102 protein-coding genes and 1 tRNA gene (1 of these 103 running past the window's edge) are annotated in these 100,774 nt (G+C 66.5%); 41 read left to right on the forward strand and 62 right to left on the reverse strand.

The window, feature by feature from the left end:
* The 3 genes in view from ACFQB0_RS14820 to ACFQB0_RS14830 are tightly spaced (at most 40 nt apart) and all read right to left on the reverse strand, a layout consistent with a single transcriptional unit that may run on beyond the window.
* Positions 1–738, reverse strand: the 5' portion of a protein-coding gene (locus ACFQB0_RS14820) for a PP2C family protein-serine/threonine phosphatase (protein WP_386733138.1). Its footprint begins 72 nt before the window's first position; only the first 738 of its 810 coding nucleotides appear in the window; the start codon lies at positions 736–738; its stop codon lies off the left edge, out of view.
* Between the two features lie 40 nt (positions 739–778).
* Positions 779–2,110, reverse strand: a complete 1,332-nt coding sequence (locus ACFQB0_RS14825; protein WP_386733140.1) for an FHA domain-containing protein — start codon at positions 2,108–2,110, stop codon at positions 779–781.
* Between the two features lie 20 nt (positions 2,111–2,130).
* A complete protein-coding gene (locus ACFQB0_RS14830; protein ID WP_386733143.1) occupies positions 2,131–3,567 on the reverse strand; it encodes a gamma-aminobutyraldehyde dehydrogenase in 1,437 nt (478 codons plus the stop codon).
* Positions 3,568–3,750: 183 nt separating this feature from the next.
* Between ACFQB0_RS14830 and ACFQB0_RS14835 the strand changes: the two genes are divergently transcribed.
* Genes ACFQB0_RS14835 through ACFQB0_RS14845 form a run of 3 tightly spaced genes read left to right on the forward strand, consistent with a single transcriptional unit; the run spans position 3,751 to position 7,081 of the window.
* A complete protein-coding gene (locus ACFQB0_RS14835) occupies positions 3,751–4,233 on the forward strand; it encodes an Lrp/AsnC family transcriptional regulator (RefSeq protein ID WP_386733145.1) in 483 nt (160 codons plus the stop codon).
* Positions 4,234–4,236: 3 nt separating this feature from the next.
* Complete coding sequence (locus tag ACFQB0_RS14840; protein WP_386733147.1) at positions 4,237–5,634, forward strand: aspartate aminotransferase family protein; 1,398 nt, start codon at positions 4,237–4,239, stop codon at positions 5,632–5,634.
* 16 nt (positions 5,635–5,650) lie between these two features.
* Positions 5,651–7,081, forward strand: coding sequence for an NAD(P)/FAD-dependent oxidoreductase (locus ACFQB0_RS14845; RefSeq protein ID WP_386733149.1), 1,431 nt, complete (start codon positions 5,651–5,653; stop codon positions 7,079–7,081).
* A 225-nt stretch (positions 7,082–7,306) separates the two neighbouring features.
* Here the strand turns inward: ACFQB0_RS14845 and ACFQB0_RS14850 are convergent, their stop codons facing one another.
* The 3 genes from ACFQB0_RS14850 to ACFQB0_RS14860 form a co-directional block, all read right to left on the reverse strand.
* A complete protein-coding gene (locus ACFQB0_RS14850; protein WP_386733151.1) occupies positions 7,307–8,434 on the reverse strand; it encodes a DUF4192 domain-containing protein in 1,128 nt (375 codons plus the stop codon).
* Between the two features lie 363 nt (positions 8,435–8,797).
* Complete coding sequence (locus ACFQB0_RS14855) at positions 8,798–9,763, reverse strand: aldo/keto reductase (protein WP_386733153.1); 966 nt, start codon at positions 9,761–9,763, stop codon at positions 8,798–8,800.
* 215 nt (positions 9,764–9,978) lie between these two features.
* Complete coding sequence (locus ACFQB0_RS14860) at positions 9,979–10,116, reverse strand: hypothetical protein (RefSeq protein WP_386733155.1); 138 nt, start codon at positions 10,114–10,116, stop codon at positions 9,979–9,981.
* Between the two features lie 122 nt (positions 10,117–10,238).
* On the opposite strand from ACFQB0_RS14860, the gene ACFQB0_RS14865 reads away from it, so the two are divergent.
* A complete protein-coding gene (locus tag ACFQB0_RS14865; RefSeq protein WP_386733157.1) occupies positions 10,239–10,799 on the forward strand; it encodes a methylated-DNA--[protein]-cysteine S-methyltransferase in 561 nt (186 codons plus the stop codon).
* Complete coding sequence (locus ACFQB0_RS14870) at positions 10,796–11,386, forward strand: DNA-3-methyladenine glycosylase I (RefSeq protein WP_386733159.1); 591 nt, start codon at positions 10,796–10,798, stop codon at positions 11,384–11,386. Before ACFQB0_RS14865 ends, ACFQB0_RS14870 begins: the two co-directional genes overlap by 4 nt.
* 27 nt (positions 11,387–11,413) lie before the next feature.
* Here the strand turns inward: ACFQB0_RS14870 and ACFQB0_RS14875 are convergent, their stop codons facing one another.
* From ACFQB0_RS14875 to ACFQB0_RS14935, 13 genes are all read right to left on the reverse strand, one after another.
* Positions 11,414–12,172: a YaaA family protein gene (locus ACFQB0_RS14875; protein WP_386733161.1), complete on the reverse strand. Its 759-nt coding sequence runs from the start codon at positions 12,170–12,172 to the stop codon at positions 11,414–11,416.
* Complete coding sequence (locus ACFQB0_RS14880) at positions 12,173–12,751, reverse strand: AAA family ATPase (protein ID WP_386733163.1); 579 nt, start codon at positions 12,749–12,751, stop codon at positions 12,173–12,175.
* 5 nt (positions 12,752–12,756) lie between these two features.
* Positions 12,757–13,017: a F0F1 ATP synthase subunit epsilon gene (locus ACFQB0_RS14885; RefSeq protein ID WP_386733165.1), complete on the reverse strand. Its 261-nt coding sequence runs from the start codon at positions 13,015–13,017 to the stop codon at positions 12,757–12,759.
* Between the two features lie 2 nt (positions 13,018–13,019).
* Positions 13,020–14,483, reverse strand: a complete 1,464-nt coding sequence (atpD, locus tag ACFQB0_RS14890; protein WP_386733167.1) for a F0F1 ATP synthase subunit beta — start codon at positions 14,481–14,483, stop codon at positions 13,020–13,022.
* A 39-nt stretch (positions 14,484–14,522) separates the two neighbouring features.
* A complete protein-coding gene (locus ACFQB0_RS14895; protein ID WP_386733169.1) occupies positions 14,523–15,422 on the reverse strand; it encodes a F0F1 ATP synthase subunit gamma in 900 nt (299 codons plus the stop codon).
* Between the two features lie 45 nt (positions 15,423–15,467).
* Positions 15,468–17,105, reverse strand: coding sequence for a F0F1 ATP synthase subunit alpha (atpA, locus tag ACFQB0_RS14900; RefSeq protein WP_386733171.1), 1,638 nt, complete (start codon positions 17,103–17,105; stop codon positions 15,468–15,470).
* Positions 17,106–17,193: 88 nt separating this feature from the next.
* Positions 17,194–17,991, reverse strand: coding sequence for a F0F1 ATP synthase subunit delta (locus ACFQB0_RS14905; protein ID WP_386733173.1), 798 nt, complete (start codon positions 17,989–17,991; stop codon positions 17,194–17,196).
* Positions 17,992–17,995: 4 nt separating this feature from the next.
* On the reverse strand, positions 17,996–18,553 hold the full coding sequence (locus ACFQB0_RS14910; protein ID WP_386733175.1) for a F0F1 ATP synthase subunit B: 558 nt from the start codon (positions 18,551–18,553) through the stop codon (positions 17,996–17,998).
* A gap of 27 nt (positions 18,554–18,580) precedes the next feature.
* Positions 18,581–18,817, reverse strand: coding sequence for an ATP synthase F0 subunit C (gene atpE / locus ACFQB0_RS14915; protein ID WP_386733177.1), 237 nt, complete (start codon positions 18,815–18,817; stop codon positions 18,581–18,583).
* A gap of 51 nt (positions 18,818–18,868) precedes the next feature.
* On the reverse strand, positions 18,869–19,666 hold the full coding sequence (atpB, locus tag ACFQB0_RS14920) for a F0F1 ATP synthase subunit A (RefSeq protein WP_386733179.1): 798 nt from the start codon (positions 19,664–19,666) through the stop codon (positions 18,869–18,871).
* Positions 19,667–19,852: 186 nt separating this feature from the next.
* Positions 19,853–20,308, reverse strand: coding sequence for a hypothetical protein (locus tag ACFQB0_RS14925; protein WP_386733181.1), 456 nt, complete (start codon positions 20,306–20,308; stop codon positions 19,853–19,855).
* Positions 20,305–21,531, reverse strand: a complete 1,227-nt coding sequence (locus tag ACFQB0_RS14930) for an MraY family glycosyltransferase (protein ID WP_386733183.1) — start codon at positions 21,529–21,531, stop codon at positions 20,305–20,307. Before ACFQB0_RS14930 ends, ACFQB0_RS14925 begins: the two co-directional genes overlap by 4 nt.
* Before the next feature lie 3 nt (positions 21,532–21,534).
* Entirely contained in the window at positions 21,535–22,236 is a 702-nt protein-coding gene (locus ACFQB0_RS14935; protein ID WP_386733185.1) for an L-threonylcarbamoyladenylate synthase, read from the reverse strand.
* Positions 22,237–22,277: 41 nt separating this feature from the next.
* Between ACFQB0_RS14935 and ACFQB0_RS14940 the strand changes: the two genes are divergently transcribed.
* Positions 22,278–22,913 carry an HAD-IA family hydrolase gene (locus ACFQB0_RS14940; protein WP_386733188.1) on the forward strand — a complete coding sequence of 212 codons (636 nt, stop codon included), beginning with the start codon at positions 22,278–22,280 and terminating at the stop codon, positions 22,911–22,913.
* A 50-nt stretch (positions 22,914–22,963) separates the two neighbouring features.
* On the opposite strand, the gene prmC is transcribed toward ACFQB0_RS14940, so the two are convergent.
* On the reverse strand, positions 22,964–23,839 hold the full coding sequence (gene prmC / locus ACFQB0_RS14945) for a peptide chain release factor N(5)-glutamine methyltransferase (RefSeq protein ID WP_386733190.1): 876 nt from the start codon (positions 23,837–23,839) through the stop codon (positions 22,964–22,966).
* A 98-nt stretch (positions 23,840–23,937) separates the two neighbouring features.
* On the opposite strand from prmC, the gene cysK reads away from it, so the two are divergent.
* Positions 23,938–24,876 (forward strand): cysteine synthase A, encoded by a 939-nt coding sequence (gene cysK / locus ACFQB0_RS14950; protein ID WP_386733192.1) that lies wholly within the window; start codon positions 23,938–23,940, stop codon positions 24,874–24,876.
* A gap of 3 nt (positions 24,877–24,879) precedes the next feature.
* Complete coding sequence (gene epsC, locus ACFQB0_RS14955; RefSeq protein WP_386733194.1) at positions 24,880–25,449, forward strand: serine O-acetyltransferase EpsC; 570 nt, start codon at positions 24,880–24,882, stop codon at positions 25,447–25,449.
* Between the two features lie 225 nt (positions 25,450–25,674).
* Here the strand turns inward: epsC and prfA are convergent, their stop codons facing one another.
* The 8 genes from prfA to argS all read right to left on the reverse strand — a co-directional run bounded on the left by prfA (position 25,675) and on the right by argS (position 37,555).
* Positions 25,675–26,754: a peptide chain release factor 1 gene (gene prfA / locus ACFQB0_RS14960; protein ID WP_386733196.1), complete on the reverse strand. Its 1,080-nt coding sequence runs from the start codon at positions 26,752–26,754 to the stop codon at positions 25,675–25,677.
* Between the two features lie 104 nt (positions 26,755–26,858).
* A complete protein-coding gene (rho, locus tag ACFQB0_RS14965) occupies positions 26,859–29,090 on the reverse strand; it encodes a transcription termination factor Rho (RefSeq protein ID WP_449280271.1) in 2,232 nt (743 codons plus the stop codon).
* A gap of 812 nt (positions 29,091–29,902) precedes the next feature.
* Positions 29,903–30,871 carry a homoserine kinase gene (gene thrB, locus ACFQB0_RS14970; protein ID WP_386733200.1) on the reverse strand — a complete coding sequence of 323 codons (969 nt, stop codon included), beginning with the start codon at positions 30,869–30,871 and terminating at the stop codon, positions 29,903–29,905.
* Positions 30,868–31,965, reverse strand: coding sequence for a threonine synthase (thrC, locus tag ACFQB0_RS14975; protein WP_386733202.1), 1,098 nt, complete (start codon positions 31,963–31,965; stop codon positions 30,868–30,870). The genes thrB and thrC overlap by 4 nt, the downstream gene beginning before the upstream one ends.
* The gene (locus ACFQB0_RS14980) at positions 31,962–33,278 is read right to left on the reverse strand and encodes a homoserine dehydrogenase (RefSeq protein ID WP_386733204.1); all 1,317 of its coding nucleotides are present in this window, start codon (positions 33,276–33,278) and stop codon (positions 31,962–31,964) included. Before ACFQB0_RS14980 ends, thrC begins: the two co-directional genes overlap by 4 nt.
* Entirely contained in the window at positions 33,275–34,750 is a 1,476-nt protein-coding gene (gene lysA, locus ACFQB0_RS14985) for a diaminopimelate decarboxylase (protein WP_386733206.1), read from the reverse strand. The genes ACFQB0_RS14980 and lysA overlap by 4 nt, the downstream gene beginning before the upstream one ends.
* Positions 34,751–34,903: 153 nt before the next feature.
* Positions 34,904–35,875 carry an LmeA family phospholipid-binding protein gene (locus ACFQB0_RS14990; protein ID WP_386733208.1) on the reverse strand — a complete coding sequence of 324 codons (972 nt, stop codon included), beginning with the start codon at positions 35,873–35,875 and terminating at the stop codon, positions 34,904–34,906.
* A gap of 3 nt (positions 35,876–35,878) precedes the next feature.
* A complete protein-coding gene (argS, locus tag ACFQB0_RS14995) occupies positions 35,879–37,555 on the reverse strand; it encodes an arginine--tRNA ligase (RefSeq protein ID WP_386733210.1) in 1,677 nt (558 codons plus the stop codon).
* A gap of 43 nt (positions 37,556–37,598) precedes the next feature.
* On the opposite strand from argS, the gene ACFQB0_RS15000 reads away from it, so the two are divergent.
* The 3 genes from ACFQB0_RS15000 (at position 37,599) to ACFQB0_RS15010 (ending at position 39,603) form a co-directional block, all read left to right on the forward strand.
* Entirely contained in the window at positions 37,599–38,222 is a 624-nt protein-coding gene (locus ACFQB0_RS15000) for an iron ABC transporter ATP-binding protein (RefSeq protein WP_386733212.1), read from the forward strand.
* A gap of 89 nt (positions 38,223–38,311) precedes the next feature.
* Positions 38,312–38,384: transfer RNA gene (locus ACFQB0_RS15005), tRNA-Arg, on the forward strand.
* A gap of 934 nt (positions 38,385–39,318) precedes the next feature.
* Complete coding sequence (locus ACFQB0_RS15010) at positions 39,319–39,603, forward strand: dihydrofolate reductase family protein (RefSeq protein ID WP_386733303.1); 285 nt, start codon at positions 39,319–39,321, stop codon at positions 39,601–39,603.
* Between the two features lie 114 nt (positions 39,604–39,717).
* Here the strand turns inward: ACFQB0_RS15010 and ACFQB0_RS15015 are convergent, their stop codons facing one another.
* The 6 genes from ACFQB0_RS15015 to ACFQB0_RS15040 all read right to left on the reverse strand — a co-directional run bounded on the left by ACFQB0_RS15015 (position 39,718) and on the right by ACFQB0_RS15040 (position 46,354).
* A complete protein-coding gene (locus ACFQB0_RS15015; RefSeq protein ID WP_386733214.1) occupies positions 39,718–39,903 on the reverse strand; it encodes a hypothetical protein in 186 nt (61 codons plus the stop codon).
* 32 nt (positions 39,904–39,935) lie between these two features.
* On the reverse strand, positions 39,936–40,820 hold the full coding sequence (locus tag ACFQB0_RS15020) for a hypothetical protein (RefSeq protein WP_386733216.1): 885 nt from the start codon (positions 40,818–40,820) through the stop codon (positions 39,936–39,938).
* Positions 40,821–41,461: 641 nt separating this feature from the next.
* Positions 41,462–42,415: an IS1595 family transposase gene (locus tag ACFQB0_RS15025; protein WP_386733304.1), complete on the reverse strand. Its 954-nt coding sequence runs from the start codon at positions 42,413–42,415 to the stop codon at positions 41,462–41,464.
* Between the two features lie 294 nt (positions 42,416–42,709).
* Complete coding sequence (locus ACFQB0_RS15030; protein WP_386733218.1) at positions 42,710–44,161, reverse strand: hypothetical protein; 1,452 nt, start codon at positions 44,159–44,161, stop codon at positions 42,710–42,712.
* Positions 44,158–44,511, reverse strand: a complete 354-nt coding sequence (locus ACFQB0_RS15035; protein ID WP_386733220.1) for a PadR family transcriptional regulator — start codon at positions 44,509–44,511, stop codon at positions 44,158–44,160. The genes ACFQB0_RS15030 and ACFQB0_RS15035 overlap by 4 nt, the downstream gene beginning before the upstream one ends.
* 190 nt (positions 44,512–44,701) lie before the next feature.
* Positions 44,702–46,354, reverse strand: a complete 1,653-nt coding sequence (locus ACFQB0_RS15040) for an FAD-dependent monooxygenase (RefSeq protein ID WP_386733222.1) — start codon at positions 46,352–46,354, stop codon at positions 44,702–44,704.
* Positions 46,355–46,449: 95 nt separating this feature from the next.
* Between ACFQB0_RS15040 and ACFQB0_RS15045 the strand changes: the two genes are divergently transcribed.
* The 9 genes from ACFQB0_RS15045 (at position 46,450) to ACFQB0_RS15085 (ending at position 55,440) form a co-directional block, all read left to right on the forward strand.
* On the forward strand, positions 46,450–47,097 hold the full coding sequence (locus ACFQB0_RS15045) for a protein-L-isoaspartate(D-aspartate) O-methyltransferase (RefSeq protein ID WP_386733224.1): 648 nt from the start codon (positions 46,450–46,452) through the stop codon (positions 47,095–47,097).
* Between the two features lie 262 nt (positions 47,098–47,359).
* Entirely contained in the window at positions 47,360–49,366 is a 2,007-nt protein-coding gene (locus ACFQB0_RS15050; protein WP_386733226.1) for a TPM domain-containing protein, read from the forward strand.
* 52 nt (positions 49,367–49,418) lie between these two features.
* On the forward strand, positions 49,419–50,153 hold the full coding sequence (locus ACFQB0_RS15055) for a PspA/IM30 family protein (RefSeq protein ID WP_386733228.1): 735 nt from the start codon (positions 49,419–49,421) through the stop codon (positions 50,151–50,153).
* A gap of 231 nt (positions 50,154–50,384) precedes the next feature.
* A complete protein-coding gene (locus ACFQB0_RS15060) occupies positions 50,385–51,161 on the forward strand; it encodes an arginase family protein (protein ID WP_386733230.1) in 777 nt (258 codons plus the stop codon).
* A 33-nt stretch (positions 51,162–51,194) separates the two neighbouring features.
* A complete protein-coding gene (locus tag ACFQB0_RS15065; RefSeq protein ID WP_386733232.1) occupies positions 51,195–51,983 on the forward strand; it encodes a crotonase/enoyl-CoA hydratase family protein in 789 nt (262 codons plus the stop codon).
* A gap of 219 nt (positions 51,984–52,202) precedes the next feature.
* Positions 52,203–53,594 carry an L-serine ammonia-lyase gene (locus tag ACFQB0_RS15070; protein WP_386733234.1) on the forward strand — a complete coding sequence of 464 codons (1,392 nt, stop codon included), beginning with the start codon at positions 52,203–52,205 and terminating at the stop codon, positions 53,592–53,594.
* A gap of 230 nt (positions 53,595–53,824) precedes the next feature.
* Positions 53,825–54,733, forward strand: coding sequence for a sulfurtransferase (locus ACFQB0_RS15075; protein WP_386733236.1), 909 nt, complete (start codon positions 53,825–53,827; stop codon positions 54,731–54,733).
* A 63-nt stretch (positions 54,734–54,796) separates the two neighbouring features.
* Complete coding sequence (locus ACFQB0_RS15080) at positions 54,797–55,009, forward strand: hypothetical protein (RefSeq protein WP_386733238.1); 213 nt, start codon at positions 54,797–54,799, stop codon at positions 55,007–55,009.
* Positions 55,010–55,053: 44 nt separating this feature from the next.
* Positions 55,054–55,440 carry a TraR/DksA family transcriptional regulator gene (locus ACFQB0_RS15085; RefSeq protein ID WP_386733240.1) on the forward strand — a complete coding sequence of 129 codons (387 nt, stop codon included), beginning with the start codon at positions 55,054–55,056 and terminating at the stop codon, positions 55,438–55,440.
* Positions 55,441–55,873: 433 nt separating this feature from the next.
* Here the strand turns inward: ACFQB0_RS15085 and ACFQB0_RS15090 are convergent, their stop codons facing one another.
* The 3 genes from ACFQB0_RS15090 to ACFQB0_RS15100 are packed head-to-tail and all read right to left on the reverse strand — an operon-like array spanning position 55,874 to position 58,985.
* Entirely contained in the window at positions 55,874–57,046 is a 1,173-nt protein-coding gene (locus tag ACFQB0_RS15090; protein WP_386733242.1) for an FAD-dependent oxidoreductase, read from the reverse strand.
* A complete protein-coding gene (locus ACFQB0_RS15095) occupies positions 57,039–57,848 on the reverse strand; it encodes a class I SAM-dependent methyltransferase (RefSeq protein ID WP_386733244.1) in 810 nt (269 codons plus the stop codon). The genes ACFQB0_RS15090 and ACFQB0_RS15095 overlap by 8 nt, the downstream gene beginning before the upstream one ends.
* A gap of 6 nt (positions 57,849–57,854) precedes the next feature.
* Complete coding sequence (locus tag ACFQB0_RS15100; RefSeq protein ID WP_386733246.1) at positions 57,855–58,985, reverse strand: type III polyketide synthase; 1,131 nt, start codon at positions 58,983–58,985, stop codon at positions 57,855–57,857.
* A 410-nt stretch (positions 58,986–59,395) separates the two neighbouring features.
* Here ACFQB0_RS15100 and ACFQB0_RS15105 point away from each other — a divergent pair, with 410 nt between their 5' ends.
* The 7 genes from ACFQB0_RS15105 (at position 59,396) to ACFQB0_RS15135 (ending at position 64,563) form a co-directional block, all read left to right on the forward strand.
* Positions 59,396–59,740, forward strand: coding sequence for an ArsR/SmtB family transcription factor (locus ACFQB0_RS15105; RefSeq protein ID WP_386733248.1), 345 nt, complete (start codon positions 59,396–59,398; stop codon positions 59,738–59,740).
* Positions 59,741–59,781: 41 nt separating this feature from the next.
* Positions 59,782–60,261, forward strand: coding sequence for an SRPBCC family protein (locus tag ACFQB0_RS15110; RefSeq protein ID WP_386733250.1), 480 nt, complete (start codon positions 59,782–59,784; stop codon positions 60,259–60,261).
* 59 nt (positions 60,262–60,320) lie between these two features.
* Positions 60,321–61,139 (forward strand): alpha/beta fold hydrolase, encoded by an 819-nt coding sequence (locus ACFQB0_RS15115; protein ID WP_386733253.1) that lies wholly within the window; start codon positions 60,321–60,323, stop codon positions 61,137–61,139.
* Positions 61,136–61,426: a dihydrofolate reductase family protein gene (locus tag ACFQB0_RS15120; protein WP_386733255.1), complete on the forward strand. Its 291-nt coding sequence runs from the start codon at positions 61,136–61,138 to the stop codon at positions 61,424–61,426. The genes ACFQB0_RS15115 and ACFQB0_RS15120 overlap by 4 nt, the downstream gene beginning before the upstream one ends.
* A 113-nt stretch (positions 61,427–61,539) precedes the next feature.
* A complete protein-coding gene (locus tag ACFQB0_RS15125; RefSeq protein ID WP_386733257.1) occupies positions 61,540–61,809 on the forward strand; it encodes an acylphosphatase in 270 nt (89 codons plus the stop codon).
* A gap of 68 nt (positions 61,810–61,877) precedes the next feature.
* Positions 61,878–64,016 carry a RecQ family ATP-dependent DNA helicase gene (locus ACFQB0_RS15130; protein WP_386733258.1) on the forward strand — a complete coding sequence of 713 codons (2,139 nt, stop codon included), beginning with the start codon at positions 61,878–61,880 and terminating at the stop codon, positions 64,014–64,016.
* Between the two features lie 124 nt (positions 64,017–64,140).
* Positions 64,141–64,563, forward strand: a complete 423-nt coding sequence (locus tag ACFQB0_RS15135; protein ID WP_386733259.1) for a hypothetical protein — start codon at positions 64,141–64,143, stop codon at positions 64,561–64,563.
* Positions 64,564–64,696: 133 nt separating this feature from the next.
* Here ACFQB0_RS15135 and ACFQB0_RS15140 read toward each other — a convergent pair whose 3' ends face one another.
* Positions 64,697–65,035: a hypothetical protein gene (locus tag ACFQB0_RS15140; protein WP_386733260.1), complete on the reverse strand. Its 339-nt coding sequence runs from the start codon at positions 65,033–65,035 to the stop codon at positions 64,697–64,699.
* Positions 65,036–65,152: 117 nt separating this feature from the next.
* Positions 65,153–66,454: a M18 family aminopeptidase gene (locus tag ACFQB0_RS15145; protein WP_386733261.1), complete on the reverse strand. Its 1,302-nt coding sequence runs from the start codon at positions 66,452–66,454 to the stop codon at positions 65,153–65,155.
* Positions 66,455–66,513: 59 nt separating this feature from the next.
* Between ACFQB0_RS15145 and ACFQB0_RS15150 the strand changes: the two genes are divergently transcribed.
* Positions 66,514–68,658 carry a S9 family peptidase gene (locus ACFQB0_RS15150; RefSeq protein ID WP_386733262.1) on the forward strand — a complete coding sequence of 715 codons (2,145 nt, stop codon included), beginning with the start codon at positions 66,514–66,516 and terminating at the stop codon, positions 68,656–68,658.
* Between the two features lie 127 nt (positions 68,659–68,785).
* On the opposite strand, the gene ACFQB0_RS15155 is transcribed toward ACFQB0_RS15150, so the two are convergent.
* Positions 68,786–69,004, reverse strand: coding sequence for a hypothetical protein (locus ACFQB0_RS15155; protein ID WP_386733263.1), 219 nt, complete (start codon positions 69,002–69,004; stop codon positions 68,786–68,788).
* Positions 69,005–69,031: 27 nt separating this feature from the next.
* On the opposite strand from ACFQB0_RS15155, the gene ACFQB0_RS15160 reads away from it, so the two are divergent.
* A complete protein-coding gene (locus ACFQB0_RS15160; RefSeq protein ID WP_386733264.1) occupies positions 69,032–69,214 on the forward strand; it encodes a hypothetical protein in 183 nt (60 codons plus the stop codon).
* Positions 69,215–69,344: 130 nt separating this feature from the next.
* The gene (locus ACFQB0_RS15165; protein WP_386733265.1) at positions 69,345–69,776 is read left to right on the forward strand and encodes a DUF1761 domain-containing protein; all 432 of its coding nucleotides are present in this window, start codon (positions 69,345–69,347) and stop codon (positions 69,774–69,776) included.
* Between the two features lie 99 nt (positions 69,777–69,875).
* On the opposite strand, the gene ACFQB0_RS15170 is transcribed toward ACFQB0_RS15165, so the two are convergent.
* The gene (locus tag ACFQB0_RS15170; RefSeq protein ID WP_386733266.1) at positions 69,876–70,655 is read right to left on the reverse strand and encodes a DUF4433 domain-containing protein; all 780 of its coding nucleotides are present in this window, start codon (positions 70,653–70,655) and stop codon (positions 69,876–69,878) included.
* 254 nt (positions 70,656–70,909) lie between these two features.
* Between ACFQB0_RS15170 and ACFQB0_RS15175 the strand changes: the two genes are divergently transcribed.
* Positions 70,910–71,197, forward strand: a complete 288-nt coding sequence (locus ACFQB0_RS15175) for a GNAT family N-acetyltransferase (RefSeq protein WP_386733267.1) — start codon at positions 70,910–70,912, stop codon at positions 71,195–71,197.
* A gap of 199 nt (positions 71,198–71,396) precedes the next feature.
* Here ACFQB0_RS15175 and ACFQB0_RS15180 read toward each other — a convergent pair whose 3' ends face one another.
* Positions 71,397–71,816 (reverse strand): hypothetical protein, encoded by a 420-nt coding sequence (locus tag ACFQB0_RS15180; RefSeq protein WP_386733268.1) that lies wholly within the window; start codon positions 71,814–71,816, stop codon positions 71,397–71,399.
* Between the two features lie 182 nt (positions 71,817–71,998).
* On the opposite strand from ACFQB0_RS15180, the gene ACFQB0_RS15185 reads away from it, so the two are divergent.
* A complete protein-coding gene (locus tag ACFQB0_RS15185) occupies positions 71,999–72,490 on the forward strand; it encodes a LysM peptidoglycan-binding domain-containing protein (protein WP_386733269.1) in 492 nt (163 codons plus the stop codon).
* A 13-nt stretch (positions 72,491–72,503) separates the two neighbouring features.
* Here the strand turns inward: ACFQB0_RS15185 and ACFQB0_RS15190 are convergent, their stop codons facing one another.
* Positions 72,504–73,442, reverse strand: coding sequence for a J domain-containing protein (locus ACFQB0_RS15190; protein WP_386733270.1), 939 nt, complete (start codon positions 73,440–73,442; stop codon positions 72,504–72,506).
* 386 nt (positions 73,443–73,828) lie between these two features.
* Complete coding sequence (locus ACFQB0_RS15195; RefSeq protein WP_386733271.1) at positions 73,829–74,188, reverse strand: DUF488 domain-containing protein; 360 nt, start codon at positions 74,186–74,188, stop codon at positions 73,829–73,831.
* Between the two features lie 161 nt (positions 74,189–74,349).
* Between ACFQB0_RS15195 and ACFQB0_RS15200 the strand changes: the two genes are divergently transcribed.
* A complete protein-coding gene (locus ACFQB0_RS15200; RefSeq protein ID WP_386733272.1) occupies positions 74,350–75,288 on the forward strand; it encodes a phosphodiesterase in 939 nt (312 codons plus the stop codon).
* Here ACFQB0_RS15200 and ACFQB0_RS15205 read toward each other — a convergent pair.
* The 3 genes from ACFQB0_RS15205 to ACFQB0_RS15215 form a co-directional block, all read right to left on the reverse strand.
* On the reverse strand, positions 75,260–77,020 hold the full coding sequence (locus tag ACFQB0_RS15205) for a stealth family protein (RefSeq protein WP_386733273.1): 1,761 nt from the start codon (positions 77,018–77,020) through the stop codon (positions 75,260–75,262). The genes ACFQB0_RS15200 and ACFQB0_RS15205 overlap by 29 nt on opposite strands.
* A gap of 207 nt (positions 77,021–77,227) precedes the next feature.
* Positions 77,228–78,007 (reverse strand): helix-turn-helix transcriptional regulator, encoded by a 780-nt coding sequence (locus ACFQB0_RS15210; RefSeq protein WP_386733274.1) that lies wholly within the window; start codon positions 78,005–78,007, stop codon positions 77,228–77,230.
* 33 nt (positions 78,008–78,040) lie between these two features.
* Entirely contained in the window at positions 78,041–80,278 is a 2,238-nt protein-coding gene (locus ACFQB0_RS15215; protein WP_386733275.1) for an ATP-binding protein, read from the reverse strand.
* Positions 80,279–80,546: 268 nt separating this feature from the next.
* Here ACFQB0_RS15215 and ACFQB0_RS15220 point away from each other — a divergent pair, with 268 nt between their 5' ends.
* Positions 80,547–81,464 (forward strand): hypothetical protein, encoded by a 918-nt coding sequence (locus tag ACFQB0_RS15220; protein ID WP_386733276.1) that lies wholly within the window; start codon positions 80,547–80,549, stop codon positions 81,462–81,464.
* A gap of 321 nt (positions 81,465–81,785) precedes the next feature.
* Here the strand turns inward: ACFQB0_RS15220 and ACFQB0_RS15225 are convergent, their stop codons facing one another.
* The 9 genes from ACFQB0_RS15225 to ACFQB0_RS15265 all read right to left on the reverse strand — a co-directional run bounded on the left by ACFQB0_RS15225 (position 81,786) and on the right by ACFQB0_RS15265 (position 87,424).
* Positions 81,786–81,926: a hypothetical protein gene (locus ACFQB0_RS15225; protein WP_386733277.1), complete on the reverse strand. Its 141-nt coding sequence runs from the start codon at positions 81,924–81,926 to the stop codon at positions 81,786–81,788.
* A gap of 197 nt (positions 81,927–82,123) precedes the next feature.
* Entirely contained in the window at positions 82,124–82,597 is a 474-nt protein-coding gene (locus ACFQB0_RS15230) for an anthrone oxygenase family protein (protein ID WP_386733278.1), read from the reverse strand.
* A complete protein-coding gene (locus ACFQB0_RS15235; protein WP_386733279.1) occupies positions 82,594–83,166 on the reverse strand; it encodes an RBBP9/YdeN family alpha/beta hydrolase in 573 nt (190 codons plus the stop codon). Before ACFQB0_RS15235 ends, ACFQB0_RS15230 begins: the two co-directional genes overlap by 4 nt.
* 10 nt (positions 83,167–83,176) lie before the next feature.
* Positions 83,177–83,428 (reverse strand): DUF1049 domain-containing protein, encoded by a 252-nt coding sequence (locus ACFQB0_RS15240; RefSeq protein WP_386733280.1) that lies wholly within the window; start codon positions 83,426–83,428, stop codon positions 83,177–83,179.
* Between the two features lie 152 nt (positions 83,429–83,580).
* Positions 83,581–83,727 (reverse strand): ArsR/SmtB family transcription factor, encoded by a 147-nt coding sequence (locus ACFQB0_RS15245; RefSeq protein ID WP_386733281.1) that lies wholly within the window; start codon positions 83,725–83,727, stop codon positions 83,581–83,583.
* A 329-nt stretch (positions 83,728–84,056) separates the two neighbouring features.
* Positions 84,057–85,364: an FtsX-like permease family protein gene (locus tag ACFQB0_RS15250; protein WP_386733282.1), complete on the reverse strand. Its 1,308-nt coding sequence runs from the start codon at positions 85,362–85,364 to the stop codon at positions 84,057–84,059.
* A 62-nt stretch (positions 85,365–85,426) separates the two neighbouring features.
* Positions 85,427–86,146 (reverse strand): ABC transporter ATP-binding protein, encoded by a 720-nt coding sequence (locus ACFQB0_RS15255; protein WP_386733283.1) that lies wholly within the window; start codon positions 86,144–86,146, stop codon positions 85,427–85,429.
* A gap of 20 nt (positions 86,147–86,166) precedes the next feature.
* The gene (locus ACFQB0_RS15260; RefSeq protein WP_386733284.1) at positions 86,167–87,159 is read right to left on the reverse strand and encodes an LLM class flavin-dependent oxidoreductase; all 993 of its coding nucleotides are present in this window, start codon (positions 87,157–87,159) and stop codon (positions 86,167–86,169) included.
* Entirely contained in the window at positions 87,122–87,424 is a 303-nt protein-coding gene (locus tag ACFQB0_RS15265; protein WP_386733306.1) for a hypothetical protein, read from the reverse strand. The genes ACFQB0_RS15260 and ACFQB0_RS15265 overlap by 38 nt, the downstream gene beginning before the upstream one ends.
* Here ACFQB0_RS15265 and ACFQB0_RS15410 point away from each other — a divergent pair.
* A complete protein-coding gene (locus ACFQB0_RS15410; protein WP_449280272.1) occupies positions 87,350–87,574 on the forward strand; it encodes a class III lanthionine synthetase LanKC N-terminal domain-containing protein in 225 nt (74 codons plus the stop codon). The two genes, ACFQB0_RS15265 and ACFQB0_RS15410, sit on opposite strands and share 75 nt — an antisense overlap.
* 127 nt (positions 87,575–87,701) lie before the next feature.
* Here the strand turns inward: ACFQB0_RS15410 and ACFQB0_RS15270 are convergent, their stop codons facing one another.
* Positions 87,702–88,016 carry an ArsR/SmtB family transcription factor gene (locus ACFQB0_RS15270; RefSeq protein ID WP_386733285.1) on the reverse strand — a complete coding sequence of 105 codons (315 nt, stop codon included), beginning with the start codon at positions 88,014–88,016 and terminating at the stop codon, positions 87,702–87,704.
* Positions 88,017–88,101: 85 nt separating this feature from the next.
* On the opposite strand from ACFQB0_RS15270, the gene ACFQB0_RS15275 reads away from it, so the two are divergent.
* The 5 genes from ACFQB0_RS15275 to cofD all read left to right on the forward strand — a co-directional run bounded on the left by ACFQB0_RS15275 (position 88,102) and on the right by cofD (position 93,331).
* Positions 88,102–89,154: an SDR family oxidoreductase gene (locus tag ACFQB0_RS15275; protein WP_386733286.1), complete on the forward strand. Its 1,053-nt coding sequence runs from the start codon at positions 88,102–88,104 to the stop codon at positions 89,152–89,154.
* 325 nt (positions 89,155–89,479) lie between these two features.
* Positions 89,480–90,466 (forward strand): putative F420-0 ABC transporter substrate-binding protein, encoded by a 987-nt coding sequence (locus ACFQB0_RS15280; protein ID WP_386733287.1) that lies wholly within the window; start codon positions 89,480–89,482, stop codon positions 90,464–90,466.
* Positions 90,467–90,486: 20 nt separating this feature from the next.
* Positions 90,487–91,560, forward strand: a complete 1,074-nt coding sequence (locus tag ACFQB0_RS15285; protein WP_386733288.1) for a putative F420-0 ABC transporter permease subunit — start codon at positions 90,487–90,489, stop codon at positions 91,558–91,560.
* The gene (locus tag ACFQB0_RS15290) at positions 91,557–92,366 is read left to right on the forward strand and encodes an ABC transporter ATP-binding protein (protein WP_386733289.1); all 810 of its coding nucleotides are present in this window, start codon (positions 91,557–91,559) and stop codon (positions 92,364–92,366) included. The genes ACFQB0_RS15285 and ACFQB0_RS15290 overlap by 4 nt, the downstream gene beginning before the upstream one ends.
* Positions 92,363–93,331: a 2-phospho-L-lactate transferase gene (gene cofD / locus ACFQB0_RS15295; protein WP_386733290.1), complete on the forward strand. Its 969-nt coding sequence runs from the start codon at positions 92,363–92,365 to the stop codon at positions 93,329–93,331. Before ACFQB0_RS15290 ends, cofD begins: the two co-directional genes overlap by 4 nt.
* Positions 93,332–93,580: 249 nt before the next feature.
* Here cofD and ACFQB0_RS15300 read toward each other — a convergent pair whose 3' ends face one another.
* Entirely contained in the window at positions 93,581–96,178 is a 2,598-nt protein-coding gene (locus ACFQB0_RS15300) for a DEAD/DEAH box helicase (protein ID WP_386733305.1), read from the reverse strand.
* A gap of 249 nt (positions 96,179–96,427) precedes the next feature.
* On the opposite strand from ACFQB0_RS15300, the gene ACFQB0_RS15305 reads away from it, so the two are divergent.
* Complete coding sequence (locus tag ACFQB0_RS15305; RefSeq protein ID WP_386733291.1) at positions 96,428–96,763, forward strand: hypothetical protein; 336 nt, start codon at positions 96,428–96,430, stop codon at positions 96,761–96,763.
* Here the strand turns inward: ACFQB0_RS15305 and ACFQB0_RS15310 are convergent.
* The 4 genes from ACFQB0_RS15310 to ACFQB0_RS15325 all read right to left on the reverse strand — a co-directional run bounded on the left by ACFQB0_RS15310 (position 96,751) and on the right by ACFQB0_RS15325 (position 100,536).
* Entirely contained in the window at positions 96,751–98,748 is a 1,998-nt protein-coding gene (locus ACFQB0_RS15310; protein WP_386733292.1) for a thioredoxin domain-containing protein, read from the reverse strand. The genes ACFQB0_RS15305 and ACFQB0_RS15310 overlap by 13 nt on opposite strands.
* A 62-nt stretch (positions 98,749–98,810) precedes the next feature.
* Entirely contained in the window at positions 98,811–98,972 is a 162-nt protein-coding gene (locus ACFQB0_RS15315) for a hypothetical protein (protein WP_386733293.1), read from the reverse strand.
* 72 nt (positions 98,973–99,044) lie between these two features.
* Positions 99,045–100,364, reverse strand: coding sequence for an aminotransferase class V-fold PLP-dependent enzyme (locus ACFQB0_RS15320; RefSeq protein WP_386733294.1), 1,320 nt, complete (start codon positions 100,362–100,364; stop codon positions 99,045–99,047).
* 4 nt (positions 100,365–100,368) lie between these two features.
* Entirely contained in the window at positions 100,369–100,536 is a 168-nt protein-coding gene (locus tag ACFQB0_RS15325) for a hypothetical protein (RefSeq protein WP_386733295.1), read from the reverse strand.
* Positions 100,537–100,774 lie beyond the last annotated feature (238 nt).

Genomic DNA, 100,774 nt, shown 5'->3' on the forward strand with positions numbered 1-100,774 from the left:
ACCGCCGTTGCCGAGCGCGGCGTCGACGAGTTGCTGAGCGGCGGTCTCGGCCTTGGGGTTCGAGAGCAGAAAGTGCCGGATGCCGTAGGGCGTGAGCTCCTTGGTCAGTCCATCGGAGCAGACGAGGAGCCGCATCCCGACCTCGACGGGGAGCACCCGGTAGTCGGGAACCGGCGCCTCGTGAAAGCCGACCGCGCGGGTGATGACGTTGCTGTGCGGGTGCGTGTCCGCTTCCTCGCGGGTGATGTGACCGGCGTCGACGAGCTCCTGCACGACCGAATGGTCGATGGTGAGCTGCTCGAGCACTCCGTGCGTGAGCAGATAGACCCGCGAGTCCCCGATGTTGAAGACGAGCCAGGACGGCTCGCCGCCGACGAGCGCGAGCGCCGCGCCCGTCACGGTCGTTCCCGTCCCCTGATCGGTGACCCCCGCGCCTCTGCCCATGTCGGCGACGGCGAGCGCCAGGGAATGATCGATGGCCGCGGCGTCGACGACCCCACGCCCACCGTGTTCGGCGAGCCTCGTGACGACGGCTGCGCTCGCGAAGTCGCCGGCCGAATGCCCGCCCATCCCGTCGGCGACCGCGAAGATCGGCGCCTGTGCCAGGTAGCTGTCCTCGTTCGCCTCACGACGCAGGCCGGTATCGGTGCGGGCAGCCCAAGCGAGCGTGACCGTCTCGCCGTCTGGGCCGGGTAGCACGACCGTGTGCCCGGAGATGCCTTGACCGATCTGGGTCACTGCGTGAACCTTCTTCTGTGGGATGAGCGGGACCGTGCCATTATCGCCTATCGACTGCCCTCATGATCTCGACGACATTATCGTCTCCAATGTGCACCCGGGTGCCGGTCGATACGACGAACGACTCGCCGGGTCGCAGCCGCAGGGAGGCCCCGGTTGGCAACGTGACGATGCTCCCGTTCGTGGAGCGCAGGTCGGTGACGACAACCGAGTCCCCCTCCTGCCGAATCTCGAGGTGGGTGCTCGACACCTCCGATGTCGGCGACGGCACTGAGATCAGCCGCGGGATCCTGCCGTCGCCGATCCGCGGCGTGCGGGGTCTGCGCCCGATGTAGAAGATCGCGTCGAGTTCGTACTGCTTCGAGGAGCCGGCCTCTGAGGAGCCGACGCTGAAGCGATAGCGGGTCGGCGGCACGGTCATCTCGGGGGCTTCCTCGGCGGCGATGCCATCCTGCGACGCTGCGGCGGCATCGGTGTCGAACGGGCGGCCCCTACGCAGGATGACCGTGTCGTCGTCGCGACGGGGTCGCGGCCGGGCGATGATCGTCTCCTCGGCGGGGCGCGGGGCGCGGATGACGGTGTCGTCGCGAAGCCGGTCGTCTGCCGTCGGTTCGGCGGCTGGTCTCACGCGGACGACCGTGTCCTCCGACGACCGCGGAGGCCGGATGATGGTGTCATGGGGTTCACCGGGTCGCCGGGTGTCATGGGGTTCACCGGGTCGCCGGGTGTCGCTGTCGGGCGGCATCACGGCGTCCGGACGGTTCCCCGCGCCACCCGCGCCACCCGCGGCCATCAGTCTCCAATTCAGTCGGGCTCCCGTGATGATGCCATGACCGACCCAGCCCGTGGCCTGAACCTGCTTGCCAGGATCAGCCGGAGCGGGCGCGTTCTGGCCGCCGATCGAGATCCCGGTCACGTCGCGGAACTCGGCGAGCAGCCACGGCCGGATGCTGCGATCGGTGAAGCGACGGGAGCCGCCGATCGAGTACAGCTCCACCGCTGCATCCCCGCGCACGACGACGCCGAAGGACAGACCGGCATCGCTATCGTCTCTATCGTCCGCTCCGTCTCTATCGTCCGCTCCGTCTCTATCGTCCGCTCCGCCTCTATCGTCCGCTCCGCCTCTATCGTCCGCTCCGCCGTCGGTCACCGCCACGGCGAAGCTCCGCACCGCGTGCTGGCCGCCGATGGGCAGAAGCGCGACAAGATCCTCGATGGCGACATCCGCGCGGTCGAACTGCCGGATCAGCGATGCAGTGACGTGCGTGTCGACGGTCGCAGGCAGGGCGACGAGGAACCTCCGGCCGACGACGAACACCCAGTCGGCCGGATACCCCGGCTCGACCGTGCAGCGCAGCAGCCCGTATGTCACCCCTGGCTCCTCTGCTCGCGTCAGGCTCCGATGTAGGACATCACGTGCTTGACGCGCGTGTAGTCCTCGAAACCATACATCGACAGGTCCTTGCCGTAACCGGAATGCTTGAAGCCGCCGTGCGGCATCTCCGCCACGATCGGGATATGGGTGTTGATCCACACGCAACCGAAGTCGAGGCGCTTGGCGAAGCGCATCGCCCTGCCGTGATCCTTCGTCCAGACCGAGGAGGCGAGCGCGTACTGCACGTCGTTCGCCCACTCCAGGGCCTCCGACTCGTCACGGAACTTCTGGACGGTGATGACCGGCCCGAAGATCTCCCGTTGTACGACCTCGTCGGTCTGCCGTAGGCCTGAGACGATCGTCGCCTCATAGAAGTAGCCGCGGTCGCCCTGGCGGCGGCCTCCGAGTTCGACGGTGGCGTTGTCGGGCAGCCGCTCAACGAATCCACTGACCTGCTCGAGCTGGCTGGCATTGTTGACAGGGCCAAACAGGATGCCGTCCTCGTTCGGCGCTCCCGTCTTCGCGTTCTCGCGCGCAGAGGCGGCGAGCGCCGCGACGAATTCATCGTGGATGGCGTCCTGCACGAGAACACGGGTGGCGGCCGTGCAGTCCTGCCCAGCGTTGAAGTAGCCGGCCGCGATGATGCCCGCGACGGCCGCCTCGAGGTCGGCATCCGCGAAGACGATGACGGGAGCCTTGCCGCCGAGTTCGAGGTGCACCCGCTTGAGATCGCTCGCCGCGGCCTTGGCGACCTCCATCCCGGCACGCACGGATCCCGTGATCGAGACCAGCTGCGGTGTCGGGTGCTCGATCATCGCCACGCCGGTGCCACGGTCACCGATGACCACGTTGAGCACTCCTTTCGGCAGAAACTCCGCAGCCACCTCGGCGAGCAGGAGCGTAGCGAGCGGGGTCGTCTCGGAGGGCTTGAGCACGGTCGTGTTGCCGGCGGCGATGGCCGGCGCGAACTTCCATACGGCCATGTTGAGCGGATAGTTCCACGGCGTCACCTGCCCGACGACGCCGATCGGCTCGCGACGGATGAAGGAGGTATGGTCCTTCATGTACTCGCCTGCCGACCGCCCATCCAGGCTCCTGGCAGCGCCGGCGAAGAAGCGGATCTGGTCGACGGAGAGCAGGATCTCATCCTGCACGAGGGTCGCGCGCGGCTTGCCCGTGTCCAACGATTCCGCGTCGGCGAACTCCTCCGCACGGACCTCCATGGCGTCGGCGATGCGGAACAGGGCGAGTTGGCGCTCCCCCGGGGTCGTCTCCCTCCAACTCTCGAAGGCCCTCGCGGCGGCCTTGTAGGCGCCAGCGACATCCTCTGCGGTCGAAACGGGACTCGTAGCGTAGACATCTTCCGTCGCGGGATCGATCAGCTCAAGTCGTCCTGACGACCACGATTCGACGTATTCGCCGTCGACGAAGTTGCGAAGTTCTCGGGGACTCATGGCTATCGGGGCTCTCTTATGTCGAGACGGTTGGTCGGAGGCACGGTTCGACCTCGCTGTCGCTCTCATCCTAGTCAGCACCCGCGTCAAGCGATCCGTTGATTTCTTTGGATTCCGTAGTTTTCGACGCACTCTGCCACTGATTCACTTGCCGAGGGTGCGTCTCGCTGACAGAATCGAGCTATGAGCACACAAAGCCGTCAGGCTCTGACGAAACCGATTCAGCTCGACGACGTCTCCAAGGCGATCATCGAGCAGCTTCAAGCCGACGGCCGGCGCTCCTACGCCGAGATCGGCAAAGCCGTCGGTCTCAGCGAGGCGGCCGTGCGCCAGCGCGTCCAGAAGCTGACGGATGCCGGTGTCATGCAGGTCGTCGCCGTCACAGATCCCATGCAGCTGGGTTTCTACCGTCAGGCCATGATCGGCATCCGTGCCAGCGGCGATACCCGCGAGCTGGCCGACCGACTCGCCGCCATCCCTTCCGTCGACTATGTCGTTCTCACGGCCGGGACCTTCGACATCCTCGTCGAGGTCGTCTGCGAGAACGACGAGGAGCTGATAACCCTACTCAATTCGCAGATTCGCAATCTCGACGGTGTCATCACCACCGAGACATTCGTCTATCTCAAACTTCACAAGCAGTTCTACAACTGGGGAACACGGTAAGAAATGAATACAGTGACAGCGGCCGAGGTCGACTACGCGGCCTTGCAGCAGAAGGCGAAGGACCATCTCTGGATGCACTTCACACGTCAGTCGACGATGGAGTCGAGCGGCGTGCCGATCATCACCAAGGGTGAGGGCCACCACATCTGGGACTCCAACGGCAAGAAGTACCTCGACGGGCTGAGCGGTCTCTTCGTGGTCAACGCCGGTCACGGCCGTCGGCGCCTCGCCGAGGTCGCAGCCAAACAGGCCGAGGAACTCGCCTTCTTCCCGATCTGGTCGTACGCACATCCGTCGGCGATCGAACTCGCCGACCGGCTCGCGGACTACGCGCCGGCCGACCTCAACCGGGTGTTCTTCTCGACCGGAGGCGGCGAGGCGGTCGAGACCGCGTTCAAGCTCGCCAAGTACTACTGGAAGCTCCAGGGCCGGCCGACCAAGCACAAGGTCATCTCCCGCGCCGTCGCCTATCACGGCACACCGCAAGGCGCGCTCGCGATCACCGGCATCCCCGCGATGAAGGAGATGTTCGAGCCCGTCACCCCCGGCGGATTCCGAGTTCCGAACACGAACTTCTACCGGGCGGCCGAGGCGGGCGCTCCCGCCGCAGACCTGGAGTCTTTCGGGGCGTGGGCGGCGAACCGTATCGAGGAGATGATCCTCTTCGAAGGTCCCGAGACAGTCGCCGCTGTCTTCCTCGAACCGGTTCAGAACTCCGGCGGGTGCTTCCCGCCTCCTCCCGGGTACTTCCAGCGCGTGCGAGAGATCTGTGATCGATACGACGTCCTGCTCGTGAGCGACGAGGTCATCTGCGCCTTCGGTCGTATCGGCCACATGTTCGCATGCGATCGGTACGGCTATGTGCCCGACATGATCACCTGCGCGAAGGGCATGACGAGCGGATACTCCCCCATCGGCGCGACGATCGTGAATGAGCGGGTGTACGAGCCGTTCAAGAACGGCGACACCTCCTTCTACCATGGCTACACCTTCGGCGGCCATCCCGTCTCGGCCGCTGTGGCACTGGCCAATCTCGACATCTTCGAGGAGGAACGTCTCAACGAACGGGTGCGCGAGAATTCGCCGCTGTTCCGCGCGGAACTCGAGACTCTGCTCGATCTGCCGATCGTTGGCGACGTGCGCGGCGACGGCTACTTCTTCGGTATCGAACTCGTCAAGGACAAGGCTACGAAGGAGACCTTCGACGATGTCGAATCCGAGCGCCTGTTGCGCGGCTTCCTCTCCAAAGCACTGTTCGACGCAGGCCTCTACTGTCGAGCCGACGATCGTGGCGACCCCGTCGTGCAGCTCGCCCCTCCCCTGACCACCGGCCCGGCCGAGTTCGCCGAGATCACCGGAATTCTGCGGGGAGTGCTCGGCGAAGCTTGGACACGTCTCTAGGCGGGGCGCGACATCGGTGCCAAACGACTACCGCGGACTGAGCTTCTGGCTCGACTCGCTCGTCGAGTCCGGGGCGGACGAGCTGGCGCCCCGCCCCGAGCTCACGACGAATCACGACGTCGACGTGTGCATCGTCGGCGGCGGCTTGACAGGGCTCTGGACCGCCTACTATCTGGCGAAATCCGATCCGGCACTGAGGATCGCCGTGCTCGAGAAGCACATCGTCGGATTCGGCGCCTCGGGACGCAATGGCGGCTGGTGCTCGGCACTGTTCCCCCGTTCTGCGACCTCGCTGGAGCGGGAGCACGGTCGTGAGGCCGCCGTCGCGATGCGCAGGGCGATGGTCGACACCGTCGACGAGGTCGGCCGCATCAGCGCGGCGGAGGGCATCGACTGCGACTTCGTCAAGGGCGGCACCGTCGCCTTTGCCCGCAGTTCGACGCAGTTGAGTGCGGCCCGCTCGGAGGTCGAGCAGGCGGCAGACTTCGGCGTCGACAAGCTCGAGCTGTGGGATGCGGCCGAGGTCAAGTCCCGGTTCGGCGCGAGCGGGCTCGGAGACGAACCCACGGCGGTCGGTGCGAGTTTCGATCCTGCCTGTGCACGCGTCCAACCCGCCAAGCTGGTGCGTGGGCTCGCCCGCGTCGTCGAAGGGCTCGGGGTGTGCGTCTACGAGCGCACCGAAGTCACCAACTGGTTCGCTCGTCGGGTGCGCTTCCGGTCGACAGACGCCGGCGGTTCGACGTTCGACGGGATTGTCACGACCGAGACGATCGTGATCGCGGTCGAAGGCTACGGCGCCAGACTTCCGCGTGTCGGCCGACATATCCTGCCGATCTACTCGCTCATGATCGCGACCGAGCCGTTGAGCGACGATGCCTGGCGCGAGATCGGCATCGAACACGGACAGACGTTCGCGGACTACCGACATCTGCTCGTCTACGGCCAGCGCACCGCCGACAACCGGTTCGCTTTCGGGGGCCGTGGCGCCCGCTACCACTGGGGAAGCGAGATCCGTCCTGAGTACGATCACGACGGACGCGTCTTCGAGCATCTTCGCAGGACGCTCGCCGACCTCTTCCCTGCAGCCGGAATGGCTGCGGTCACGCACCACTGGGGAGGGCCACTCGGGGTGCCGCGCGATTGGCATGCGACGGCGAGCTACAACCCGAAGACAGGTGTCGCCCTCGCCGGTGGCTACGTCGGAGACGGACTCAGCACGACGAATCTCGCCGGGCGCACATTGAGCGATCTGATCCGTGAGGAGCAGACCGAACTCACCGCATTGCCCTGGGTGAACCATCGCTCGCCTCAGTGGGAACCGGAGCCGCTGCGTTTCCTCGGTGCGAATCTGGGCCTGCTGGGCACGGGGCTCGCCGATGTCGAGGAACGCGTGACCAGGCGACCGTCTCTCGCGGCCAAGCTCATGGGTCCGCTGACCGGCCACTGAAACCTCAGCTCGTGCTGACCGCCGCATCATCCTATGGGCCTTGCCGCTCGGTGTCGTGAGACCTCGGCTCGCACGCGGACCGCCGTACCAGGCGCTCTCGCCTACCCTGATCATCGCGGAGACCTCGACGCGCGCGACCGCCGGTCTCGCCCTCATCCGTGACCTCCTCGGCTCCCGAGATTTCGCCTCGCGCGAGGATCGTAGGGGCGTGCATGACCTCAGGGCTCACGATCCCGCCTTCTCGTCGAAGAACGGCACATCGAACGCCCACTCGGGCAGACGCCCGCCGTGCACCATTGCGTGGAGTACTCCTGCGAGACCGTACCCGGGCTCGATCGCGAATGCCTGGTCGATGAAGACCCCGGCACGGGAACTGCGGCCGAGAGCCCAATTCAGCCAGGCGAGCATGCACAGCGGAGCGAGCCTCGCCGATTTCGGGGCCCGCACGACGAGTTCGAGCAGCAGGACGTGGGCGTCCTCGATACGACCGGGGTCTGGCCGAGGACCTTCGCCCCACAGCAACGACCCGGCCTCCGCTGCCGCACTCTCGTCTCCTCCGATAAACCGGATGTTGTCGGCGAGCGCACGCTCGCCCACGGCGAGGCCGAAGGCCCACTGCAGTAGAACGGCGTCACGCAAGGGAGGCCTCTGCAGGCAGAACAACAGGCGAGCCGCGTCGTCAGCGGTGATCGACGGGGGATCCCAGGCGAGTGCCGCCTCGGCGAGTGCGGGGATACCGATGACTTCAGGTAGTTCGTCGCTGAGCATCGCGAGCGCATCCGGGTCGTCAACGATCTGCTGGTAGCGCTTGAGCGCACGCCCGACTCGCTGCCTCATCGCCGAATCGGCGATGGGCCATGCTATCGTTCCCGTTTGATCCTCCGCTCCGCGCCGCCGACCGCTCGGGATCGCGTCGTTCACCGGGGAGGCGGCGATATCATCGAGCGGGTGCCCTCCGCGTGGGCAGACGGGGTCCAGATACGACCCCCAGCCATCCGCGGCGACGCACAGTGCGTCGCGGACCAGGAATCCTGACTGCTCGGCTCGCCAGATGAGCAGGTCGACGAAGTCGGCATAGGGAATCACGTCGCTGCCGAAACGCTCATCGGTGTACGCGACCGGGACGACCGCATCGACACCGGGGATCTTGCAGAGCATACCGATGAGCGTGGTGGCGATGCGCTTGAGCACCTTCGTCGAGTTCGGCTCCGGCAGGTCGAACCGCATCGCCCCGCAGGTTCGCTTGCCCCGGAAAGCGACGAGAACGATGCTGTTGCGCGGCCGGAATCCGGCCAGGTGGGGTACGAGCGCGAGGAAGTCGCTGGCTTGTTCCGCCTTGATGATCGTCTGCATGCTACGAGTCTGCCGAGCCAGACGACGACGGCTACCGGCATCCGCAAATCTGTGGAGAACCGCCGACCGCGACCGCCTGTGTGGAACACACGACCGAGCTATGCAGACCCGACCAAACTATGCAGACCCGACCAAGCTATGCAGAACGGTTCCGCCGCGACGCCACGTTACCGCGACGCCGCAGCAATACCGGCTGGACCCACCTGGCTTACCGGAGAGGAGGCCTTCGCGCGAAACGGAGGTCGATTCTTAAGGGATGGGCCTCCCTTCCGCGCGAAGTCCTCCCTTCCGGTGAGGACGGCAAGAACGGCACGGGTTGGGCGGCAACAACACCCGGGCCTCGGACGGTCCGAGACCCGGGTGTCACGGCGTGAAGACCTCCGAGATCTCGGCGAGGTCGACCACGCTCGCCCGCCAGTTCGTTGCGGCGTCCGCGTTCTGCAGGATCTGCTCCGGCTTGGTCGCGCCGGCGATGACGCTCGTGAGCCCCGGCTGCGCCAGCAGCCACGCGAACGTCGCCGCGAGCATCGTCACCCCGCGTTCGTCGCAGAATGCCTGGTAGCGCTCGATCACGTCCCACGGGGCGTCGTCGACGAGGTGGCGGCGGATCCTCATGATCCGGCTGTCGGCCGGCCCGCCGGCACGGCTGAACTTGCCCGTGAGGAGCCCGTTGTAGAGCGGGAAGAACGGCAGAAAGCCGAGACCGTACCGGTTGACGGCCGGGAGCACCTCCCGTTCGGCCTCGCGCACGAGCAGGCTGTACTCGTTCTGCGCGGAGACGAACGCAGGATGGCCGCCTAAGCGGGCCGTGAACTCCGCTTCCGCGATCTGCCACCCCCTCAGATTCGAATGGCCGATGTAACGGATCTTGCCCTCGGAGATGAGATCGTCGAGCGTTGCAAGCGTCTCCTCGATCGGGGTGTAGTGGTCGGGGTGATGCAGCTGATACAGGTCGATCCAGTCGGTCTGCAGGCGACGCAGGCTGGCTTCGACGGCAAGACGGATGTAACGGCGCGAACCACGGGCACCCCAGTCGGGCCCGTTCGCCCCACCCATGTCCATGCCGAATTTGCTCGCGAGAACGATCCTGTCGCGTTTGCCCACGAGAGCGTTCCCCATGAGCGTCTCGCTCAGACCTCGTTCCGCGCCGTAGATGTCTGCGGTGTCGAAGAACGTCACGCCTGCGTCGATCGCGGCGTCGATGACGGCCGATGTCCCGTCCTGCCCCTGCGTCGCAGTTCCTTCGCGACCGAAGTTGTTGCAACCGAGCCCAATGGTGGAGACGACGAGTCCAGAGTTGCCGAGAGTGCGGTATTCGATCTGGGCCATGGCACCCAGCTTATGGCGAGCCTCCGCGACGAAGCATCCAGAGCGACTATCGACCGCAGGGTTCCGCCCGCGCCAGAAGGACATAGCCCCGGATGACCGTGGATTCGAGGATCTGGAGCTACAGGCCCGTCGTCGAACCGCGCACCAAGACGATCGAGACGTCGAGCGGCTCGTAGCGCGCGGAAGACGCGCGCGGAAGACTCGACAGCACCGGGTCACACCGTCGAGGCCGCTCCAACGGCTCCTAGCGCGCGTGGAAGACTCCAGAAGCTGCAGGCGATCGAGAAGTCGACCTCCAGCGGCTCGTAGCGCGCGTGGAAGACTCCGTCCGCGATCTCGTTCCAGTCCGCCATGCTCCGAGTCTACGGATCTCCACCGGAGACGCTCCTCCCCCACAGGACGCCTCGTGCTCGCCCGATGCACCAATGTCCGATTTCCGCGAGTACGTGTCGGTGACTCGGGCTACAGTCAAGTCATGACCAGCAACGCAGCTTACCTGATCCGCACCGAGAGCCCGATCGGGCCACTCGAACTCACGAGCGACGGCGAGCACATCACGTCGCTGTCCATCGCCCGCGAGGGCCGTCTCCCGCTCGAGGAACAGCCTCAGCATCCCGTCCCCGTGCTCGAGGAGGCGGTCCGCCAGCTCTCAGAGTACTTCGCGGGAACGCGGCGCGACTTCGATCTGCCACTGAAACCAGAGGGAACGGCCTTCCAACGCGATGTCTGGGCGCGCCTCGGCGAACTCGGCTGGGGCGAGTACATCTCCTACGGCGAACTCGGCCTCGGGATAGGCAAGCCCGGATCCGCGCGCGCGATCGGCGGCGCCGTCGGCGCCAATCCGCTCCCCATCATCATCGGCTGCCATCGGGTGCTCGCCGGCGACAAACGTCTTACCGGCTACAGCGGCGGGAACGGCATCCCCACCAAAGTGTGGCTGCTCGATCACGAGGGCATCCAGCATCGGGGCGCTCGTGAGTCAGCACGGCTCACGAGCGCTTCGGGAAGCACTCCGCTCCTCGAGTTCCCACAGTGACCGCTCTCATCGTCGGCGACGACGGACTCGCCCGTTGCGCCTGGGTCGGCGACGATGCCGAATACCGGCGTTACCACGATGAGGAGTGGGGGCACCCGCTGCGCGACGACCAACGACTGTTCGAGAAGCTCTGTCTCGAAGGCTTCCAGGCCGGACTCTCCTGGATCACGATCTTGCGCAAGAGGCCCGCATTCCGCGAGGCATTCCGCGGGTTCGATGTCGACGCAGTCGCTGCGATGTCCGAGGCGGACGTCGAGACACTGCTCGGAAACCCCCGCATCGTCCGTCATCGGGGCAAGATCCAGGCCACCATCTCGAACGCCCGCGTAACCCGTGAACTCGGCGAGAGCCTGACCGAACTCATGTGGGGCTTCGCACCGAACGACCCGGCACGGCCACAGCCACGCGAGTTCAGCGAGATCCCCGCTGTGACGTCGGAGTCGACAGCGTTGAGCACGGCGCTCCGTGCCCGAGGATACAGATTCGTCGGTCCGACCACGATGTACGCCCTCATGCAGTCGGCAGGCATGGTGGACGACCATCTCGCGGGGTGCCATCGAGCCGGGCGACCAGACGGGGAACGGTGAACGACCGGCTCGGAGCGATCCGTCTGATCACACGATGAGGGCGATCTCCGCCGCGCCTTCCGCCCCCTTGCGGTGAGGCTGGACCCGGAACCCCGCGGCCGACGCCCAGGCAACGAGGTCGTCGACCGAGGCGAGGTCGCGCCCGTGCAGCAACAGTGCCCGGACGAGCTCCCCCTTCGCCTTCTTGTTGAAGTGGTTGAGCGCGCGCTGCCGCCCATCCAGGCCCTCTGTCAGTACCCGCAGATACACTGAGCCAGGACGCACTGGTGCGGGGCCGAGCGCCGCATAGCCCTCTGACCTCATGTCGACGATGAGCCCGGGAACACGGGCGAGCTGCCGGCTGATCGTGTCGCCCCAGTGCCGTTTGAGCGACAACTCAGGCAATCGTGAGTCGTGCGACATCCGATAGGCGGGAACGTCGTCGAGAGCCGCGACCGGACCGAGCAGCGCCGAGTGCACCACGAGGTGCTCGTGGGCGAAGGAGCGGGCTTCCTCTGGAAGCGACGCGGCGTCCAGCGCATCGAAGATGACGCCCGCGTAGCGGTCGAGGGCTGGCATCGTCGGGGACGTCGTGAGCGCGCGATTACGGGCCACCTCACCGTGTTGCTTCGGTCCAAGCCTGAGCGCGGCCATCGCGGCCTCCGTGTCCCGGGCGAGCGCTCGCACCGCGCGGACGAGCGTACGACGACGTGGCGACAACGCGGGAAAGGCGAGGCCGGACACGTCGAGCGGTGCGCCATCGCCGCCGTCCCGTTTCGCCTCGGATGGCGGGAGGATGACGAGCATCTAGCCTCCGATGAAGGAGAGCACGGAATCGACGTTGGAGCCGAGCGACTCGACGCTGTCGATCGTCACGCGCGGCATCGAGGAACTCGGCCCCGTCCATGGCTCGTATCCGTCGAGGCTCTGCTCGACCGCGCGCCAGGTGAGCTCTTCGAAGTGCGGCAGGTTGCGAACACGCCTCTCGAGCCGGGCCTTGTGCACCTCCTCGTCGGAGCACACGACCTCCACGACACGCAACATCACGCCGGCGCGCACGGCGAGCTCGCGCCATTGCATCCTGGCGGGTTCGACGGCGTTGACGGCGTCGACGATCACGGAGCGACCGGAGACCAGCTCGCGTTCCGCGATATTCTCGGCCACGAGATAGGCTGCGAGGCCGGTGGGCTGGTCGGAGTCGATCCCGGCGCTGAGAATGGCCGACTCGATCGGGTCGACCGAGACGACGGTCGCACCGAGACGGGCGCCGATGATCTCGCCGATCGTGCTCTTGCCCGATCCGGGCAGACCAGCGAAGACGATGAGCTTGGGCACACTGAGATCGCCGAACTGTCGTTCGACGACCTGCACCCCCGGGCCAGCCACAAGCGCTAGACCAATCCGGCCCTGCGAGCGACCACTTGGACGATATTGTTCTCGACGGACAGGAAGCCGTCATCGGCGTTCGCGGTGATCTTCTCGCCGCCGGGAAGGGTTACGCGCACCTCGCCCCTGGCGAGAATCGCCAGGAGCGGTTCGTGACCTGGCAGAATGCCGATCTCGCCTTCGACGGTGCGAGCGACGAGCATCGTCGCCTCACCCGACCAGACCTCCTGATCGGCCGAGACGACGCTGACCAACAGCTGCGTCATGGCTAGCCGTTCTCCTTCTGGATCTGAGCCCACTTCTCTTCGACATCGGAGATCGATCCGACGTTGAAGAAGGCCTGCTCTGCCACGTGGTCGAACTCGCCCTTGGCGATCGCGTCGAACGACTCGATGGTGTCCTTGAGCGGAACTGTCGAGCCTTCGACACCGGTGAACTTCTTGGCCATGTAGGTGTTCTGTGAGAGGAACTGCTGGATGCGGCGGGCGCGCGACACCGTGATCTTGTCTTCCTCAGAGAGCTCGTCGACACCGAGGATGGCGATGATCTCCTGGAGTTCCTTGTTCTTCTGCAGGATCTGCTTGACCGTTGTGGCCACACGGTAGTGGTCCTCACCCAGGTAACGAGGGTCGAGGATACGCGAGGTCGAGGTCAGCGGGTCGACGGCCGGGTACAGGCCCTTCGACGCGATCTCGCGGGACAACTCGGTCGTGGCGTCCAGGTGGGCGAACGTCGTTGCCGGGGCCGGGTCGGTGTAGTCGTCGGCCGGCACGTAGATCGCCTGCAGCGAGGTGATGGAGTGACCGCGCGTCGAGGTGATGCGTTCCTGCAGGATCCCCATCTCGTCGGCGAGGTTCGGCTGATAGCCCACAGCGGAGGGCATGCGGCCGAGTAGAGTCGAGACCTCGGAACCGGCCTGTGTGAAGCGGAAGATGTTGTCGATGAAGAGCAGCACGTCCTGCTTCTGCACGTCGCGGAAGTACTCAGCCATCGTGAGCGCGGAGAGGGCGACGCGCAGACGCGTTCCCGGCGGCTCGTCCATCTGGCCGAACACGAGCGCGGTCTTGTCGAAGACGCCCGCCTCCTCCATCTCGTGGATGAGGTCGTTGCCCTCACGGGTGCGCTCGCCGACACCGGCGAACACCGAGACACCACCGTGATCCTGCGCGACACGCTGGATCATCTCCTGGATCAGAACGGTCTTGCCGACACCGGCACCGCCGAAGAGCCCGATCTTTCCACCCTGCACGTACGGGGTCAGGAGGTCGATGACCTTGATGCCGGTCTCGAACAGCTGCGTCTTCGACTCGAGCTGATCGAACGCCGGAGGCTTGCGGTGGATCGGCCAGCGCTCGGTGATCTCGAGCGTCTCGCCCGGCTCGCCGTTGAGCACCTCGCCGATGACGTTGAAGACCTTGCCCTTGGTGACGTCTCCGACAGGCACCGAGATCGGCGCGCCGGTGTCGGTCACCCCCTGGCCGCGAACCAGGCCGTCGGTTGGCTTGAGAGCGATCGCACGCACGACGTCGTCGCCGAGATGCTGGGCGACCTCGAGCGTCAGCACGGTCGACGAACCGCCGAGGGTGATCGTGGTCTGCAGCGCGTTGTAGATCGGGGGGATCGAGTCGTGGGGAAACTCGATGTCGACGACGGGGCCGGTCACGCGGGCGATCCGGCCGACAGCGCCCGCAGCGCTCTCAGCCTGGACTGGCGCGGTTGCAGTGTCAGTCATTGTTCTCTCTCTTCTGGGCTTGCTTCGTGAAGTTGGGGATCACTTGGCAGACGCCAAGGCGTCGGCGCCGCCGACGATCTCGGAAATCTGTTGGGTGATCTCGGACTGGCGCGCGTTGTTTGCGAGGCGCGTGTAGTCAGTGATGAGCTTGTCGGCGTTGTCGCTCGCCGACTTCATCGCCTTCTGAGTCGCCGCGTGCTTGGACGCCGCGGACTGCAGCATGGCGTTGAAGATCCGGCTCTCGATGTAGACGGGCAGAAGTGCGTCGAGCACCGTCTCGACATCCGGCTCGAACTCGTAGAGCGGCAGGATCGTCTTGTCGCCAAGCTCCTCGACGCCATCGACGACCTCGAGGGGAAGCAGCCGGACCACTTCGGGAACCTGGCTGATCATGCTGACGAAACGGTTGTAGACGATATGGATCTCGTCGACCCCGCCGTCCTCCGCGTTACGGAGGAAGGCCTCGAGCAGCGCGTCCCCGATCTCCTTCGCAGTCTCGAACTCCGGGGCATCCGTTCCTCCCGTCCATACCCGCTCCGAGGCACGGCGACGGAACGAGAAGTAGGCTGCGGCCTTGCGCCCGACCAGGAAGTAGACGACGTCCTTGCCCTGGCTGCGCAGCAGCTCGGCGAGCTGCTCGGCCTCACGCAGGACCTGAGAGTTGAATGCGCCGGCAAGTCCACGGTCCGAGGAGAAGATCAGGATCGCGGCCCGCTCGATCTTCTCAGGCTCGGTCGTGAGCACGTGGTCCACGTTCGAATAGGTGGCGACGGCCGAGACGGCGCGCGTGATGGCACGCGAGTACGGCGTGGATGCTGCGACCCGCGCCTGCGCCTTCTGGATGCGCGACGCGGAGATCAGCTCCATGGCACGAGTGATCTTCTTGGTCGTCTGGGCAGACTTGATCTTCTGCCGGTAGACCCGAAGTTGCGCTCCCATGTCTCTCCTGTGGTTCTTGTTCGGTCAGCGGATGGTCGAGGCGCCTCAGCGGCGGGCCTTGACGATCTTCTCCTGGTTGACGTCTTCCTCGGCGATGGCCTCGAACTGCTCCTTGCCCACCGACGCGAGCGGCTTGCCCTCGCCCGTCTGGAACTCGAGCTTGAACTTGTCCACCTCGGCCTCGAGGCTCGCAACCGTCTCATCCGAGAGCACATTGGTGTCGCGTAGCGTCGAGAGCACCTCGGTGTTGCGGCCCAGGTAGTCGAGAAGTTCGCGCTCGAAACGCAGGATGTCCTCGACAGGCACCTCATCGAGCTTGCCGTTCGTTCCCGCCCAGATCGAGACGACCTGGTCCTCGACCGGATACGGCGAGTACTGCGGCTGCTTGAGCAGCTCGGTGAGGCGGGCGCCACGGGCAAGCTGGCGACGGCTGGCCGCGTCGAGGTCGGAGGCGAACATGGCGAACGCCTCGAGCGAGCGGTACTGGGCGAGCTCGAGCTTGAGCGTTCCCGAGACCTTCTTGATGGATTTGACTTGGGCGTCGCCACCGACTCGCGAGACAGAGATGCCCACGTCGACCGCCGGACGCTGGTTGGCGTTGAAGAGGTCGGACTGGAGGAAGATCTGGCCGTCAGTGATCGAGATCACGTTGGTGGGAATATACGCTGAGACGTCGTTGGCCTTGGTCTCGATGATCGGCAGTCCCGTCATGGATCCGGCGCCGAGCTCGTCGGAGAGCTTCGCGCAACGCTCGAGCAGACGCGAGTGCAGGTAGAAGACGTCACCGGGATACGCCTCTCGTCCCGGCGGACGACGCAGCAGCAGCGAGACCGCACGGTAGGCCTCGGCCTGCTTCGACAGATCGTCGAAGATGATGAGCACGTGCTTGCCGCCATACATCCAGTGCTGTCCGATGGCCGATCCGGTGTAGGGGGCAAGGTATTTGAAGCCGGCGGGGTCAGAAGCGGGAGCGGCCACGATCGTGGTGTACTCCATGGCTCCGGCGTCTTCGAGCGCACCCTTGACCGAGGCGATGGTCGAGCCCTTCTGGCCGATGGCGACATAGATGCAGCGAACCTGCTTGTTGACGTCACCCGACTCCCAGTTGGCCTTCTGGTTGATGATGGTGTCGATCGCGATAGCGGTCTTGCCGGTCTGGCGGTCGCCGATGATGAGCTGGCGCTGGCCGCGGCCGATGGGGATCATCGCGTCGATGGCCTTGATGCCGGTCTGCAGCGGCTCGTGCACCGACTTGCGCTGCATGACGCCGGGCGCCTGGAGCTCGAGGGCGCGGCGGCCCTCCGAAGCGATCTCGCCGAGGCCGTCGATGGGGTTGCCGAGGGGGTCGACGACGCGGCCGAGGTAGCCGTCGCCGACGGGGACGGAGAGCACCTCACCCGTGCGGGTGACCTCCATGCCCTCTTCGACACCGGCGAACTCACCGAGCACGACGACACCGATCTGATCCTCGTCGAGGTTCTGGGCGAGGCCCAGGGTGCCATCGGCGAACCGAATGAGCTCGTTGGCCATGACGCCCGGGAGTCCCTCGACGTGAGCGATGCCGTCACCGGCGTCCGTCACCCGACCAACCTCGGTCGCGCCAGCCGCGCCGGGCTCGTAGGCCTTGACGAAGTCCTTGAGAGCGTCGCGGATCTCATCGGGACTGATTGTGAGTTCTGCCATCATCTTCCCTTTTCTGCACGGGGTGTACAGGTTCTGTCTTTTCGAGGCCTTACGGCGCCGAGGTTGTTACGATCCGGCCGACACGAGGTCAGCCGGCAAGCTGAAGTCTCAAATCGTTGATTCGAGTTGCAATGCTGCCGTCGATCACATCGTCTCCGATCTGAACACGGAGCCCGCCGATCACGGCGGGGTCGACGACCTGGTTGACGCGGAGCTCGCGGCCGTAGCTGGCGGCAAGTCCGCTGGCGAGACGCTCGAGCTGCTCCGGAGCGATCGGCGCGGCCGAGGTGACCGTAGCGATCGCGAAACCGGCCTGGTCGGCGACGACGTCGGCAGCGTGACGCAGGAGCTCTCCGATGCGACGGCCGCGTGGCTGCTGAACGAGGTGGCCGACGATCGAGACCGTCTGCGCGGAGGCTTTGCCACCGAGCAGGGAGTCGACGAGGGCGAGTTTGGCCGCGTTGCTGCCGAGCTTGCTGCCGATCGCGAGTTCGAGCTCGGCGTTCGACGACACGATGCCACCGAAGGAGAAGAGCTCGGATTCGATCGACACCCCGGCTGGCGCAGAGGCGGCGACGGTGCGAAGGCCGAGGTCCTCGATGCCGGCGAGCACATCGTCGTGGCTCGACCAGCGGGTCGATGCGACATCCTTGAGCAGCCCGAGCGCGACGGGGGTCACCGATCGGGCGAACACGGCGTCGACGAGAGCAGTCTTGGCAACCGCGTCCGCCCCGGGATCCGCGAGGGCGGCGAGAAGCTGCGACGACGATCCGATGGTTCGTCCGGCGGCGAAGAGCGCCTCACCGGTCGCCAGATCGACAGCCCCTCCGAGGGCGGTCAATGCTTTCCTCGCGGAGGCGAGCGCTTCTCTGGTCGCTGATCCCATGCGACTACTTCTTCCCTGCCGAAGGCTGCGCCTTCTCGGAGGCCTCGAGGTCTGCGAGGAAGCGGTCGACGATCGCGCTCGCCTTGGCATCGTCGGACAGGCTCTCACCGATCACACCGGAGGCGAGGTCGATCGCGAGCGTGCCGACCTCCGAGCGCAGCGACACGACTGCCGCTTGGCGTTCGGCCTCGATCTGCGTCTGCGCGTTGGCGGAGACCCGGGCAGCTTCGACGACCGCGGCCTCTTTCGCCTCGGCGACGATCTTCTTGCCGTCCTCGCGAGCCGCCTCGCGGATGCCGCCGGCTTCGGCGCGGGCGTCCGCGAGCTGGGCGGTGTACTGCTCGAGAGCGGCTTCGGCCTTGCGCTGAGCCTCGTCGGCCTTGGCGATGTTCCCCTCGATGGCCTCGGCACGCTCGTCGAGCAGCTTCTTGACCCTCGGCAGGACCTTCAGCCAGAAGAACACCAAGATGATGGCGAAGCATACAGCCGACCAGACGATGTCGTAGGGCTGGGGCAGGAACGGGTTGACCGTCTCAGCTGCGCGCAGGAGCATCGAGTGCATCCCTGCCTCCGTTTCGGTTGGAAAGTCTTACGGGAACGGGATGAAGGCGACGGCGATCGCGATGAACGCCAGCGCCTCGGTGAAGGCGATGCCGAGGAACATGAGACCGCTCAGGCGACCCTGCAGCTCGGGCTGACGCGCGACCGACTCGATGGTCTTGCCGACGACGAGGCCCACACCGATGGCGGAACCGATGGTTGCGAGACCGAAGGCGATCGGGGCGATGCTGCCGTTGACCTCGGCGAGGACTGATACTGGATCCATTGTTGGTTGATTCCTTTCGTGTTGATGAACTTGGCTGATGCCGCGTTCGTATTAGTGCTCGTCGACCAGCGCGAGCTGGATGTAGACGGCAGTGAGCAGGGTGAAGACATAGGCCTGGAGTACGGCGACCAGGAGCTCGAAGAGCGTGAAGGCGAAGCCGAAGGCGAATGTCCCGACGCTGAACAGACCCCACAGGCCGCCCATCGAGAACAGGAAGAACTGCGTCGCCGAGAAACAGAGCACGAGGAGCATGTGCCCGGCGATCATGTTCATGAGAAGTCGGAGCGCGAGCGTGATCGGCCGGAGGATGAAGGTCGAGATCAACTCGATCGGCGTGACCACGAGGTAGAGCGGCCACGGAACGCCGGACGGGAAGAGCGAGTTCTTGAAGAAGGCTCCGGGGTGCTTCTTGATGCCCGCATAGATGAACGCGACATACGAGATGAGCGCGAGCACGAGCGGCAGGCCGATGACCGCCGACCCGGCGATGTTGACGCCGGGGATGACGCCGGTGAGGTTCATCGTGACGATCGTGATGAACATCGCCGTCAGGATCGGCAGGAATCGGGTGCCGTCCTTCTTGCCGAGCGTGTCTTCCGCGATGTTCTTGCGAATGAACTCGAGCAGCATCTCGACGATGCTCTGCCCACGACCGGGGATGATCGACATCTTGCGGGTTCCGAGCCAGAACAGCAGGAGGATGAGGGCGAGGACCGCGATGCGGATGAGCATGATGCGGTTGATCTCGAACGGGGTCCCGGCGAACAGGATCGCCGGAGGGAAGAACTCGTCGAGTGAGGGCCCGTGGAAGCCACCATCATCGGTTGCGGACGGGACCAGCAGGTTCACAGCGGTAGCTAGCAGCGCTATCTCCTGTTTCGGGGCGTGGAGCTCGGCTCTCGCGACGACGAACGATGGAAGTGATGCCAGACGAAACCCGCGCCAAGCACAGGGGAAGTTGTGGAATCGCTGCTTACTCTAGCAAGACTTGCGGTCGCGACTCGAATCGAGGGGTGCATTGACCGATCTTCGATGCTATTTGCGTAACTCGGCCTCGCCGACATAGGGCACGCGGCCCTTGATGAACACGATCACATCGACCACGAGCGACCCGATAACGCCCGCGATGAGGCATACCGCGAGGATCGTCGGCTGCAGCCACGGCTGGTTACGCAGGGCCAGGACGAGCACGATGAACAGCACGAACTTCAGCAGCCAGGCACCCATGACGATTCCGAAATAGACGCCGACGAGATCCGGCGTGCTGGCATAGCGGTTGGCCGCGATGATCGTCACAGCGGTGACGCCCATGAGCAGGAGCGCGAGCCCCGCTCCGAGCAGAGCGCTCCAGACCCCGTTCGAGCCGGCGAGAAGACCTCCGACGACGGCGCCGAGCACCGCGATCACAGCGGCGACGATCCCGCCCCAGCCCAGGGTGGTGCGCAGCACACGGCTCGTGCTCGGGGTCTTGCTGCTCTGGCGGCCGGTCATGGGATCTCCTCGGCGATTTCCGACGCCTCGTCGAGAGGGTCGAATAGTGCGGACTCCGCGGCCTCGGGGGTATCGGCCTCGGTGGACTGGCTGGCCGCCTCCATCGCCTTGCGACGACCCAGCGGAGCGAGCGTGACCAGGGTGCAGACGAGCAGGCCGAAGACCAGGAAGATCGTCGCATACCACGCCGGAACGCTGAAGTAGGCGGGCAATACGAAATAGAGCAGACATCCGAAGGAGGCGACCGCCGTCCATCCGTAGAAGATGAGCACGGCGTGCAGGTGCGAATGTCCCATGTCGAGCAGACGGTGATGCAGATGCTTGCGATCGGCGCTGAACGGCGACTTGCCGGCGCGCAGACGGCGAACGACCGCGAGCCCGAAGTCGAGCAGAGGAATGAGCAGCACGGCGAACGGGAGGATGATCGGGATGAACGCCGGCAGCAGCTGCGAACGGCTGAGCGACGCAGGATCGATCTGCCCCGTCACGGCGATCGCGGCCGTCGCCATGAGCAGCCCGACGAGCAGGGCGCCTGCGTCGCCCATGAAGAGCTTCGCCGGATGCCAATTGAGCGGCAGGAAACCGAGGCAGGCTCCCACGATGAGCGCCGCGATGAGGGAGGCCAGGTTGAAATAGTTGCTCGGCGACGTCTGCTGCACGAGCAAGTAGGTGTAGAGGAAGAAGACCCCGTTCGCGATCAGCGCCACCCCGGCGACGAGCCCGTCGAGGCCGTCGATGAAGTTGATCGCGTTCATCACGAGCACGATCGCGAAGACGGTGATGAGAACCGACATCCAGGACGATCCCACGGTGATGCCGCCGATCGGAAGCGAGTAGATCTGCACGCCCTTCCAGGCGACGAGGCCGGCCGCGATGAACTGGCCGGCGAGCTTGGTCATCCAGTCGAGGTCCCAGATGTCGTCTGCGACGCCGATGAGCACGATGAGGAGGGCGGCGCCGAGGATCGCGAGAATCCGTTCCGGATCGTAGAACACGATGCGCAGCAGCGGGAACTGCGACGCCACGACGTAGGCGACCCCGAATGCGGCCAGGATGCCGATGAACATCGCGACGCCGCCGAGTCGTGGCGTCGGCCGAGTGTGCACGTCGCGCTCGCGGATCTTGGGGTAGAGCCTGTACCTATGGCTCAAGGCGTAGACGACGATCGAGAGACCGAAGGTGACGATGGCGGCGACGAGGGCGAGAACGACGAAGAGGGTCATTGCCTACTCGGCTTCGTCGGCGAGCAGTTCGCCCACGATGGAGCGGATGGCTTCTCGCGAGACGACGCCGGAACGCACGATGCGGAGTCTGCCTCCTGGCTCGCCGAGATCGGTGGCGTCGACGATGGTCGACGAGGAGTCGCCTGGACGCTCGCCGACGTCGTCGTAGTCAGCACCCGCCTTCCCGCCGTCGAGATACACGTCGGCACTATCACCGAGCATGTCTTCGGCCCCCCGCGCATCGAGAGCTGCGGGCTCCCCGGTGCGGTTCGCGGATGACACCGCGAGCGGACCGGTCTCGCTCAACAGTTCGAGGGCCACCGGGTTGCGCGGCATCCGCAGGGCGACCGTGCCCCTGGTCTCGCCGAGATCCCAGCTCAGAGAGGCCTGCGCATGCAGGATGACGGTGAGGCCGCCCGGCCAGAACGCCGCGACGAGGTCGCGCACCGCCTGCGGCACCTCGGCTGCGAGGGCGTCGAGGGTCGGAATCCCCGGAATGAGGACCGGAGGCGGAGACGTGCGCTCGCGTCCCTTCGCATCGAGCAGGCGCTGCACGGCTTCGGCGTTGAAGGCGTCGGCCGCGATGCCATAGACGGTGTCGGTGGGGATGACGACGAGCGCGCCCCGACCGATCGCCGCGCGCGCCAGCCTCATCCCGGCCATGAGTTCGGTGTCGACCGAGCAGTCGTAGATGCGTGGAGCCATTGGGCTCGATTCTAATGCAGCCGCCTTGACATACTGAGGCGGTGAGCTCCGACGTGTACTTCTTCGATTGCGACAAGACGCTCTACGCCTATGACTTCCGCAAACGGCTGCCTCGCCTGGCGGAGTTGACGGGTTCGAGCCAGTACCACCTTGCCAAGACCTGGTGGGAGGGTGGGCACGAGACGGCGGCCGAGGCCGGCGAGTACACCACGAGCGACGAATATCTCGCCGCGTTCGAGATCGTCACCGGCGTCGCACTGACGCTCGAGCAGTGGCAGCAGGCGCGCGCTACCGCAATGAGTCCCATCGAGGGCGCCATCGCCGTGCTTCGCCGGGCGGCGGAGCACGCGACGGTGTCACTGCTGTCGAACAATCCGATCATCTTCAGGGACTCACTGGCCGTGCTCGCCCCCGACATCTTCGAGGTCCTCGACGGCAACGACCTGGTCTCCGCCGTGCTGGGCGCACGTAAGCCGGAACTCCGGATCTACACCCGCGCGATGAGCAAGTTCGGGGTCGCGCCCGAGAACGCGATCCTCATCGACGACTCGGCGGCCAATGTGCGCGGCGCGCGGGAAGCGGGGATGCACGCCTTCCAGCTGGTGCGCACATCCGACGGGCACAACACGGGTGAGCTCGCCGACGCCGTCGAGGCGTTCGCGGCGCGATCCCGCTAGCGGCGGCCCGACTTCCTCCGGAACAGCCGTGCCGGGTCGGCAGGGCCGGGTCAGCGCAGGGCCGAGGTCGCGCGGTCACGCGAGGTGAGGTCCCGGTGGCCTGAGAGAGCACGCCAGCCGTCGGCCGTGAGCAGAGCAGCGATCTTCGCGGCCTGCAGCTCTCCATGCTCGATCACGAGCGTGCCGCCCGCACGAAGCAAGCGCAGTGCGGTGCGGGAGACGAGACGAACGACGTCGAGACCGTCCTCCCCGCCGTAGAGGGCGTGTTCCGGATCGAAGAGACGCACCTCTGGATCGCGCGGGGTCGCGCCGAGCGGAATGTAAGGAGGGTTCGAGATGACGACGCTCACACTGCCGTCGAGTTCGTGAAGGGCGTCGGCGAGGTCGGCGAAGACGAGAGTGGCGTTGCCGGTCCCGACCTTCCGAAAGTTGCGGGTCGTCCAAACGAAGGCCTCTGGCGAGTTCTCGACCGCGAAGACCCGGGCATGCGGCACCTCGCTCGCCAATGCGAGGGCGATGGCGCCGCTGCCCGTGCCGAGATCGACGCCGATCGGGGCCGGATCGGCCATGGCACGCAACGCATCGATCGCGATTTGCGCCACCTGCTCCGTCTCCGGCCGTGGCACGAAGACGCCCGGCCCGACAGCGAGTTCGAGAGAGCGGAACGGCGCACGCCCCGTGATGTGCTGCAGCGGTTCACGGGACGCACGACGTCGCACGAGCGCGTCGACGGCCGCCGCGTCCGCCGAGGGGATCGTCGCCTCCATGACGATCCGAGCCTGGAGCTCGCCACGACGCAATCCCGCGACGTGCCCGATCAGAAGCTCGGCGTCGACCTCGGGGTCGACGACCCCGGCCCGCGTCAGCGCATCGACAGCACGCTGACGCAGGACGCGCATCGGAACGACTTCGACATTCTGCGTCATATCCACATAGGGGAATGTAACGTATGCAGCTGTGCTGAGTAGGCTGGGTGGGTCTCCGTCTCCATTCCAGCTCCGTCTCAGCATGAAAGGCGCAAGCCATGGCAGCCCGAATATTCTCCACCATCGCAGACACCGTCGGCAACACTCCGCTCGTCCGTTTGAACCGTGTGACGAATGACGCTCCGGCGACCGTGCTCGCAAAGCTCGAGTTCTACAATCCGGCCGCCAGCGTCAAGGACCGCATCGGCGTCGCGATCATCGAGGCGGCCGAGGCGTCGGGGGCCCTTCAGCCCGGCGGCACCATCGTCGAGGGCACGAGCGGCAATACCGGCATAGCACTCGCCGTCGTCGGCGCGGCTCGTGGCTATTCGGTGATCCTCACCATGCCGGAGACCATGAGCAAGGAGCGTCGCGTGCTGCTGCGCGCCTACGGCGCCCAGATCGTGCTCACCCCGGGAAGCGAGGGCATGCGCGGCGCTGTCGCCAAAGCCGAGGAGATCGCGGCGGCGACACCGGGCGCGATCCTCGCCAGCCAGTTCTCCAACCAGGCCAACCCGGCCATCCATCGCAAGACGACCGCCGAGGAGATCTGGGCCGACACCGACGGGGCCGTCGACATCTTCGTCGCGGGGATCGGCACGGGCGGCACCATCACAGGCGTCGGCCAGGTGCTCAAGGAACGCAAACCGGGCGTGCAGGTCGTGGCCGTCGAGCCGCTCGACTCCCCTATCCTCACTGGAGGGCAGCCAGCCGGACACAAGATCCAGGGCATCGGTGCGAACTTCGTGCCCGAGGTGCTCGACACGAGCATCTATGACGAGGTGATCGATGTGGCGACACCGGACGCGATCGCGACAGCCCGCCGGCTCGCGTCCGACGAGGGCATCCTCGGCGGGATCTCATCCGGCGCGGCCGTCTGGGCAGCCGTCGAGGTCGCCAAGCGTCCCGAGAACGCAGGCAAGACGATCGTGGTGATCGTTCCGGACTTCGGCGAGCGGTACGTGAGCACGGTGCTCTACGAAGATCTACTCGACTAGCCCATGGGATTCTTCTCGGCGCTCCGGGAGGATGTCGCGACCGCGCGCGCACACGACCCGGCCGCGCGTGGGAACACCGAGGTCTTCCTCGCCTATTCCGGGCTGCACGCCGTCTGGGGACACCGGCTGGCACACGCGCTGTGGCGCCGAGGCATCCGCCTGCCCGCGCGTCTGCTCTCTCAGTTCACCCGTTTCCTGACCGGAATCGATATCCACCCTGGCGCGACGATCGGGCGCCGGCTGTTCATCGACCACGGGATGGGCGTCGTCATCGGCGAGACCGCGGTGCTCGGCGACGACGTCATGCTGTACCACGGCGTCACGCTCGGCGGAAAGAGCCGCCACGGATTCCACCGGGGCCAGAAGCGGCATCCGACCCTCGGGGACGGCGTCACCGTCGGAGCGGGGGCGAAAGTGCTCGGAGACGTGACGATCGGGGCGTGGAGCACGATCGGGGCGAACGCCGTCGTCACGAAGGACGCCCCACCGCGCTCTCTTCTGCTGGGGATTCCGGCGACCGTACGACCCATCGACGCCGGGACCACAGATGCCGCGCGCGGGGTGCACGACTGACGCACGACGCCGATGCGAGAACCACCCAGCTCCGAGGGTCGTCAACGATCGATGGCAGACTCGTCGGCGGAAGACTGTCCGACTCCGGGCGGACCGGCGCGACCAGCTCTGCGCAACTAGCTGCGCAACCAGCTCTGCATCACTAGCCCTGCACGACCAGCTCTGCGTAACTAGCCCTGCGCGACCAGCTCTGCGTAACTAGCCCTGCACGACCAGCTCTGTCGACTAGCTCTGATCGCCGAGGTCCGCGAGCCGTGCCTCCTCGTCAGCCTGGATGGCCGAGTCGATGATCGGGTCGAGTGCGCCGTTCATGACGGCGTCGAGGTTGTACGCCTTGTAACCCGTGCGGTGGTCGGCGATCCGATTCTCGGGGAAGTTGTAGGTGCGGATACGCTCAGAGCGGTCCATCGTGCGAATCTGGCTCTTGCGCGCGACGCTGTCGAGAGCGGCCTGCTCCTCTTGCTGGCGGGCGAGGATGCGAGCACGCAGCACGCGCATCGCCGCCTCGCGATTCTGTAGCTGGCTCTTCTCGTTCTGCATGGACACGACGATGCCCGTCGGCAGATGGGTGATGCGCACAGCGGAGTCCGTCGTGTTGACGGACTGACCGCCGGGGCCACTCGAACGGTAGACGTCGATCTTGAGGTCGTTCTGGTTGATCTCGACCTCCTCGGGCTCATCCACCTCGGGAAAGACGAGCACACCGGTCGTCGAGGTGTGGATACGGCCCTGTGACTCTGTCGCCGGAACGCGCTGCACGCGGTGCACGCCGCCCTCGTACTTGAGGTGCGCCCAAACGCCCTGTGAAGGGTCTGCCGCGTTCGACTTGATGGCGAGTTGCACATCCTTGTAGCCGCCGAGATCGCTCTCGGTGCGCTCAAGGAGCTCGGTCTTCCAGCCCTTCGACTCGGCGTAGTGGATGTACATGCGCAGCAGATCCGCCGCGAAGAGCGCGCTCTCGGCACCACCCTCGCCCCCCTTGATCTCCATGATCACGTCACGGCCGTCGTCGGGGTCGCGTGGGATGAGCAGACGGCGTAGCTTCTCCTGCGCGGTCGCCAACTGCTCCTCAATCAGCGGAATCTCCTCCGCGAAGGCGTCGTCCTCCCTGGCCAGCTCACGGGCCGCGACGAGATCGTCGCCGAGCTGCAACCAGGCTGAGTGCGCGGCCGCGATCTTGCTCAGCTCCGCGTACCGTCGGTTGATCTTCTTGGCTCGCGCGGCATCCGCGTGCACGGCCGGGTCGGCGAGTTGCTCCTGCAGATCGGCGTGCTCGGCGAGCAGCACCCGGACTGAGTCGAACATGGTTGCCTCCGTAGTTCCTTGTTCTCCTGCAACGCACGAACCCGTCTGGCTCCCGTCCAAAGCGCGAGGCGCGGGACAGGAGCCAAACGGGTTCGGTGACGGAGCTAGCGGTGATCGTTCTCGTGGCCGTGCGTGTGAGCAGTGCCGTGACCGTTGGTTCCGGCGACGGGCATCGTCTTCTGCACCTGCATGAGGAACTCGACGTTCGACTGGGTCTCTTTGAGGCGGCCCAGCACGGCCTCGAGCGCCTGCTGCTGCTCGAGTCCTGCGAGTGCACGGCGCAGCTTCCAAGTGATCTTGACCTCGTCGGCCGACATGAGCATCTCCTCACGACGGGTTCCGGAGGCGTTCACGTCGACGGCCGGGAAGATGCGCTTGTCGGCGAGTTGACGACTGAGGCGCAGTTCCATGTTGCCGGTGCCCTTGAACTCCTCGAAGATCACCTCATCCATCTTGGACCCTGTCTCGACCAGCGCTGAGGCGAGGATGGTGAGCGATCCACCGTTCTCAATGTTGCGGGCGGCGCCGAAGAAACGCTTCGGCGGGTAGAGCGCCGAAGCGTCGACACCGCCGGAGAGGATGCGGCCGGACGCCGGAGCGGCCAGATTGTACGCGCGTCCCAGGCGGGTGATCGAGTCCAGCAGCACGACGACGTCGTGACCGAGCTCGACGAGGCGCTTGGCACGCTCGATGGCGAGCTCGGCAACCGTCGTGTGATCCTCGGCGGGGCGGTCGAAGGTCGAGGCGATGACCTCGCCCTTCACCGTGCGCTGCATGTCAGTGACCTCTTCCGGGCGCTCGTCGACGAGCACGACCATGAGGTGGACCTCGGGATTGTTGACCGCGATGGCGTTGGCGATCTGCTGCATCACGATCGTCTTGCCCGCCTTGGGCGGTGCGACGATGAGGCCGCGCTGACCCTTGCCGATCGGGGCGACGAGATCGATGATGCGCTGCGTGAGCTTGGTCGACTCGGTCTCGAGACGCAGACGTTCCTGCGGGTAGAGTGGGGTGAGTTTCTGGAAGTCGACGCGAGTCGCGGCCTCGTCGACGGTCTGGCCGTTGATCGAGTCGACCTTGACGATTGCGTTGTATTTCTGCCGGCCGTTGCCGTCGCCCTCGCGCGGCTGACGGATAGAGCCGACGACAGCGTCGCCCTTGCGCAGGTTGTACTTCTTCACCTGACCGAGCGAGACGTAGACATCGCTCGGACCAGGGAGATAGCCGCTCGTACGCACGAAGGCGTAGTTGTCGAGCACGTCGAGGATGCCCGCGACGGGGATCAGCACGTCGTCGTCGGTGAGTTCCGGCTCGAACTCCTCGCCGGTCGCGCCGCGGCGCTTGCGGTCGCGGTAGCGGTTGCGACCGCCGCGTCCCTCGGCGTCGAGACGGTCTGCGTCGCGGCTGCTGTCACGAGGCCCGTCGCCGCGGTTCTCGGCCCGGTTGCCCTGATTGCCACCCTGGTTCTGGTTGCCACGCTGATTGCTCTGGCGGTTGTCGTCGTTCTGGCGCGCACCGTCGTTCTGGCGCGCACCGTCGTTCTGGCGCGCACCGTCGTTCTGGCGGTTGCCGTCGCCGGACTGCTCGGCATTCTGCCTGCCACCGCGATTGCGGTTGCGGTTGCGGCCCTGACGCGGCTCATCCGTCTGCCCGGCATTGTCGCCCTCTGAGGTTGCGACCTCCACCGCGGCTTCGGCGGCCGTCTCGGAGGGAGCGGCCTCCGCAGAGCCGAGCTTCACGTTCTTGCGACGGCTGTTGCGGCCGTTGCCGCGCTCGTGCTGCTCTCCGTGACGCACCGCAGCGTCGGTCTGCGCGTCGGCCTTGCTCGCCGCGACGGCGTCGAGCGCAGGGACAAGGCTGTCCAGCCCGGTTCCGCCGTCGACGTTGATATGCGCGGCGGCCGCGGTGCTCTCGGTGGTCGCGCGACGCGGGGCACGCTTGCGGATGGTCGGCACCGCGTTGGTCGGCACCGCGTTGGTCGGCACCGCGGTGGTCGGCACCGCGGTGGTCGGCACTGCGTTCGTCAGCGCCTCGGTCTCAACGACAGCAGTGGGAGTCTCGACCACGACAGCCTCCCGGGCGCTGCCGCGCTCGGTCGTCGTGTCGGGCTCGGTCGTGGCGTTCGACGAGAGCCCGGCGGGCTCCTCGATAGTTCCCGTTACGGCGGCTGCGCCGCCCCGGGTCTCGGAGATCGCCTCGACGAGTTCGCCTTTTCGGAGTTTTGCCGCACCGGGGATGCCGAGCTCGGCGGCAAGAGCTTGTAGCTCGGCGACGCGAAGGGCGTTGAGATCGGTGCGGGATGTCGCGCTGGAAGCGCGGACGTTGACATCAGTCACTGGGTAAGGGTCCTTCCCCCTGGTCATTCTTTGCTGTGCCAGGAGAGCTGATCGCTACGGCTTGTGCGCTGCGGGTATCAAAGGAGAGACGCGCAGATAACAGGTGGCGCGAGCGAAAGCAGTAGATTGCTGGAATGCACCGGGTTCGGATTCGCCTGTGGGCATCGTCTTCCGGGTGCGTTGAAAGCCTATCATCCTTCGCCGGGTGCTTCGAACACCGGCGGCTCGAGCGAGATACCGACGGCCCGACAGCCCGCTCGGTGCGTCTCTCACTCCCGCCCCGCCCCGTCTCTCACTCCCACCCCGCCCCGTCACCATAGTCCCCACCACCATAAAAGGGAGGCATTCAGCCGGAGCAGAGGCCTCAATGACGAAAAAGGTCCTCCCGCGCGTGCGAAGGCCTCCGCTCCGTGGACCGAGAATCCGTGAACCAAGAATCCGTGGACCGAGAATCCGTGGACCGAAAGAACGCCAGCGCGGGTGCGGTGGGCGTTCCCAGGCGTGCCGACGAGTGGGTGTCGACTCGCACACGAGCTGCAGTCGCGGCCAGACCTCGTCGAGACGACCGAGTACAGCCCGGGTGTGTCTCCCGACTCGATGCCGAAAGCGAGGCGTCGCGGACTCCAGCGGGATCACCCGCAGGATCGCGAGCAGCTCGGCGTGTCTCCCGACTCGGTGCCGAAGGCAAGCGGAACGGACTCCGGTGGGATGCAAGGCGGAAAAGCGACCCATAGCGAAGCTATCGACCCCGATGAACGCCGCAGACCACCGGAGTCCGCCCAGCACAGCCTGTGCCGAGTCGGGAGACACACCTAGTGGCTGCCGCCACGCGTGGTGCTCTCCACAGCTCCTTTGAAGTCGACGGCGAGCATAAGCGTCTGCCAGGGCGTCGTCGCGTTCTCCGCCACGAGTTTCGCCGCCGTGATGCGCTGACTGGGGTCGCTGGCCAGCACGAGCACAGAAGGACCGGCTCCTGACACCACCGCAGGGAGGCCATTCTCCCGCAGGAGGCGGATCAGACGGTCGGTCTCGGGCATAGCGGCGGCGCGGTAGCTCTGGTGGAGCTTATCCTCGGTCGCGGCGAGCAGGAGCTCGGGGCTTTGGATGAGGGCGGCGATGAGCAGCGCCGAGCGGGACACGTTGAATACGGCGTCCTCGTGCGGAACCGACTCCGGCTGCAGACTGCGTGCCAGCGCCGTCGACATCACATGCTCGGGCACGAAGACGACGGGTGATACACCGCGGTGCACCATGAGCTTCTTGTGCTGAGGGCCTTCCGGCGTCATCCAGGCGATGGTGAGACCGCCGAAGAGCGCCGGTGCCACGTTGTCGGGGTGCCCCTCCATGTCGGTCGCCAAGGCGAGCGCCTCGCCCTCGCTCATCTCAACGATGCCATCGAGCAAGCCACGAGCCGCCATGATGCCGGCCACGATAGCGGCGCCGGAGGAGCCCATGCCGCGTCCGTGCGGGATCGTGTTGTGCGCTTCGAGATGCAGGCCAGGAAGAGCATAGCCGTAGTGCTCGAAGGTGTGCGCGATCGCGCGAACGACGAGGTGCGACTCATCCGTCGGAACCTCACCTGCTCCGACACCGTACACCTCGACCGAGACGCCCGGGGCCGCGGATGCGGTGACGACGAGCTCGTCGTACTGCGCGAGCGCGAGACCGAGGGTGTCGAAGCCCGGTCCGAGGTTGGCCGTCGTCGCCGGCACTTTCACGGTCGCTCGGCGGCCATCGAGCTGCGCGCCGATGTCAGAGAACGTCGTCACGGCCTCGGTCATGCCCGTGCCAGTCCGAGCACGTCGGCGATGGCGGTGGTGTCTACCGGGACGACGATCGGCTGAACCTCGGAGCCGTCGGCGGTTCGGAGTGCCCACTGCGGGTCCTTGAGGCCATGGCCCGTGACCGTCAGGACGACCGTCGCGCCCGCCGGGATGGCGCCGGCGTCCGCTTGCTCGAGCAGTCCGGCGACGCTGATCGCCGACGCCGGCTCGACGAAGATGCCGACCTCGGCCGAGAGGATGCGGTGCGCCTCGAGGATGCGGGTGTCGTCGATCGCACCGAAGAAGCCGTCGCTCACCTCTCGCGCGTCGAGCGCGAACTCCCACGATGCCGGCTTGCCGATGCGGATGGCGCTCGCGATGGTGTCGGGGTTCTTCACGGGGTGGCCGAGCACGATCGGGGCAGATCCGGCGGCCTGGAAGCCGAACATGCGCGGCAGCTTCGTCGTCGCGCCGCGCTCGAGCTCCTCACTGTAGCCGCGGAAGTAGGCGGTGTAGTTGCCGGCATTGCCGACGGGAACGATATGGAAATCCGGCGCGTCCTCGAGCACCTCGACGATCTCGAACGCCGCCGTCTTCTGACCCTCGATGCGGTCGGGGTTGACCGAGTTGACGAGGTGTACCGGGTAGTTCGCGGCCAGGTCGCGTGCGATATCGAGGCAATCGTCGAAGTTGCCCTGCACCTGGAGCAGCTGCGCATTGTGCGCGACAGCCTGACTGAGCTTGCCCATGGCGATCTTGCCCTCGGGCACGAGCACGGCGGCGGTAATGCCGGCGTGGGTCGCATACGCGGCGGCGGACGCGGAGGTGTTGCCTGTCGAGGCGCAGATGACGGCCTTCGCGCCGTGCTCGACAGCCTTCGAGATCGCCATCGTCATGCCGCGGTCCTTGAAGGATCCCGTCGGGTTCATGCCCTCGAACTTGACCCATACCCGCGCGCCCGTGCGCGCGGAGAGCGCTGCGGCCGGGATGAGCGGGGTGCCCCCTTCGCCGAGGGTGATGACCGGGGTCGCATCAGAGACATTCAGACGGTCCGCGTATTCGCGCAGCACGCCGCGCCATTGCCGTGACTGCTTGGTGGGCTGGGCGTTCATTGGCGCTGTGCTCCTTCGACTCTCAAGACGGATGCGACCTTCGTCACAACTCGGTTCGACGCGAGCGCGTCGACGGTGGCCGCGAGCGCGGCCTCAGGGGCTTCATGGGTGCCGATTACCAGGGTAGCCGTGGCGGCGTCGCCACGAACGGACTGCTCGACCAGTTCGACCGAAACGCCATGCTCGGCGAAGACGCCGGCGATGGCGGCGAGCACACCCGGCTCGTCGGCGACCTCGAGGCTCACGGCATAGCGCGTGGTGATCGCACCGATCTCGAGCACGGGCAGCTCGGCATGGGTCGACTCGGCGAGGCCGGGACCGCCGACGACATGGCGCCGGCCGAGCGAGACGAGGTCTCCGAGCACAGCGGACGCCGTCTCGACCCCGCCGGCGCCGGCGCCGTAGAACATGAGGCTTCCGGCCGCTTCCGCCTCGACGAAGACGGCGTTGTTCGCCCCGTGCACGGCGGCGAGCGGGTGCGTGCGGCTGACCATAGCCGGATACACGCGAGCAGAGACGCCCTCCTCGCCCGTCTCGGGATCGGTGAGCCGTTCGCAGATAGCGAGCAGTTTGACGACGTAGCCGGCCTTGCGCGCCGACTCGATCTGCTCCTTCGTGACCGTCGTGATCCCCTCGCGGTACACGGCTTCGACCGGAACGCTCGTATGGAAGGCGAGGCTCGCGAGGATCGCGGCCTTCTGGGCGGCATCGTAGCCGCCGATATCGGCCGTCGGATCGGCTTCCGCATAGCCGAGGTCGGTCGCCGTCGCGAGCGCGTCCTCGAGACTCGTGCGCTCGGTGTCCATCCGGTCGAGGATGAAGTTGGTCGTGCCGTTCACGATGCCGAGGATGCGTCGCACCGTATCGCCCGCGAGGCTCTCGCGTAGCGGACGGATGATCGGGATCGCTCCGCCGACGGCGGCCTCGTAGTAGAGCTGAGCGCCGACCTGTTCCGCCGCGGCGAAGAGCTCGGGACCGTGGGTGGCGAGAAGCGCTTTGTTGGCGGTGACCACGTCCGCGCCGGAATTGATCGCCTGCAGGATGTAGCTGCGCGCGGGCTCGATGCCGCCCATGAGCTCGATGACGACATCGGCACCGAGGATGAGCTGCTCGGCGTCCGTCGTGAACAGTTCCCTGGGCAGGTCGACGCTACGCCGGGCGTCGACATCGCGCACGGCGATGCCAACGAGTTCGAGGGTCGCGCCGACACGGCGGGCGAGCTCCTCCTTCTCCTCGAGCAGCAGCCGCGCGACCTGGGCTCCGACGGAGCCACCACCCAGCAGTGCGACGCGCAGAGAACGGTAGGCGATCATCGGATGGTCTCCTGATTCGAAGGGATGTCGCGGTTCTGAGAGACGGAGGACTGAACGCCGATGTCGCGGGCGAGCAGATCCGCCTCGGTCTCGCCTCGCACGATGATACGGGCGTCGCCGTCGCGCACTGCGACGACGGGCGGCCGACAGAGATAGTTGTAATTGCTCGCGAGAGACCAGCAATACGCCCCCGTCGCTGCAAGCGCGAGCAGATCGCCGGGGGCGACGTCGGCCGGCAGGTAGTCGGCATCGACGACGATGTCTCCACTCTCGCAATGCTTGCCTGCGACCCGCACGAGACGGGGGGGCCGCGTGGAGCGACGGTTGGCGATGCGCGCCGTGTAATCGGCGCCGTAGAGCGCCGGGCGGGCGTTGTCGCTCATGCCGCCGTCTACGCTCACGTAGAGACGGGTGGTGTCGACGTCCTCGCCTGCCGCCGATTCGGGAGCGACGGCTGCCTCGGGAACCGACACCTCTTTCGTCGTGCCAACCTCGTAGAGCGTGATACCGCCCGGCCCGATGATCGACCGGCCGGGCTCGATGGCGATATGCGGCAATGGAATGCCGAGGCGCGCGCACTCCGCCGCGACGGCGGCGGCCATCTCTGCCGCGAGCACGGCGATCGGAGTCGGCCGGTCGTCCGAGGTATAGGCGATGCCGAAGCCACCGCCGAGGTTGAGCTCGGGAACGAGACCGCCCTCGAGCAGCAACGCGTGGACGGCGAGCACTCGGGCCGCGGACTCGGCGAAGCCGGCGGCATCGAAGATCTGTGAGCCGATATGGCAGTGCAGTCCGAGGAACCGCAGGCCGGTGCGCGAGCGGATGTCGGCGACGAGATCGGGAGTCTGCTCGAGCGCAACCCCGAACTTCTGGTCCTCGTGCGCCGTCGCGAGGAACTCGTGCGTGTGGGCATGCACCCCGCTGTTGACGCGCAGGCGGACATCCTGCACCCGTCCGGCCCGCGCGGCGGCACTCGCTACCCGCTCGATCTCGATCGCGCTGTCGAGAACGATCGTTCCGATGCCGAGCGTCACGGCCCGTTCGATCTCGGCCACCGACTTGTTGTTGCCGTGGAAGCCGAGCAGCGCAGGATCGGCCCCGGCGGCGACCACGACCGCGAGCTCACCGCCGCTGCAGACATCGATGCGCAGGCCAGCGTCGAGCATCCAGCGGACGACCTCGGTGGAGAGGAAGGCCTTTCCGGCGTAGTACACGGTCACGCCGGCGCCGACGGCACCGAACGCGGTCTCGAACGCCTCACGCACGGAACGGGCCCGGCAACGGGCATCCGCCTCGTCGTAGACATAGAGGGGGGTTCCGAACCGTGCGGCCAGGGCTGAGGCGGCGACCCCGGCGACGATGACCTCTCCGGCGTCGTCACGGGCGGCGTTCATCGGCCACACGGCTGGATCGAGGGCGTTCGGGTCGGCGGGCACGCTCAACCACTCGGGGGCGAGTGCGTAGATAGCCACGGGTGAGAACCTCACGAGAAGAAGCGAGTGGGAGTCACACTGAGTGGCGAGCGAACCCGGATTGGTCCCTGAAGCCAGCAAACAGAGGTCGCCGCAGACGGCGGGGCGAAGTACCGAAATTCTAGCGAGAACTCCGATGCGACCACGAATCGGTTACGGAGCACACGACCCCATGGTGCGCAATGCCTGCTCGGACAGGACGAGCGAATCGGAGCGAAGGGTGATCGTCGCCGTGCCCGGCGCGATGTCGACGCCGGTCACGTCGACGCCCTGCGGCAGGTATCGCGCCGTGCACACCGAGATCGGCCGGGAACCGATGATACCGGACAGCAGGCCGCCGACGTCGATGGCGCCACCCCCGGCGGAGAGCTGCGCGCTCGTCGGCGTGACGAGCACCCGGTCGCCGGCCGCTTCTGCGACGGCGGTCACGGTGTAGCCGACCTCGACGCCGAGAAAGCCGAGCATCCTGTCGTAGCGGAGTTCTCCATCTCCGAGCACGATGGCCGAGGCCGCGTCCGGCAGCGCGACGAGTCGATTGACCGCGTCCTGGCCGACGGTGATCGTTCCGGTCGCCAGGCCGACGGCCGCACCCGTGTCGGTCGGCACACCCTCCGCCACGAGGTGCGCCGCCAGCGGCACACCGTCGACGGACACGTTCGGGGCATCGAGTTCGATGCGTTCGAAGACACCGGAGAGATACTGCGCGATGACGGATGCCCCGCCGATAGTGACCCCAACGTTGGCCTCGACGTTCGCGGGCAGACGGTCGTCGATCTCTTGCGCGATGCGGTCCTGCGCCACATTACGCAGAACGGCGTCGGCGATGAAGAGCCCCGCCAGCAGCACGACGACCACGACCACGAGAACCGAGACGACGCGGATCCATCGGCGTCCCGCACGGGGCGCTGGAACGATCGCGCGGTCTCGGGCCGAGACCGCGCCGAGCTCGGCGTCACCCGACGCATCGTGACCCGTCGCATCGTGACCCGATGCATCGTGACCCGATGCCGGAACGAGCACCTCCGTCTCCCCGTTCCGCAGCGCATCGTCGGCAGCTTCTGCACCCAGGGCGCCCCGTCCGAGCTCCTCTCCGTCGTAGGGTCTGGTCGGCTGCTCATCGGACATGCGCTACATCCGCTCCGGCGCCGAAACGCCCAGGAGGCCGAGCCCGTTGCGGATCACCTGACCCGTCGCGTCGTTGAGCCAGAGCCGACTGCGATGCAGATCGGTGACGGGCTCCTCGCCGAGCGGGATGACCCGGCAGTTGTCGTACCAACGGTGATAGAGTCCGGCGAGCTCCTCGATGTAGCGGGCGACGCGATGCGGCTCACGGAGTTCAGCCGCCTGCAGCACGACCCGCGGGAACTCCTGCAATCCGCCGAGAAGTGCCGACTCCGTCTCGTGGTCGAGCAGCTCGGGCGCGAAGCCGCTGTGGTCGACGCCTGCTGCGGAGGCGTTGCGCCCGACCGACGCCGTGCGAGCGTGGGCGTATTGCACGTAGAAGACCGGGTTGTCGTTGGTGCGGCGTGTGAGCAGGTCCAGGTCGATGTCGAGCTGGGAGTCAGCCGAGCTTCGCGAGAGCGCGTAGCGCGCCGCGTCAGCGCCGACGGCCCCGACGAGATCCTCCATCGTGACGACGGTTCCGGCCCGCTTGCTCATTCGCTGCGGCTTGCCGTCGCGAACGAGGTTGACCATCTGCCCGACGAGGATCTCGAGGTTGACACCAGGCTCGTCGCCAAACGCCGCGCACATCGCCATCATGCGTCCGATGTAGCCATGGTGATCCGCGCCGAGCATGATGAGATTGCGCTCGAATCCGCGTTCTCGCTTGTCGAGGTAATAGGCGAGGTCGCCGGCGATGTAGGCGGCGTCTCCGTCGCTCTTGATCACGACCCGGTCGCGGTCGTCGCCGAACTCGGTCGTGCGCAACCAGATCGCGCCGTCCGCCTCGAAGATGTGGTCCAGCTCGCGCAGTCGTGCGATCGCCCGTTCGACAGCTCGGGACTCGTGCAGCGAGTTCTCGTGAAAGTACACGTCGAAATCGACGCCGAAGTCGTGCAAACTCTGCTTGATCTCACCGAACATGAGCTCGACGCCGCGGGAGCGGAACACCTCCTGGAGCTCCTCCCGCGACAGGCTTGCCAGCTCACCCCGGTCCCCCTCGACCACCTTCGTCGCGATATCGGTGATGTAGGCGCCGCCGTAGCCGTCTTCCGGCGCGGGTTCACCGAGGTGCGCGGCGACGAGACTCCTGGCGAAGCGATCGATCTGCGCGCCGTGGTCGTTGAAGTAGTACTCGCGCGAGACGAGCCCGCCCTGCGCGGCGAAGATCCGGGCGAGGCTATCGCCGACCGCCGCCCAGCGCGTGCCGCCGATGTGGATGGGGCCGGTCGGATTCGCCGACACGAATTCGAGGTTCATGCGCACACCGGCATATAGGATGCCGTGGCCGTAGCTCGCGCCGGACTCGACGATCTTCTTGGCGAGTGCGCCGGCCGCGGCGGCATCCAACCGGAGATTGATGAAGCCGGGACCAGCGACCTCGACGCTCGCCACTCCATTGATCGAGGCCGCTCCGACGGCGATCTCGCCCGCGAGGTCGCGGGGGTTCAGGCCGAGCGGTTTCGCGAGCTTCATGGCGACGCTGGACGCCCAGTCACCGTGATCGCGGTTCTTCGGACGTTCCAACACGACGTCGGCGGGGGTGAGCGATACCTCGGGTGCCTCCGGAAAACCCGCGCGTCGGCCGTCGACGATCGTGCGCACGATGTCGAACAGGGACTGGGAGAGTTCTGCTGGAGTCACGAGGGTAGATCCTACCGTTCACCCATCTTGATAGGGTCTCAGCATGGTCACCCTCACTCCCGGTACCGCCGCCCGTCGCGCCCGTATCGGTCTCGCGCTTGTGCCCGCCATCGTCGCTATCGGTCTCCTCGCCGCCTGCACGCCGGGGACGACGCCGACCGCGTCGCCCACGGCCGCTCCGAGCGACGGTCCGAGCGACCGTCCGAGTGCAGACCCGGAGCCGACACCCGTCCCTGCGGGAACCCCGATCCCGCTCAGCTGCGAGCAGCTGCTGACGGCAGACGATGTCTACGCCTTCAATCCGAACTTCGGAACCGCGCCGGACTACTCGCCGACGAGCGGCAGCGGGGCAGCAGCGGCTGTCGACGACAAGGGGCTGGCGTGCGGATGGCTCAACCAGACGAGCGGCGAGCTCATCGAGATCGCGGTCGCCAAGCCGAGCGAGCAGCAGCTCAGCACGCGCAAGAACGATGCGGCCGTCGAGAGCAGCGCCGTGCCCACCTATGGGACGCCGCCAGAGGTCGACGGCTTCTTCACCAAGCGCGCGGGATCAGGCGAGGCCCAGGTATTCAGGGGAAAGTACTGGGTCGTGGCGAGCTCGCCTGCCTTCTTCGAGCCGGGTGACGTTCAGCCGCTCATCGCCGCCGTGCTGTCCCACCTGCCGTGATCCGCTTCGTTCGCCGAGCCTGGCAGACCCGCGGTCTGGACGAGCGCGTGTCCTGCGCTCCCTGCCCGATGCGGTAATGTCGTCTGAGCGCCTCCGTAGCTCAGGGGATAGAGCGCCGGTTTCCGGTACCGAAGGTCGGGGGTTCGAATCCCTCCGGGGGCACTGTGTGATGAGTCGGGTCATCGGTCTCATCTGAGTCGTGGCGTGTGTCTCTTTGAGGAAGCCCCCTGGCCATCGGCCGGGGGTTTTCTGGGTGTTGCGCCTGTGGGTGCGAGCGGGGTTGATCTCGTTGCTTGCGATGGCTTCAGCGCTGTCGAGGCGGATGACGGTGATGGTGTGTTCGTCGGCGATGGCGAGGATGCGGGCGCCGCGGTGTTCGATTCCGAGGCCGAGGTGGTGCATTCGTCCGGCGCGGCGGAAGCTGATCTTGCCGTTGGTGCCGACGTGATCCGTAGCGGAGTCGGTGGCGACCGCGCTACGAGTGTGCCTGTTTCCGACGAGGCGTACCGCAATAACGGGAATACTCGTCGGAAACGGACACACTCGGCACAGCATGATCGGGTTCGAGAGTCGTTGCCGCGATGGCAGCGCAAGTATTTGCAGTACTGCGATCGCCTCGTCGTTCTGAGGGCGGTCGTAAGCCGGGCGACGAAACCTCATCCTAGGCGAGCAATAGTGGAAGGAGCACCGACTCGAGTTAGCCCAATTCCATGTGTGACAACCGGTTCGTACGAATGAGTAGATCGATAGAAATCCTGTTTCCTCGAACGCTGATGCTTGAGAACGTGGTCAGCACGCCGATAGAAACTAGCAGACCGAGTAGCCTTCAAAAGGCAGCTATTGGCATCAACCAGTTCATTCGCAGTCGAGGGGCGAAGCCACAGGGTCCGCTTGTTCAGATCACGCAGGTAGCCAACAGGTCCGGGTCGGTTCACCAAACTAGTACGCGGTTCCTCAGACAGGCAAGCGCACTGCTTAGCGGGGGCGGGGCTGGTTACAGCGCACGCGCACGACCGCCAGACACAACACCCGGGTCATCGGCGGCGGCGACGCGATCGAGCAGCTCACGACCCTGCGAGCACGGGCCGACGGCGACATCGGTTTCGGTGGCGCGACTCTCGCCACTCAGTTGCTGCGAGCGCGGCTTCTCGATGAGCTGCTGCTCTTCACACACCCCGTGATCCTGGGCGAAGGCCGGCCGTTGCTCGATGAACACGACGAACCGGTCGAGCTCGATCTGATCGAGCACCGATCGTTCGACGAACTGGGTATCTGCTTGGGTCAAGTAGCATGTGCGGATGACGGAATTGGGGCCGTCCCCGCCTATGATCCGCGGCCGACGCTCATGAGGGCGAGCCGATCGGCTCGCCCTCATGAGTAATTGAGTGTCCGCTCATCTACTTATCCGCGTGGAACTCCCGCAAAAAACGCGTGGCCTTAACCTGATTGTCCTGTGCCGGCCGTGCGCGGATGTTGCGCGGACAGCGCGGGGGATCTATTGGCTCGTGAAGAGGATGATTGTGATCAGCACGGCTGCGAAGGCAATGATGGTCGCCACTGGCTCCCACCAGCGGATACGTCGCGGCTTTTTGGCTGGGCCATCACTGAACGACTGGCCGAGCGGGGATCCGTTCATTCCTGGCATCTGGCCGAACTCTTGTTGATGTCTGTCGTTCGTCATCGCTACCCCCGGCTAACACTGGTTGTGAATACCTACTGCTCCGCTGGAACGAGAACGATACCTGCGGCGCCGATGCTCCGGCTCTGCGTGTTGTCGAGCACGAGCGTGCCCTTCACTGGCTCTCCAGTGTTGACCGCAAGCGAGTCAGTGATTCTTTCGAGGCCCACAACCTGTGCTGCCTCTTCCGTGATCCCCCCGTGCGGCGCTAGTGCCACCTGAATGGAGTGGCTTGGCCCCTGGGAGAGAAAGCTGAGCCCGTAGTTCTCGAACTGGGTTGCGTCGGCGCAGGTAGAACCAACGTACTCTCCCTGCGCGACGAACAAGCACGTCTCACCGTCAGCGGTACTGCCCGACCAGATGTCGCTCGTATCCGCCACGCCGTAGTACGCAAGGTCGAAGCCAGGTGCCTCGCCGGCCCGAAGCTGCTCGGCTGTAATTTCGGCGCTGGCCGGCGGGGCAAGTTCGCTACCGCCCTCGACCGCATCAAGAAGTCCCGGTGCTGCCACGCGGCCGAGCTGAGCATCAAGCAGCCATGCTGACACATCGACGTTGCCGGGATCGCTCGGATCAGGCAGGAACGTAAACTTCGCGTACGTCGTGCCCCAGCCCCGAGGTCCGTTCTGTGTTGCGCTGGCCTGGCCGCCGCTCCAGTACCCGTTGTAGGAAACTCTCGTTTCCCAGGTGTACCCGTCCGCACCGTCAATCTTGGCGGAGACCCCCGTACGAGAGAAGCTGGCCGCACCTGTGCCCGAATCGGAATACGTCGTTCCGTTCGGGGATACCGATTTGTCCAGCCATGTATAGGTGGCGGACGAGGCTGGCGCGGCAGCGCCAAATACGAGCCCCGCGGCCAGAGCCGCGGATACGAGGAGTCCTTTGGTCCTACGTTGCATGCTTATCTCCGATCGTTCGGCCATGTGCCTCTCCCTTCGGAACGTACCCCATGTTTGGGGGTCGGAGCCAGCAATATTCGCAAGGTGCTGCAATCTCCCGTCATAGGGGCTGGTCTCCGTCTGACCGTACCGGCGTACTTCACGACATCCTCAGGATCCTTCAACCGGCCGAAGAACAGGCCACGTAGCGGCTCATCGTGCCGGCGGCTGCCGGCCTCCGAGCCGGTCGACGGCTGACGCCCAGACCCAGTGCCGCCGCGTAGCTCGAACTCGATCTGCACGGCACGATCCGTCCATGCGATCGCGCGGCCCTGCACGCGCACGCTCGCCTCGGGGAACCGCACCCAGGCGGCAACGTCGACCGGCTCGTGTGCTTCACGCACGTTCTCGGTGCCGACTTCCTCAGGCGTGAGCGAGATCGGCCGCGGCCGTATCGGCGTCTCGTGAATCGAGGCGTCGGAGAACGACGGGATGGGACCCCACGTGGCAGTCTGTCCCGCTGCGGCAGGATCATCGTGCCCGGAGTTCACGGGCTCCGCGCCGACGCGACCCACTGCTCGTGGCGCTGAAGGCAACGCAACTGGCGCCAGCGACACCGCCAATTCGTCGATGATGCGTAGCCGTCACCGTGTCACGGCTACGCATCATCACCAGCCCGTCGGCCGCTATCCCGGCTCGGACCTGCCGTTGGCCGTGAGCTCGTGCAACGGGTGCGGCTCCGTATGCACGGCCTGCTCGAGGAGCCGGTAGAAGAGCAGGCCCCGGCTACGTGCGCCGCGCCGGTTGAAGCGGAACGTGAACTCGTCGAGGTAGTAGGCGAGGTGATCGGCAGACGTAGCGTAATGCAGGGTCCCCTGGAGCCAACGCTTCAGGAGCGACGCGACGATATGCACGCCGGGCAGGTCGACGTGGGCAGGTATCGTGCTGCCGAGCTGGGTGTAGTAGTCGTGCTGAAAGCCGAGCCCGGACAGCCGGCGGAGTTCCCGGGCGCCGTCGGTCTTGATGTGCGAACCCGGCTCGATCGTGCGTTCAGCGAAGCGGACCAACGCCAGCGACTCGACCGGGGTGGGTTCCAATCGGATGCGGCCGAGCTTTCGTGAGGTGACCATCTCGGCCGCGACCATCACTCCGACCTTGTCGCTAGATCGGCCGTTCTTCCCGCGGCTGACTCCGCCGATGAATGTCTCGTCGACCTCGACGCTCCCACGGAGCAGTTCCCGACCCGGGGTGACCATCGCCCGTCGGAACTTGTGCATCCAGGTCCACGCCGTCTCGTACGACGCCAACCCGAGCACGCGCTGCAGACCCAACGCGGAGACACCGTTCTTCTGCGCCGTGATGAACCACGCCGCCGCGAACCAAGTCGAGAGCGGGGTGCGCGTCCGATCAAAGAGTGTGCCCGACGTCACCGACGTCTGACGCCCACACGCTCGGCACATCCACAACGTCGCGCTCGTCCACCAAGCACCCCGATCCCCGCAGCGCGGACACACGAACCCATCCGGCCAACGCAACCGCGAAAGGTACTCACGACAGGACTCCTCAGTCGCGAACCACTCCTGGAACGACCGGAACGTCGACGGATAATCAACATCCGCCCACGGCCGAACTGGCTCCAAATCCGTCACCCGCACATGCTACTTGACCCAAGCAGATACCCAGTTTCGACGATGGTGTCACAATGCACCGATACGCCGTCCGCGGCGCACGAACACCGAACTAGCCCGCTGTCTCCCGGCTCGCGCAGGCAAGAAGTCGCCCGCCCACAAGGCCCGGACACATTCGGTCGCCGAAACCATGAGCAACTCGATCCTCACCTGTCGGTGGGGTCGTCGAGGATCGCGCACTCTGAGTAGGACGCCTATCCCTGTCAGGACGACAGCGGCGGCGAGAGCTCGAACACTCTGCACCGATTAGCTCGTGCTGGGCACGGCAGCATCGTCTGAGGCGGCATGTGCCGGCACGGTCGCCACGAGCGGCGCGCCCAGCACCGTTGGTCGAGGTCCACGGGTACCCCAGATTGCGAACGTGCAGGCAAGCACGGGGAGGGCGAAGGCCAGCATCGGTGCGACGAGCATCCCGAGGAATACCGCGTACCCGAAGCCGATGAGCACGCTGACGGCGATGCGGGTGCGGCGCGGCCCGCGAAGTCGCGGGGTCATCCACCATGCGATCGCCGTTCCGGCGAGAACGGATGCGACGGCGAAGCCAGGCGCCATGCCATCCCAGGCCGGCGCGTTCAGGTAGGCGACTGCGACGGCCATGAACGACAAAGCGACAAGGGTCGACGGCCACCAGATATGGGCGGGGCTCCTCCGCGTCCGCGCCAACGTCCGCGTCGCAGCGATGAGACCGATCGCTGCCAGAAGGGGCATCGCCGAGACGAGTGCGATCGTGATGCCTCGTCCCATGGCGACGGTTCCATCGACGGCTCCCGGCGACCAGCGTGAGCCCGTCAACGCGTACGCGATTCCGACAGCGCTGGTGATGGCAGCGATCCAGGACAGGGTCCGTGCAAGCGTCCTCGTTCGCAGCGGGAAATCGCCGGGAGCGGCGGTGGGTGCCACGGCGTGTTCCGTGGAGCGCGACTTTCTGACGGGAATGATTGTGCTGACGGGAACGATTGCGAGCAACGCGAGCCCTGCTGCGGCGATCGCCGATGCGTATGGCGTGATGAGGGCAAGTCCGATGACGGGTACGACGATGGCACCCGAGAGGAGGGCACACCCGGCGCGGACGACACTGCGCAGCCGAGTCCCCTCCAGGAGCGCGTCGACGAGCAGCCCGGTAGCCGCGGCACCCAGCATCCAGGCGACGACGAAAAGCGGCGCCCACAGGGCAGCGAGCCCGGTCGACGGTGCCCCTCGATCCGCGGCGTCGAAGCCCATGCCCCAGCCGATCTGAGTCAGCGCGGCAAGAGGAAGGGCCATCGCCAGCAGCCCGAGGACCGCGAGAACGCGGGGCTCGGAGACGAGCCCGCGGTGCCGAGCCAATGAGAGCGCACCGACGGCGACGAGTCCAGGACACACTGCGACCGACAGCAGCGGGAGCATCCATCCCACGCCGACAGTAGCAAGGGGATAGGGCGCCCAGACCATGAGCGCGCCCGCCACCGCCGAGATCGCCAGCGCGGCGAGGGCGGTCCAGAGAGCGAGCCGTGCATCCAGCCGTGCCCCAAGACCGTAGACGACCGCCGAGTACCGCTCACCGACGGACGGGGCCGTTCGGCCCTGGCGCTCCGCATTATCAAGCATGATTCCCAGCAGCACGGCCTCGTTGTCGTCTCGCCACGACTTCGGATACCACCGCAGCAGTCGATGGAACCGCTCTTCCGCTGACTTGCCCATCTCTCCGGGCGTGTTCACGTCGGCACGACCTTCTGGGCGATGAAAGCGAAGCGATGCGTTGCCAGACGCGCTCGCGCGACCTGGATCAGCTGTTCGAGGGCCACGACCTCATCCGCCAGCCGTACAGATCCCTCTTCGGTGATCCTGTAGTAGCGACGTGCACGGCCGCTGACGATCTCTTCGCCGTCGGCGGTGACGAGTCCTTCGCGTTCGAGGCGCTCCAGTACCGCATACAACGTCGTGACCTTCAGAGAGACCCGACCGCCCGACGCAACCGTCGCATCTCGCATGATCTCGTACCCATGGCGACGCTGATTCGCCAGGGCTGTCAGTACCCAGAACGCGGGTTGTGTGAGAGAGGACGCCATATCCTCATATATATACCCATTTATGGAGTATGACAATATCGGTTGTCATGAGGAGATCGAATCGATGGCAGATCGTTGAAATGAGGAGACCGACTTCACCCGCCGATGGACAACTGCAACCACCGACGACGACAGTCGACTCCACGGCGGCGGGCGCGTGATGAAAGCTCCGTGCGGCGGCCGGGTGAGATCACGGCAGCAGCCAACGGCCCAGCCAGCGCTCCGCGTCGTCCAGGCCCACCCCTCCGCCCCGCCAGGCGAGATGACCATCTGGTCTCACGAGGAACTGGGCGCACTCCCCCGGCCGTACGCCGAGCCGCCGATGCACGATCCCACCCGGGTCGGAGAGCGGCTCGCCCATGCCGGGAGCGCGACGATCCGTGCCGTTAGGGGGCACGGGGGCGACGGAGGCACTCGAGGTGAGGCGATGCACGGTGACCCATCCGGGTCGGCGTGCGATGACCCCCGCGGCATCCGCCGCGCGCCAGCGACGTTCCGGTCCAACGAGCAGCAGATGAAAGCCGGGCATGCCCAACACCTCGTGCAGACTCGCCGGCATCCCGTCGCGCATCAGCGGAGCATCGGGCATGCGGTCGCCCGCGACGGGGCCACGCCATGGCGGGCGCCTCCAGGGAGCGACGGCCGGACTCCCTCGATACGAGATGCCGAGCTCCGAGATCGTGCGGAAGGCCAACGCGCGAACCGCGGGAAACGCCCTCGCCAGCGGCAGCGCGAGTCGTGGCACGATATCCCTCATCACGCTCACCACGGTGGCGTCGGAGGTCGCGACCCGGTAGGCACGGTCAGTGAAGGAGCGCACCAGCTCGCCGACCGGCTCGCGCTCCGCGGCGTAGCTGTCGAGCAACGACTCCGGTGACGCGCCGGAGCAGACCCCGGCCAGTTTCCAGGCGAGGTTGACAGCGTCCTGGATGCCCGTGTTCATGCCCTGTGCGCCGGCAGGACTGTGCACATGGGCGGCGTCGCCCGCCAGGAACACCCGTCCGTCGCGGTAGTGCTCGGCCCCGCGATTGGCGAGATGGAAGACGGTCATCCACACCGGGTCGCGCAGGCGCAGCGGCTCGGAGGTCGCCGAGGCGACGATTTGCCGCAACTCGCCGAGCGTCGCCTCGTCGGTGCCGCCGTTCGCATCGCCTTTCCGCCGCATCGCGATGAGACGCCACGTCGCCTCGCCCTCGAGGGGGAAGAAGAGCAGCGGCCCGGCGCGGGTGAGAAACGCATGTGCGACGCCGGGCTCGAGCCCGTCGACCTCGAGATCAGCGAGTAGGAACGTCTGTGGGTATCGTGCCCCAGAGAACGGGATTCCAGCGAGTTCGCGCACCGCGCTGTGCGCGCCGTCGCAGCCGACGAGATACCGTGCCCGTACCCGGAGCGACGCTCCGTCCACCTCGAGCGTGCACTCGACGAGGTCCTCCTCACGCGAGAGCGCGGTCAGCGCGGCACCACGCTCCACCAGGACGCCATCGGCCGCGAGATGCTCGATGAGCACCCGTTCGGTCTCGGCCTGCGACAAGAAGAGGAGGTAGGGGTAAGCCGTGTCGGCGATCCCGATGTCGAAGAGCCCGAAGGCGAGGATGTCGCCACGCATATGCAATCGCAGCTGCGTCGCCGGATTGCCCGCCGCGACCAGCGCGGGGGTGACACCGAACGGGGCGAGCACCTCGAGCGTGCGCGGCTGCACTCCCAGGGCTCGCGACTCGCGCACGGGACCGGACTGCCGATCCACGATCCGGAAGGACGCCCCGGCTGCGTTCAGTCCCGCGGCGAGCGCAAGCCCCGTCGGTCCTGCGCCGACGATGAACACGTCGACATCGGCCGTTGTCATGTCCTCTAACCTACGCCGTCCTACTCCGGTCGCCCATCAGTGTCGATCCTCGCTTTCCCCGCCAGGGGGTGCTGTAATTCAAAGGTGGAGAAGGCATGTCCCGACGGCAGCTGACACGCGAACGCATGGTCGCTTGGCAGATCGAGCGCCGGGGAATCCGCACGCCCTCCCTGCTGGCCGCGATGGCCACGGTGCCGCGAGAGGAGTTCGTGCCCGCCGATCTCAGGCCGTTCGCCTACGACGATCGCCCTCTGCCGATCGGCGAGCGGCAGACCATCTCGCAGCCGTACATCGTCGCCCTCATGATCGAGGCTGCACATGTCGCGCCGGACTCCCGTGTGCTCGAGATCGGAACGGGAAGCGGGTACGCGGCTGCCGTGCTCGGCACACTGTGCGAAGACGTCGTCACGATCGAACGGATCCCGGAGCTCGCCGATCAGGCCCGGAGCAGGCTCGTCCGTCTGGGCTACGGACACGTCAGCGTCGTCGTCGGCGACGGCACACTCGGCCTGCCGGACGACGCGCCGTTCGACGCCATCATCTGCGCGGCCGCTGGCCCCGAGATCCCCACGCCCTGGAAGACGCAACTGGCGCCAGGCGGACGGATCGTCATGCCGCTCACCGGCAGCACCGGGGGGCAGGAGCTCGTGGTCGCGACGAAATCCTCTGACGGCGAATTCTCGCAGCACGGACTCGGCGGCGTCACCTTCGTTCCGCTCATCGGAGAGCACGGCTGGAGCTGAGCGGTCGGAGGGGACCCCGATTCAGTGCCGAACTTGTGACTCGTCGATCGGGACCAGGAGCGGAGGCCTTCGGCAGCGGCGAAAGCCGTAATGGCGAAAAGACCTTCCCAAGAGCGCGAAGGCCTCCGCTCCCGCGATCCGGAACTCCTCGTCACCGAGGCGCGCGCCGAACAGGGCGACACTTCCCAGCAGACTCATAGGCGGGAAAGTCGAGGAAACCATAGGATCGGAACGGACAGCTACAGATCGAGAAGGTGAACCGATGCGGGCACGGTGGGCTTTGGGGGCGGCGATCGCTGTCGTCCTGATCGTGGCGGAACCCGTTGTCGCCTGGGCAGAGGATCCCGTCCAGTTCGGATCGAGTCCCATCGTCGACTCGGTCGGCGCGCTCGACGGCAAGACGGGAGACGTCGAGCAGGCGATCTCCAAGCTCTATGCCGACGACCGCATGCAACTCTTCGTCGTCTATGTCGACACGTTCAGCAACCCAGCGGACGCCGGGGACTGGGCGAACACCACCGCGGAGCAGAACGGACTCGGCGACAACGACTATCTCCTCGTCGTGGCCCTGGAGGGGCGCAACTACCAGTTCTCGGTCGCGGCGGGCTCGCCGCTCACCGACGAGCAGATCACCGACATCACGGTCAACAGGATCGAGCCGAGACTCGTCGACGGCGATTGGGCCGGAGCGACGATCGCGGCAGCCGAGGGGCTCCACGCCAGCCGGAGCGGAACTGGTGGAGGCGGGACGGGGTTCTTCTGGTTCATACTCATCGCGGCCGTCGCGATCGGACTCGTCGTCTTCTTCGTCGTGCGCGGTCGCAGGAGGAAGCCGGCTGTGCCCGGTGGAACGGCCCCGGTTCCCGGCGGAATCGGCTCCCTCAGCACGAAGGAACTGAAGCAGCGAGCAGGCAGCGCCCTCGTGCGAACGGACGATGCCGTCAAGACGAGCGAGGAGGAGCTCGGCTTCGCCGTCGCCTCCTACGGCGTGGAGTCGACGACCGCATTCCAGAGTGCGCTCGACAACGCGAAGGCTCTGCTCTCGCAGGGATTCACACTGCAGCAGAAACTCGACGACTCTGAGCCGGACTCCGAGGAGCAGCGGCGCGCGTGGTACGCCCAGATCGTCGAGTTCTGCGAGCGGGCCAACGCGGGTCTCGACGAACAGGCGGTCGCTTTCGACGAGTTGCGCGCACTCGAGAAGGACATTCCCGGAGCGGTCACCCGCGTTCGCCACGCCGTGTCGACCCAGCAGGCCCGCCTCGACGCCAGCTCGAGTGCTCTGACGGGGTTCGTCGCGCAGTACACCGACGAGTCGATCGCGACCATCGCGGACAATCCGGGCCAGGCGCGGGATCGCCTCGGCTTCGCGGCCACCGCCCTGCAATCGGCCGAGGAGGCGAGCACGACCGGCCATGCGAACCAGGCTGCCGTCGCGGTACGCGCCGCCGAGGAATCCGTCGACCAGGCGAAGCTCCTCGTCGACGCGATCGACCGGCTCGGTTCCGATCTCACGACCGCGCGTCGGTCACTCGATACCGCGATCGCCGATCTTCGGAACGATGTAGCCACGGCACGGGCGCTTCCACCTGGAAGCGACGCCTCCGGCGCGGTCGCCGGCATCGTCGCGAGCACCGAACAGACTCTCAGCGAGGTGGGCAGTCGGCTCTCCGGAGACCGCGTCAACCCGCTCGAACTGATGCAACGCCTCGAACAGGCGAACAGCCAGATCGACGGAGTACTCACGGGCGTGCGGAACGCCCAGGCCGAGGTTCAGCGCGTTGCGGCCTCTCTCCAGCAGACCATGCTCTCCGCGCGCAGCCGAGCGTCGGCCGCAGAAGATTTCATCACGGCCAGGCGCGGCGCGGTCGGCGCGGAAGCGCGCACCCGGCTTGCCGAAGCCGGGCGACTCCTCATCCAGGCGGAATCGGCCGCCGCGGCCGACCCTGCTCAGGCGCTCGTTCTTGCGCAGCGCGCCGACTCTCTTGCCAGCCAATCGATCGAACTCGCGCGTCAGGATGTCGGCGGATTCGCCGAGCAGCTCGGCGGACCCGAGCTGCTCGGCGGCATGTTCGGCGGCGGTTCGGGGAGCAGTGGCGGTGGCAATGTCATGGGTGCCATCCTCGGCGGCATCCTCATTAATTCGGTCTTCGGCGACGGCGGCGGACGCTCCCGTTCCGGCGGCATGTCCGGCGGCGGCTTCAGCGGCCCTGGCAGCTTCGGCGGCAGCGGGACACGTTCGCGCCGTGGCGGTGGCGGCCGCTTCTAGCCGACACCGCGGCTGACAATCACAAAGGTACACACTGGGAAAGGAACAGAACATGGCCAAGCAGTCCATCTTCGGGCGGATCGCCCAGTTAGCGAAGGCAAACATCAATGCCCTCATCGACTCGGCGGAAGACCCGAAACTGATGCTCGATCAGATGGTGCGCGACTACACCAACAGCATTGCGGATGCAGAGAGCGCGATCGCCGAGACGATCGGCAACCTCCGTCTTCTCGAGGACGACCACAAGGAGGACGTCGACGCGGCGGCGGAGTGGGGCAACAAGGCCGCCGCCGCGAGCCGCAAGGCGGATGAACTGCGCGCCGCGGGTGACTCCGCCGGCGCCGACAAGTTCGACGGCCTCGCCAAAGTCGCCCTGGGGCGGCAGATTCAATCGGAGAACGAGGCGAAGGCGGCCGAACCGCAGATCGCGTCGCAGACCGACGTCGTCGACAAGCTTAAGAGCGGTCTCAATGCGATGAAGAACAAATTGAACGAGCTGTCGAGTAAGCGCGACGAGCTCATCGCCCGCGCCAAGACCGCGCAAGCGCAAGCGCAAGTCATGGATGCCGTCAAGAGCATCGACATCCTGGATCCGACAAGCGAGGTGTCGCGCTTCGAGGACAAGATCCGCCGCGAGGAGGCGAAAGTGCGGGGCGCAAGCGAGCTCGCCGCATCGAGCCTCGACGCGCAGTTCGAGAGTCTGGAAGACATCGGCGAACTCGCCGAAGTCGACGCGCGACTTGCCGCCCTCAAGGTGGGCGGTTCGAGCGGCGCAATCGGCCAGTAGCCGGCTCGCGCCGGAGTACGGCGGTTGGACGGCGACAGGTGAGGTCGCCATCCAGCCGCCGTCCTCGTCTGCGCAGACCTTCGGCACCCGTGGCAGACGAGACGGTCGGCTCAGACGGACTGCGCGCCGCCAGGACCGCTGGTCGTGCGTCGCACTCTGGAGGATACTGGAGGGGTGCCGGCAACGTTCGTGGTGGTCCCTCAGTGGCAAGGTTCGGTTTCTCCGCGCGCAATGCGCCTTATCGACGGTGCCGAGGCGATCCGGGGCGACCTCCCCGCCTCTGCGACCCGTGTCGTCGAGGTGCCGGTCGAGGCGGGGGAATCCCTCGACACCGGCGTCATGCGCTTCTCCTCGCTCGTGCGAGTGCGCGAACGAATGCGAGAGGCGCTCCAGGCCGTTCCGGACTGGGCTCTGACCGTTGGCGGTGACTGCGCCGTTTCGCTCACCGCGGTCGAGCACGCGATGGTGCGCACCGGTGGCGATCTGGCGGTCGTATGGTTCGACGCGCATCCCGATCTCAACACCCCAGAGAGCTCCCCCTCCGGCGCCTTCAACGGAATGGTCCTGCGTGCGCTCATCGGAGAGGGGGTACGCGGGCTGATCCCGGATGCCGGAGCCCGGGTTCTTCCTGAGCGGATCGTGCTGGGGGGTTTGCGTGACGTCGACCCGGGAGAGACCCGTTTCCTCGCGGAACACGGCCTCATGGCGATCGACACCGACGACCTGCAGTCTCCCGAGTTGCTCGTCGAGGCCGTGCGCGAGACCGGCGCCTCCCGCGTCTTCGTGCACATCGACCTCGACGTGCTCGATCCGTCGACGATCGCCGGGCTCGCCAGCCCGCTGCCTTTCGGGCTCAGCATTGAGACGCTCACCGAACTCGTCACCGCCCTGCGCGCGGAGTTCCCGCTGGCCGGCGCCTCGATCGTAGGCTTCTCACCGGTGTCGCCGCTCGCGGCGGAGGACGACCTGCCGAGCATCCTGCGCATCATCGGGGCTCTGACACGCTGACAGGAGAACCGGGACGCGTCCTAGGCTGAAGCCATGAGTGACGAGCCCCGCATCCTGACCGAGCGTCGCGACCACGTGCTGCTGATCGGCCTCAATCGCCCGGACAAGCGCAACGCCGCTGATCTCGCGCTGCTGCAGGAGCTGGCCGTCGCATACGGTGAGCTGGAACGCGACCCCGAGCTGCGCGTCGGGCTGGTCCACGCGATCGGCGAGCACTTCACAGCCGGACTCGACCTGGTCGACATCGGGCCACGTCTCGGCCCGGACGGGATCGATATCGTGCCAGAGGGCGGCATGCACCCGTGGCAGGTGAACGGGCAGCAGCTCAGCAAACCCGTCGTGATCGCCGTGCAAGGCACGTGCCTCACCCTCGGTATCGAACTCATTCTGGCGAGCGATGTCGCCGTGGCCGCCGAATCGACACGATTCGGGCAGATCGAGGTGAGTCGCGGCATCCTTCCCTTCGGCGGCGCGACTCTGCGCTTTCCACGCGCCGTCGGCTGGGGGAACGCCATGCGCTGGATCCTCACTAGCGAGCTCTTCGGCGCCGCTGAGGCGCACCGGATCGGACTCGTCCAGGAAGTCGTCGCCGATGGCGAGCAGTTCGATCATGCCGTTCGGATCGCCGAGCGCATCGCTGCGCAGGCGCCCCTCGCGGTTCAGGCCACGCTCGCCAATGCCCGCCGTGCCGTGCGCGACGGGGATGCTTCTGCCGAAGCGGAACTGCAACCTGCCCTCGCCCGACTCGCAGCCAGCGAAGACGCCGCAATCGGCATGCGTGCCTTCCTGACTCGCACAGAGGCCGAATTCGTCGGCCGCTGACCCCGGTTGGTTCGTCGCCCCTGCCTCGGTGGGCATCCGGTGCCCCACGCCTCGCACCTACCCGGCATCTGGCCGTCATGACACCATGGCAGCCGCGATGAGCCGAATCTCGGAGGCTGGATCAGGAGTGAAGAACGGGTGGAATCGCCCAAGTCCCACGTGCACGATCCTGCGATGAAGCACCGAACGCATGCGGGAGCCACGACGTACGATGGGGAGGTGACAGCGTACGTCTCGGCCCTCGATCTGTTCTCCATCGGGATCGGCCCATCCAGCTCCCACACCGTCGGACCGATGCGAGCGGCGCTCGTGTTCTCTGCTCGGCTCGCGGAGAGCGGAATGCTGCGGAACGTGCATCGTGTCACATGCTCCCTCTACGGCTCGCTCGGCGCGACCGGGATCGGGCACGGCACGCCGGATGCCGTCGTCGCCGGGCTCTCCGGGCTGCGACCTGAGGACTGCGACCCCGATGCCGTGCGGGGTGTCTGGAGCACACTGCCCACAAGCGTCGACGCCAAGAGTGCCGAGATCCTGCTGAACGGCACCCACACGATCGCGATCGCCCGCGACGACGTGAGCTTCGAGCCGCGCACTCGGCTGCCCGGCCATCCGAATGCCATGACGCTGCAGGCCTGGGGGGCGGATGCCGCGCTGCCCATCATCGAGGAGACCTATTACTCGATCGGGGGCGGTTTCATCCGCCGCGACGGCGAGGAGGAGGCCCCGACGGTTGGGATCCGGCACCCTCTGCCGTATTCGACCTCCGCCGAACTGCTCACGATCTGCACGGAACGCGGCCTCGACTTCTGCGATGTCGCACGCGCCAACGAGGAGTCGATCCACGGTGCGGAGGGCCTGAACGCCGGACTGGACGCGATCTGGGACGCCATGCGCGTCTGTGTGGATCACGGACTCGCGACCGATGGGACGCTGCCGGGAGGCCTCGGCGTCAAACGCCGAGCTCCTGCCGTGCGCACCCAACTCGAGGAGCACGAACGCCAGCCGCGACGAGAGCGCGACACCTCGACCGAGTGGCTGCACGCCTTCGCCCTCGCCGTCAACGAGGAGAATGCCTCAGGTGGGCGAGTCGTCACGGCGCCGACCAATGGCGCGGCCGGAATCATCCCGGCTGTCGCGCACTACTATCTGCGTTTCGTCCCGGGAGCATCGCAGGACGGCATCCGGAAGTATCTGTTGACCGCCGCCGCGATCGGCTCGCTCGTCAAGGCGAACGCCTCGATCTCCGGTGCGGAGGGTGGCTGCCAGGCCGAGATCGGCTCGGCGTGCGCGATGGCCTCCGGGGCCCTGTGCGCTGTGCTCGGCGGCACGCCGCAGCAGGTGGAGAACGCTGCCGAGATCGCGATGGAGCACCATCTCGGTCTCACCTGCGACCCCGTCGGCGGACTCGTGCAGGTGCCGTGCATCGAGCGCAACGCGATCGCCGCCTCAACCGCCGTCTCGGCGGCTCGCCTCGCCCTGCACGGTGACGGCACGCACCTGGTGTCGCTCGACACCGTGATCGAGACGATGCGCCAGACCGGCCTGGACATGATGACGAAGTATAAGGAGACGAGCGAGGGCGGACTCGCAGTCAACGTCATCGAGTGCTGATCTTTCCCCCGCCCATTGCCCGCCTCCTCCTCCCTCTCTCCTCCCTCTGCCTCCTCCTCCTTCTCCTTCTCCTTCTCCTTCTTCGAGACTGCGTGAATCGTCGGATAGAGGGCTCTTTTCGACGATTCACGCAGTCTCGAGGGGACACGAAGGCATGATTCGGGGAGGTGCGTTACGCCCTGTTGCACCTCCTCTCGTGTGCCGGCGTGCACGCGAGCTAACGTGTCCGCATGTCGTCACTCGCCCTTCCATCCCCGCTCATCTCGACCCAGTGGCTCGCCGATCACCTCGGTAGCGACGGCCTCGTCGTCCTCGACGCGACCGTGCTGAGCGTTCAGGCACCCGGCGGCGGACATCGCTGGCTGAGCGGGTACAACCAGTACCTCATCACGGGACACATTCCCGGATCGGTCTTCGCCGACGTGCTCGAGGTGTTCTCCGACCCGAACGGGAGTTTCGATTTCGCACGCCCCGACGCGCAGCAGATCGCGGCCGCTGCGGCCTCGATCGGGATAGGTGACGACTCGACCGTCGTCGTCTACGACGCCTCCGTCGGCCAGTGGGCGTCCCGCATCTGGTGGCTGCTGAGATCCTTCGGTTTCGAGCGGGTTGCCGTGCTCGACGGCGGCCTCGCCAAGTGGAACTCCGAGGGGCGCACACTCGACACCGGGCACGTCGAACCGCGACCGACCGGGCCTTTCACCGCCGTCGAGCAGCCGGGATTCTGGGTGGATAAGGCGTTCGTCGCCTCGGTCGTCACCGGCGAGACGGATGCCGTGCTCGTGTGCGCGCTGCCGCCGAGCGACTTCAGCGGCGAAACGGGCTCCCGCCCCCGCCGCGGGCACATTCCGGGTAGCGTGAACGTGCCCGCCGGGCGCCTCGTCGACCGCGGTTCCAATGCCTATCTCCGCGGCGAGGCTCTCTCCGAGCGCCTCGCGCCGGCTTTCGAGGCCGCGGGCACGGCTGACGGCGATGGCGCGGAAATCCTGATCGTGGTCTATTGCGGCGGCGGCATCGCCGCAGCATCCGGCGCCCTCGCGCTCACGATCGCCGGGCACCGGAATGTCGCAGTCTATGACGGATCGCTCAACGAGTGGTCTGCGGACGAAGCGGCACCCCTTGCATCGACGGCGGCCTGAACGATAGCCCACGTTCTCGGGGATTCACTGGCATCCGACCTCGGATGCGCGTAGCGTCGATCCATGAGGAACTTCCGCGAGCGCCGCGCTGCGCAGCCGAGCGAGCGTCGTGGACGTTCACACGATGGGCCTGGATTCACCGGTCTCGAGGGCGACTTCGAGGAGGAGCGTCGACGGGCAGCCGCAACGGAGCATGAGAACACCGCCTCGTATGAGCACGACCCTCACAATGCCGACGTCGTCCTGGGTCCGATCGAGGGCTTGACGCACCCATAGCCGCCAATCCACCCGAAACGGGCTGACCCGTGGCACGATAAGACATGCCTTCAGCCGGACTGTCTGCTGCCACCCTGGAGCACTTCGACGGGGTGCTGCACACGCAGCGAGATGAGCTTCTCGCCGAACTCCAGCAGCTCGATGCGTCGCTCGACGATGTGCGCACCGCCCGCAGCGGCGGCTCGTCTGACGACGAGAACGATCCCGAGGGGCCTACGCTGTCGTCGGAGTGGTCGCAGATGTCGGGTGTGCATGAGGACTTCGCCGGCAAGCTCGCCGAGATCGATAGCGCCCTCAGCCGTATCGCTGAAGGAAACTTCGGCATCTGCGCACGCTGCGGCGAGCGCATCGGCCGTGCCCGCCTCGACGCGCGTCCCTCCGCGGAGTTCTGCATCGATTGCGCACGCGCGCTGGAACCGCGGCACACCTAGCACTCGCGCACCCACGCACCTCGCGCCCCTCGCGCACCCGCGCACCTCTCGCGCACCCACGCACCTCGCGCCCCTCGCACACCCCTCGCGCACCCGCGCACCTCTCGCGCCCCCCGCGCACCCGCGCACCTCTCGCGCACCCGCGCACCCACGCACCTCCTCACTTCCTCACATCCTCGTCCTTCCTACACCCCGCGTCCGCCCTCTCGCCCGCCCCGCTCCTCTCTTCCGTCTTCCCCGCGTGATCCATACTCGCCACTCCGTCCGCGCCATTCCTGCGCTCCGTGGCACCCGTGACGGCGCGAAACGCAGGAATGGCGCACTACCTGAGCCGAAGCACACGGCGGGACCTGAGCCGACGCGATATGGCGCGGGAACAGGAGCGGCGTGAGGTAGCGCGAGAAAAGGAGCGGGCGGGGGCAGGTGCCGAAGACTAGAGCCAGCGCATCGTGAACGCCCGCGCGAGCAGCCCGCGCAGGGGCGGAACCGCGAGCGAGCGCACGAGCCCGTTGCGGGCGCGAAGACGCATTCCCGTCACGGGTCGCCCCATCGTCATATTGAACGCCGCCTGTCGCGCCGCCGTGCGCGCCGCCCTGCGACGACGCTCGTCGTAGTCGTGCAACGCCACCGTCCTCACGTCCGCGCCATCGCGCAGCGCGAGCTCGAGCGCCGGCGCGAGCGACATGGCATCGAGCCAGCCGAGGTTCATACCCTGTCCGCCGATGGGACTGATCTCGTGCGCGGCGTCGCCGGCCAGCATCACCCGGTTGGCCGCCATCCGCGCGGCGAGGTGCTGGCGCACCGAGAACGCGCTGAGCGAGGCGTCCGCCCGATCACGAGCGGCAACGGTGTCAAGACCATCGAGCACGTCGATGCCGGTGCGATCATGGATGATCCCGGCGAGATCGCCGGCCGAGGCGGACGGCCAGGCACGGTCAGTGAGGGCGACCCAGCGCCGCCACCCGCCCGGGAGGGGAAAGGACTCCACGACGCCGCCGCGCTCGAAGAACAGCACCGCGGTCGTTGCCCGGCCGCTCACGTCGGGATAGTCGGCCATGAGATAGCTCTGCTCTCGGCGAAGGGGTCGCCAGCGGATGCGAGAGGACTCGCGCACGACGCTACGCGGGCCGTCGGCGCCGACGACGAACCGGGCACGTTCGACGGTGGGCTGGCCGCCCTTTCCCGACAGCACGATCTCGACGTGATCATCCCGATCGCGCACGCCGAGAACCGCGATGCCGCGCCGCACGCCGTCCGCACGCAGTTCGGCGAAGCGCTCGCGCAGCAGTGCCTCTGTCTCGCGCTGCGGCAGCGCGAGCACGAACGGATGCCGCGCTCCGGCCTCGGCGAACGAGAGTCGCCCGAGCATCCGCCCGTCGCAGCGCGCGACCCCATCGCCGATGCGCACTCCGTGCGCGATCGCAGCCGCGCTGACGCCGATCTGCTCGAGCGCCGCGAGCGCTGGTGGGTGGATGCCGATCGCCCGCGAGTGCGCCGAGGCGTCCGTGCGTTTCTCCAGCACCGCGACGTCGAGGCCGCGTTGCGCGAGCAGGCTCGCCAGTAACAGACCGACGGGGCCGGCGCCGACGATCACGACGTCACGCATCGTGCTCGCCCCGCGACCGTGCAGTCGTCGGTCGCGGGCCCGCCGACCCTTGGCTCGCCGACCGTCCGTTCGCCGGCCAGATGAGGAGCTGGCGGAATGGTCCCTGCGGCACCACCCGCCATTTGTCGGGGGCGACGGTCCGTAACTCCTCCGCCGTGTAACTGCGCCGAATCGAGGTGAGACCATCGGCCCTGATGAACGAGCCGTGGAAGAACGGCAGCGTGGCGATCCAGAACCCCAGATAGGCGATCGCCCCGCGGGTGATGTCGCCGTGCAGCACCCGCGGCAGATGCGACCGGCGGGCGCCAGTATCCGCGATGAGCTGCTCGCTGTCGCGCAGCAGCGCACCGAACTCGTGAGGCATGAGATGGTGCAGCAGATGGTTCGAGGTCACCAGGTCGAAGCGTTCTCCCGCAGCGACCAGCTCGGCACTGAACGCACGACGGAAATCCACCCGCGGGATGAGCGGCAGGCTCGTGGCATAGCCGTGCGCACGAGCATCGGGGTCGATCGCCGTGATCTCGAGACGCAGTCCGTCGCGCGCCGCCCAGGCGGCCAGCGCACGCGGCAGGTCGCCACCACCCGAACCGATGTCGAGCAGGGTCGTCGGCACGGTGTTGGAGAGCTGAGGGCGGATGAACCTCCGATAGCTGGATCGCCAGCCAGACACGGCCGCATTGACCAACCGGAACTGCGCATAGGTGCGTGCGAGGGTCGCCGGGTCGCAGTCAGGATCGTCCATGAGCTCGGTGGCGTCGGCATCCCGCTCTCGAAGCGAGGCGAGAACCGAGAGAGCATTCACGGGCGATCATCCCTCCAGCACGGTCATGAGACCGGTCTCGACGGTGAGTCCCGGCCCGAACGCCATCGCCACGACACGTTCCCCGTCGGCCGCCGTCGATGCGTCGAGGATGTGCTTGAGCACGAACAGCACGGTCGCACTCGACATATTGCCGAAGTCGCGGAGCGTCTCCCGAGCCGGCACGAGCTGCGCCTCGCTGAGGCCGAGCTTGGATTCGACCTTGTCGAGGATGCTGCGCCCGCCCGGATGGATCGCCCAGTGGCTCACCGCGTCGGCCGGTGCGGCGGCGAGCCGCGGCTCCCGCGCGAGCAACGGCGCGATCGCCGACTCGATGTGCTCGTCGATGATGTGCGGAACGTAGCTCGACAGCACCACCTCGAAGCCCTGATTACCGATCTTCCACGCCATGTCACCCTCGCCCACCGGGGTGATCACCGTCTCGAAGTTGTCGAGAGCGAAAGCCGTCTCGCCCGCTACAGGTGGCCGAGCGCTCACGATGCCGGCGGCCGCGCCATCCGCGAACAGCGACGAAGCCACGATCGTGTCCGGGTCGCTCGACGACCGCAGATGCAGGGTGCACAGCTCGGCACTCACCACGAGGACCACGGCATCCGGATCGGCCTCGACGAATTGCTTCGCGGTGCGCAGTGCCGGCATCGACGCGTAGCAGCCCATGAAACCCAGATGGTAGCGCTGCACGGATGCCTCGAGCCCGAGTTCTCGCACAAGCATGAAGTCCGGCCCCGGTGCGAAGAATCCGGTGCAGCTCACCGTGACGACGTGGGTGATATCGGCGGCCTCCACCCCTTCGCACGCCGCGAGTGCCCGTCGCCCGGCCTCGACGAAGAGCTTCGTGCCCTCGACGATGTAGAGCTCGTTGCGCGTCTTCGTGCTCGGCTGCAGCAGGATTCCCGTCGTCGGGTCGAAGAAGCGCCGGTCCGCGTCGACGGCGTCGAAGGTGAGCTCATCGATCACACTGAAACGAGTGTCGATGCCGGACATGTTGAACGATGTGGACACGATGCGCCGCGCAAGCCTGGTGAGATCCGGCTGCGCCGCGAAGACATCGCGCACGGCCTCTTGCAGGAGGACTGTTGCCGGAACCGCGGTCTGAAGTGCTCTCAGCGTGACACCCATGGTTCAGTCTAGGCATGCGCCACTGTCACCTGGGTACCCCGTTCGGACGACTCCCAGCGACGGCCTCGCCCGCGCCGGAACCGCGCACGCGCTCGGTCGATTCGCCCCTCGACGAGACGCCCAAGGCGAGGATCATGCAGAAACCGGAGTTCGCCTCCGTCACGCGACGCGTGCCCGATGGAACCGAGAAACCGCCGCCGTTCGCTGGATTCACGCCCTCCCGGTCCGCAGCACCGACACCGACACCGACACCGAGTGTGTCCGTTTTCGACGGATGGTGCCGATATACCGGGCACATTCGTCGAAAACGGACGCATTCGCAACAGAGCGCGGGGAGAACAGCCGGGAGCGCTTGACAGGAGACGCCGCATGCGGTAAACATAACCAATTAGTTCTGAAACAGGATGGTTATGCGGACGATTGACGATCAGCTCAGCCGAGTGTTCACCGCCCTCGCCGACCCGACTCGCCGCGCGATCCTCACCCGCCTCACCGAGGGCGACGCAAGCGTAACGACCCTCGCCGAGCCCTTCGACATGAGTCAACCGGCGATCTCGAAGCACCTTAAGGTGCTCGAAAACGCCGGGCTCATCTCGCGAACCCGTGCTGCCACCTCCCGGCTCAGCCATCTTGAGGCAACCCCTCTGAAGGAGGCCGTCGTATGGATGGAGAGCTACCGCCGGTTCTGGGATGAGAGCTTCGACAAGCTCGACGCAGCCCTCGCCGACTATCGGGGCGAGCAGACGACCCGGTGAAGCATCGTCGACACCGACCCTTCCGAGAAAGGCCCAGAACGATGACCGACGGCCGTCCCGCAGATGTCGCCGACACCGACACCTACATCACCCGCGTCTTCGAGGCTCCTCGCGACCTCGTGTTCCGCTTCTGGCTCGAGCCGGAACAACTCTCGAAATGGTGGGGTCCCGCCGGTTTCACGGCGCCCGCCGAGCACATCGTCTTCGAGCGCTTCGTCGGCGGCAGATTCCAGCTCTGCATGATCGAGCCGGAACAGCATACCGAGATCTGGACCCACGGCGAGATTCTCGAGTTCGTCGAGCCCGAGCTTGTCGCGATCCAGATGCGCGCCGATCTGAGCCCTTTCGGGATGCCGCCGATCGATGTCCAACTGCGCGTGCAGTTCCACGATCACGGCGAGCGCACCCGCATCACCCTGCACCAAGGCCCCTTCGCCGCCGACGAGACCCGCCGCGGCAACGACGAGGGTTGGACGACGTCGCTCGACAGGCTCGACACCGCCCTCGCCGCGTACGCCTGAGCCTTGAGCTGTGGACCCCGCGCCCGCACGTGACCTCCGTACTCCTCGAAAGGACGACCATGACCTCCTCGCCCGCACCTTCCTTCGATACCGTGACCTCGGCAGACGGCACGAGGATCGCATACGAGGCGACGGGCACAGGTCCTGCACTCGTGATCGCGGCCGGCGCGTTCAGCTACCGCAGGTTCTCCATGACGCTCGAGCTCGTCGCCCTGCTCGCCACCGACTTCACGGTCTACAACTACGATCGACGGGGTCGTGGGGACAGCGGTGACACACAGCCGTACTCGACGGATCGCGAAATCGACGACCTCGATGCCGTCATCGGGGCGGCCGGAGGGTCCGCATACGTCTGGGGCCTCTCCTCCGGTGCGGCACTCGGACTCGAGGCCGCCGCGCGCGGCTCGAAGATCACGAGACTCGCCCTCTACGAGCCGCCGTACGTCGTCAACACCGATCTCGGCCGCACCCCGGCCGGCCTAGTGAGCTCGATCGAAGCCGCCCTAGCGGCAGGCGACCGCAGCAAGGCCGTCACGCTCTTCATGACGAAGGGCATGGGCATGCCCGGCTTCATCGCCTTCGCCATGCGGATGACGCCGAGCTGGAAACGCCTCACCCGCCTCGCCCACACCATCCCCTACGACCTCGCCCTCGCCGGCAAGCCGATGACCCCGAGCGGCATCGACGGCTCAGGCTGGTTCTCGGTCGCCTGCCCGGTGATGTTCATGGTCGGAACCAAGACCGCGGCTCCCCTCCAGACGGCGAGCAAGGATGCCGCCCCGCTCGTGCCTGGGGCGGAGCTCCGATGGCTGCCGAACCAGAGCCACGTGTTCAAGCCGGCGGTCGTCGCCGAGACCTTGAAGGAGTACTTCCGATGAGACGGGTCGCCCTCGGCATGCAGACCTCTCTCGACGGTTTCGTCGCTGAGGAGACCGAAGGGCTGGATTGGCCGAGGGCCCGCTTCGACACAGAGCTGCTCGACGGGCTGGACCTGCTCCACGACGAGTCCGGTCTCGACGCCTGCGTCTCGGGAGGAGCCCGGTTCGCGCGGTCGCCGCTGCACAACGGCCTTCTCAACAAGGTGCGCCTCATCCTGCATCCCGTCGTGGTCGGCCGCGGCATCCCACTCTTCTCCGACCCCGTCGCGCGAGCGGCACCCTCGTGAACACCCGCCGCCAGCTCTGACCGGGGCGACCGCGACCATCGGCGACGAATCATGAGAAGCCTGGGTCGGTCTCACGGTCGCATGAGACCCCACGGTGGCATGAGAATGGAAGCATGATCCGGCTACTCGTCGAGGTGCGCGGAACCGTGCAGGGCGTCGGTTTTCGTTACGCGACAAAGGCGGAAGCAGAGCGCCTCCGCCTGGTCGGCTCCGTGCGAAATCGGGACGATGGTTCCGTCGAGGTCGTCATGGAAGGGGCAGACGCCGACGTCCGGGCGATGCTCGCCTGGCTGGCACACGGACCACGCGGAGCCATCGTGCGCTCCGTCGATGCGACAGACGACGAGCCGAGGGGCGATCGAGGCTTCCACATCGCCGACTGAGCGTTGGATCACAGTGCGATAGTGGGTGGGCTCACCCCGCTGTCACCCGGCTCTGGCAAGCTGAAGTGATGACCGACATCCGCGCCTCTGCCCTGCTCGCTCTGCGAACGCTCGTCGGCCGCGATGACGCCGAGTTCCACGACGGCCAGTTCGAGGCCATCGAGACCCTCGTCGCCGAGAGGCGACGCGTGCTCGTCGTGCAGCGCACCGGATGGGGCAAGTCGGCCGTCTACTTCGTCGCCACGCTCCTACTCCGGGCGCAGGGCGCCGGTCCGACGATCCTCGTCTCACCGCTGCTCGCCCTCATGCGCGACCAGGTCGCCGCAGCCGCACGCGCGGGGGTGCGTGCCGTCTCGATCAACTCCTCGAACCAGCACGAGTGGGACGAGACGCTGCGCCGGCTCAGCGCAGACGAGGTCGACGTGCTGCTCGTCTCGCCCGAGCGCCTCAACAACCCGCGCTTCCGCGATGAACAGCTGCCTGCCCTGATCGACCGCATCGGGCTGCTCGTCGTCGACGAGGCGCACTGCATCTCGGACTGGGGGCATGACTTCCGCCCCGATTACCGCCGCCTGCGCGAGCTCATCGCCGGAATGCCGACAGGCGTGCCCGTGCTCGCCACAACGGCGACGGCGAACAGCCGGGTGGTGACGGATGTGGCCGAACAGCTCGACGCCGGGCGGCGCGGGTTTCAGCATGCGGTCGTGACCATCCGAGGTCCGCTCGCACGCGCATCGCTGCGCCTCGGCGTGCTGCGCCTGCCAGACAACCGGGCCCGTCTCGCGTGGTTGCTCAGCCACCTCGGTGAGCTGCCCGGCAGCGGCATCGTCTACGCGCTCACAGTGTCGGCAGCGGAGGACACGGCTCGTCTGCTGCGCGAGGCGGGCCACGCCGTCCGGGCGTACACCGGTCGAACCGATACCGAGGAGCGCGAGGAATGCGAGCGACTGCTCATGTCGAACCGGGTCAAGGCGCTCGTAGCGACGAGCGCGCTCGGCATGGGCTTCGACAAGCCCGATCTCGGCTTCGTCCTGCACCTCGGCGCCCCCTCCTCCCCGGTCGCGTACTACCAGCAGGTCGGCCGTGCAGGCCGCGCCACCGCGAACGCAGACGTGCTGCTGCTGCCTGGCACGGAAGACACGGCGATCTGGGAGTACTTCGCCACTTCGTCGATGCCCGACGAAGAGAAGGCCGCAGCAGTGCTCGACGAACTCGACCGCAGCGACTCCCCGCTCTCGACACCGGCACTCGAAGCGCTCGTCGACGTGCGTCGCTCCCGCCTCGAGTTGCTCCTGAAGGTGCTCGACGTCGACGGCGCCGTGCGCCGCGTACAAGGCGGTTGGGTATCGACGGGCGTCCCCTGGGCTTACGACCGGGAACGGTACGAGCGCATCGCGGCAGAGCGCGTCGCCGAGCAGCAGTCGATGATCGACTACGAGCGGACGAGTGGATGCCGCATGGAATACCTGCAACGCGCGCTCGACGACGAGACCGCAGTGGCCTGCGGCCGGTGCGACGGCTGCGCGGGAGTCTGGTACCCGGCAGGTGTCGCCGCTGAGGCGGTTTCCGCTGCAGGCGCCTCGCTCGACCGCGTCGGCGTGGCGATCGAACCGCGCGCGCAGTGGCCAACCGGTGCCGCGAGCCTCGGTGTCGACGCACGGGGCAACATTCCCCACGGAGAACGGATCGCCGCAGGGCGAGCACTCGCCCGGTTGACGGATCTCGGCTGGGGCGGCCCCCTGCGCGAACTATTCGCCCCCGCAACCGGCGGAGCGCCCGCACCGGACACGGTGGCGAACGCAGCCATGCTCGCGGCGTGCGTGCGCGTGCTTGCCGAGTGGGACTGGGAGGAACGGCCGGCCGCAGTCGTCAGCGTGCCGTCGAGGCGGCATCCGGAGCTCATCGACTCGGTCGCCCGTTCGATCGCAGAGGCGGGCCGGCTGCCTCTGCTCGGCCCGCTCGATTGGCGCAACGGCGGCCCGAGCGGAGCGTCAGGAGGCAACAGCGCCTACCGACTGTCGAACGTCTGGCAGAGCTTCGCCGTCGGCGCCGAGCTCGGGAGAGCACTGGAACCTCTCACAGGTCGTCCCGTGCTGCTCGTCGACGATATCGCCGACAGCCGCTGGACGCTCACGGTCGCCGGTCGTGAGCTACGTCGGCACGGTGTCTCTGTGGTGCTGCCCTTCGCTCTCGCACTGAAGTCCTGAAGTCCTGAAGTCCTGAGACTCTGGACCGACTCCCGTCGGCCCGCGTAGTATCCGGAGTGTTGGGTTGCCGTTTGGAAGCGCCCGTACCGTCTCGCGCTCGGCAGCCCAGGGTGGGATCACCGTGATGATGAACATGACGATGCAGATGATGGAAATGCACGCGGCCGAAATGCCCATGCGGAACATGGATCTGGCGATGATGCAGGAATGCATCGAAGCCTGCTCGGCCTGTGAACAGGCCTGCACCGTGTGTGCGAGCTGCGTGACAGGCGAAGACTCAGCCATACACATGGAGACGTGCATGAACACGGCCGACATGTGCAACACCATGATGCGCATGATGTTGCGGTCGGCCGGAATGCACATGGAGAGCATGACAGCGATGCTGCAGGCCACGATGACACAGTGCAATGCCTGTGCCGAGGAGTGCATGAAGCACGCCGATATGCACGAGGACTGCAGGATGTGCGCCGAGGCGTGTCGTCAGTGCGCGATGGCCTGCCAGAAGATGATGGACGCCATGACGACGAGCATGCCGATGGGCTGAGCCCGGCCCCCCACCACATCCGGGTTGCTCGCCGCATTGCGAGCGCTCTTCGCAGTGCACCGTGAGCCGCTGGTACCGGCTTCTTGCGTGCACCGGGAACCGCGTCCACCGCAGCGTGGATGCCGATACGACCTCAGGGAGTCGTAGCGACGACGACGCTGATACGCTCGGCGCCAAGTGCCAGCGTGCTGTAAACGGCATGAAGGGCGACCGGTTCGCCGAACACGAGCGCCTCGCCGAGATCTTCGTGGTTCCAGACCCACACCCGCTCGTCCGAATCGACGAGGTCGAGGGCAATCCAGCCGTCGGATGCCGCAGAGGCGACGATCGCGTCGCGCCACTTGCTCGGCGTCGCGCCGCTCGCGAGCAGCTGTACAGGTGACATCGCGTGACCGGGACCGTGCTTGACGCAGACCTCACTCGCTGCACTGCACTGCATGCTGTGCTGCACCCATGGCTTGAGACTCGACATCCTGACCTCCCTCGCGACTCTGGCCGGCTCGTGCGGCACTCGTATTTCGAAGAAGTCTAGGTTCGCGGGCGGAACGCGTCACCCCCGCCTGTCACAAGCCGTAACGGTCGGCGGCGATCACGCGCCGCGGAGGAAGGACCCGGCGGCAGCGGCGAGCGCGAACGCGTCGTCGACGTGCACGAGCTCACGCGCCGAGTGCATCGACAGCAGAGGCACCCCGACGTCGACGGTCCGGATTCCGAGCCGGGTCGCGGTGAGCGGTCCGATCGTCGACCCGCACGGCATCGTGTTGTTCGAGACGAACTCCTGGTAAGGCGTCTCGGCCGCCGCACAAGCGCGGGCCCAGAGCGCAGCACCGACGGCGTCTGTCGCGTAACGCTGGTTGGCGTTGATCTTGAGCAGGGGACCGCCGCCGGCGACCGGCTGGTTCGCGGGGTCGTGACGCTCGGAGTAGTTCGGGTGCACGGCGTGGCCGGCATCGGCCGACACGCACCATGAGGCCGCGTACGCCTGCAGCCGCTGCGAGACGGACGCCCCGAGGGCGGTCCCGATCCTGGTGAGCACATCGCTCAGGAGCGGACCGCTCGCGCCGGAGCGCGACTCGGAGCCGAGCTCCTCGTGGTCGAACGCTGCGAGCACGCTGATGTGATCGACACCTCGATGATCGGCTGTCGGATCCGCGACGATCTCAAGCAGAGCGACGAGACCCGCATAGACCGACGACAGATTGTCCATGCGTCCGGCGGCGAAGAGCTTGCCATCGAGCCCGAACCGTGCTGGAGCGGCCGTATCCGCGGTCAGCATGTCGTAGCCGGCGACCTCGGCGGCGTCGACGTCCGCGATCGCGGCGAGGTGGGCGACGAGGTCGGCGTCGGTGACCTCGCCGACACCCCAGACGGGTTGCATGTGCTTCTGCCTGTCGAGAACCAGTCCGTCGTCGACCTGCCGGTCGAGGTGGATCGCAAGTTGCGGGATTCGCAGGAACGGCCCGGTGCGCACGAGGTGGGTCGTTCCATCGCGCGTCACGATCCGGCCGGCCAGTTCCAGCTCGCGATCGAGCCAGGCGTTGAGCAGGGGTCCGCCGTAGACCTCGACACCGGCTTGCAGCCACCCGTGCGAGCCGGTGGTGGGCCTGGGCTTGAGCTTGAAGCCCGGAGAATCGGTGTGGGCGCCGAGGACGCGGAACGGGGTGGTAGGCCCCGCCGTCTCGGGCTGCACCCAGGCGATGATCGCGCCGTCGCGCACCACGTAGCGGCCGCCGCAGCCACCGCCCCACTCCGCGGTCTCATCGAGCGCGACGAAACCGGCATCGGTGAGCCGCCGTGCCACCTCGTCCGCGGCGTGATACGAAGACGGCGAGGCCTGGATGAAGCGTGCGAAGTCGGCGATATAGTCGCCGGGCGCGGAGGAGGTGCTCATGGCCCTATCCAATCACCGCTTCGGGTACGCATGTGCGACATCCGAACTACTCTGAAGACATGCTCACGCCTCCTGTCGCGGCCAAGAAGCCGACGCAACGCATCCACCACGGCGACGTCTACCTCGACGACTACGAGTGGATGCGCGAGAAGGAGAGCGGGGAACTGACCGCCCATCTGCACCTCGAGAACGCCTACACGAAGGCCCGCACCGCCCATTTGGAGCTGCTGCGCGAGCAGATCTTCGAGGAGATCAAGGGTCGCACGAAAGAGACGGATCTGACGGTCCCGGTACGGCAGGGCGACTGGTGGTACTACACGCGAACGATCGAGGGACAGCAGTACGCGGTGCACTGCCGTGCCCCGATCGCCGGGCCGGACGACTGGCGGCCCCCCATCCTGCCCGAGGCGAGGAATGAAGAGGCCGACGCCGATCCGGCCGGGCTCCCCGGAGAGCAGATCCTGCTCGACGACAACGCAGAGGCCGACGGGCACGACTTCTATGCCCTCGGCAGCTTCGACGTGAGCGAGGACGGCCGTCTGCTGCTCTACGGCATCGACACCGAGGGTGACGAGCGCTACACACTCCGGATCCGCCCGCTCGACGGGACCGGAGCCGACGCCTTTCCCGACGAGATCCCCGGCACCGGCACCGGCGCGATCTTCGATCCGAGCGGGCGGCACGTTTTCTACACGACCGTCGATGAGGCGTGGCGACCGGATTCGGTATGGCGTCACGCCGTCGGCACCACGCCGGACGACGCCACGCCTGACACACTCGTCTTCCACGAACCCGATGAACGCTACTGGGTCGGCGTCGGCAGCACCCGCAGCCGTCGCTACCTGATGATCGAACTCGGTTCGAACATCACCTCGGAGACCCGTCTGCTCGACGCCGCAGAGCCGGAGGGCGAGTTCGAGATCGTGTGGCCGCGCCGCGACGGCGTCGAGTACGACGTCGAGCACGCGGTGGTCGACGGGGAGGACCACCTGCTCATCGTCCACAATGCCGACGCTGTCAATTTCGAGCTCGTGAGCGTCGCGGCATCCGACCCGCAGGGCGAACGGCGGACACTGCTTCCTCACCGTTCGGACATTCGGCTGGAGGGCGTCGACGCATTCCGCGACTTCGTGGCCATCGAGTATCGCCGGGACGGACTCTCCCGGGTGGCCGTCGCCCGGCCGGACTCCCTGGGCGACCCGATGGAGCTGCGTTTCCCCGAAGAGCTTTTCTCGGTGGGCACGGCGGGTAATCCCGCCTGGGAGCAGCCGACGATCCGACTCGGCTACGCCAGTTTCGTGACGCCGTCGACGGTCTATGACTATGTCGTCGACACGGCCGAGCTGCGGCTGCTCAAGCAGCAGCCCGTGCTCGGCGACTATCACCCCGCGCTGCTTGTGCAGCGACGCGAGTGGGCACAAGCCGGAGACGGCACCCGCATCCCGGTGTCGCTCGTCTATCGTGGCGATCTGGTGACGCCCGGCGAGCCGGCTCCGACAGTGCTCTACGGCTATGGATCCTATGAGGCGAGCATGGATCCGAACTTCAGCATCGCCCGGCTCAGCCTGCTGGAGCGCGGCATCGTGTTCGCGATCGCTCACGTGCGCGGCGGCGGCGAGCTCGGCCGGCTCTGGTACGAAAATGGCAAGAAACTGCACAAGCGCAATACCTTCACGGATTTCATCGACTGCGCGACGCACCTCATCGACAACGGTTTCACCGCGTGCGATCGGCTGGTCGCCGAGGGCGGCAGTGCAGGTGGCCTGCTCGTCGGCGCCGTGGCGAACATGGCACCACGCCATTTCTCGGGCATCCTGGCCAGTGTCCCATTCGTCGACCCGCTCACCTCGATGCTCGATCCGTCCCTCCCCCTCACCGTGATCGAGTGGGACGAGTGGGGCAACCCGCTGCATGACCCTGAGGTGTACGCCTACATGAAGTCGTACTCGCCGCTCGAGAACGTGCACGAGACCAGCTACCCACGCATCCTGGCGGTCACGAGCCTCAACGACACACGGGTGCTCTACGTCGAGCCGGCGAAGTGGGTGGCGAAACTGCGCGAGGCGGGGGCGGATGCCCTGCTCAAGACCGAGATGGCCGCTGGCCATGGTGGCGTCTCGGGCCGCTACAGCGCCTGGCGGGAGCGAGCCTTCGAACTCGCCTGGATCATCGACACAGCCGGCGCCCATCCGAGCGGCGAATAGGCTCGCCCGCTCAGGCGGCAGACCGACCTGCCGCATGATCTGGCTGGTCCGGCTGCTGCTGGCCCATCCGTTCTGGGTGCGCGGCAAGCGGATGCCGAAAAGGTGGGTTCTTCAGGGGGAATATGGACTACTCAACCCGCCGTGAAAGACCTTTCACCCCGAAGTAGATCAGCAGCACTGCACCCACGAGCGTGATCGCACCAGTGACGTAAGACCACCAGCCGGCCACATTAACAATGAATGTCACGCCAATGACAGCAACAGGAAGGCTGGCGAGTAGCATGGCCCAGCCGTAGGCGCGGGGCGTCGTTGTTCCTTCGGCGTCTAAGTCGCTACTCGCGGTCAAGAGTCTAACCATGTGTAGACGACCGGTTTGGATGACCACTTCGCCTCGGGGTCGAAGCTCACCGACCCCAAACTCTGGTCAGTGCTCGACAAGGCGATGACCATGTATGACCTCGCCGAGCACGTCGAGGAGAAGGCGATGGCACATCCGCGGCCTGCTCGAGTCGTAGGCAGACGATGGAAGCGACGCCAGGAAGGCGGCGGAGCCTGAGAGCGGACTCGAGGTCCGTCCGCCTGCATGGCCACGGTGGTTCGCCGTATTCATCCGCGCGCCCCGCCAGACTGTCTGGTGCAGAGCGCTAAACTCGGCGAACGCACAGCTTCTCGCTGAAAGGACGATCATGGTTCCTGAAATCAACTATTGGGCGGTTCTCCTCGCAACGCTCTCGAGCATGGTCGTCGGATCGATCTGGTACACGCCGAAGGTCTTCGGCAACTACTGGATGAAGGCGACGAACGTCACCATGTCCGGCAACACGAGAGACGCCGTCTGGCCGATGGTGATCACGGTGCTCGTGAGCTTCATCACAGCGTGGGTGCTCGCCGGTGCGGCGTTCATCGCCTGGGACTTCTACGGCGGCGGCTTCCTCGTGAACGCCCTGCTCACCGGCCTCATCCTCTGGGCCGGATTCACCGCAGCACGCTTCGTCACCCACGACGCCTTCGACAAACGCCCGAGCGGACTGACGATCCTCAACATCTCGCACGAACTCGTGACGATCGTCGTCATGGCGCTCATCATCGGCGTCTGGCCGCCCGCGGGATCGGTCTAGAAGACTCAGCCGCTGAGCCCGATCCGGGATCGGAAGGGCTTGTCGCCCTGCCATGCCCTTGCCCCGAGCTTCGCACGCTCTCGGCTTTACACGCGCTCGCTAGAGCGGCGAGGAGGTCTCCTCGGCACTCTGGAACCAGGGCGGGTAGACGGCGACCTTCTGCTTGTACCCGGCAGTCTGCAACACTCGTTTGACCGCCTCACGCACTTTGTCGTTCGCCACGCCGATCAGGCCCACCCGATCGAACGGGAACGACTCGCAGATGAGCACCTCGGCGCCCAGGATCGCGTCGGCCTCCTCGTCGACGCGGAGCCGTCGCAACATGCGCTCGGATTCGAGCCGAGTGGCAGCGAAGCGCGTGAGCGATCCTGTCGCATCGCCGTCGGTGACAGCGAACGTGGCCGATGCGGTTCCCTCGCCTGGGCGGGCCTCGATCGCCTGCCGAACAGTGCTCACCAGGATCACGAACTCGGATGCCGCATACCCGAGCGCCTCAGCCGTCAGCCGGGGGTCCTCGTGCCCTCCGCGGATGCTGTCCCAGACGCTCGCATTCGGCGAGAGAAAGAAGGGTACGAAGCCGGCGACACTCAGATCGTGCGCTGCGATCCGGGCCGCGCGGCGGGTTTCACGGCTGTCCTGTGACGAGATGTCGACCGCCGGGTTCGCCCCGGCCGGCTCGTCGGCGTTCGCCAATAGGCCGCCGACCCTCAAGATCCCCGGCAGGTTGTCGATATGGGTGATGTGGTAGATCCGCAGTTCCGCGACATCCAGCTGCGCCTGTGCCGCGGACCTGACCGAACCGGATCCGGACGCCGGCCTGGCCTCGCGCAGGGAGACAGGACGAGCTCGGACCGTTCGTCTCGCCGGGGTCGAACCCACGAGAACCTGAGGCTCAGACGGTGGAAAGCACTGCGCGCAGAGTCCTCCGTCGAAACCATGGATGCATTCGGTGCTCAAGAAGGCCTTTCGTCAGCATGGCACTCGCCGACTCCAAGCGCCAGGCTCGAACACCACTTTCCTACGTTACGGCGCTTTCGGCGTCTCGCGCACCAAATCGGTCACATGACCGCCGCCCGGTGCCCGGATCGTTACCGGCATGCCATCCGCCGCCCACCGATGGTTACGCTTGATCCATGCCCGATCACGACTTCGCGCACGAACCGGATGCCCGCCGCTACGTCATGAGAGAGGGCGATCGGCTCGTGGGGGTGCTCGACTATTCGATCCTCGGGAACACGATCGCTCTGACCCGAGCGTTCACCCAGCCGCCGTTCCGCGGCCACGGGTACGCCGCCGAGCTCGTGGAGTTCGCCGTCGACGACCTCGAGACGAGCACCGCCTACCGCATCGTTCCGAATTGCTGGTATGTCGCCGCCTGGTTCGAGCGGCATCCCGAGCACGCCGCTCTGCTCAGCCGCTGATCGCCGCCAGCGGTTCCGCTCGCCTTCGAAGCACTGTCGAATCGCGTAGGCGACCCACGAAATCTCATGCCAGCCGATGCAGGGCGGTTCGGTCATCCGATGCGGTCGCTGGCAGCCTGAGAACCTCACCGGCTCGGCGGCGCCCACGTTGAACGCGACGACCTGGTTACCCCTGGATCGCGACGTCGTCGAACATGCCCTACAGGTAGTCATCGGGAGGAAACCATCGTACGCCGGAACGGTGGCTGATCAGCTGGGCTCGCACCGACACGCCTTCCGCTCTGCAGGCGTCGCCGAGCGCGCTTGCCCAAGCACGGTCCGCCTGCGTTGACGCCTCGGCCAGTCGGCGCTCCCAGACGAAGATCACCTGAGCCGCGTCAGCCAGGTCGACGATCTCCTTGATCCGGGAGGCCAGGAGTTCAGCACGCCCACCGGCCGGGCTCGTCGGATAGTCGGCTACCGGCATGATGAGCGGCAGCTGTCTGTCGTCGCCGTCGATGAAGAGCATCCAGAACTGACGGCGGCACGCGCTCCCGATGAGGGCGGCGACTCGCGCCTCGACTTCGTCGTCGGTGACGATCGGCATGGACCTGGCTTCTTCTGCGCTGGGAAGGCTCATGCCCACGATGGTCCTGGGTGCCACCGCGCCTCCGGGCGGGCGAACCTCGATCTGTGCAGAACCCGCGGCGATCCCCGCCCTGTGGAGAACACCACCCTGCGCAGCGCCCGCCCGTATAGTGAACTCGGTAGACGCCGAGGTGCGAGCGGATGCCCTCATTGCCAGACCTTCTGGGGAGATTCATGACCGAGCCGACCACATGGCCACGCGTGCCCCTGGTGTCGCCCCGAGCCCGAGCGATCCTGGCCATCGGCGTCGCAGCGCTCACTGCGACGACGCTGAGCGGATGCGTCGCCCCGCCTCCGCCGCCCGTCACCATCGTCGTGACCCAGACACCGACCCCGAAGCCCACGCCTGTACCCGTGCCGACCGCGACATCGCTCGACCCACCGACGCCCGTCGAGATCGTCCCGAACGATCCGGCGCCGCCCGTCGTGGAGGGCCCGGCATCCGATCACGGACCGGCGGAAGGCGCAATGGGACCCACGACGAGTGACGCGAACGGCTCCCTGCTCAGCTATACGGTGGTGCAGGGCGACGTGTTCTTCAACATCGCGCAGCGTTTCGATCTGCCGCAGCAGCAATTGCTGCGCATGAACCCGTCGATCCACGGCCTCGGACTCGACATCTACATCGGAGACGTCGTCAACCTGGACTGGACCACGACCCGGTGAGCCGCGTCGGTGTTCAGACGAATGTGACGGCCGCCTGCAACCGCGTTCGCACCTCGAACAACTCGGTCCCGCCGATGCGAGCCGCCCCGGGGAGCCCGTCGCGCATGACGCCGGGAAGCCGCGACTGCTGGACGAGGGCGGTCACCGCGCCACGGGATCTGCCCAACACCTCCGGCGAGTCGAGCGCCGCGTCATCCGGAACCACCAGGAGCAGCCCCGTGAACTTCACCCTGGCCGCCCGGGAGATGGCGCGCGCCCGCATGGACAGCTCGTGCACCGGCTTCTCACCAGCGAGCACCTCGCCGACGAGCTCACCGCGCCGGGTGCGCACGACGCCACCCCAGTCCTCGCTCTGCACCGCGAAGAGGCCGGTGGGGCCGAGCACGATGTGGTCGAGCTTGGGTGGTGCACCGTGGCCTGCCGCCTCGGTGGCAACGTCGTGCCAGACGGTGAAGCCGATGCCGAGCGAGGCGAGCGAGCGAGCGGTCGCCTCCTCGCTCAACGCGTTGGCGAGCAGACGGCGGAGGTCGCGGGGCGCCGAGCGCACGAGCGACGCGTCGTAGGGATCGCCGATGGAGACACCGCGACCGGCCCACTCGCGCATGAGCACGAGGTAGCGCTCCCGGCTCCACCCGCCGGGATGCCCGTAGGAGCGGGCGGTGGGCCGGGAGTCCTGACGCGGCGGCCTGGCCGGCGGGGCAGCCCACGGCTGGGCGCCGGGACCGCCGCCGGACGATGCCGTCCCGCCGCGATCGTAGGCTGCTCGTGCCGACGGGGTGCCGATGCGCTCCCAGGCCACCTGCACGGCATGGAACCTGGCCGGATCGCCCCCTGTGTCGGGGTGGGTCTCGCGCAGCATCCGGCGATAGGCGCGTCGCAATTCGTCCTCGCCGGCGGTCGCGCCGACGCCGAGCACCTCGTAGGGCGTCGCCGAGATCGGGCTATCGTGCATGAGACTCTCTCGAAGCGGGTAAGTGGAAGCGGGCGGTCCTGCCGGATCGGCTCTCACCGCGGGTGAAGGCCGATCGTCAGGATCGAGGATAGAGAATACCGGCCGTGCGCGCGAAGCGGCTGAGAACCGTCGGCGTTCGCGGACGGCGGACGGCCGATCCGACTCGTCGGACCAGCGCTCAACGGTCGTCGGCGACCGCCCGAATCAGCATTGCGTCGTCGATGAAGGCCCCGAACGCCGCCGAGCAGCTCTTCCGTCAGCGCCGCTTCGTCGACCGCGAGCAGCCGGGCCAGCGCACCGTACCGGCATGGCTCGCGGGCGCTGCCCGTGCGGACGACCGCTGTTCGCGCGAGGTCGTCCGCACGGGCGGCGTTCGGCGCAGGCCTCTACGACGCTACGAGGTAGTCGCGCAGCACGGCAGCGTGGTTGACGACCGGATCACGCGCACCGTAAACGAGCGTCACCATCGGATGACGCTCCAGCACCTCGCGCAAGGTGTCGACGGCTCCGATGGTCGCGGCATCCGACTCGAGCTCGGCGCGGTATCTTCGCGCGAACTCCGCGAGGCGTTGCGGATCGTGGTTCCACCAGGAGCGAAGCCCGGGGCTGGGAGCGACATCCTTGAGCCATAGGTCGAGACGGGCCCTCTCTCGACTGATACCGCGTGGCCAGAGCCGATCGACGAGCACACGGAAACCTCCGTCCGGCGCAGGACCGTCGTATGCGCGTTCGAGATTGATGACCATACGACATCCTCACACCTCGGCCGTCGTCACGCCATCGCCGAAGCGTCGGCCGCCGACACCGCGCGTCGTTCACCTCCTGTCAAGGATCATCTGGTGCAATATGCATATACCGTGAGTGCGCGCAACGAAGAAGCACGCACTTCCGAGCGAACGGATGTTGTGTGAGAACACACACGGCCGAGTACCCGAGGCCTGAGCACTTCCTACTCCATGTGAGCGACACCCACCTGCTCGCAGGCGACGCGAGGCTCTACGGTCGTGTCGACAGCACCCGCTATCTGCGACTCCTCTTCGATGAGTTCGAGGCTTCTGGCGGTCGGCCCGAAGCGATCGTCTTCACAGGCGATCTCACCGATCGTGGCGAACCGGACGCCTACGAGCGGCTCCGGGGAATCGTCGAGCCTGCGGCGGCGCGCCTCGGTGCCCAGGTCATCTGGGTCATGGGCAACCACGACGACAGAGCCGCCTTCTACACCGGGCTCCTGCGCGAGAAACCGTCGACGATGCCCGTCGATCGGCTCTACGACCTGAATGGTTTGCGCGTCATCACCCTCGACTCGACGGTGCCTGGCAGGCATCACGGCGAGATCACGACCGCTCAGCTCGACTGGCTCACCGAGGAGTTGTCACGACCGGCCCCGCACGGCACGATCCTGGCCATGCACCATCCGCCCATTCCGAGTGTTCTGGACCTGGCCGCCTCGGTCGAGCTTCGCGAGCAGAGCAAGCTCGCCGCGGTGCTGCGCGGAACGGATGTGCGCAGTATTCTCGCCGGGCACCTGCACTACTCCTCGACGGCGACCTTCGCAGGCATCCCGGTGTCCGTCGCCTCGGCGACGTGCTACACCCAGGACCTCAACGTGCCGGTGGGCGGAACCCGCGGACACGACGGAGCTCAGGGCTTCAACCTCGTGCACGTGTACCCCGAGACGATCCTGCATTCGGTCGCGCCACTCGGCGACTTTCCGACGCTCGATCACATCGACGCCGCCGAGAGCGCCCGGCGGCTGTCCGAGGCCGGCATCCGGTTCCCCGCCCCGAACGTAAGCGCGCTCTCGGAACACGATCCGCCTACGACGCCGATTCCCGTTCCGGCATAGCCTCGAGCCCCGAGGATGCCGCGGCCTCGACTGCCGCGCCGGTGACGCCCTGCAGAGCCTTCCTCGCAGAGAGAACCTCGTTTCCGGCGTCCTTCTCCCACGGCGCCGGAAACGGAAAGTACTTCTCGAGGAAGTCGGTCACAGCCGCCGTGCGCTCCTCGATCGAGATCTCTGGCCTGCTGCCATCGTTCAGGCAGAACATGTCCTGGTCACGGCGCTCGAGAAGTCGTCGCATCGACGGCAGGGCCGAGCGCAACGTCGTCTCGATGTACTTGACCCTGGCCTGCGTCTGCACGACGGCGTGCCCGGTCATGAGGGCGTAGTAATGGTAGAAGGAGTTCGTCACCGAGATGTCTGTGGCCGAACGGAACCGGCTCATCGCCGTTCGCTCGAAGTCCTCCGTGAACTCACGTTCCATCGCGTCAAGCACATCGGTGCGCAGCGGTGCCGCACAGTGCTCGAGATGACGCGTCGTCACCTTGCCGAACCGTTCGCGCAGCAGACGCCGGTTCACGCGCGCAGCGTTCTCGAAGCCGCTACGGCTCGGATCGCTGTCGCCGAGGCCGATGCGCGTCGCCGCCTCGACGAACCTGGTCACGCCGCCCGGCGAGAAGAAGAGCTCCGGCCGCACAGGACGTCCGAAAAACATGTCGTCGTTGGAATACAAGAAGTGTTTGGCGATTCCCGGAATGTGATGCAGCTGGCTCTCGACAGCGTGCGAGTTGTGCGTCGGCAACGCATCCGGTTTCTGGAAGAAGTCCTCGCTGCGCATGATCGTGACCCGCGGATGCTGGGCGAGCCAGTCCGGTGCAGGTGAGTCGGTCGCGATGAAGATCCGTCGCACCCATGGGGCGAACATATGCACACTGCGCAATGCGTACTTGAGCTCGTTGATCTGACGGAAACGCGCCTCGGAGTCGTCGCCGTCGCCAACGACGTAGGCCCGCATGCGTTTCGCCCGCTCTCGCTGGAATTCCGCCGAAGAGCCATCGACCCAGGAGAAGACCATGTCGATCTCGAAGCTCACATCGCTCACGAGGTCGGCGAACATGTTCTCGAGGGTGTGCCAGCGCCGTCCGTAGAGTTCGACGGTGTCGTCGACTGCCTCTGAACGCGGCAATCGGGTGCGCATGAGCGCGTTCTCGACCGGTGCCACGATCTCGTCGTCGCCAAAGCGCCACAGCTCGAGCTGAAAGGCCGTCTCGGGCCCGTACCGCAGCCGACCGATCGGCTCGAGGCGCAGCCGGTAGACCCGGAAGACGGACGCCTTGCGCCGCGTCGACAGCACGCCGTCGGCGATCAACACGGCCGGTGCGCCGCCGTGGTCGAGCGTCTTGGCGTAGAACGGCTCGTTCGCGAAAGCGGTAGCGAGCGCAGCGTTCAGTTCCTTGCGCCGCCGTCGATCGACCGCGATCACGGGACGATCGTTGTCGCCGCGCACGAGCAGAAAGTCGATGCCTGCGGCGATCAGGGCCTTGCGCACGGCCAACAGGTCTTTGACCATCGACTCTTGCGGAGTGAAGTGCCCGGCGACGAGCGCGTATTCTCCGTTGCGCAGAACGATATCGTCGCGGACGAAACGTTGAGGGAGCACCTCGGAACCCGGAGCACGAATGACCGCCTCCGGCTCGCCACTCAAGGAACCGTGCTTCTCGCCCGGTTTGCCGCTCCGCCCGAAGCTGATCGGCACGGGCACCTCAACCTCATGTATCGCGTTCTGGCTGCCCGTCATACCGATCCCGCCCTTCTTCTGCCGCTTCTGAGAGTCCGCCGTCTGGTTTCGCCATCCCGCAGCTCGCTGGAACGACGGGCGTGTTCCACGATGCGACCACCGACGATCGGCCCCGCCAATATCCAGACCCGGGCGCGAAGCGGCCGGTGGATCACGGTGGCTCTGCCGGCTATTCTACGCGACGTGCACCGACGCCGATCGCGGAGGTCATGCGTCGAGCGCATTGGCACGGAAGACGGCTTCGGTACGACTCGAAGCGCCGAGCTTGCGCAGAATGGCCGAGACGTGAACACTCACCGTCTTGCCGCTGATGAACAGGCGTTCGCCGATCTGCCGGTTGCTGAGGCCTTGCGCGACGAGGTCGAGCACCTGACGTTCTCGAGCGGTGAGTTCACCGTGTGCGGGGTCCGTCCGCAGGCGTGCGACGGAAGCGGCACCGTCCAGCGCGAGCCCTGCCTGCGCCGCGACCCGCGCCGCCGCGTCGCTCACGAGTCCGATCCCGATCGCATCGGCGCTCTCGATTGCCAGCCAGAAGGTTCTCTGAGCAGCCGCGCGTTCGCCGCTCTCGAGTTGTGCCTGCCCCAGACGCAGCCGCGTGTACGGCAGCAGATAGGCGGGAGCCACGCTGGAAGCCGCGAGATCGACAGCGTTCTGCCACAGTGCGGTGTCCGTGCCGGTGCCAGCCTCGCCGCCCAGCTCCGCATCGAAGAGCGCGCTCCAGAGATCGAACGACGGCCAGAATCGCTCTCGTTCCAAGAGAGCTCGCAATCGAGGCTCCGCCTCTGAGGGGCTCACCGGCGCCGGTCCGCTCCCGAGAGCCGCCGGAACCCGGGAGACAAGCGGAGCGGCACGCATCGCCGGGAGGCGACGTGATGCGAATGCCGGCGGCGCAACCTGGCTGGCGAGTTGCTGCGCGCGCAGGGCGGCGAGCACGCGTGCCGCGAGCGCGAGCAGCGGCATGTCGTAGCCGGGAAGGGAACGATGCACCTCGGAGAGCAGAACGCTCGCCTCCGTCCACGCCTAGTCGAGATCACCCTGAGCGAGCGCGATCTCTCCCGCGACCCTGGCCACGCCGAGGCGTGTCTGCATCTCGACCTCGATGATGCCAGCCATCGAGCCGCGCAAGGAGCGAAACTGCTGCGCGGCCTCATCCGGATCGCCACGCCACAGCATCGCCCAGAGACGGTCCCGCTGCAAGTAGACCTTGAAGGCGAGTGGCGGGTCGAGGGCGAGTCCGCGGTCGATGAGGGTTTCGGCACGCTCCCACTGACCGAGGGCGAAGAGCGGGTCGACCGCGTTCGATGCGAGGATCACGCCGGAGCTGCGTTCGACACCGAGCTCCCGCGCTTTCGCGAGCCCGTCTTCTGCGAGTTCGACCGCCTCCTCGTATCGCCCGAGGAGATACATGACGTCGGAAGCGTTGACCCGGTGGCGCAGCGTCGCGCTACTGTCACCATCGGCGAGCACACGGGCGCGTTCGAGTTCGGCCAAGCCGTCCTCGATCTGACCGTTGCTCACACGCGAGACCCCGGCGATATTGGCCGAAATCGACGAGTAGCGCGCAGATCCGACCGCGACCGCCTCGATCAAGGCCGCCTCGGCCATCTCGATCGCCTCCCCGAGCCGGGCCTCGATCATGAACCGCCCGGCGAGCGAGGCGAGCAAGGTCGCGCGCATCTCGCCCGGGGTGCCGGGCGGCACGAGATCGAGCGCTTGCTCGAGCATCGGTATCGAGCCCGGCTTGCCCGCATTCGCGAGGTAGAACGCCTTGTCACGCAACAGCCGCGCATAGCGGAGGCCGTCTTCACGAGGGCACTCCTCGAGTGCGAGATTCACCATCGCGAGGGAGCGCTCCCCCTCACCCGCATTGCGTAGGTGCGACGCCGTGCGCCCGATGAGGTCGATCTTGTCCATGCCGGCGATCCTCTCAGCCTCCGGCACCTGCTCCCAGAGTTCGAGGGCACGCTCACCCATCTGGGCTGCGGTGCTGTAGGCGTAGGCGGCTCTGGCCTCCGACATGGCGAGAAGCGAGGCAGGGAAGGCCTTCGCGACGTGATGCGCCGCGATCCAGTGGTGGGAGACCTCGGCGGCTACCCGGCGTGTGCCGGAGTCGGCCTCGAGCGCTTCGGCGTAACGGGCGTGGAAACGCGCTCGCTCGCCGGGCACGAGGTCGGCGTGGATGGCCTCGCGCACCAGGGCATGCCTGAAGGAGTAGCTGTCGTCGTCTGCGAGGAGCACATTGGCGAGCACTGCCTCACGCGCGGCGGTGTCGAGTTCGTCGGACGTTCCGGCGTACACCCCGGCCAGCAGCTCGTGAGCGACGCTCACGCCGCCGGCCGAGACGAGACGCAGGAGGTGTTGTGTCGGTTCGCTCAGCCGCTCATACCGGGCGAGCAGCAGTTCGCGCAAAGTGTCCGGAAGCTCTTCGCGCGTGCTGCAGCCCTCGAGCCCGAGCAGCTCCTCCACGAAGAACGGAACGCCCTCGCTGCGCAGGAAGACGCTCTCGATCACCTCAGCGGGCGGGATCGCTCCGAGGATCGCCTTCGCCTGTTTGCGCACCTGGGCGCGATTGAGGCGTTTCAGCTCCCGACGTTCGATGCTGCGGCTGCGCTCGAGCTCTGAGAGGAAACCGCGAAGCGGGTGCCCACGCGACACGTCGTCGCTGCGGTAGCTGAGCACCAGGAGGATGCGTCCGCTGGAGAGCGCCCTGAAGAGGAATCGCAGCATGTTGAGGCTCGCACCGTCGACCCACTGCAGGTCTTCGATGACGACGAGCACGGGAGTATCACGCGAGAAGTTCTCCAACAGCACCGCGACGGCCTCGTGCAGCTGATCGCTGCTGGCGGCGATCGGATCACCACCTCCCGGGATCGAGCCCTGCCCAGCCGGGGCCGATGCACTGCCTTCAACAGCGGCGAGTTCCGGAAGGAGTGCGATGAGTGCGCCCTTGCCCGGTCCGGCGGCCGCGACCATCGTCTCGCCACCCACGGCCTCGACGAGAGCACGCAGAACGCTCTTGATCGGCGCATAAGGCGCTGCGACGGCGCCGAGATCGACGCACTGGCCTCTCAGCAGCAGCACGGATCCCGCGACATCCGCCTCGAACTCGCGAAGCAGCCGTGTCTTGCCGATGCCCGCCTCGCCGCCGATCACGACGGCGCGCGTCGCCCCCCGTGCGGCCTCGGCGAGCACCTCACGCAGCCGGGCGAGTTCGGAGTCTCGCCCGATCATGGTGGGGCTCGACGCAGATGTTGTCATTCGCCCATCGTGCCATGCGCAGCCGACGCTCACGACGGCGTGCGCCCGAGGGCTCCGGATGCCCCAGACGCATCCCGGGAGGACGACCCAACAAGCTCGGGTGGGCGCCCATGTCCCCCTAATGGCCGACAGATGAAATCGAAGTCCATAACTAGAATTTTGGGGCGCGCGGAAGGTGTCAGTCTTCGGCGGAGCACTGCATCCCAGCAAGGGAGTTCGGATGAATTTGCGCCAGAGCAAGTCAGTTTTCGCCCTGGGATGTGCATTTGTGACCACCACGCTGCTCGTCTTTGTGGGAGGCGCAGCCAACGCCGACGAACCGTCTGTGGGGGCTCAGGCCATATCGGCGATTGCTGCTGTTGCCCCGCACGTCCTTTCGAGCACCCAAGCAGTCCCGCCGACGTCTAGCAAGGACACCACGCTGAGCTTGGGAGGAAGTGACGAACCCGTAACGGTCCCTGCCGACGCTCAGGACGGCGTCACGCTGGGTGGCGTCGCTCAAACGAAGCTCATCGTCGGCTTGCCGAATGCCTCTCAGGCGTCGACAGCGGACACCGCACAGGGAGTGGCGACCTACGACAACAACAATGGCTCGTCGACGACCCTCGTGGTGAAGACCGACGGCTCCGTCCAGATCGCGACTGTCATCCAGGATCGCAACGCCCCGACACTCTACGAGTACTCGCTCGGCACCCCAGAAGGGATCGAGCTCAAACCGGGCCCCGATGGTGGAGTTGTCGTGTCAGACCCGACCGGACAGCCCATTGCAGCGATCTCCGCCCCGTGGGCGAAAGACGCGACGGGCGCAAACGTACCGACCCGATTCCGTATCCAGGGAACGTCTCTCGTTCAGGAGGTCGATCACATTGGATATGCCTACCCGATCATAGCCGACCCGCAGATCCTGTATTTCTGGTGGGGTCAAGCGGTCAAGTTCACCAAGGCAGAGACCAAATCAATCGGGAACGCGACCTCGGATGCCGGTGCGGTGGCGATTGTCTGCGGGTTGCTCCCCGCGGCGCTGGCGGTCGCGTGCGGAGCCGCAAGCTGGCTCGCGGTTGCCTACTGGATCGGACCTTTCCGAAGGGCCGCCGCACACGGAAACTGCGGACAGCTCAACCAGCCATATGTGGGAGTAATCATCGGAGGCCCCCTGACATGGCAGTCCTATGAGGTGAGTTGCTGAGATGGCTATAAAAGAGCTCTTGATCGACCTCGCGGTCACAGTCATCGTAGGCGGAGCGCTTGCGCTAATTCTCTTGGTCCTTGGAGCGCAACCGCCCGAGCTTGTCTACATCCCTATCGGGACTGCGCTCGTGTACTTCGCTGCCCAAACGTGGCGACGCAGGAAGAAAACAGACTAGTTCAGCCGCTGTCGACGATACTGACGGTCATCGCTGGCACGTAGAGCACCGGCGTTCTCGGCTGCCACCGCCCACAGCTTTGTCGAGGGGAGGACGACCGTGCGACCGCCCTCCCGCCGCGGCACGACCTTCAGCCCCGGCCGTCATCGATGCGCGACTCGACGCGACGGACGCCGGCTCAGAGCCCGCAGGATCCGGCAGACGCCACGAGCCGGCGCCACGGGCTCCTCGCCGTCCTCGGCGATGCGCTCGGCGACGACCCTGCGTCGTTCGAGGTCGCGCATCGCTTGCTCCGACTCATGTCTGTGAATGGTGAACGCTGTCAGATCCGCTGAGAACTGCACGGCATGCCTCCTGGACTCTCGTTTCGACGTGTCCAGACTCCTCGCTAAGGCATCTTCTGCGAATCGGGCGAATGCCCTATCTCGGTGGGGTGGCGCGACCGGCACCGTCTGAGGTGCGTCTTCGGCGGCTTCTTCGATCAGACGGCGAGCGCGAGGGCGAAGAAGACCGTCGCGAGGCATGCGGCAGCGGTGCGCACGTGATTCCAAGCCACCCAGCCCTGCAGGTAGTCGGCCCACAGACGCTGGCCATCCGGGGTGCGGGCGCTCGCCGCGTCGAGGGCGTTGTTACGCGGAACGTTGAAGACGATCGTAACGACGAAGACACCGACGAGGTAGACGAGCGCCCCGGCGAGCAGCCACGGCGAACCCGCCCGCCACTCGAGCACGGCAACGATTCCCAAGACGAGCGCGACGAGCGTCGTGACCAGGAACACGAGCAGGAACGACGAACGCAGGATCGTACGGTTGATCGACTGCATCGTGCGCATCCCCTCGTCGGGCGACAGCTCGCGGAGGGTGCGGACGACGAAGCTCGAGAACGGCATGAAGGCACCTGCGACGAGTCCGCAGCCGAGCACGGCCACGGTCGTGAGGATGTCGACCCAGGTCATGAGCTGGCGCCTTCGCCGATCGCCCACTCCAGGACGCGCGGAAACGGTCCGAATCCGTCGTCCATCGCGAGGTGTCCGCCACCGGGAACGATCTCGAAGGTGAGCGCGAGCGGGCGGGCGAACGCCACCTCGACTCCATCCGGGCAGTACGGGTCCTCATCGCCCGCGATGACGTGCGGTCTTCGCCGACTCACCGCGGCGAGCTGCGACGGCGACACCCGCGGCCAGGCGAACTCGGCGATCGCAGCGTGCGATTCGACGACGGAGCCGGCGGGCGGCGCCGCGAGCAGGACGCGCTCGACGGACGGCAGCCCCCCACGGGTCACGGCGTGCATCCAGAGCAGGCAGGCGAGGCTGTGACAGACGACGGTCGTCGACTGGGGTGATCGCTGCAGTTCGGCACGCAGCCGGTCGAGCCAGGCGTCGAGCGACGGCTCGTCCGGGTCCGGTAGCTGGGGATAGGCGACCTCATATCCCCGCCCGGCGAGCTCCCTCGCGAGCCAGTGCTGCCAGTGCCCATCCGGACGGCGGTTCTCCCAGCCATGCAGGATCAGGAATCGCGGGGTCACCATCGTGAGGCTAGCCCCTCGCTCGGCGCTTCGCGCGGCGTCCGGAGACGAGCCAGCCCGCCGCGAAACCCACCAGCCCGACCACGGCGAGTGCGAGCCAGAGCGGGGTACGCACGTCGATCCAAGCCAGGTCGATCGATGCCTGGTCACGGTTCTGCGCGATGAAGAGCACTGAAAGCAACACGAGTCCGATCCCGATCCACTGCTTCGGCCCTCGTCCGTACCACGGGCGCGCCGTGTCCTCGTGTCCGTCCTCTGACATCCGCTTCCCCTTCATGGCGTACATTGACCCGAGACTAGCGCCAGACCCGCGTGCTCGTCTCGAAGATCTCCCTCTGTGACTGGCGCGACCGACTGATGGCCTTTCAGCGAAGCCATCTCGCGTCGCGCCGGCAGCAAGCCGGCTTCGGCCGACTACAGCTCGGCTGCGATGAGAGCTCCGAGTCTCGCGATGGCGTCTTCGTTCCGGGAGTAATGCGACCACTGCCCGATGCGGGTGCAGTGGACCAGGCCGGCACGGTGCAAGGTCGCCATGAACTGCGATGCGGTGGATTGCGACACGTTCGCACGAGCCTGGATGTGCTTCAAACAGACACCGACCTCCTCAGCCGGCCTGTCCTGAGGCGGGAACGAAGCCGGGTCTTTCAGCCAAGCGAGGATCGCGGGCTCGATATTCGTGGGCTCGCAAGATACTCCGGCACATACTTGCCTGAGTCCGCCGAAGTGGATTTGCCCGGCGCCGACCCCCTTGGACAACCGTGAAGACAAAATCGCTCGATTGCGGATAAGCAGAGAAATGAATGAAACGTTGGTGGGGTAGAAGGCCTCGGGAGGAGTCCCTCGAACGCGTCGGCTCGACGCCGGGCGCGCTTCTGCCGGGGCAGAGTCGCTCAAGCATCCTTTGACAGCAGCTCCCGAGTTGATACTGATGTGGCAGGCTGCGCTGAGGTTTGCAGAGCGAGCCAGGAGACGATCAGCGCCGCCGCTGCGAATGCAGCTTGTGGCATCCAGGCAATCGTTGGATTCCATCGCGCGCCATGTGTGGCCAAAGCGATGCTGTAGATGAACGTAGCCAGAGTCGAGACGAGCAAGCCGATCAACAGGGAAGTGAGTGCGAAAATCAACCCTTCAAGTAGGGGCTGAATGCCGAGTGCTCCGCCTGGCGCGCCTAGGGATACCAGCAAAGCTGTCTCCCTGGATCTGCGCCGAGCGGCCGTGAAAATAGATGCTATCGATCCGGCAAGAGCGATCACGAGCGCTGGGAGGAACAGAACAAGTCCTTGCTGCTCCAACCGATCTAGAGTACCCGCCACCTGTCCTGTCGAACTGGACCAGGTCGCTGCAGCCCCAAAGTACGTACCAAGTAGCCCGCCAGCGACCGCAAAAGGCATTACTGTGGCGACAGCGATGTCTGAGTATGCGATGGCTGCGTGTCGGGCCAAAAACCATGAGCTCCCTCGTGGGCGCACGAGAGAAGTCCAACGAGCGATCGCCCACGGTATGAATCTGGGGGCAACCCAGGCGGCATCGATTAGGAGTAGCACGCCTAGAAGTATGGTCTCGGTTGATGCCGTACCATTCCCGGACGCGGTCGCAACGGAATATGCCAGACCGATGCTGGCCATGATGGTCACGCCAAACGCGACCCATCTGAATGGGCTGATTCGAGGCTGTTGTTGTGTCGCCTCCCTCAGCGCCTCAGCTGGTGGAATCCGGGAGGCGCGTATTGCGGGCTGAAGTGCGCCGAGCGCTGATGCACCGAGCGAGATGGCAACGGTGAGAACAAGAGACGGAAGCCCGAAAGCGGGGTCAAGATCGACTCTAATGTCAGTAGCCAAGAAGATGGCGCGAGTAGACCATCCCGAAAGCGGTACAGCTATTGACCAACCAACCAGGCTCGCGAGAAAGGCCATCGCGACAGACTGAAGCAAAATCGCCGACCCCACCTGCCAAGGCGATGCACCGGCCAACCTCCATTGCGCCAATCGAGGGCGCGATTCTTGGACCCTTGCCCTACCGACGGAGGAGAACACTATCCACGCTGGAATGAGAATCCCGGCGATGATCGTGAAAAGAACAATCTGCTGAAGTACTCCTTTTGCACCGGTTTGGCTAGAGAGCTGCGCCGCGTTGCGCGGGGTTCCGATCGTTGTCCAGAAGTCGAGGGCAAGTCCGAGGAAGACCGAGACCACGATCATAGAGACGACAGAGGTTATCGCCCCGCGTCGGTCTTGGCGCAGTTCCGCAAATGCGAGTCGGATCAACGAGAAACCTCGCCGGCAGCAAAAATGGCGGTGATTTCCGTGGCTGGGATAGGGAGACCGGTGTAGAGGATGTGTCCTGACCGCATCACAATTACCCGGTCAGCGCGCTCGGCTGCGACGAGATCGTGTGTCACAGTCACAACGGCCGCGCCGTTCGCGGCAATCCGCTTCAATTGATCGAACACAAACTGAGCGGTGACATCGTCAAGAGCCCCCGTGGGCTCGTCCGTCAGCAGTACGGCAGGCTCTGAGCAGATTGCTCGGGCGATTGCTACCCGCTGCTGCTCGCCGCCCGAGAGTTGCGAGGGGAGGCGCTTTCGCTTACTCGCAAGCCCAACAACCGTCAGCGCGGCGTCGACTCGGCTCACTTCAGGTCGTCGACCGTCGAGCCGGAACGGCAGCGCCACGTTCTCCCACGCCGAAAGTGAGTCAATGAGGTTGTAGTTCTGAAATACGAAACCCACGATCTTTCGATAAGCGCGTGCACGCGCCCGCGGGGTCAACTCGTTCAGGTTGACACCGTCTAGAAATGCCTCCCCAGATGTCGGCCGTTCCAGCCCAGCCAGGCAGTGGAGGAGGGTTGATTTTCCGCTACCAGAGGGGCCGACTATGACTGTGAAGTCTCCAGCGGCGGCCTCGAACGAGACACCGTTGAGCACCTGTGTGTGCGATCCGTCCGGGGCTGCGAATTCCTTGCTGACCGTGGAGGCCCGCACAGCTACGCCTTGGTTCGACGTCATCGAACTGCCGCCGCAATTTCCTCGGCATCTCGAAGCGCCTCCCTCACGCCGATAGCTTCTGCTACACCGGCGGTTGAGATTACGACCTCGTCGACTCCATCAGAGAGCATCATTTGAACACGTTCGGCAATGCCTGCGGGGTCCGCGAAAACAAACACTCCAGCTCCAATCAGAGAGTCCGCGTCATCGAACGGGGTGCCAACGCCCAGTTGGACGCCGGCCAGACTTAGTGCGTTCCGGTAGTGAGGTGCCCTTACATGCCGCTCAGTGGCGGCACGAGCCAAGAGACGCGCATTTCGACCCACTCTCGCCACCGCGACCGGCACAATCGCGACTTGACGACGGCTTCCGAGAGCTGGTTTCAGGGAACCGCGCAAGTACGCAGGCGGTATCAACCAAGAGATGCCAAAATCGCCGCTCCGCGAGACGGCTCGCGCCATCGCTAGACGAAGGACGCCTCCCCCGATCTCAATGTCCATATCATCTGGTTGCATAATGGCTTCCATGCCTACATATTGACCAGACGTAGAAACTTGACCAGACGTAGAAACGCGCCCGTGTCGAAGCAACTCGCGTGCTGCGGCCATCTGCTCCTCCACGACCTTTACCGGATGCTCCCATTCACGCCCCAAGAGGCTGCGTACAAGCTCAGGGTCTCCTGATCCGATTGCAATTTGCAACCGCTTAGGTGCCATTGCGGCGAGCGAACGGGCCAGAAGCGCCGTTTCGTACGCCGATCGAATCGGAGCGAGGGACACACCGATTCCAACCCCTATCGACAATCCCCTTGCCAAGATCCCTGCGAACATGATGTGCGTTTCGAGAAGGAACGACTCTCCTGCCCACAATGACTCGAAGTCGCTGTCCGCGACCAACGACGCCCATGGGACTGCCTCAACTTCACGCGCCGAGGCTTGGTCGTATCTGCTGGACCGTCTTGCCTGGACTCCGTCACGTGGTCTGCCTTGCGGTCGAGATGCCCTCGACATCGATGTTGGATAAGTCGTACCACTCTAGGGTAACTTCCGAAGACGCGTTTTCGATTTTTGAGGAATCCTCTCCATGGACGAGCCTGCATTTAAGCTCTACGCCGTGGAGAGTCCGTGCTTTTTCACCCTCCCGCCGAACGCCGACGAGCAGGTTAACCTCTATTCGGTCGAACTGCCCCCGACCTGGCGATTGATTCGAGAGTCGGAATGGACTCATACTCTGCCTCCAGGCGTTGAAATGCCTCGGCAGGGTTGGAAGGTGCACCTGAGCACGGTCCCGGACGAAGATCGGCTGCTGCTCGCTCGGGCATCTGCACTGCTTTTCGCCGCCGAGATACCCTTCAAGTTTCTGACTTATCCAGCGCGACTCCGCGCACGGCTCAACATCTGGCCAAGCTCTCCGACACGGAGCTGAGTGCGCGGATCAATACACACCTGACGCGGAGCTTTTTTCGGATATCACGGCTGTCGTCTGTGTCGGAGATCAACCGTCTTTGAATCCATCTCGCGCGTATCACCAACGGGTCTGCGGCGCGACTCGACTACAGCTCGGCTGCGATGAGAGCTCCGAGTCTCGCGATGGCGTCTTCGTTCCGGGAGTAATGCGACCACTGCCCGATGCGGGTGCAGTGGACCAGGCCGGCACGGTGCAAGGTCGCCATGAACTGCGATGCGGTGGATTGCGACACGTTCGCACGAGCCTGGATGTGCTTCAAACAGACACCGACCTCCTCAGCCGGCCTGTCCTGAGGCGGGAACGAAGCCGGGTCTTTCAGCCAAGCGAGGATCGCGAGACGGGTCGGATGCCCGAGCGCCTTGAAGACGGAAATCAACTCGTCGGGCTCGATCTCGCTCATGCCTCCATGATATCGGAATATCTTGATATTACGATAGTGTGCTATATGTTAGATCGTAAAAACACGATTTTACGATGAAAGGTGCATGATGGTCAGAACAGCAATGGTCGTAGGGGCTCGCGGAGTGATCGGCGGCAACCTCATCAGTCATCTCGAGCGCATCGGGGGATGGAACGTCATCGGTCTGTCACGGCGCGGCGGCCCGACCGCCGGCAGAGTCCGTCACATCGCCGTCGATCTACTCGATCGAGATGAGACGACCGAGAAGCTGCAGCACCTTTCGGAGGTCACGCACCTCTTCTACGCCGCATATCAGGACCGGCCGAACTGGGCCGAACTCGTCGCGCCGAATCTTGCGATGCTCACCAATGTGGTCGACGCGATCGAGCCGGTCGCCTCGGGTCTCGAGCACATCAGCCTGATGCAGGGCTACAAGGTCTATGGCGCTCATCTCGGACCCTTCGCGTCGCCCGCTCGCGAGAACGACCCGCCGCACATGCCGCCTGAGTTCAATGTCGCCCAGCAGCAGTTCCTCGAGCGGCGCCAGCCCGGCTCGACCTGGAACTGGTCGGCCATCCGCCCGTCTGTGGTGGCCGGCATCGCGTTGGGCAACCCGATGAATCTCGCGATGGTCATTGCCGTCTACGCGTCGATGAGTAAAGAGCTCGGCGTCCCCTTCCGCTTCCCGGGCAAGCCGGGCGCCTACTCGAGCCTGATCGAGATGACAGATGCAGACCTCCTCGCCAAGGCGACGGTATGGGCCGCGACGGATACCGCCGGCGCGAACCAGGCCTACAACATCACGAACGGCGATATCTTCCGCTGGAGCTCGATGTGGCCGAAGCTCGCGGCCTTCTTCGACCTGGAGGTCGCACCGCCGCTCCCGATGACGCTCGCCGACGTGATGGCCGACAAGGCCGAGCTGTGGGACCGGATGGTGCGCGAACACGACCTCGAACCGACTCCATACGCCGATGTGTCGTCCTGGCCGTTCGGAGACGCGGTGTTCGGATGGGACTACGACATGATCGCGGACGGCTCGAAGGCTCGCCGGGCCGGCTTCCACGAATACGTCGAGACGGAAGGGATGTTCCTGCGGATCTTCAACGAACTCCGCGACCGGAGGATCATCCCTTAGCCCTCACACCGCACGAGGCCGGCGGCGGCGAGGCTCTGCGGCAGAGAGGGAAGTATCCAGGCCGGGGCGGGCTCGAGAGTCGGGCGCGGCGCGCGCACGGGCTCCTGGTCCACGCCGAGCAGCGGACGTCACAGCGACGTGCCGCTGCTACGGCGCGACCGTCGGCTCACCGCATCGAACGGGGCCGGAAACCTCGCGTGCGTTACAGTGGACCCGACCCCCGGATCACGATTTGACCCGGCGAGCGCACCCCGGTCGTGGGGCGGCAGGTCGATCGTGAACAGCTCTATCGCGACTCCTGATCCAGCACCCACCGGAGGTCTCCGTGATCCGTCCCTCTCGTCCACTCCTCGCCCTCCCCGTCGTCGTCGCGCTCGGCCTCGCCGGCTGCGCGAGCCCGAGTGCGACGGTCGAGACGCCCGCGGCAGCCGCGCCGGACGCCGTCGTGAGCGTCGATAATTGCGGCACCGTCGTGGACTTCGACGCCGCGCCGGAACGAGTGCTCACGATCAAGTCGACGTCGACCGAGATGCTGCTCGCACTCGGACTCGGCGACCGGATCGTCGGAACGGCTTTCCAGGACGGACCCGTGCCCGAGGAGTGGAGCGCCGCAGCGTCCGGATTGGTCTCCGTCTCCGACAAGGTGCCGTCGCAGGAGGCCGTGCTCGAACTCGAACCCGATCTCGTCTACGCAGGCTGGGAGTCGAATTTCGCTGCGGACGGCGCGGGTGAACGCGCCTCCCTCGAGGCGCTCGGCGTGCACAGCTACGTGTCGCCCGCCGCCTGCAAGGAGCCCGGTTACAAGCCGGCGAAGCTCGATTTCGCGCAGATCTTCGGCGAGATCGATGAGGTCGCCACGATCTTCCGCACGGATGCCTCCCCCGTCGTCGATGCCCAGCAGAAAGTGCTCGCCGGCATCGAGCCGCTCACCGGCGACGTGACGGCGCTGTGGTACTCCTCCGGCACCGACACTCCCTACGTCGGGGGTGGAACCGGCGCGCCGCAGCTTCTCATGGAGACGGTCGGCCTGCGCAACATCGCCGCCGAGGTGCAGGACACCTGGACGTCGTACAGCTGGGAGGCCATCGTCGACGCGAACCCCGACGTGATCGTGCTCGTCGACGCCACCTGGAACACGGCCGCGAAGAAGATCGAGCTGCTCACCTCGAACCCGGCAACCGCCGGCCTCGACGCCGTCGTCAACAAGCGCTACCTCGTCCTGCCCTTCCCCGCGAGCGAGGCCGGGGTCAGGAGCGTCCCAGCGGCCGCCGACCTCGCCGCCCAGCTCGAGAAGCTCGACCTGCACACGTGATGCGGGCGGCACCGAACCCGATGACGCAGGCCCCGGACGACCGTCGGCCGGTGCCCGGGCCGGTCGTGCGCACGTCCCGCTCCCGCTCCCGCCTCACGGTCAGCGCCTGGAGCGTCGTCGCGATCGTCGCACTCGTTCTGTCGATCACGACGGCCGTCACGATCGGGCCCGCCGAGATCGGCGTCCTCGATGTCTGGCGGGCGGTCGCCCATCACCTCGGCTTCGGCGACGGCACGCTCGCCCCGCTGCAGGACGGCATCGTATGGCAATTGCGGATGCCACGTGTGCTCACCGCCGCCCTCGTCGGGGCCGGCCTGGCCCTCAGCGGCGCCGTCATGCAGGCGATCACCCGCAACCCGCTCGCCGATCCCTACCTGCTCGGCCTCTCGTCGGGCGCATCGATGGGTGCCGTCGCCGTGCTCCTGCTCGGTGTCGGCCTGCTCCTCCCCGTCGCCGCGTTCCTGGGCGCCCTCCTCGCGCTCGCAGGCACCCTGCTCTTGGCGGGGCGCGGCGGGCGCATCACTCCGACGAGGACCGTGCTGGCCGGCCTCGCCGTGTCGTCGCTGGCCGGCGCCGTCACGAGCCTCGTCATCTTCTGGACGGCCACCGGCGACTCCTACCGTGAGATCCTCAGCTGGCTTCTCGGTTCGCTGTCGGGCTCGAGCTGGCTCACGGTCGGGATAGCAGCCGCCGGATTCGCCGTCGCCGGGCTGCCATTGCTCCTCTCCGGCCGCATGCTCGACGCCTTCGCCTTCGGCGATACCGCTGCGACGTCACTCGGCGTCAACGTGCAGGCCGCACGCCTGTGGATGCTCGGCGGCGTCGCGCTGCTGACGGGAGCCATGGTGTCCGTCAGCGGCTCGATCGGCTTCGTCGGGCTCGTCCTTCCGCACACGGTGCGCTTGCTCGTCGGCCCCGGCCATCGGGCTCTGCTACCGTTGTCAGCCCTCGTCGGAGGGATCTTCCTCATCGGGGCCGACACCATCGCCAGGACCGCCTTCGACCCGCGCGAGCTCCCCGTCGGGATCGTCACCGCCCTCGTGGGCGCGCCGGTCTTCGCCATACTCCTCGATCGCAAACGGAGGATGACATGAACGCGCCGGCACTCGACGCGCGGCGCATCGCCCGGAGCGTCGACGGCCATCTGCTCATCGACGGCATCGATTGCACGGCTCCTGCCGGAACAGTCACCGCTCTCATCGGACCGAACGGCGCTGGAAAGTCCACGCTGCTGCACACGCTCGCGGGAATCGACCGTCCGAGCACGGGAACCGTCGGCGTGGGCGAAGACGACATCTTCCGGATGCCACGCCGCACGCGCGCCCGATTGCTCACGCTCGTGGAGCAGGACGCCGGAACGGATCTCGAACTGACCGTCGATGCGGTCGTCTCCCTCGGCCGCATTCCCCATCACGGGCTGTGGACGGCGGAAACGGCGCGCGACCGCGAAGCGGTCTGTTCGGCGCTGGAGCGCGTCGGCATGATGGAGTTCGCCGATCGCCTCTTCTCGAGCCTGTCCGGCGGAGAGCGCCAGCGCGTGCAGCTCGCGCGGGCGCTGGCGCAGGAGCCGGCGGTGCTCCTGCTCGACGAGCCCACCAACCACCTCGACATCCGGGCCCAGCTGGCGGCCCTCGAGCTGCTCGAGACCCTCGCCAACGACGGCATGACCGTGCTGGCCGCCCTGCACGACCTCGGACTCGCCGCAAGCTACAGCGAACGGGTGATCGTCTTGAGACAGGGGCGCGTCGTCGCAGCCGGGCCGACGCACACGGTACTCACGGCAGAGCTCATCCGAACGGTCTACGAGGTCGAGGCCGTCGTGCTGGAGCATCCGCTGACCGGCCGGCCGCTCGTCGCCGTCGACAGTGTTCGGAAGCGGAGTGGGGAGTTCGCCCGATGAGGATCGTGCTCCTGGCTGGCGGAGTCGGCGGAGCTCGTTTCACACGTGGCCTGCTCGATCATCTCGTCGCATCCGGCACCGCTGCCGACGTCACGGTCGTGGCCAACACCGGCGACGACATCTGGATGAACGGCCTGAGGCTCTGTCCCGACCTCGACACCATGATGTACACGCTCGGCGGCGGCATCCACGAGGAGCAGGGGTGGGGGCGCGCCGACGAGAGCCGCCGCGTCGCCGACGAACTCGACGCCTACGGCGTCGGAGTGGCCTGGTTCACCCTCGGCGACCTCGACCTCGCCACCCATATCGCGCGCACCCAGCTCCTGCGCGAAGGGAACAGCCTGAGCGCGGCGACGGCGAGGCTCTGCGCACGCTGGAAGCCCGGGGTCAGGCTGCTGCCGATGAGCGACGAACCGGTCGAGACCCATGTGCGCCTCGCCGGCTCCGACCAACTCATGCACTTCGAGGAATGGTGGGTGCGGTTGCGGGCAACAGTACCTGCCCAGGAGTTCGTGCAGTCGGGTGTCGAGGACGCCTCACCCGCTCCCGGCGTGCTCGATGCGATCCGCGACGCCGACGTGGTGGTCCTACCGCCGTCGAACCCGGTCGTGTCGATCGGCACGATCCTCGGGGTTCCCGGCATCCGCGACGCCGTGCGAGAAACCAGCGGCCGTGTCGTCGGTGTCTCACCGATCATCGGCGGCGCAGCCGTGCGCGGCATGGCGGCAGCGTGCCTCACGACGATCGGAGTCGCCACCAGCGCAGATGCCGTCGCCGTTCACTACGGCCCACGTTCCAGAGGCGGGCTCCTCGACGCCTGGCTCGTCGACGAGACTGACGCCGTGCTCGTGCCCGGGCTCGCCGCAGACGGCATCCCCTGCCGTGCCGTGCCGCTCTGGCTCCGCGACACGGCGAGCAGCGCCCGACTCGCCGCTGACGCCCTCGCCATGGCCGAGCGTGACTAGACGATGAGCGAAGAAAAACCACCCGAGACGAGCGCCGACAGGCGAAAGACCCCGAGTCTCGTATGGTCATCGGGGTCTTTCTGCATCTGACTTTCACATCAGGTGGTTCACTACACGATACGCCGATGCCCTGACGTGTCAAGACTCGGGAAGAACCTCACCTCGATGAGAGGTTGAGACTCACACGGCTCTGTATCGACGCCCAGCCCGAGACCCATCACGATCGGACGCATCACGTGCTCGGCGCGGCTACAGTCGGTCGACCGCGAGCACGCGCACGACCGCGAATCCTGCTTCGTCAGAGGCCGCGAGGTCGATCTCAGCGCTGATGCCCCAATCGTGGTCGCCGACAGGGTCGTCGAGGATCTGCCGTGCGCGCCAGACGGGTTCGCTCTCGTCGAGCAGCACGAGCGCCGAGCTGCGGGCATCGGCTCCGGTAAGGATCTCGTCGTGCTCGCCGAAATACCGGTCGAGGGCGTTCCCCCACTCCTCGGAGCCGAAACCGTGCTCCGCGTCGAGTTCGCCGAGCGCCTCGACGTCGTCGCGGGCGGCGAGCTGAACCCGGCGGAAGAGCTCGTTGCGCACGAGAACCCGGAACGCCCGCACATTGGAGCTGAGTCGCTTGGGAGCGGGTGGAACGACGTCACCGGCGTGCGCGGAGTGCGCCTCAGCATCCGGATGCGCCAATTCGGCCCACTCGTCGAGCAGGCTGGAGTCCACCTGACGCACGAGCTCGCCGAGCCATTCGATGAGGTCGTGCAGTTCCTCGGTCTTCGCCTCGTCCGGGATCGTCTGCCGCGACGCGCGGTAGGCGTCGGAAAGATAGCGCAGCACGACGCCCTCCGAACGGGCGAGCTTGTAGAAGCTCGTGAACTCACCGAACGACATCGCGCGCTCGTACATGTCGCGCACGACCGACTTGGGACGCAGTTCGAAGTCTGCCACCCAGGGCTGAGCCGCTCTGTAGCTTTCGAAGGCGGCTTCGAGCAGTTCGGTGAGCGGCTTCGGATACGTGACGTCCTCCAGCAGCGCCATCCGCTCGTCGTACTCGATGCCGTCGGCCTTCATCGCAGCGACGGCCGCGCCGCGGGCCATGAACTGCTGCTGGCTGAGCACGGCGCGGGGATCGTCGAGGGTCGCCTCGACGATCGAGATCATGTCGAGGGCGTAGTGTCCGGTTCCCGTCCCCGCCGTCCCGCCCCCGGATCCTGCCCCACCACTCCCCGAGCCTGCCCCGCCGTCTCCCGAGCCTGCCTCTCCGCTCCCTGAGCCTGTCGAAGGGCTGGGATCCAGCAGTTCGAAGGCGGCGAGCGCGAACGGCGACAACGGCTGGTTGAGGGCGAAGTTCGGCTGTAGTTCCACGGTCAGGCGGATGTCGTCGCCCCGCTGCTCGACGACACCCGCCTCTCTCAGCGTGCGGTAGATTCCGAGCGCCCGGCGAGCGAGCACAAGCTGTCTGCGCCACGGCTCGTGGTTGTCGAACACGAGATCGCGCATGTGCCGGTAGGCGTCGCCCCCGCGGCCGATCACGTTGATCATCATGGCGCTCGTGATCTGCATGCTCGAGACGAGCGGCTCCGGCACGGCCTCTACAAGACGCAGAAACGACGGCTCACCCCAGGAGACGAATCCATCCGGCGCCTTCTTGCGGACGATCTTGCGTTTCTTCTTCGGGTCGTCGCCCGCCTTCTCGATCGCCTTGAGGTTCTCCGTCTCATGCTCCGGCGCCTGCACGACCACGGTACCGGCCGTGTCGAAGCCCGCCCTGCCAGCACGACCGGCGATCTGATGGAATTCGCGGGCGCCCAGCTGCCGCATCCGCTGCCCGTCGAACTTGGTGAGCGCCGTGAGCAGCACCGTGCGAATGGGGACGTTGATGCCGACGCCGAGTGTGTCGGTGCCGCAGATCACACGAAGCAGGCCCCGCTGGGCAATGGTCTCGACGAGGCGCCGATACTTGGGCAGCATTCCGGCATGGTGCACACCGATGCCTGCGCGGATGAGCCGCGAGAGCGTCTTGCCGAAGCTCGTCGTGAAGCGGAACTCGCCGATGAGTTCGGCGATCTCATCACGCTGCTCGCGACTCGCGATCTTCACGCTGCTCAGCGCCTGCGCTCGTTCCAGCGCCGCCGCCTGGGAGAAGTGCACGATGTAGACCGGTGCCTGTCCCGTGACGAGCAGCTCCTCGACGGTCTCGTGGACGGGCGTCGTCTCGTAGTAGTAGTGCAATGGCACAGGCCGCTCGACGCCCGTGACCTGCGCGGTCTCACGCCCCGTGCGACGGCTGAGATCCGCCGCGATCGCCGTCATGTCTCCGAGCGTCGCGGACATGAGAATGAACTGCACGTGCGGGAGCATGAGCAGTGGAACCTGCCAGGCCCAGCCACGGTCGGGGTCGGCGTAGAAATGGAACTCGTCCATGACGACCTGGTCGACACGAGTGTCCTCGCCGTGTCGAAGCGCCTGGTTGGCGAGGATCTCGGCCGTGCAGCAGACGATCGGGGCATCGGGGTTGACAGCAGAGTCACCCGTCATCATGCCGACGTTCTGGGCTCCGAAGATGCCGACGAGGGCGAAGAACTTCTCGCTCACGAGAGCCTTGATCGGCGCGGTGTAGAAGCTGCGCTTGCCTGCTGCGAGCGCGGCGAAGTGCGCGCCGACCGCGACGAGGGACTTGCCCGTCCCCGTCGGCGTGCTGAGAACGAGGTTGGCTCCCGAGACGATCTCGATGAGCGCCTCCTCCTGCGCCGGGTAGAGACGCAGGCCGCCGTCGCGCACCCACTCCTCGAAGCCGTCGAAGAGCGCGTCCGGATCCCGGGGATCGCCTCCCCCGGGTGCCGGGGGCATGCGGTCGAGCAGGGGGATGGTCTCGACCGTCATACTGACCAATCCTAGGTCGCGGACACGACCATTCCTCAGAGGCGCCCGAGTCCGAGCCCGCCGGCGCCCCGACGCCCCGAACGCGGTGTGCCGGGTCATCGGGCGTATCCGCGTCGACGACCGTTCCACCTCCCGGCCATATCCTGAAACAGAAACGTCACATCGTCGTCGTAGCCTGGAGGGAGCGATTGACGCCGAGGAGGAGCCGGGAACACTATGAGCGAGACGCCGCCCCACCTCGAAACGCTGCGCGGGGAGGCACGCGACGAGTTGTCGGCGATCATCGAGTTCCGGTGTCGTCTGGGTGAGGATCCGTGGGAGTTCCTGCCCGAGCTGCCATCGGTCGACGAGCAGGTCGTGCTCACGATACGGGCCGACCGCATCGACATCCCATCGATCTCGGAGGCGCGCTCGCGTGCGTATCATCCGACGGCGCGTGACGGCCAGGCCGAGCGGTTCGAGTTCGGGCTGCTGCGCGCGATCGCGCTCGAGCATCCCGAGTTGACTCCGGCGGTCTGGCGGCTGCTCGACAGGTTCCCTCAGCCAGGCTGAACGGGCCGCATGTCGAGCGCGGAAGCCTCGGTGACCGGAAGACGGCAGACGAAGTCGCGGCAGAGGTAAGCGGTCGCGCGTCCTTCCTTGCTCACACGACCGGAGAAGAGTCCGAACCCGGCTGCAGCGAATGCCGCCGCCTGCGAATCGTCGAGGATCACGGTGACGGATGTCGCCGACAGCCGGCTCGCGGCGACGAGTGCTTCGCTGTCCGCCGCCGACCGCACGGCGTAATCCGGCCGGTCGTCGCCCGGAACCGTGTCGGGGACGACGGTGACCAGTTGCACGACGGGGGCGGCGAGGCGGCTCAAGAGCGCGAGGACGCCGCCATGACCGATGGGCCGTTCGATGGCGGCCTCCGCGACGAGCGCCATCGCCGCCTGGGCGGCGTCGAGGTATCGCAATTCGCCCGTCAGAAGATGGAGCCGGAATGCGGCCGAGGCGGCTGCCGTGAGGCCCGACGGGTAGGCACCTTCCGAGGGGTCGAGCGCGAGCGCGAGCCCGTGCGCCCGCAACACCGGGTCCGCCCCGCCGGGCACCGCGAACGGAACCCGCGAGGCCAGGTCACCGGAGCCCCCTGGTCCTTCGGTCTCGGCACCCGCACCCGCACCGGCACCCGCACCCGCACCGAGCGTCGCATCGATGAGCGACCTCGCCGTCACGGCGTAGCGCGCCTCGCCCGTCGCCGCAGCGAGCACGAGCAGCCCTTCGGCGAACATGCCGTAGTCCTCGAGCGTCGCCGGCGCCGGCGAGGCACGCCCGCCGAGGGAGGCACGCAGCAGAAGGGGCCAGCCATCAGCGTTCTCGAAGAGATGTTGGTCGATCACGTAGTCGGCCGTCGACCGTGCAACGCTCAGCATGTCGGCGCGGTCGAAGGCGAGTCCCGCCCCGGCGAGGGCGGCGACGGCCAGCCCGTTCCATCCCGTCAGAACCTTCTCGTCGAGCGCCGGCGCCTGTTCGAGGGCGCGAAGCTCGGCGGCGAGCGCGTAGTAGCAGCCCTCTTTGCGGTGTCCGTCGACCACGCTCTCCGAGTCCTGAGCACTAGCGAATCCTCCTCCGGGCAACCGCAGGACAGTCGTGAGGAACCGTGCAACCCCCTCGGCGACGGTTCCCGCCCAGCTATTCTTCTCGGGGGCCAGCCGCCAGGCGGTCACGTAATCGTCGAGGAGGAGCGCATTGTCGTAGAGCATGCGCTCGTAATGCGGCTCGCTCCAGTCCCGGCGAGTGGCGTAGCGGAAGAATCCGCCGTCGACGGGGTCACGGAGCGGCGAGGCACCCATCCTCTTGAGAGTTCGTGAGGCGAGGACGGCACCCTTCAGCCCGGAATCGAGCAGGAATCCCAACACGGGGGCCACGGGAAACTTTGGGGCGCCGCCGAACCCACCGAACGTCTCGTCCTCGTAGCCGGCGAGCTCGCAGACAGCCGCCTCGAGCGCCGCCGCATCCGGAAGCACCGTGTCGTCGGAGCGCGACATCTCGTGGCGCGCGGATGCCGCGATCACGCCGGCGACGGCCGCCGCATTGCCCAACACCTCGTCGCGACGTGACGTCCATGCTTCGGCGATCGCTCCGAGCACCTGCAGGAACTCGGGAACCCCGTGCGCCGGCCGCGGGGGAAAGTAGGTTCCTGCGAAGAACGGCCCGCCGTCTGGGGTGGTGAAGACGTTGAGCGGCCAGCCGAGGTTGCCGGTGAACGCCCCGGCCGCCGCGATGTAGCTGGCGTCGACATCGGGGTGCTCCTCGCGGTCGACCTTGATCGCCACGAAGTTGTCGTTGAGGTAGGCGGCGACAATCGGATCGCTGAAGCTCTCCCGCGCCATGACGTGGCACCAGTGGCAGGTCGCGTAGCCGATCGAGACGAGCACGGGAACATCACGACGGCGAGCCTCGGCAAAGGCGTCCGCTCCCCACGGCCACCAGTCGACGGGGTTGTCGGCGTGGGATCGGAGATACGGGCTGACCGCATCGGCCAGATGGTTCACCATACTGCCAGCCTAGGCGCAGAAGCTGCGGGCGAGCAGTGTGGTCGTCGAAACCGCCGAACCGCCTATTTCTCCGTCGAACCATCCTCGAGCCGCCGCGTGGCACCGTCGAGATACTCCTCGGCCGCTGCACCGGATCTGGTCACGAGGGCACTCGCAGCCTCCATCGCTTCGGCGGCCTCAGCAGAGGCGGCCTTCGAGAGAGAGTTCAGCTCTTCGTACGGCACGGCGACAGGCTGGACCGGGGCGGACGAAGCGGCGAGAACTGCCCTCCGAAATCCGGTGTCTCGACTCGAGGCTCAGGCGGCACAGCCGAAGGAGGAGGAACCCGGCTCGGGTTCCGGCGCCCACTCCGGCCGTGGACGCGGATCGTCGACGACATTCCACTGTCCGTCGATCTGCTCGTACCGCCACGCGGGGCCTTCGCCCAGAAAGGCGGCGAGCGCAGCGATCAGAGCCTCGACATCGGCGTCCGACGACCCCAACCCGAAGCTCGCGCGCAGTGCCGGTTGCGCGATCCCCAATCGCGACAGCAGAGGATGCGCGCAGAACTTGCCGTCGCGCAGCCCGATCCCCCACTCCGCCGAGAGATAGCTCGCGACGAGACGGGAGTCCGCTCCTTCGACGGTGAACGAGACCACGCCGACCGGGTCGACACTGTCGGAGAACAGTCGATGCACCCGCACACCGGGCAGCTGCTCGAGTCCGGAGACGAGTCGTTCTCGCAGGGCCGACTCGTGATCGTGCCAGGCACCGGGGTCGAGCTCGTCGAGCGCGCGGATGGCACGAGCCAACGCGACGACGCCGAGCACATTGGGCGAGCCCGCCTCGTGACGCGCGGGTCCGGTCCGCCAGTCTGCGCCATCGAGCGTGACGGTCGTCACTGCGCCCCCGCCGCGGAGGTAGGGAGGGGCGACGTCGAGCCAGTCCCGCCGTCCGACCAGGACGCCAGCGCCGAACGGCGCATAGGTCTTGTGCCCCGAGAAGGCCAGATAGTCCACGCCGTCGAACGCGAGGTCGACCCGGCGATGCGGAACGAGCTGCGCACCGTCGACGGCGAGCCGGGCACCGTGCCGATGGGCGATCGTCGCCAGCCTGCGTAATGGGAGGGTCTCCCCCGTCACATTGCTCGCCCCGGTCACCGTGACCAGAGAGGCGGGTCGCGCGGCGAGCTCGCTGTCGACGAGACGCAGGGACTCCTCGAGCGTCCCGGCCGCAGGGACGACACGAGCCGCATGTTCCATCCATGGCAGGAGGTTCGCATGATGCTCGATGTCAAGCAGCACCGTCTCTCCGGGAACGGCCGAGGCGAGGAGTTTGAGCGAGTCCGTGGTGTTGCGAGTGAAGATCACCGCGTCGTCCGTTCGGGCGCCGAGGAAGGCGCCGACGAGCCGGCGGGCGTGCTCGTAAGCGGCGGTCGACACCTGCGAAGCGTATCCGGCACCGCGGTGCACGCTCGCATAGAGCGGAAGCACCTCGTTGAGGTGGGTCGCGACCGATTCAAGCGCCGGGGTGCTCGCGGCGTAGTCGAGGTTCACGTAGCGCGCATCGCCTCCCGTCACGAGAGGCACCCGGAGGTCGCCGCCGATGACGGGAAGCAGAGGACAGTCGGAGGTCATGGCTTCACCGTGCGCCGGACGAGACGCCATCCGCGAGGAGCGAGGTGCCGGACTCGCCAATCCTCGACGCCTCTTCGCGATCGAGCGCAAGAATCCCGCGCACGAACGACACGGTCTTCGACGGCGCGCGCAGGCTCGCCGAGGCTGCGACGACGTGCGACGTTTGTGGCATGAGACGACGTTAGGCGCACCCGACGGATACCGCCACAGCGTCCGACACACGACGTAAGACTCGCAGCACGGTGTATTCCGTCTGCATAGGGGCCCATGCCGGCTGGACGCTAAGAACAACCCGGAGGCCTGGATCGGTACGGGCCGTTTTGTGTTTGGTGGGTTAACGTGGAATGGCCACCCGGGTGGGTGGCCATTTCACTGGTGTTGTCCGGCGGTGTCCTACTCTCCCACAGGGT

The sequence above is a fragment of the Luethyella okanaganae genome, from assembly GCF_042660285.1.
Taxonomy (GTDB): Bacteria; Actinomycetota; Actinomycetes; order Actinomycetales; family Microbacteriaceae; genus Luethyella; species Luethyella okanaganae.

Coding starts and splice junctions, on each gene's coding strand:
- ACFQB0_RS14990 (WP_386733208.1), bottom strand. CDS start 35,875: ATGTCCGATGAGCAGCCGACCAGACCCTACGACGGAGAGGAGCTCGGA.
- atpD (WP_386733167.1), bottom strand. CDS start 14,483: ATGACTGACACTGCAACCGCGCCAGTCCAGGCTGAGAGCGCTGCGGGC.
- ACFQB0_RS14935 (WP_386733185.1), bottom strand. CDS start 22,236: ATGGCTCCACGCATCTACGACTGCTCGGTCGACACCGAACTCATGGCC.
- ACFQB0_RS15120 (WP_386733255.1), top strand. CDS start 61,136: ATGAGACGGGTCGCCCTCGGCATGCAGACCTCTCTCGACGGTTTCGTC.
- ACFQB0_RS15180 (WP_386733268.1), bottom strand. CDS start 71,816: ATGAGCCTTCCCAGCGCAGAAGAAGCCAGGTCCATGCCGATCGTCACC.
- ACFQB0_RS15230 (WP_386733278.1), bottom strand. CDS start 82,597: ATGACCTGGGTCGACATCCTCACGACCGTGGCCGTGCTCGGCTGCGGA.
- ACFQB0_RS15130 (WP_386733258.1), top strand. CDS start 61,878: ATGACCGACATCCGCGCCTCTGCCCTGCTCGCTCTGCGAACGCTCGTC.
- cofD (WP_386733290.1), top strand. CDS start 92,363: ATGAGGATCGTGCTCCTGGCTGGCGGAGTCGGCGGAGCTCGTTTCACA.
- ACFQB0_RS15205 (WP_386733273.1), bottom strand. CDS start 77,020: ATGACGGGCAGCCAGAACGCGATACATGAGGTTGAGGTGCCCGTGCCG.
- ACFQB0_RS15240 (WP_386733280.1), bottom strand. CDS start 83,428: ATGTCAGAGGACGGACACGAGGACACGGCGCGCCCGTGGTACGGACGA.
- ACFQB0_RS15125 (WP_386733257.1), top strand. CDS start 61,540: ATGATCCGGCTACTCGTCGAGGTGCGCGGAACCGTGCAGGGCGTCGGT.
- ACFQB0_RS15135 (WP_386733259.1), top strand. CDS start 64,141: ATGATGAACATGACGATGCAGATGATGGAAATGCACGCGGCCGAAATG.
- ACFQB0_RS15055 (WP_386733228.1), top strand. CDS start 49,419: ATGGCCAAGCAGTCCATCTTCGGGCGGATCGCCCAGTTAGCGAAGGCA.
- ACFQB0_RS15305 (WP_386733291.1), top strand. CDS start 96,428: ATGAGCGAGACGCCGCCCCACCTCGAAACGCTGCGCGGGGAGGCACGC.
- ACFQB0_RS14850 (WP_386733151.1), bottom strand. CDS start 8,434: ATGCAGACGATCATCAAGGCGGAACAAGCCAGCGACTTCCTCGCGCTC.
- ACFQB0_RS15080 (WP_386733238.1), top strand. CDS start 54,797: ATGAGGAACTTCCGCGAGCGCCGCGCTGCGCAGCCGAGCGAGCGTCGT.
- ACFQB0_RS15195 (WP_386733271.1), bottom strand. CDS start 74,188: ATGGTCATCAATCTCGAACGCGCATACGACGGTCCTGCGCCGGACGGA.
- ACFQB0_RS15060 (WP_386733230.1), top strand. CDS start 50,385: ATGCGCCTTATCGACGGTGCCGAGGCGATCCGGGGCGACCTCCCCGCC.
- ACFQB0_RS15020 (WP_386733216.1), bottom strand. CDS start 40,820: ATGGCCGAACGATCGGAGATAAGCATGCAACGTAGGACCAAAGGACTC.
- thrC (WP_386733202.1), bottom strand. CDS start 31,965: ATGAACGCCCAGCCCACCAAGCAGTCACGGCAATGGCGCGGCGTGCTG.
- atpA (WP_386733171.1), bottom strand. CDS start 17,105: ATGGCAGAACTCACAATCAGTCCCGATGAGATCCGCGACGCTCTCAAG.
- ACFQB0_RS15185 (WP_386733269.1), top strand. CDS start 71,999: ATGACCGAGCCGACCACATGGCCACGCGTGCCCCTGGTGTCGCCCCGA.
- ACFQB0_RS15285 (WP_386733288.1), top strand. CDS start 90,487: ATGACGCAGGCCCCGGACGACCGTCGGCCGGTGCCCGGGCCGGTCGTG.
- ACFQB0_RS15250 (WP_386733282.1), bottom strand. CDS start 85,364: ATGATCGTGGTCTCGGTCTTCCTCGGACTTGCCCTCGACTTCTGGACA.
- ACFQB0_RS14865 (WP_386733157.1), top strand. CDS start 10,239: ATGACCAGCAACGCAGCTTACCTGATCCGCACCGAGAGCCCGATCGGG.
- ACFQB0_RS15290 (WP_386733289.1), top strand. CDS start 91,557: ATGAACGCGCCGGCACTCGACGCGCGGCGCATCGCCCGGAGCGTCGAC.
- ACFQB0_RS14910 (WP_386733175.1), bottom strand. CDS start 18,553: ATGCACTCGATGCTCCTGCGCGCAGCTGAGACGGTCAACCCGTTCCTG.
- ACFQB0_RS15090 (WP_386733242.1), bottom strand. CDS start 57,046: ATGCGTGACGTCGTGATCGTCGGCGCCGGCCCCGTCGGTCTGTTACTG.
- ACFQB0_RS15275 (WP_386733286.1), top strand. CDS start 88,102: ATGATGGTCAGAACAGCAATGGTCGTAGGGGCTCGCGGAGTGATCGGC.
- ACFQB0_RS15140 (WP_386733260.1), bottom strand. CDS start 65,035: ATGTCGAGTCTCAAGCCATGGGTGCAGCACAGCATGCAGTGCAGTGCA.
- ACFQB0_RS14840 (WP_386733147.1), top strand. CDS start 4,237: ATGAATACAGTGACAGCGGCCGAGGTCGACTACGCGGCCTTGCAGCAG.
- ACFQB0_RS14925 (WP_386733181.1), bottom strand. CDS start 20,308: ATGACCGGCCGCCAGAGCAGCAAGACCCCGAGCACGAGCCGTGTGCTG.
- ACFQB0_RS14980 (WP_386733204.1), bottom strand. CDS start 33,278: ATGATCGCCTACCGTTCTCTGCGCGTCGCACTGCTGGGTGGTGGCTCC.
- ACFQB0_RS14860 (WP_386733155.1), bottom strand. CDS start 10,116: ATGGCGGACTGGAACGAGATCGCGGACGGAGTCTTCCACGCGCGCTAC.
- ACFQB0_RS15150 (WP_386733262.1), top strand. CDS start 66,514: ATGCTCACGCCTCCTGTCGCGGCCAAGAAGCCGACGCAACGCATCCAC.
- ACFQB0_RS15075 (WP_386733236.1), top strand. CDS start 53,825: ATGTCGTCACTCGCCCTTCCATCCCCGCTCATCTCGACCCAGTGGCTC.
- ACFQB0_RS14830 (WP_386733143.1), bottom strand. CDS start 3,567: ATGAGTCCCCGAGAACTTCGCAACTTCGTCGACGGCGAATACGTCGAA.
- ACFQB0_RS14905 (WP_386733173.1), bottom strand. CDS start 17,991: ATGGGATCAGCGACCAGAGAAGCGCTCGCCTCCGCGAGGAAAGCATTG.
- ACFQB0_RS15040 (WP_386733222.1), bottom strand. CDS start 46,354: ATGACAACGGCCGATGTCGACGTGTTCATCGTCGGCGCAGGACCGACG.
- ACFQB0_RS15000 (WP_386733212.1), top strand. CDS start 37,599: ATGGTCACCCTCACTCCCGGTACCGCCGCCCGTCGCGCCCGTATCGGT.
- ACFQB0_RS15050 (WP_386733226.1), top strand. CDS start 47,360: ATGCGGGCACGGTGGGCTTTGGGGGCGGCGATCGCTGTCGTCCTGATC.
- ACFQB0_RS15105 (WP_386733248.1), top strand. CDS start 59,396: ATGCGGACGATTGACGATCAGCTCAGCCGAGTGTTCACCGCCCTCGCC.
- ACFQB0_RS14930 (WP_386733183.1), bottom strand. CDS start 21,531: ATGACCCTCTTCGTCGTTCTCGCCCTCGTCGCCGCCATCGTCACCTTC.
- prfA (WP_386733196.1), bottom strand. CDS start 26,754: ATGTTCGACTCAGTCCGGGTGCTGCTCGCCGAGCACGCCGATCTGCAG.
- prmC (WP_386733190.1), bottom strand. CDS start 23,839: ATGACGCAGAATGTCGAAGTCGTTCCGATGCGCGTCCTGCGTCAGCGT.
- ACFQB0_RS14895 (WP_386733169.1), bottom strand. CDS start 15,422: ATGGGAGCGCAACTTCGGGTCTACCGGCAGAAGATCAAGTCTGCCCAG.
- atpE (WP_386733177.1), bottom strand. CDS start 18,817: ATGGATCCAGTATCAGTCCTCGCCGAGGTCAACGGCAGCATCGCCCCG.
- ACFQB0_RS15300 (WP_386733305.1), bottom strand. CDS start 96,178: ATGCCCCCGGCACCCGGGGGAGGCGATCCCCGGGATCCGGACGCGCTC.
- ACFQB0_RS15270 (WP_386733285.1), bottom strand. CDS start 88,016: ATGAGCGAGATCGAGCCCGACGAGTTGATTTCCGTCTTCAAGGCGCTC.
- thrB (WP_386733200.1), bottom strand. CDS start 30,871: ATGACCGAGGCCGTGACGACGTTCTCTGACATCGGCGCGCAGCTCGAT.
- epsC (WP_386733194.1), top strand. CDS start 24,880: ATGGGATTCTTCTCGGCGCTCCGGGAGGATGTCGCGACCGCGCGCGCA.
- ACFQB0_RS15325 (WP_386733295.1), bottom strand. CDS start 100,536: ATGCCACAAACGTCGCACGTCGTCGCAGCCTCGGCGAGCCTGCGCGCG.
- ACFQB0_RS15215 (WP_386733275.1), bottom strand. CDS start 80,278: ATGACAACATCTGCGTCGAGCCCCACCATGATCGGGCGAGACTCCGAA.
- ACFQB0_RS15085 (WP_386733240.1), top strand. CDS start 55,054: ATGCCTTCAGCCGGACTGTCTGCTGCCACCCTGGAGCACTTCGACGGG.
- ACFQB0_RS14885 (WP_386733165.1), bottom strand. CDS start 13,017: ATGACGCAGCTGTTGGTCAGCGTCGTCTCGGCCGATCAGGAGGTCTGG.
- ACFQB0_RS15165 (WP_386733265.1), top strand. CDS start 69,345: ATGGTTCCTGAAATCAACTATTGGGCGGTTCTCCTCGCAACGCTCTCG.
- ACFQB0_RS15065 (WP_386733232.1), top strand. CDS start 51,195: ATGAGTGACGAGCCCCGCATCCTGACCGAGCGTCGCGACCACGTGCTG.
- ACFQB0_RS15175 (WP_386733267.1), top strand. CDS start 70,910: ATGCCCGATCACGACTTCGCGCACGAACCGGATGCCCGCCGCTACGTC.
- cysK (WP_386733192.1), top strand. CDS start 23,938: ATGGCAGCCCGAATATTCTCCACCATCGCAGACACCGTCGGCAACACT.
- ACFQB0_RS15110 (WP_386733250.1), top strand. CDS start 59,782: ATGACCGACGGCCGTCCCGCAGATGTCGCCGACACCGACACCTACATC.
- ACFQB0_RS15310 (WP_386733292.1), bottom strand. CDS start 98,748: ATGGTGAACCATCTGGCCGATGCGGTCAGCCCGTATCTCCGATCCCAC.
- ACFQB0_RS15145 (WP_386733261.1), bottom strand. CDS start 66,454: ATGAGCACCTCCTCCGCGCCCGGCGACTATATCGCCGACTTCGCACGC.
- ACFQB0_RS15260 (WP_386733284.1), bottom strand. CDS start 87,159: ATGTCGAGGGCATCTCGACCGCAAGGCAGACCACGTGACGGAGTCCAG.
- ACFQB0_RS15015 (WP_386733214.1), bottom strand. CDS start 39,903: ATGACGAACGACAGACATCAACAAGAGTTCGGCCAGATGCCAGGAATG.
- ACFQB0_RS15115 (WP_386733253.1), top strand. CDS start 60,321: ATGACCTCCTCGCCCGCACCTTCCTTCGATACCGTGACCTCGGCAGAC.
- ACFQB0_RS15225 (WP_386733277.1), bottom strand. CDS start 81,926: ATGCGCGACCTCGAACGACGCAGGGTCGTCGCCGAGCGCATCGCCGAG.
- ACFQB0_RS15045 (WP_386733224.1), top strand. CDS start 46,450: ATGTCCCGACGGCAGCTGACACGCGAACGCATGGTCGCTTGGCAGATC.
- ACFQB0_RS15035 (WP_386733220.1), bottom strand. CDS start 44,511: ATGGCGTCCTCTCTCACACAACCCGCGTTCTGGGTACTGACAGCCCTG.
- ACFQB0_RS14835 (WP_386733145.1), top strand. CDS start 3,751: ATGAGCACACAAAGCCGTCAGGCTCTGACGAAACCGATTCAGCTCGAC.
- ACFQB0_RS14875 (WP_386733161.1), bottom strand. CDS start 12,172: ATGCTCGTCATCCTCCCGCCATCCGAGGCGAAACGGGACGGCGGCGAT.
- ACFQB0_RS14855 (WP_386733153.1), bottom strand. CDS start 9,763: ATGGCCCAGATCGAATACCGCACTCTCGGCAACTCTGGACTCGTCGTC.
- ACFQB0_RS15100 (WP_386733246.1), bottom strand. CDS start 58,985: ATGGGTGTCACGCTGAGAGCACTTCAGACCGCGGTTCCGGCAACAGTC.
- ACFQB0_RS15190 (WP_386733270.1), bottom strand. CDS start 73,442: ATGCACGATAGCCCGATCTCGGCGACGCCCTACGAGGTGCTCGGCGTC.
- ACFQB0_RS15320 (WP_386733294.1), bottom strand. CDS start 100,364: ATGACCTCCGACTGTCCTCTGCTTCCCGTCATCGGCGGCGACCTCCGG.